Genomic DNA, 112,616 nt, shown 5'->3' on the forward strand with positions numbered 1-112,616 from the left:
GGCCTCGGGCTCGTTGCCCGCGAGCGACTGGCCCTCGGAGGTGGTGAACTGGCCGTAGAAGGACTCCACCGCCCCCTCCAGGGTGTTCACGGCGTCGTCGCCCAGCTTCTTGCTCTGCCGGATCTCGTCGTAGACGCCGCCGTGGCTGCGGCCGATGAAGTCGAGGAACTCGGCCTCGAACCGGCGGACGTCGGAGACCGGCACGCGGTCGAGCTTGCCGGTGGTGCCGAGCCACAGCGACACGACCTCGCGCTCCACCGGGTACGGGGAGTACTGGCCCTGCTTGAGCAGCTCGACCAGGCGCTGACCGCGCTCGAGGGTCGCGCGGCTCGAGGCGTCGAGGTCGGACGAGAAGGAGGCGAAGGCCTCCAGCTCGCGGTACTGCGCCAGGTCCAGCCGCAGCCGCCCGGCGACCGACTTCATGGCCTTGATCTGTGCCGAGCCGCCGACGCGCGACACCGAGATGCCGACGTTGATGGCCGGGCGGACACCGGAGTTGAACAGACCCGTCTCGAGGAAGATCTGCCCGTCGGTGATCGAGATGACGTTCGTCGGGATGTAGGCCGACACGTCGTTGCCCTTGGTCTCGATGAGCGGCAGGCCGGTCATCGAGCCGGCGCCCAGCTCCTCGTTGAGCTTCGCGCAACGCTCGAGCAGGCGGGAGTGCAAGTAGAAGACGTCGCCCGGGTAGGCCTCGCGACCCGGCGGGCGGCGCAGCAGCAGGGAGACGGCGCGGTAGGCCTCGGCCTGCTTGGACAGGTCGTCGAAGACGATCAGGACGTGCTTGCCCTCGTACATCCAGTGCTGGCCGATGGCCGAGCCGGTGTAGGGGGCGATGTACTTGAAGCCGGCGGCTTCCGAGGCGGGGGCGGCGACGATGGTCGTGTACTCCATCGCGCCGGCGTCCTCGAGCGCGGACCGGGTCGCCGCGATCGTGGAGCCCTTCTGGCCGACCGCGACGTAGATGCAGCGCACCTGCTGCGTCGGGTCGCCGGTCGCCCAGGCTTCCTTCTGGTTGATGATCGTGTCCAGCGCGATCGCCGACTTGCCGGTCTGCCGGTCGCCGATGATCAGCTGACGCTGGCCGCGGCCGATCGGGGTCATGGCGTCGATGGCCTTGATCCCGGTCTGCATCGGCTCGTGCACCGACTGCCGCTGCACCACGGTCGGCGCCTGCAGCTCGAGGGCGCGGCGGCCGGTGGTGGTGATCGGGCCGGCGCCGTCGATCGGGTTGCCCAGCGGGTCGACGACGCGACCGAGGTAGCCGTCGCCGACGGGGACCGAGAGGACCTCGCCGGTCCGGCGGACCTGCTGCCCCTCCTCGATGCCCGCGAAGTCGCCCAGGATGACGACGCCGACCTCGCGCACGTCGAGGTTCAGCGCCAGACCACGCACGCCGCTCTCGAACTCGAGCAGCTCGTTGGTCATGACCGAGGGCAGGCCCTCGACACGGGCGATGCCGTCACCGGCCTCGGTGACGATCCCCACCTCTTCGCGGGAGACGTCAGGCGAGTATTCGGTGACGTAGTTCTGGATGGCACTGCGGATCTCGTCTGCGGAGATCGTCAGCTCGGCCATGGCTCTGAGTCCTCTTCCCTGCGGGGTCGTGTCAGTGATGTGGGCGGTCAGCCGGCCAGCTGCCGTCTGGCGGCTTCCAGCCGATGGGCGATGCTGCCGTCGATGACCTCGTCGCCCACCTGGACGAGGAGGCCGCCGAGCACGGTCGGGTCCACGACCACCTGCAGGCCGATGGTCCGCCCGTACAGGCGACCCAGCACGTCGGCCAGACGCCGCTCCTGCGCGGGGGTCAGGGGAACCGCGGTGGTGACCCGCGCGACCGACTGACCCCGACGACGGCTGGCCGCCTCCGAGAGCCGTTCGATCGCGACCCCGGCCGTACCAACGTGTGCGCTGGTCAGGACGTTCCGCAGCAGCCGCTCGGTGACCGGGCTGACCCGGCCGGAGATCAGCCGGTCCAGGAGCTCCGCCTTGCCCTCCGGCGAGCCGGTCCGATCGCTGAGGATCCGCGACAGCTGACGGTCGCCGGCGACGATCCGGCCGAAGCGGAACAGGTCGTCCTCCACGCCGTCGAGCTCACCCCGGACGTCCGCCGCGTCGAGCGCGGCCTCGGTGGCCAGGATGGTCGCGGCCTCGACCAGGTCGAGCGGGCGCGACCAGCGCTGCCGGACGGTCTCCTCGAGGAGGTCGAGCGCCACCGGCGACAGCCGCGAGGCGAACAGCCGCTGGGCGAGCGCGGCCCGCTCCTCCGGCTTGCCCGCCGGGTCCGAGAGCGCCCGGCGCAGCGAGGGCTGGGACTCCAGCAGCCGGCTCACGGCGAACAGCTCGTCGGCCAGCGAGAGCAGGTCGTCCGCGGAGGTCGCCCGCTGCTGACCGGTGAGCTTGTCCTTGGCCTTCTCGAGCAGACCCGAGGGGTCCCGGCTCAGCTCCTCCAGTCGCTCCCGCGCATGGACCAGCGCCGCGCGGCTGGACGCCTCCATCAGCGGGTTCCCCCGGCGACGGTGCTGCCGCCCCGGCCGTCCGGAGAGCCGGCGGACATGCCGTCGAGCTCGTCGAGGAAGCGGTCGACGGTGCCCTGGCGGCGCGCCTCGTCGGCGAGGGAGACGCCGACCACGCGGCCGGCGAGCTCGACGGCGAGGGTGCCGATCTGCCCGCGCAGCTCGTGGACGACCTGCTGGCGGGAAGCCGCGATCTGCTCCTCGCCCCGGGCGACGATCCGCGCCGACTCCTCCTGCGCCTGGGCTCGCAGCTCCTCGAGGATCTGCTGCCCCTCGGCGCGGGCCTGGTCACGGATCTGGGCGGCCTCGGTGCGCGCCTCGGCCAGCTGCGCCTGGTACTGCTCCAGCGCCGCCTTCGCCTCGGCCTGCATCGCCTGGGCGCGCTCGATACCGCCCTCGATCGCGGCACGGCGGGCCTGGAAGACCTGCTCGAACCGCGGCGCGACGAACTTCCAGATCACGAACAACAGGATCAGGAAGGCGATCAGCCCGATGATGATCTCGCCGAGCGGCGGGAGAAGCACGCTCGGCTGTTCGGCGGCCAGGATGCTCATGCTCTGCACGTCCCTGTCTGGAATCGGTGATCCGTACCCGTACGACGGGTACGGATCAGCTGCCCGTGCCGTAGACGAGGGGCGCGACGAAGCCGATCAGGGCGAGCGCCTCGGCGAGGGCGAAGCCGAGGAACGCGTAGGTACGGGTGAGCCCGGCGGACTCGGGCTGGCGGGCGGTGGCCTGGATGTAGGCGGCCCAGACCAGACCCACACCGATGCCGGGGCCGATCGTGGCGATGCCGTAGCCGACCGAGCCGATGCTGCCGACCAGTTCTGCCGTAACGTCCATTGCGGGGTGTTCCTCCTGTGTCGGTCGCCCGGTAGCTACCGGGCGGCTGGCGGGATCGTGCGGGTGGTGCAGTGCGTGGGGCGACCGCGGCGCGGCCACCGGATCAGGTCAGTGCGCGGCCTCGACGGAACCGTTGAGGTAGGTGCCCATCAGCATCGTGAAGACGTAGGCCTGCAGGAAGATGATCAGCAGCTCGAAGAACGTCATCACGATGGCCATCAGCGCCGACAGCGGGCCGAACACCGCCGAGAAGTTCCCCACCGTGAACAGGTAGGTGGCACCGAGCGCGAACGTGACCAGCAGCATGTGGCCGGCGAAGAGGTTCGCGAAGAGCCGGATCGCCAGCGTGAACGGCCGGACAATGAAGTTCTGCAGCAGCTCCAGCGGCGTCACCAGGATGTAGGCGGCCTTGGGCACGCCCGGCAGGAACATGATGTCGCGGAAGTAGGGCCACAGGCCCTGGTTCTTGATACCGACCCCGATGTAGACGACCCAGCAGACGAGCGCGAGCACCAGCGGGAAGGCGAAGCGTGCCATCGGGGAGATCTGGATGCCCGGGATGATCGCCAGCAGGTTGTTGGCGAGGATGAAGAAGAACAGCGACGCCAGGAACGGGGCGAAGGGAAGGCCCTTGGGGCCGACGACGTCGCGGGCGATGCCGTCGCGCACCAGCGAGTAGCCGGACTCGCCGATGAACTGCAGGCGCCCGGGCACGATCTGGGCCTTCCGGGACGCCATCACCAGGAAGACCAGCATGGCCGCCGTGGCGAGCCAGAGCGCCAGGATGATCCGGTCGAAGTCGAACTGGATGCCGAGGACCGAGAAGCCGAACAGCGTCTCGGGGAAGAACTCCCCGATGCCCGGAGGGGTGAAGCCACCGCCGGGGTCGCTCTCGACGGCGAGCACATCGCCGAGCGCACGGGCGCTTGAGGTCACCGTTGTCCCTTCTGCGTTCCGGACCGGCTGCCTCGCCCGTCCGGGGTCGTCCTCGTCCGTGACCCGGTGGGTGGATCGACGGTTCCGTACTTGACGACGACCACGTAGATGGCCACCGCCACACCGAGGAGGACGCCGACCGCGAAGAACACCCGGGTGTCCAACCACTGGTCGAGCAGCCAGCCGACCCCACCCCACACGGCCATCCCGGACATGATCGTTCCGGTGACCGCCCAGCCGGCGTCAGCACCACTGGGCTGACGGGCTGGGCTCGCAGGGCGCGCTCGGCCTCCTCCGTTCCCGGAGGTGTCCTCGGACATCGGCCCGGACACTATCAGCCGCCTTCCCGGGGCCCGTCCGGGTGCGCCCGTGGAGCGGGCGCAGGGGGCGGCGTGACGTAGTACAGGGGCCGGGTCCACACCCAGCGGAGCTGGACCCCGCTCCACACGAGAGCACCCACGACGACCGCCCACGCGAGGGCCCGCCGGTCCACCCATCCATCCGCCGGGAGCGCCTGGAGGATCGCGAAGAGCAGCAGCGCCTTGACGAAGAAGGCGAGGAGGGCGGCCGGCAGGGTGAGGGTGTCACCGATCCTGCCGGCGAAGGCCACGGCGCTGCTGGACATCGCGAAGAAGGCCGTGACGATGACGGCGCCGAGCAGGACGCCCACCGCCCCGGCCCAGCCGGCCAGCAGTCCCGCGACCGGGGCGCCGACCGCAGCCGCCAGCGCTGTCACCAGCGCGCCGACGCGGAGGAAGGACAGGTCCCAGGGCGCGTCGGGCGGGGTGCGGGCAGCGGAGGGGACGGTCACCGGAGGGCCTCACGGGTGTCGGACGAAGGTACCGCGGCCCGGGTGCGGGCCGACGTGTCGAGGGCAGCACGGACGGCGCGGGCCGTGGGGTGGTCGGCCCGGCTGCGCCGTCGCTGGGCCTCCAGCTCGGCGGCCCGGGCCTCCCGCGCGGCCCGCCGGGCGCGCGGGCTCAGCACCACGACGACCCCGACGACCAGCAGCACGCCGATGGCCACGACCAGCTCCACCCGCCCGCCGGTGACCGACAGCCCGACCGCACCGAAGGACAGCAACGCCGCCCAGAAGTACATGACCAGCACCGCCCGTCGGTGCGAGTGCCCGATCGACAGCAGCCGGTGGTGCAGGTGCATCTTGTCCGGTGAGAACGGCGAGCGGCCCTTGCGGGTGCGCCGCACCACCGCGAGCAGCAGGTCGATGAAGGGGATGAAGAGGATCGCGATCGGCACGAGGATGGGCAGGGTCAGCGGCAGCAGACTGGCCGCCGAGCCGAAGGTCTGGGCGTCCACTCCCCCGGTCGCCGTCACGGCGGCCGCCGACAGCATGAGCCCGACCAGCATCGAGCCCGAATCACCCATGAAGATGCGCGCCGGGCTGAAGTTGTGCGGCAGGAACCCGAGGCAGGCGCCGGCCAGCACCGCGGTGATCAGCGCCGGGGCGCTCGCCGCCTCCTCGTACCGCATCTGCCCGAGGTTGTAGCTGTAGGCGAAGAACGCCAGTGCGGCGATCGCCGACACCCCGGCGGCCAGCCCGTCGAGCCCGTCGATGAAGTTCAGCGCGTTCACCGCGAAGACGGTCAGCAGGATGGTCAGCGGCACCCCGACGTCCGGGCCGAGGATCAGCGTGCCGATGTCGGCGAACGGCAGGAACAGGAACGCCAGCTGCACACCCAGCAGCACCATGACGCCGGCCGCGGCGATCTGCCCGGTGAGTTTCGTCAGGGCGTCCAGGCCCCACTTGTCGTCGAGCACCCCGAGCAGGCAGATCAGCCCCCCGGCGACCAGCACCGCGTGGACCTGGGTGTCGTCGAACGTCCGCTGCAGCGCGGGCAGGCGGGAGGCCACCAGGACGGCGGCGACCACCCCCAGGTACATGGCCACGCCGCCGCCCCGCGGGGTGGGGATGACGTGCACGTCACGCTCCCGCGGGGCGGCCATCATGCGCAGCCGGATCGCCACCATCCGAACCACCGGCGTGGTCAGGAAGGTGACCAGCGCGGCGGTGAGGAGGACGACGACGTACTCGCGCACGGGCTCAGACGGTCCGTGCGGGCTCGGGGTAGGCGGGGTGGGCGCCGACCAGCTCGCGGACACCGGCGGCGACCTCGGCCGTGCGGCTGCCGTCGGCGTCGCGGATGGCCGTGCCGATCAGAGAGGCGATCGCCTTCATGTCCGTCTCGGCCATGCCCTGGGTGGTCACCGCCGGGCTGCCGACCCGGATGCCCGAGGCCACCGAGGCCGGCTGCGGGTCGAACGGGATCGCGTTCTTGTTGAGCACGATGCCCGCGGCGCCGCACCGCGACTCGGCGTCGGCGCCGGTCACACCGGTCTCCTGCAGGTCGAGCAGGGCCAGGTGCGTGTCCGTACCGCCGGCGACCGGCCGGAGCCCCTCGCTGGCCAGGCCCTCGGTCAGCGCCTGGGCGTTGGCGATCACCTGGCGGGCGTAGGCCTGGTACTCGGGCTGCAGGCACTCCTTGAAGTTCACCGCCTTGGCGGCGACGGCGTGCATGAGCGGGCCGCCCTGCATCATCGGGAACGCGGCCTTGTCGATGGCCTTGGCGTGCTCGGCCTTGCACACGATCGCGCCGCCCCTCGGGCCGCGCAGCACCTTGTGGGTGGTGAAGGTGACCACGTCGGCATAGGGCACCGGGCTGGGGATCGCCTTGCCGGCGACCAGGCCGATGAAGTGCGCCGCGTCGACCATCAGGATCGCCCCGACCTCGTCGGCGATCTCCCGGAAGAGCGGGAAGTCGATCAGCCGCGGGATGGCTGAGCCGCCGCAGATGATCATCTTGGGCCGGTGCTCGCGGGCGAGGTCGCGCACCTGGTCGTAGTCGATGTGCTCGGTCTGCGGGTTCACGCCGTACTGCACCGCGTTGAACCACTTGCCGGAGAAGGAGACCTTCGCGCCGTGCGTCAGGTGGCCGCCGTGCGGCAGCGCCATGGCCAGCAGCGTGTCGCCGGGCTGCAGGAAGGCGCCGTACGCGGCGAGGTTGGCGTTCGCACCCGAGTGCGGCTGGAGGTTGGCGTGCTCGGCGCCGAACAGCTCCTTGGCTCGGGCGATGCCGATCTCCTCGGCGCGATCGACGACCTCGCACCCGCCGTAGTAGCGCCGACCGGGGTAGCCCTCGGCGTACTTGTTCGACAGGGTGCTGCCCAGCGCCGCGAGGACGGCCGGGCTGGTGAAGTTCTCACTCGCGATCAGCTGGAGGCCGCTGCGCAGCCGGTCCAGCTCGCCGGTGACCACACCGGCGATGTCGGGGTCGAAGGCGGCCAGGGCGTCGAAGTCCGGGCCCCAGTAGGGGGTGCTCATCTCAGGCGCACTCCAGGAGTCGGTGCGGGCGCCCGCGATGCCCGGGCTCGGGCGGCGCGGCGGTCGCTCAACGGTAGCGCTATGACATTGCGACGCTCCGCGTCGCATCGCGGCCAGTTGCCGTCCCCCTGCTGCGCCGAGCGAGTCCGCGCACTCCTCACCGGACCCTCCGGGCCCACCTCGTCGGCGCCCTACACCCGCGGCCAGTTGCCGTCCCCTGCTGCGCCGAGCGAGTCCACGCACTCCTCACCGGACCCTCCGGGCCCACCTCGTCGGCGCCCTACACCCGCGACCAGTTGCCGTCCCCTGCTGCGCCGAGCGAGTCCACGCACTCCTCACCGGACCCTCCGGGCCCACCTCGTCGGCGCCCTGCACCCGCGGCCAGTTGCCGTCCCCTGCTGCGCCGAGCGGGTCCGCGCACTCCTGCGTCAGTCCTCGAGCTCGGGGACGACCTCCTGCAGGCGCTCCACCGGGATGGCCCCCACGCGGAGCACGCGCGGGGTCGGCCCGGTGCAGTCGACAATGGTGCTGGCGGCCGAGCTGGTCCGCGGCCCGTCGTCCAGGATCACGCCCGCGTGGGCACCGAGCTGCATGTCCGCCTCCTGGGCGGAGGTGGCCGCGGGCCGCCCGGAGCGGTTCGCGCTGGAGACCGCCAGCGGCCCCGTGCGGCGCAGCAGGTCGCGGGTCAGCTCGTCGTCGGGCAGCCGGACCGCCACGGTGCCCTCGGCATCACCGAGATCCCAGGCCAGGGACGGCGCGTGCTCCACGACCAGGGTGAGCCCACCCGGCCAGAACGCCTGGGCGAGCCGGGTGGCGACCTCCGGGGTCTGCATCACCAGCCCGGCCAGCGTGGACGCCTCCCCGATCAGCACCGGGACCGGCATGGCGCGGCCCCGGTTCTTGGCGGCGAGCAACCGCGTCACCGCGGCCGGGGTGAAGGCGTCCGCAGCCACGCCGTACACGGTGTCGGTGGGCAGCAGGACCAGCTCGCCGCGACCGATCGCCGCGATCGCGGCGTCCAGGCCCGCGGTCCGGTCCTCCGGTCGGGAACAGTCGTAGATCTCGGCCACGGGACAGCAGTCTTCCGCAGACGTCAGCCGACGCGACGGGCGGTCGTGTACCGGGGCCGGCCCGCGAGGTCGGGGTGGTCGTCGACCTCGGTGAACCCGCCGTGCGCACGGACGACGGCCGGCAGCGTCTCCCCCTGCGCGTCGGCGTGCTCGATGCCCAGCGCGCCCCCGGGGCGCAGCAGCCGGGCGGCGGTGCGCAGGAGCCCACGGACGACGTCGAGCCCGTCCGGCCCGCCCCAGAGCGCCAGTGGCGGGTCGTGGTCGGCCACCTCCCGCGGCACGCGGGCGCCGTCGGGCACGTACGGCGGGTTGCTGACGACGAGGTCCACGGCGCCGTCGAGCTCGCGCAGCAGCCCCGGATCGGTCATGTCGGCGGCCAGCACCTCCACCGGGGTGTCCCCCGCCGCAGCGCGGGCGCGGGCGTTCTGCCGGGTCCACTCGATGGCCCCGGGATCGCGCTCCACGGCGGTCACCCGCGCCCCCGGGTGCTCGTGCGCGATCGACAGCGCGATCGCCCCCGAGCCGGACCCCAGGTCGACGACGACCGGCTCGGCGACCCCGGTCAGCTGCTCCAGCACCCAGCTCACCAGCTGCTCGGTCTCCGGGCGGGGCACGAAGACGCCCGGCCCGACCGCCAGCTCCAGGTACCGGAAGGCCGCGTGCCCGGTGAGGTGCTGCAGCGGCACCCGGTCGGCCCGCTGGGCGAGCAGCGTCTCGAACCGTTCGGCGGCCCGGCCGTCGACGGCGGCGAGGGTGAGCAGCCGCGCGCGCGGGACGCCGAGGGCGTGGGCGAGCAGGAGCTCGGCGTCGACCCGCGGTGACTCGACACCGGCGTCGGCGAGCCGGCGGGCTGCGGTGCCGAGCAGCGTCCGCGCGTTCAGGAGCCGACCGCCAGCAGCTCGGCGGTGTGCGCACCGACCAGCGCGTCGATCACCCCGTCGAGGTCGCCGTCGAGCACCTGGTCGAGGTTGTGCGACTTGTAGCCGACCCGGTGGTCGGAGATGCGGTTCTCGGGGAAGTTGTACGTGCGCACCCGCTCGCTGCGGTCGACCGTGCGCACCTGGCTGCGCCGCTGGTCGCTCGCGGTGGCCGCGGCCTCCTCGCGCGCGGCGGCGAGCAGCCGGGAGCGGAGCACGCGCAGCGCCGACTCACGGTTCTGCAGCTGGCTCTTCTCGTTCTGCGAGCTGACGACGATGCCACTGGGCAGGTGGGTGATGCGGACGGCGGAGTCGGTGGTGTTGACGCTCTGCCCGCCGGGACCGGAGGACCGGAAGACGTCGATGCGCAGGTCGTTCGGGTCGACGGTGACGTCGACCTCCTCGGCCTCGGGGAGCACCAGGACGCCGGCCGCGGAGGTGTGGATGCGCCCCTGGCTCTCGGTGGCCGGCACCCGCTGGACGCGGTGCACCCCACCCTCGAACTTCAGCCGGGACCAGATGCCCTCGTCGGTGCGCGACTTGATCGCCACGGCGACGTCCTTGTACCCGCCCAGCTCGGCGTCGACGGCGTCCAGAACCTCGGTCGCCCAGCCACGGCGCTCCGCGTAGCGCAGGTACATGCGCAGCAGGTCGCCGGCGAACAGCGCCGACTCCGCGCCACCCTCCCCCGCCTTGATCTCGAGGATGACGTCCTTGTCGTCGTCGGGGTCCTTGGGCAGCAGCTGCTCGCGCAGCCGGTCGGTCAGCTCGGTGATCCGCTGCTCGAGCGCGGTGGCCTCGACGGCGAAGGACGCGTCCTCGGTGGCGAGCTCACGGGCCGCGCTGAGGTCGTCGCGCGCCTGGTCGAGCGCGCGGGCGGTCTCCACCAGCGGGGCCAGCTGGGCGTACCGGCGCCCCAGCCGGCGGGCCCGGGCCTGGTCGGCGTGCACCGCCGGGTCGGCCAGCTCGTGCTCCAGGGAGGCGTGCTCGGCGAGCAACCCGGCCAGCCGGTCGGGTGCCGACGTCTCGGTGCTGGTCACAGGGTTCCTCTCGCCGGGGCCGGACACGACGACGGCGCCCGCCCCACCGCGAGGTGGGAACGGGCGCCGTCGGAGGTGCTACTGGGCGTCGGCCGCCGCGCCGGCGCCGCGCTTGCCGAAGCGCTTCTCGAAGCGGGCCACGCGACCACCGGTGTCGAGGATCTTCTGCTTGCCGGTGTAGAACGGGTGGCACGCCGAGCAGACCTCGACGGTCAGCTGACCGCTGGGCGCCGTGCTGCGGGTGGTGAAGGTGTTCCCGCAACCACAGGTCACGGTGGTCTCGTGGTACGTGGGGTGGATGTCGGGCTTCATGCCTGTTGCCTCTTCCGAGAAGTCTGTGCGGTTCACGAGGTGGAACGCCGGCCGGTGGGTGGTATTCCGCGCCGCCGACGGGGCTCGGTCGACCAGTATCCCTGATCGCCGCACCCTGCCGGCGGGCGGTACCGGTTACTCGCCGCCGGGGCCCAGCGTCGTCTTCTGGATCTGCATGAGGAACTCGACGTTGTTGCGCGTCTTCTTGAGCTTGTCCAGCAGCAGTTCCAGCGCCTGCTGGGGCTCCAGCGCGGCGAGCACCCGGCGCAGCTTGATGACGATGGCCAGCTCGTCGGGCGACATGAGGATCTCCTCCTTGCGCGTGCCCGACGCGTTGACGTCGACGGCCGGGAAGACCCGCTTGTCCGCCAGCCGGCGGTCGAGCTTGATCTCCGCGTTACCGGTGCCCTTGAACTCCTCGAAGATGACCGTGTCCATCGTCGAGCCGGTCTCGACCAGCGCCGAGGCGATGATCGTCAGCGAGCCGCCGTTCTCGATGTTGCGGGCCGCGCCGAGGAAGCGCTTGGGCGGGTAGAGCGCCGTGGAGTCGACACCACCGGAGAGGATGCGCCCGCTGGCGGGGGCCGCCAGGTTGTAGGCGCGACCCAGCCGGGTGATCGAGTCCAGCAGGACGACGACGTCGTGGCCCATCTCGACCAGGCGCTTGGCCCGCTCGATGGACAGCTCGGCGACCGTGGTGTGGTCGGCCGGCGGCCGGTCGAAGGTCGAGGCGATGACCTCGCCCTTCACCGAGCGCTGCATGTCGGTGACCTCTTCCGGACGCTCGTCGACGAGGACGACCATCAGGTGGCACTCGGGGTTGTTCGTCGTGATGGCGTTGGCCAGCGACTGCAGGACCATCGTCTTGCCGGCCTTGGGCGGCGACACGATGAGCGCGCGCTGCCCCTTGCCGATCGGCATGACGAGGTCGATGACCCGGGTGGTGAGCAGGTGCGGCTCGGTCTCCAGCCGCAGGCGGTCCTGCGGGTAGAGCGGGGTCAGCTTGGTGAACTCCGGCCGGTTCCTGGCCTGCTCGGGGTCCAGCCCGTTGACCGTGTCCAGCCGGACCAGCGCGTTGTACTTGTCCTTGCGCTCGCCCTCGCGCGGCTGCCGGACGGCGCCGGTGATGGCGTCGCCGCGGCGCAGTCCGTAGCGGCGGACCTGCGACAGCGAGACGTAGACGTCGTTCGGGCCGGTCAGGTACCCCGAGGTGCGGACGAACGCGTAGTTGTCCAGCACGTCCAGGATGCCCGCGACGGGCAGGAGGACGTCGTCGTCGCTGACGGTCGGCTCGCCCTGCTCGAAGCGGTCCCGGCCGTTGCCCCCGCGCTTGTTGCGGTCGCGGTAGCGACGGCCTCGCCGGCCGCGGCCGCCCTCGAAGTCGTCGTCGTCCTCGTCGGCGGGGCGGTCGTTGCGGCCGCCGTCGTTGCGGTTGTCGTTCCGGTTGTCCGGACGCCCGCTCCGGTCGTTGCGGTCGCGGTCGGGGCCCCGGTTGCCGTCACGCGTGCCACCGTCGCGGTTGCCCCGCTCGGCGCGGTCGGCCCCGTCGCGGTTTCCCCGCTCTGCGCGGTCGGCCCCGTCGCGGTTGCCCCGCTCGCTGCGGTCGCCGCCGGCGTTGTCCCGGCCGGCGTTGTCCCGGCCGGCGCCCCGCTCGGCGCGGTCGTTGCCCTCCCGGCCGCCGTCCCGCTCGCCACGGGTGCGGCTGCGGTCGCGGTTGCGCTGCGGCCGGTCACCGTCGCGCTGCTCGTCCTCGCGCGGTTCGGTGGTGGCCGGGGCGTCGGCGGGCGCGGAGGCCTCGGCCGGTGCGGCCTGGGCCGGCGCCGATGCTTCGGCCGGTGCGGCCGCCGCCGGTGCGGCCGCCGCCGGTGCGGCGTCCGCGGCGGGCACCGCGGTGCCGGGCGACCCGGCCGGGCGGCTCGCGCCACGACGCGTGCGCGTCGGCGCCGGGCTGCTCTCACCGGTCAGCGGGCCACCGTTGGCGCCGCCGCTGACGGGGGCCTCGAGCGGCGCCGCGGTGGCGGCGGCACCGCGCGCGGTGTCGGCCACGTCGGTGGTCGGGCTCTCGGTGCGCGGCGCCGGGGCGTCACCTTCGGAGCCGCCCACCTGGCGGGCGGAGATGGCGGCGACCAGGTCGCTCTTGCGCATGCGGCCGGTACCGGGGATGCCCAGCTCGGCGGCCAGGCGCTGCAGCTCGGGCAGGAGCATGCCCGACAGTCCGTTGCCGCGGCGGCGGGGGCGGCCCGCCGTCCCAGAAGCGGCAGTGTCCCCGGCGGACGTGGCGGCGTCGGGCGCGCCGTTCACGCCGAGGTCGGTGGTTTCGCTCACGTACAGGTCCTTCCCTGCGGTGACCTGCGCCGTCTCGGCGCAGGGGGTGCCCCGATCTCCGGCGGACCGGCCCGGAGGCGGGTGAGCGTCAGGAGAACGGGTTGAGAGGTGCGAGGCGGATGAGCGGCGAAGAGAATCGATCGTCTGCTTCGGCCCCGCGCGAGGCTCGCCCACGTGGGCGGCTACGCCGTGAGCCTAGTCGCAGCTCACTGGCAGGACAACACCGGATGATCTCGGCGTGTTCCTCGTTACCGAGACGATACCTCGGGCGTACCGGGCAGCACCCGGGCACCACCGAGGTCCACCTGCAGCGGCAGCACCCGCCAGCCCTCCCGGACCAGTGCCCGCACCTCGCGCACCCGCACCGCCGACGCCGGGTCGCCCGGGGGGTCGTCCGGGTGCCGCCGCGTCAGCACCAGCACGCTCGGCCCGGCGCCGGAGACGACGGCGGCGTGCCCCGCCGCGCGCAGCCGGTCGACGGCCGCCAGCGAGTCGGGCATGGCCGCACCGCGCTGGCGCTGGTGGAGCCGGTCCTCGGTGGCCTCGAGCAGGAGGCCGGGCTCACGGGTGAGCGCGTGCACCAGCAGCGCCGCCCGGCCGGCGTTGTAGGCGGCGTCGGCGTGCGGCACCGACCCGGGGAGCAGGCCGCGCGCCACGTGCGTCGACAGCGTGGCCGTGGGGACGAGCACCACCGGCAGCACCTCGGGGTCGACGTCGAGCCGGTCGGCGTTGGCCCCCTCCGGGGTCATCCACGACAGGGTCGCCCCGCCGAGGAAGCAGGCCGCGACGTTGTCGGGATGCCCCTCGATCTCGGTGATCAGCCGCAGCACGGCGGCGCCGTCGATCGCCTCCACGTCCGGGCACAGGGCCCAGGCACCCACGACACCGGCGACGACCGCCGCGGCCGAGGAGCCCATGCCCCTCCCCTGCGGGATGGCGTTCTCCGCGACCACCCGCAACCCCGGCGGGCTCCAGCCGAGCTCGGCGCAGGCCGCGCGGAACGACCGGACGACGAGGTGGTCCTCGCCGGTCGGCAGCGTGTGCGCCCCCTCCCCGCTCATCGCCACCTCGAGACCGTCGGCGGCGACGGCGAACCCGACGACGTCGTGGCAGGTCAGAGCGAGGCCGGCGCAGTCGAAGGCGGGCCCCAGGTTGGCGCTGGTCGCCGGGACGCGGATGCGCACCGACTCCTCGTGCGGCGGCGTCACAGGCCGAGCTGGGCAGCCGCCGCCGCGGCGTCGACCGGGATGGTCACCGGCGCCGGTGCGCCGGAGATGGCCCACTCCGGGTCCTTGAGCCCGTTGCCGGTGACGGTGCAGACGATCCGCTGGCCGGGCTCGAGCTCCCCGGCGGCGGCCACCTGCAGCAGGCCGGCGACCGACGCCGCCGACGCCGGCTCGACGAAGACGGCCTCGCTCCGGGCCAGCAACCGGTAGGCCGAGAGGATCGCGCGGTCGGTGACGGCGTCGATGCGCCCGCCGGACTCGTCGCGGGCGGCCAGCGCCTTGGTCCAGGAGGCGGGGTTGCCGATCCGGATCGCGGTGGCGATCGTGCTCGGGTTGTCCACGACCTGCCCGGTGACGATCGGCGCCGCACCGGCGGCCTGGAAGCCCCACATGCGCGGGGTGCGCGAGGCCGGGCCGGGGGTGTCGGAGTCGGCGCAGTACTCGCGGTAGCCCTGCCAGTAGGCGGTGATGTTGCCCGCGTTGCCCACCGGGAGGCAGTGGATGTCGGGAGCGTCGCCGAGCACGTCGACGATCTCGAACGAGGCGGTCTTCTGGCCCTCGATGCGGTACTGGTTGACGCTGTTGACCAGGCTCACCGGGTAGTCGATCGCCAGCTTGCTGGCCAGCGCGAGGCAGTCGTCGAAGTTGCCGTCGACCTGCAGCAGCTGGGCGCCGTGCACGAGCGCCTGGGCGAGCTTGCCCATCGCGATCTTGCCCTGCGGCACGAGGACGGCGCAGGTCATGCCCGCCCGGGCGGCGTAGGCCGCGGCGCTGGCGCTGGTGTTGCCGGTGGAGGCGCAGATGACCGCCTGCGCGCCCTCCTCGAGGGCCTTGGTGATGGCCATCGTCATCCCGCGGTCCTTGAACGACCCGGTCGGGTTGGCGCCCTCGACCTTGAGGTAGACCTCACAGCCGGTGCGGCGGGAGAGCTCACGCGCGGGCACCAGCGGGGTGGCGCCCTCCTGCAGGGTCACCACGGGCGTGGTCCCGGTGACCGGCAGGCGGGACCGGTAGGCCTCGATGAGGCCCGGCCAGCCCGGGGACACGATCGACGAGACCGTCATGACAACCCCTCCACGCGCAGGACGCTGGTGACTCCCCGGACCGCGGGCATCTCCCGCAGCGCGGCAATGGTGGCCGACAGCGCCGCGTCCGGGGCGCTGTGGGTCACGAGGACCAGCGTCGCGGCGTCGCCGCGGCCGGTCTGACGGACCGTGGAGATGCTCACCTCGTGCTGCGCGAACTCCTGCGCGACGGCGGCGAGCACACCCGGCTTGTCGGCCACGTCGAGGCTGACGTGGTACCGGGTCGGCGTCTCGGCCATCGGGCGGACGGCGAGGTTGGCGTAGCCGGTGACGCCCGGGCCCGGGGCGCCGGTGACCCGGTTGCGGGCCACGGCCACCAGGTCGCCGAGGACGGCGCTGGCGGTGGGCTCCCCCCCGGCACCCTGGCCGTAGAACATCAGCTGCCCGGCGGCCTCGGCCTCGACGAAGACCGCGTTGAACGCACCGCCGACCGAGGCCAGCGGGTGCGAGGTCGGGATCATCGCCGGGTGCACCCGGACGGCGACCGACTCGCCGTCGCCGTTCCCGGCCACCCGCTCGCAGATGGCCAGCAGCTTCACCGTGCAGCCGATCTCCGCAGCCCGCGCGACGTCGGTGGCGGTGACCGTGGCGATCCCCTCGCGGTAGACGTCGGCCGCCGAGACCGGCGTGTGGAAGGCCAGCGAGGCGAGGATCGCCGCCTTCGCCGCGGCGTCGAACCCGTCGACGTCGGCGGTCGGGTCGGCCTCGGCGTAGCCCAGCTCGGTGGCCTCCGCCAGCGCCTCGCCGAACCCGGCGCCGGTCTCGGCCATCCGCGACAGGATGTAGTTCGTCGTGCCGTTGACGATGCCCACGACGCGGAACACCTGGTCACCGACCAGCGACTCGCGCAGCGGCCGCAGGATCGGGATCGCCCCGGCCACCGCGGCCTCGTAGTAGAGGTCCACCCCCGCCTTGGCGGCCGCGGCGTGCAGGGCGACGCCGTCGTCGGCCAGCAGCGCCTTGTTGGCGCTCACCACCGACTTGCCGGCCTCGAACGCCGCCAGCATCAGCGAGCGCGCCGGCTCGATGCCGCCGATCACCTCGACCACGAGGTCGACGTCGTCCCGGGTGACCAGGCCGTGGGCGTCGGTGGTGAGCAGGTGCGCCGGGACGTCGGGGTGGTGCGACGGGCGCCGCACGGCGACGCCGGCCACCTCCACGGGACGGCCGACGCGGGCGCCGAGATCACCGGCCTGCTCCTGCAGCACGCGCAGCACCGCGCCACCGACGGTGCCGCAGCCGAGCAGGGCCACCTTGAGGGGTCCGGTCACGAGGTCGCTCCCGCGGGGTGCTCGGGCGCCGGCTGGTCGATGGCCGGCGAGGGGGCGGGGCGGTCGGCGAGGACCGCGTCGAGGGCGAACACGTCGGACAGTGTCTGACGTCGGACGATCTCCGTGGCGACGCCGTCCCGCACGGCGACCACCGGAGGCTTGAGCAGGTAGTTGTAGTTGCTGGCCATCGACCAGCAGTAGGCGCCGGTGGCGGCGACGGCGAGCAGGTCGCCGGGCTGCACGTCCGAGGGCAGCCACAGGTCGCGGACCAGGATGTCGCCGCTCTCGCAGTGCTTGCCCACCACCCGGCACAGCGCCGGCGGGGCGTCGGAGGTGCGGTTGGCCAGCACGCAGGTGTACGCGGCGTCGTAGAGGGCGGTGCGGATGTTGTCGCTCATCCCGCCGTCGACCGACACGTAGTTGCGCACCAGCGGCGTGCCCGGCGCACCGGACGCGCCCAGCCGCACCGGCTTGATGGTCCCGATCTCGTAGAGCGTGACCGTGCCGGGCCCGGCGATCGCCCGCCCGGGCTCGACGGCCAGCCGCGGGACCGGGAGCCCCAGCTCGGCGCACTCGGCCGCGACCACGGTGCGGAGCTTCGCCGCGACGTCGGCCGGGCTCACCGGGTCGTCCTCGGGGAGGTAGGCGATGCCGAAGCCGCCACCGAGGTTCAGCTCGCCGAGCACCTGGCCGGTGGCGTCCCGGACGGCGCCCAGCAGGCCGACGACGCGGTGCGCGGCGGCCTCGAAGCCGGCGGTGTCGAAGATCTGGCTGCCGATGTGGCTGTGCAGCCCGGCCAGGTGCAGGGCCGGCTCGGCGACCACCCGGCGGGCGGCCTCCAGCGCGTCGCCGGTGGCGAGGGAGAAGCCGAACTTCTGGTCCTCGTGCGCGGTGGCGATGAACTCGTGGGTGTGCGCCTCGATGCCGACGGTCGTGCGGATCAGCACCCCCACCGGGCCGCCGTCGGCGGCCACCCGCGCCGCCGCGAGCGGCACCAGCCGGTCGATCTCGTCGAAGGAGTCGAGGACGACGTGCCCGATCCGGGCGTCGACGGCCAGCTGCAGCTCGACCAGCGACTTGTTGTTGCCGTGCAGCGCGATCCGCCCGGCCGGGAACCCGGCGGCCAGCGCCAGCGCCAGCTCGTTGCCGCTGCAGGCGTCCAGGCGCAGGCCGTCGTCGGCGATCCAGCGGGCGACCTGACCGCACAGGAAGGCCTTGGACGCGTAGTGCACGTCGGCGCCGGCGAACGCCTCGGCGAACTCGGCGGCCCGGCCGCGGAAGTCAGCCTCGTCGAGCACGAACAGCGGCGTGCCGTGCGCGCGGGCCAGCTCGGTGACCGGGCGGCCGGCCAGGTGCAGCTCGCCGTCGATCCGCTCGGCCGACCGCGGCCACACGTGCGGGTCGAGCCCGCCGAGCTCGGCCGGCGGCGCGCCGGCGGCCGTGGGCGGGGTGATGGTCCCGTGCAGCGGCCCCGCCGGGTGCGCTCTCACATCCGCTCCGGCGCGGAGACACCGAGCACGGCCAGGCCGTTGCGCAGCACCACGGCGGTCGCGGCGCACAGCCACAGCCGCGCGGTGGTGAGCGGACCGGCCTCCTCGTCGCCGCGCGGCAGCACGCGGCAGGAGTCGTAGAACCGGTGGTAGGTGCCCGCGAGCTCCTCGAGGTACCGGGCGACCCGGTGCGGGGCGCGCAGCTCGGCCGCGGTGGTGAGCACGCGCGGGAAGTCACCGAGCGCGCGCAGCAGGTCGTTCTCCCGCTCGTGCCCGAGCAGGGCGACGTCGACGTCGCCGGCGTCGCCGAGCGCGAGACCGAGGTCGGCGGCGTTGCGGAGCACCGAGGAGATGCGGGCGTGCGCGTACTGGACGTAGAAGACCGGGTTGTCGTTGGTCTTCCGGGTCCAGAGGTCGATGTCGATGTCGATCTGCTGGTCGACCGACGCCCGCGCCAGCGCGTACCGGGCGGCGTCCGCGCCGATCGCGTCGACCAGGTCCTCGAGGTTGACCACGGTGCCGGCGCGCTTGCTCATCCGCACCGGCTCGCCGCCGTGCAGCAGGTTCACCAGCTGGCCGATCAGGATCTCGAGGTGGGTCGTGGGGTCGTCGCCCGCCGCGGCCACCAGCGCCTTGTACCGCCCGACGTACCCGGAGTGGTCCGCCCCGAGCATGATCACGACCTTGTCGAACCCGCGCTGGCGCTTGTCGAGGTAGTAGGCGCAGTCGGCGGCGAAGTAGGTCGGCTCGCCGTCGGCCTTCACCAGGACGCGGTCCTTGTCGTCGCCGAAGTCGGTGGTGCGCAGCCACACCGCGCCGTCGGCGTCGTAGACGTGGCCCTGCCCGCGCAGGAGGGCCACCGCCTTCTCCAGGGCGCCGCTCTCGTGCAGCGAGGTCTCGGAGAACCAGACGTCGAAGTGGACCCCGAAGCTCTCCATGGTGCTGCGGATCTCGGCGACCATGAGCTCCACGCCCCGGGCGCGGAACACCCGCAGCTGCTCGTCCTCGGGCCGGCCGAGGAGGCCGGGCTCGGCCGCGACGACCTCGGCCGCGATGTCGCCGATGTAGCTGCCGGCGTAGCCGTCCTCCGGCACGTCCCGGCCGTTCGCCGCCGCCTGCAGGCTCCGGGCGAACCGGTCGATCTGCGCTCCGGCGTCGTTGAGGTAGTACTCGCGGGTCACGTCGGCGCCGCTGGTCTGCAGCAGGCGGGCCATGGCGTCGCCGACGGCGGCCCACCGCGTGCCACCGATGTGCACCGGGCCGGTCGGGTTGGCCGACACGAACTCGAGGTTCAGCCGCTGCCCGGCCAGGGTGGTGGTGCGGCCGTAGGCCTCCCCCGCCGTCACGGCGTCGACGGCGATCCTCCCCAGCGCGCCCTGGGCCAGGGTGATGTTGAGGAAGCCCGGCCCGGCGATGTCGACGCCGGCGACGCCCGGGTGCGCGCGCAGCTCCCCGGCCAGCAGGTCGGCGACCTCCCGCGGCGGCCGGCCGGCCGGCTTGGCCAGGCGCAGCGCCACGTTCGTGGCGTAGTCGCCGTGCTCGGGGTTCTTCGGCCGCTCGATCACGACGTCGGCGGGCACCTCGACGGGCAGCGCGCCTCGCTCGACGACCGCGGCCACGGCGGTACGAACGACGTCCTGCAGCTGCTCCGGTGTCACCCGGCGAGCGTACTGACCGGCTCCGGGCGGCCCGCCGGGCCGCCCGGCTCCCAGCTTCCGCACAGGCTCGCGACCTAGACTCGCCCGCGGTACGAGGGGCCTGCCCGGGCCCCGACCGCGCCGGCGCGGACGCGCCCCGTAACGAGGAGAGGCCTTGGCCAAGGACCGCACGCCCGACAGCAGCCGACGCTCCGGCGGGGCCACCCGGTCCGGCGGGCGCGGCACCGGCGGGCGCAACCGGCCGCCGACGCAGGTCGTGGCCCAGCAGCGTCCCTGGGGCCTGATCGCCGCGGCCATCGCGGTCGTCCTGTTCGCCGGCGCCGTCATCACCTACGCCGTCGTCGAGGTGCAGCAGGCCGACGCGTCGAGGGTCGACTCGATCGACGAGATCGCCGGCACCGCGAGCTACGAGTACGAGGCCGGCCAGCACGTCACCACGCCCGTCGACTACGAGCAGTCCCCTCCGGTGGGCGGCCCGCACGACCCGGTCTGGGCCGACTGCACCGGCACCGTCTACGACGTCGACATCCGGCACGAGAACGCCGTCCACAGCCTGGAGCACGGCGCCGTCTGGATCACCTACGACCCGGACCAGGTCTCCGACGCCGACGTGGCCACCCTCGCCGAGCTGGTCGAGGGCGAGTCCGGCCGGATGCTCTCGCCGTACGTCGGCCAGGACTCCCCCGTCAGCGTGCAGTCCTGGGGTGACCAGCTGAAGGTCGACAGCGCCGACGACGAGCGGATCCGGCAGTTCGCCGACCTGATGACCTACGCGCCCGGCGAGTTCCCCGAGCCCGGCGCCACCTGCGAGAACCCGCAGTTCATCGCCGACCCGGCGCTCGCCGGTGACGCCGGTGCATCGGCGGACACCGAGGCGGACAGCGACGCCGGCACGACCTCGGCGCCCTGATCAGCGGTCCCGCCACGGAGGTGAGCTCGTGACCGACCCGACGCCCGCCCGGCGCAGCCCGCTGCGCGTCGTGCTGCTCGCCGTCATCGCCGTCGCCCTCGTGCTGCTCGGCGGCGGGCTGGCGGTCGCGCTCGGGATCGGCCGGGACGCCGATCCGGCGGCGGACTCGGTGGATGCCGGGTTCTCCCGGGACATGTCCCTGCACCACCTGCAGGGCGTCGAGATGGCCAACCTCGTCGACGACCGCAGCGACGACCCCGAGGTGGAGCGGTTGGCCTTCGACATCTCCGCCACCCAGACCAACCAGGCCGGCCGCATGCAGGGCTGGCTGTCCCTGTGGGGCATCCCGCCGACCGGCGGCGAGATGATGGCGTGGATGGGCGAGGACGCGCACAGCGGCCACGACATGGGCGACATGGACGCGGACATGGGCGGCCTCATGCCCGGCATGGCCACCGAGGCCGAGCTGGCGAACCTGCGGAGCCTGTCGGGTACGGCGTTCGACGTCGAGTTCCTGCAGTTGATGATCCGCCACCACCAGGGCGGGTTCGACATGGCGAGCTACGCCGCGGAGCACGCCGAGGAGCGGGCCGTGCAGGAGCTCGCGCGGTCGATCGAGCAGTCGCAGGGCGCCGAGACGGTGACGATGACGCGCATGCTCACGGGCCGCGGCGGCACCCCGCTCCCGGCGCCCTGACCCGCCGCGGAGCCGCCGTCGGCGCCGTCGTGGCGGGCTGGTAACTTCTCTGCTGCCCCACCACGAGCCCCCGTAGCTCAGGGGATAGAGCACCGCCCTCCGGAGGCGGGTGCGCAGGTTCGAATCCTGCCGGGGGCACTCCGTGACGTCGCGGGACATCCCGAACGCCCGGACCCCCTCACCGTGGGTCCGGGCGTCCGTCGTTCCGGGGTGGATGCAGGTGGTCGCCCGGCGGGCAGCACAGTCGCCGACGTTCGTCAGGCCGACGGGCTCGACGCCAGCTCCGTGGGGACGCGGTCGAGGCCCGGGGCCGCTCGGTCCGGACCGTCGACCGGCACGTGGTCCCCGTGCACGTCCACCCGGTACCGCAGCGCGGCCTCCGGCGTCGCGGCGATGGCACGGAGGGCGTCCCCGAGCACGGCGACGTCGCGGAGCGAGGTGGCGCGGTTGCCGCTGGCGCGCACGGCGCCGGGGAGCCGACGGTCCCCCGACCGCGCATCCCGGTGGAACTGGTCCACCTGGGCCTCGGTCAGGCCGAGCAGCCGGGCCATGTACGGGTGGGCGCAGAAGCAGCCGCTCCGCACGCCGATCCCGTACTCGGCGGACAGCCGGGCCGCCACCAGCCCGTGCGGGACACCGTCAAGGTCAAAGGCCGCGACCGGCAGCCTGTCCCCGGACGTGGGTCCGTACCGGCGCAGCCCCGGCACCGTGCTCAGCTCCGCGTCCAGCGCCTCGGTCACCGCCCGCTCGTGGGCCAGCAGGCCGGGCCAGTCCTCCCGGAGCTCGTCGGCCGCGGCGGCGAGCGCGACCGCGCCGAGGACGTTGGGCGATCCGGCCTCCTCGCGATCGGGCGCGTCGGCCCAGACGACGTCGTCGAACGAGACCGCCTTGACCGTGCCGCCGCCCACGAGCAGCGGCTCGCCACGTCCGAAGACGTGCCGCGGCGCGACGAGCGCCCCGGAGCCGAAGGGCGCGTACATCTTGTGCCCGGAGATCGCCAGGGCGTCCACGCCGAGCGCGGTCATGTCGATGGGCCGGTGCGGTGCCAGCTGGGCGCCGTCGACCACCACGAACACCCCCCGGTCGCGTGCGGCGGTGGCGATCGCACCGAGGTCGGGCACCCAGCCGGTGACGTTCGAGGCCCCGGTGACGGCCAGGACGCGCGGCACCGGGCGCCGGTCGAGCGCAGCCACGACCTGCTCCGGGCCGAAGGTCCCCCGGGAGTCGACGTCGACGACCCGCAGCCGCGCGTGCCGGCGCCACGGGAGGAGGTTGGCGTGGTGCTCGACGGCCGTGGTCACCACCACGTCCTCGGGCCGCAGGTCCAGCCGGAAGGCCAGCACGTTGAGCGCCTCGGTGGTGTTCCGCGTGAACACCACGACGTGCGTGCGCGGGTCGGCCCCCACCAGACGCAGCACGCTCTCCCGCGCCTCCTCGTACCGCGCACTGGTGTAGCGGGACTTCGCACCCGCCCCCCGGTGCACGCTGGAGTACCAGGGCAGGAGGTCCTGGACGGCCTGGACCACCCGGACGGAGGCGGAGCTGGTCGCGGCGGCGTCCAGGTCGACGTAGCGGGACAGCCGCCCGTCGCGCGCAGGGACCTGGACGTCCGCGCCGACGAGCGGGCCCGGCTTCGTGTCACTCGCCTCGTGCATGGTGATCCCATCGGCCGCGGGCCGGGGTTTCTCAAGCGCAAAAGGCGGCCGGACCTGCACCAACCCCTTGAGGTGATCTTGGGCGGGTGGGCTCAACGCGCCGCCACCGGCTGACGAGGAACCGGGCATGAGCCCATCACCGACGGAGGTCGCCACCGTCAGCCGGCGGCAGCGGGGATTCCGGCTGACGTCGCGCGTCTTCTGGGACCTGGCAGTCTGGATGATCGGGCTCGGCATCGCCGTCGGGCTGGTCTTCCCACCGTTCGCGACCGGCCTCGGCGTGCCCGCCGAGTACGCCGAGCGCCCGCTGTTCAAGGCGGCCTGCCTCGGCGCCGGCTTCCTCGTCGGCGCGCTCAGCTACACCCTGTGCCGCTGCCTCGTCGGCGGCCGGCTGGCCGTGCTCAGCAGCCACCTCCGGTCGGTGGCGCAGGGGATCGCCGAGGCGAGCCGTACCGGCGACTGGTCGCAGTCGACGTCCCAGCGCATCCGCGTCGACTCCGACGACCAGCTCGGGGAGACCGCGCAGGCCTTCAACAGCCTGCTCGACGCCCTGGAGGCCGGGGAGCACTTCCGCTCGCTGGTGCGGAACGCCTCCGACATCATCACCGTCGTCGACCCCTCCGGGACGATCACCTACCAGACGCCGTCGGTCGGCTGGGTGCTCGGCTACCCGCCCGGGACGCTCATCGGCACCGACATCCACACCCTCGTGCACGCCGAGGACGCGACCTCCTTCCGCGACCAGCTGCGCTCGGTCGCCCGCGGCCTCTCCCTGGCGCCCTGCCCAGCGGTCCGGATGCGGCACCGCAACGGGTCCTGGCGGTGGACGGAGACCGTGGTCAACGACCTCCGCGACGACCCGGCCGTCAACGGCGTGGTGCTCACCACCCGGGACGTCAGCGACCGCAGGGAGCTGGAGGAGCAGCTGCGCACCCAGGCGTTCTACGACCCGCTGACCGGCCTGCCCAACCGGGCCCTGTTCATGGAGCGGCTGCGCGCCGCCGAGGAACGCGAGCGCGAGGCCGGCACCCCCGCGGCGGTGCTGTTCCTGGACCTGGACAACCTCAAGGCGGTGAACGACACGCTCGGCCACGACGGCGGTGACGCACTGCTCGGGGTGGTGGCCCAGCGGGTCGGGGGCTGCCTGCGGCCCGGGGACACCCTGGCACGTCTGGCCGGCGACGAGTTCGCCGTGCTCATCGGTGGACCGCAGAGCAGCGAGATGGCCCCGCGGGTGGCCGAGCGCATCCTCGCCGTGCTCCGCGAGCCGGTGCTCGTCGTCGACCGCGCGGTCCGCGCCAGCCTCAGCATCGGGCTCGCCACCACGGCCAGCGCCGCCGCCAGCGGGATCGGTCTGCTGAGCGCAGCCGACATCGCCATGTACGTGGCCAAGACCAGCGGCAAGGGCCGGTGCGAGGTCTTCCAGCCCAGTCACCACGCCGACCACCTCGACCGCGAACGCATGCAGGCCGACCTGTACCAGGCGCTGGAACGGCACGAGCTCGTCCTGCACTACCAGCCGATCGTCGATCTCGCCTCCCGCCGCATCAACGGCTACGAGGCCCTGGTCCGCTGGCAGCACCCGGAGCGGGGGCTGGTGCCGCCGGCGCGGTTCATCACCCTGGCCGAGGACAGCGGCCTGATCGTCCCGATCGGCCGGTGGATCCTGCGGGAGGCCACCCGCCAGGCCGCCGCCTGGCAGCAGCCCGGCGGCGCGGCGCCTCGGATGAGCGTCAACGTGTCGGTGTGCCAGTTCCAGCACCCCGACCTCGTCGACGACGTCACCGAGGCCCTGCAGGCCTCCGGCCTGGCCCCGGACCGGCTGACCCTGGAGATCACCGAGTCGCTGTTCGCCCAGGACACCACGGGGACCACGCACAAGCTCGAGCAGCTCAAGGCCCTCGGCGTGCGGCTCGCCCTCGACGACTTCGGCACCGGGTACTCGTCGCTGAGCTACCTGCGCCGTTTCCCCATCGACATCCTCAAGATCGACAAGTCCTTCGTCGACGGCGTCGCCACGAGCTCCGAGGACCGGGCGGTCATCGGGGCGATCGTGGCGCTGGGGCAGACGCTGCACCTCGACCTCGTGGCCGAGGGCATCGAGACGCCGGCCGAGCTCGCGGCCCTCGAGTCGCTCGGCGTCCGGTACGGGCAGGGCTACCACCTCGGGCGGCCCGCCCCGCCGGAGCAGGCCGCGGTCGCTGCGCCGGGCGACGAGCGCCGTCGGCCGGACAGCCCGGGCGCCGGCCTGCGGCCCGCAGCCGCGCCGCGGGCAGCCGCCGCCGTCTCCCCCGGGCAGCACGACGCTGCCCGGGAGGCGACGCCACCCGTCCGGCCCCAGGGCCCGGCGCCGGGCCCCGCCGCCGTGGGACCGCTCAGCTGGTGAGCATCCCGCCCTCGACCGGGATCGTGGTGCCGGTGACGTACCCACCGGCGTCGCTGACCAGGAAGACGAGGGCGGCGGCGAGCTCCTCGGGCTCGCCCTTGCGCCCGACGAGCACCCGGGACAGCTGCGACTCGAGGTAGCCCTCGGGGTACTGGTCGGTCATCTCCGAGGTGAAGAAGCCCGGCGCCAGGGCGTTGACCCGGATGCCCTTGCGGCCGGTCCACTGCTGGGCCAGGTCCCGGGTCAGCCCGACGAGCCCGGCCTTGCTCGCCGCGTAGGCCGCCTGCGGCAGGCCCGCGGTGGTCAGCCCCAGGACGCTGGAGATGTTCACGATCGAGCTGCCCGGCTGCATCACCCGGCCGCACGCCTGGGCCATCCAGTAGCAGCCGTTGAGGTTGACGTCGATGACCTGCCGGAACTGCTCGGGGGCCTCCCGCGTCGCCGGCATCGCGGTGCCGACCCCCGCGTTGTTCACCAGGATGTCGACCTTGCCGAACTCGGCCATGGCGGCGTCGACGAGCGCCTGGCAGTCCTCGGGCCGGGACACGTCGGTGGCCACGCTGATCGCGCGCCGCCCGGTCGCCTCCACCGCCCGCTGCGTGTCGGCCAGCCGGTCGACCCGGCGGGCGCCCAGGACGACGTCGCACCCGGCCTCGGCCAGCGTCCGGGCGAACACCGCCCCGAGGCCGGACGAGGCCCCGGTGACGACGGCGACGCGGTCGTCGAGGCGGAACAGGTCGAGGATCGAGCGGTCGGGCATGAGCGAAGTTCTCCCTCGAGGACGGTGGGCGGTCCGGCCACCGTATCCGGCCTGTGCGGTACATCACCCCCCGAGCCGGGTAGGAGCCCGCCGTCCAGCCACCGGGTCCAGGGGGATCGATGACCAACCTCGCGCAGAACCTGCTCGACTCCGCCGCCGAGGGAGCCGACCGGCCCGCGCTGCGCATGGACGACGCCGTCCTCGGCTACGGCCAGTTCCGCGACGCCGCGCTGCGCGTGGCCGCCGGGCTGCAGGCCCGGGGCGTACAGCCCGGCGACCGCGTCGGGCTGGTGCTGCCCAACGTGATCGCCTTCCCGGTCGTCTTCTACGGCGCGCTGCTGGCCGGCGCCGCGGTCGTGCCGATGAACCCGCTGCTCAAGGCGCGGGAGGTGCAGTACTTCCTGGAGGACTCCGGCGCGCGCGTCGTCGTCACCCTCGAGAGCACGGCCGAGCCGGTGCGCGAGGCGGCCGGCACCGTCGGCATCGAGGCCGTGGTCGTGGGCCCGGCGTCGCCGGCGGAGCTGATGGCCGACGAGCCGCCGACCGCGCCGGTGGAGCGCTCCGACGACGACCTGGCGGTCATCCTCTACACCTCCGGGACGACGGGGCAGCCCAAGGGCGCCGAGCTCACCCACGCGAACATGGGCCGCAACGCGCTGACCACCGCCGAGACGCTCGCCGAGAACACCGCCGACGACGTGATCATGGGCTGCCTGCCGCTGTTCCACGTCTTCGGCCTGACCTGCGGCCTGAACACCGCCGTCCTGCGGGGATCACTGCTCACCCTCATCCCCCGGTTCGACGGCGGGAAGGCGCTGGAGGTCATCGAGCGCGACCGGGTGACCATCTTCGAGGGCGTCCCGACGATGTTCGCGGCGATGCTGCACCAGCCCGACGCCGACCGGCACGACGTCTCCAGCCTCCGGCTGTGCGTCTCCGGCGGGTCGGCGATGCCGGTGGAGATCATGCGCTCGTTCGAGGAGCGCTTCGGCTGCATGATCCTCGAGGGCTACGGCCTGTCGGAGACCTCGCCGGTCGCCTCGTTCAACCACCCGCACGCCGAGCGCAAGCCCGGCTCCATCGGCACCCCGATCCGCGGGGTGGAGATGCGGCTGGTCGACGACGACGGCAACGACGTCGGCCCCGGCGAGGTGGGCGAGATCGCCATCCGCGGCGAGAACGTGATGCGCGGCTACTGGCAGCGGCCCGAGGAGACGGCGAAGTCCATCCCCGACGGCTGGTTCCGCACCGGCGACCTGGCCCGCACCGACGACGACGGCTACTTCTTCATCGTCGACCGCAAGAAGGAGATGATCATCCGCGGTGGCTACAACGTGTACCCGCGGGAGATCGAGGAGGCCCTCTACGAGCACCCGGCGGTGGCCGAGGTGGCCGTCGTCGGCATCACGCACCCCGATCTCGGGGAGGAGGTCGCCGCGGCGGTCGCCCTCAAGCCCGGCATGACCGCCGGGGCCGACGAGCTGCGCGAGTTCGTCAAGGAACGGGTGGCCGGCTACAAGTACCCGCGGCACCTGTGGCTGGTCGAGAGCCTGCCCAAGGGCCCGACCGGCAAGATCCTGCGCCGCGCCGTGGAGGTGCCCGAGGAGGTGGGCCGCCGATGACCCGGCCACCGGCTCCCCGGACGCCCCCGCCGTCGCCCCCGCTGTGGCGGCAGGCCTTCGACGCCGCCGAGCGCGCGGTCGCCCCGCGCGCCGAGGACCTCGTGCGCAGCGAGTACTTCTCGCTCGCCACCGCGCTGCTCCGCCGCGCGCAGAACGTCGCGGGCGGATCGGTCCAGGGCCTCAGCGCCCGCGCCTGGCACCTGCTGAACCTGCCCGCCGGCAGCGACATCAGCCGGCTGCGCGCGCAGATCGGCTCGCTCGACCGCGAGGTGCGCCGGCTGACCATCCAGTTGGAGCAGGAGCGGCGACGCGGCGCCACGTCCCGCCCCGGCCCTTCCCGACCGACCAGCAGCACGGAGGACAGCGATGCCGACGGTGCCCAGCCCGCAGACGGTGCTCGACCGCGTCCGGCGCGACGTCGAGCGCAACACCCTGCGAGCCCGTAACGGGATCAAGCTCGTCGCCGGCGTCGACCGGCCCGGCGTCGGGCAGACCCCCAAGGACGTCGTCTGGCAGCGGGGGCGCACCCAGCTCTGGCACTACCGCAACGACCCCGGCACCCACGGCGGCGTCCGCTACGGACCGCCGCTGCTGATCGTGTTCAGCATGGTGAGCCGCAGCTACATCCTCGACCTGACCCCGGGCAACAGCTTCGTGGAGCAACTGCTGGAAGCCGGCTTCGACGTGTACATGCTCGACTGGGGCGAGCCGGACGAGCGCGACGCGGGGAACGGCCTCGAGGACTACGTCGACGACTACATCCCCGCCGGGATCGACCGCGTCCTCGAGATCTCCGGTGCCGACGAGGTCAACCTGTTCGGCTACTGCTTCGGCGGGGACCTGGCCCTGCTCTACGCCGCGCACCACCCCGACGCGCCGCTGCGCAGCCTGACCGTGCTGGCGACGCCCGTCGACTTCCGGCACATGGGCCCGCTCGCCGACATCTTCGCCGTCGGCGGGATGGACGTCGGCGCCGTCCTCGACGCGGACGGCAACGTCCCGCCCTCGGTCGTCGTCCAGGGCTTCCGGGCGCTGACCCCGACCGCGGAGGTGACCCGGTACGTCAACCTGTGGGAGCGCCTCTGGAACGACGAGTACGTCGCGTCCTACCAGGCCATGACCGGGTGGTCGGACGACCACGTGCCCTTCCCCGGCGCCGCCGCGCGGCAGACGGCGGAGATGCTGGTGCGGAACAACGGCATGGTGAACGACCGGCTCGCCGTGGGCGGGGACCGGGTGCACCTCGCCGACATCCGGGTGCCGTTCCTGACCGTGCGGGCCGACCGCGACCACATCGTGCCGCCGGACGCGACCGCGCCCCTGATCGACCTGGTCGGGTCGCCCGACAAGCACGAGCTCTGCCTCGACGCCGGGCACATGGGGCTGGTCGTCGGCCGCACCGCGGCGAGGACGACGGTGCCCACGATCATCGACTTCGTCCGCCGGCGCAGCGACCCGCTGGATGCCGACGACACGGACCAGGGGGCCTGACGTGGCAGTCGTGGAACTCGGGCCCGAGCGCTGCGACGCGCTGCTGCGGTTCTTCGGTGACCTCCCCGAGGGGGACCTGACCTTCATCAAGGAGGAGGTCACCGACCCGGAGACCGTCCGGTCGTGGGCGACCGGTGACTCCGCCGGAGGCCGCTGGGTGGCCGTCGACGGCACGGACGAGGTGACCGGCTACGTCGCCGTCCGGCCGCTCCCGGGCTGGTCGGACCACGTGGGCGAGGTCCGCCTGGTGGTCGCCCCGTCCCGCCGCGGCAGCGGGCTCGGCCGGGAGCTGGCCCGGCAGGCGCTGGTGGGCGCGGTCTCCTCCGGGCTGTCGAAGCTCGTGGTCGAGGTGGTCGCCGAGCAGGGGCCGGCGCTGGCGCTCTTCAGCGACCTCGGCTTCAGCGGCGAGGCCCTGCTGCGCGACCACATCCGCGACCGCAGCGGCGAACTGCGCGACCTGATGGTGCTGGCGCACCACGTCTCCGACACGTGGGCGGGCATGGACACCGTCGGCGTCGCCGACGAGCTGGACGCGCCGGCCGGCTGAGCGGGGTCAGCGCTCGGTGACCCGCCCGCCGTCGACCTCGAGCCGCCGGTCGGTCGCCACCGCCGCCAGCATGCGGCGGTCGTGGGTGACCAGCAGCAGCGTGCCGGTGTAGCCGGCCAGCGCCTGCTCCAGCTGCTCGATCGCCGGCAGGTCGAGGTGGTTGGTGGGCTCGTCGAGCACCAGCACGTTGATGCCGCGGGCCTGCAGCAGCGCCAGCGCCGCGCGGGTGCGCTCCCCCGGTGACAGGGTGAGCGCGGGGCGCAGCACGTGGTCGGCGGTCAGCCCGAACTTGGCCAGCAGGGTGCGCACCTCGGCCGTGGGCCAGTCGGGCACCTCCGCGCCGAAGGCGTCGAGCAGCTGCTCGGGACCGAGGAAGCGCCCGCGGGCCTGGTCGATCTCCCCGATGCGCACGGACGGGCCGAGGGTGGCCGCCCCCTCGTCCAGCGGCACCCGGCCCAGGAGGGCCGCGAGCAGGGTCGACTTGCCCGACCCGTTCGCGCCGGTGATGGCCACCCGGTCGCCCCAGTCGACCTGCAGGTCCACCGGGCCGAGGGTGAAACCGCCCCGGCGGACGACGGCGCCACGCAGCGTGGCCACGACGGCGCCGGCGCGCGGCGCCGCGGCGATCTCCATGCGCAGCTCCCACTCCTTGCGGGGCTCCTCCACGACGTCGAGCCGCTCGATCATCCGCTCGGTCTGCCTGGCCTTGGCCGCCTGCTTCTCCGAGGACGCCCGGTTGGCGGCCCTGATGTGCTTGTCGCCGTCCTTCGACTTCTTGATCGAGTCGCGGACGCCCTTGGCCATCCAGTTGCGCTGCATGCGGGCCCGCGCCTCGAGCCCGGCCCTGGTGTCGGCGAACTCCTCGTACTCCTCGCGCGCGTGCCGGCGGGCGACCTCTCGTTCGGCCAGGTACGCCTCGTAGCCGCCGTCGTGCACCCGCACCAGCTGCTGGGCGAGGTCGAGCTCGACGATCCGGTTGGTCGTGCGCGCGAGGAACTCGCGGTCGTGGCTGACGACGACCACGCCGGCCCGGGAACCGGTGACGAAGCGCTCGAGCTGGTCGAGCCCGGCCAGGTCGAGGTCGTTGGTCGGCTCGTCGAGCAGCAGGACGTCGTAGCGGGAGAGCAGCAGGGAGGCCAGGCCCACGCGCGCGGCCTGCCCGCCGGAGAGCCCGGTCATGAGCGCGTCGAGCGCGACCCCGGGCGCCACGTCGGCGACCACCTCGGCCGCCCGCTCGTCGAGGTCTGCGCCACCGAGGGCCAGCCAGCGTTCCAGGATGTCCCCGTACGCGTCATCGGCACCCGGTTCCCCGGCGGCGAGCGCCTCGGTGGCGGCCTCCATCGCCTCCTGCGCGGCGGCGACGCCGGTGCGCCGGGCGAGCGCGGCCAGCACCGTCTCGCCGTCGCGGCGCTCGTGCTCCTGCGGGAGGTACCCCAGGGTGGCCGTCGGCGGGCTGAGGACGATGCTGCCCGCCTCGGCCGCGATCTCCCCGGCGAGGGTGCGCAGCAGCGTGGACTTGCCCGCGCCGTTCACCCCGACGAGACCGACGACGTCGGCGGGTGCGACCACGAGGTCGAGGTCGGAGAACAGCACGCGGGCGCCGTGACCGGCCGCCAGTCCGCGGGCGACGAGGGTGGCGCTCACCCCGACAGCCTGCCAAGCCGCTCCGGGGAACCGGCGACCGATGCCCGCCGGCGCGCCGTGCCGGCCCTCGGGGAGGTCAGCAGTCCAACCGATCGGGGTCGTCCCCACCTGTTTCGACGGCGTCCTCGTCGAGGGGGTGTTCGTCGAAGGCGTCCTCGTCGTAGCCGTTCTCGTCGTCGGCCGACGCGCTCCGGCGCACCAGCCAGGGCTGCAGGTGGTCGTAGCCCCGCACCGACACCCGGCGCAGCGGGCGCACCCGGTAGCCGGGCACCCCGCGCAGCCGGTGGGCGAGGGCGCCGTCGACCAGGAGCGCGCCGGGCCGGGCCAGCGAGGTCAGCCGGCTGGCCAGGTTCACCACCGGCGAGTACACGTCCCCCAGCCGGGTCAGCACCGCGCCGTAGGCCGCCCCCACCCGCAGCGGCGGCCGGTCGCTGGCCGCCCACGCATGGGGCAGCTGGAGCCCGATGTCGGCGGCGTCGGTGGCCGAGCCGGCGGTGAACAGCACCCCGTCACCGACCGTCTTCACCACCCGGCCGTGGTGCCGGGCGATCACCTCGGCCGCCGTGCTCTCGAAGTCCTCCACCATCGCGCCCAGCTCCCGGCCGCCCATGCCCCGGCTGCGCGAGGTGTAGCCCACCAGGTCGGCGAAGCCCACGGCGAGCTCGCGCCGGTCGCCCGGGCCGGCGAGCAGCCGCTCGACGTTGGCCGCCAGGTGCCGGCGCCACACGTAGTCCTGCACCTCGCGCAGCCGGGGCAGCAGCGCCTGCGCCGCGGCGACGGCCCGGTCGGCGGTGACGGCCCGGCCCTCCCCGGCGTCCGCGCCGCGGAGCAGCGCGTCGGCCAGCATGTCGGTCTGCCAGTCGGCCAGCCGGGACAGCGACTGACCCATCGCGCGGGCGATCGACGCCTCGCTGTCCGGCCCGACGAAGCCGGAGTCGATCAGGGTGGACAGCACGCCCAGCGCGGCGATGTCGGCGTCGGTGAACGCGGGGTCGTCGTCGGCCGCGTCGGGGAAGCCGAGCGCCCGCCACAGCCGCTGGGTGCGCTCCGGCGGCATCCCGGCCAGCTGCCCGACCTGCAGCCGGGTGTAGCGGCGCGGACCACCGAGCAGCAGTCGCTCCAGCGCCTCCCGGGCGCCGGGGCCCGGGACGTCCCCCGGATCGCTCACGGCGCGCACTCTATGTGACCGGGGCGACCGATGTGCCTCCTGTCACGGGGGCACCCGACGCGGGAGCGGTGCGACCGGCCAGCACGACCACGCCCGCGAGCAGGACGGGGAGCAGCGCCAGGGCCGCGGAGAGACCCACCACCTCGGCCAGGCCCCCGATCGCAGGGGGGCCCAGCAGGAACCCGAGGTACCCCGGCGTGGTGACCGCGGCGAGGGCCGGCCCGACCTCCCGCTCACCGTCGGCCGCCGCGGAGAACACCACCGGCACGGTGCAGGCCAGCCCCGCGCCCAGGGCGGCGAAACCGGCGAGCACGGCACCGACCGTCGGGCCCAGGGCGACGAGCAGCCCGCCGGCCATGGCCACCAGGGCGGAGGTCCGCACCGTCCGCACCCGGCCCCAGGCGGCGACCACCCGGTCCCCCGCCAGGCGCCCGGCCACCATCGTGAGGCTGAAGGCGGTGAACGCCAGGCCGGCGGTTCCCGCGGACGCGCCGAGCTCGTCGCGGAGGTGGACCGCGCTCCAGTCCCCCACCGCCCCCTCGGCGAGGAGCACGACCAGTGCGATGAACGCCAGCGGCAGCAGCCGGCCACGCGGCCAGGCCACGAGCGGGCCCCGCGGCCCGGGCGCCCGCTCCTCACGGAGCAGGGCGGGGAACAGCGGCGCGCACACCACCAGCAGGACCAGCCCCGCCACCCCCAGGTGCAGGCCCAGCGGGAGACCGGCGGCCGCGGCGAGCGACCCGGTCAGCGCCCCCACGAGCGCACCGGCGGAGAAGGCGGCGTGGAAGGAGGACATCACCGGCCGGGCGAGGGTCCGCTCGACCGTCACGGCCTGGGCGTTCATGGCGACGTCCAGCCCGCCGAACGCCAGGCCGAACAGCAGGAGAGCCGGCGCCAGCCAGGGCAGCGACGGCGCCAACCCGAGGAGCACCGGCAGCGCGAAGAAGGCCAGGGCCGCCGACACGGTCGTCGTGCGGCTGCCGAACCGGGCGCTCAGCGCCCCGACCAGCGGCATGGCGACGAGGGCCCCGACCGCCGGCACCAGCAGAGCACCGCCGAGCGCGGCGTCCGAGAGGTCCAGGCGCTCCTTGACGTCGGGGATCCGCACCGCCCAGTTGCCGAACAGGGCCCCGTTCGCCGCGAACACCGCCGTCACCGCGGTACGCGCCCACCCCAGCCGGTTCACCCGCCCAGTCGACCACGGGGAGCCGACGATCCCGCCGGCACGGCGCGGGAGATGGCGACCGCGTGGACGGCAGCCGGCCTGCCGGCGACGACCACCCGACCGCGCGGTGTCCGGGACGGACCCACGGCGCGGGGGCTCCCGCAGCGGGAACCCGGTGCGCTTGGATGGGGCCGTCACCAGCATGTACGACGGGAGAGCGCCATTTCCAGCGGCACGGCCGCGAGGGTCGACCCGGTGCGGGTCGAGATCCGCGGCCTCACCAAGTCATTCGCGAACGTACGAGCCGTCTCCGACCTCGGGTTCACCGTCGAGCCCGGCACGGTCACCGGTTTCCTGGGCCCCAACGGCGCGGGCAAGACGACGACCCTCCGGATGGTCCTGGGGCTGATGGAGCCCGACGCCGGGACCGCCACCTTCAACGGCCGGACGTACACCTCGCTGGCCGAGCCGCTGCGCACGGTCGGGGCGGTCCTGGAGACGGCGTTCCACCCGGCCCGTTCCGGCCGCAACCACCTCCGGGTGTACTGCCGCGCCGCCGGGCTCCCGCTGCAGCGGGCCGACGAGGTGCTCGCCCAGGTCGGCCTGGCGGACGCCGGACGCCGCCGCGCCGGCGGCTACTCGCTCGGCATGCGGCAGCGGCTGGGGCTGGCCACCGCGCTGCTGGGCGACCCCGCCGTGCTCGTCCTCGACGAGCCGGCCAACGGCCTGGACCCTGAGGGCATCCAGTGGCTGCGCGGGTTCCTCCGCCACCTGGCGCACGAGCAGGGGCGGACGATCCTGGTGTCCAGCCACCTGCTGTCCGAGGTGGAGCAGACCGTCGACCGCGTCGTCATCGTGGGCGCCGGGCAGCTGGTGCGCGAGGGGTCGATGGAGCAGCTGCGCTCCGGGGCCGACGGCGCCGGGACGGTGCTGGTGCGCAGCCCGGAGGCCGCCCGGCTGGCCGAGGCGCTGCGGACCGACGGGACGCACGTCTCGCTGGACGGCGACGCCCTGACCGTCAGCGGCCGGACGACGGCCGAGATCGGGGCCCGCGCCTTCGCCGCCGGCGTCGAGCTGCACGAGCTGCGCGCGCAGACCAGCGGCCTCGAGCAGATCTACTTCCAGCTCACCGCCGGGCGCGGGCAGTTCGCCGCGCCGTCGGCCGGTCCGGTCGCCCAGGAGGCCACCCGATGATGCACCTGGTCCGCGCCGAGTGGACCAAGCTGTTCACCACCCGCGTCTGGATCGGGCTGCTGCTCGGCGCGGTCGCGCTGGCGGTGCTGTCGACGGTCTTCCTCACCGCCTTCGCCGGCAACCCCGACACCGGCGTCCCGGAGGTCGGCACGCCGCTGTTCGAGCAGCAGGCCTTCGCGGGGCCGGCGAGCGCCGTGGTGCTCATGCTCGTGCTCGGGGTCATCGGGATGACGCAGGAGTACCGGCACCGGACCGCCACACCCACCTTCCTCACCACGCCCCGCCGCGGCCGGGTGGTCGTCGCCAAGCTCATCGCCTACGCGCTGGTGGCGATCCCCTTCGCGCTCGTCGTCACCGCGGTGAACTACGCGGTGCTGGCCGTCTACGCCGGTGCCCGCGGCGCGGTCCCCGAACTCTCCGGCGACAACCTCCGCGTGGTCGCCACCTCGGCGCTGGCGCTGGTCATCTACACGGTCATCGGGGTGGGCCTCGGCGCGCTGATCCGCAACCAGATCGGCGCGATCGTCGGCGCGCTGGTCTACCTGTTCGTCGTCGAGTCGCTGATCCGTGGGTTCTTCGGCGCGGCCTACAAGTGGCTGCCCGGAGGCGCCCTCGAGGCGCTCACCGCCACCTTCCAGGGCCCCGACGTCCTGGAGCGGTGGCAGGGCGGTGTCCTGCTCCTCGGTTACGGTCTTGTTGCCGCCGTGCTCGGCACGTTCCTGGCCGTCCGACGCGACATCGTCTGAGGCGCCGGCGGACACCGCAGGATCCTCGTCCGGCCGAGAGCAGGTGCCGGGCAGCTGCGAACGGAGATCGGAGAAAGCGTGACGACTCGCATGACCGTCCAGCGGCTGGGCCGCCTGATCGTCGACGGTGACGTGGACGGGGTCCGCTCCGCCGTCGCCGAGACCCCGCGCCTGCTCGGCGGAACCCTCGAGCGGGAGGGCCAGGACGGCTGGACGCCGCTGCACCTGGCCGTCGCCTGCGACCGCGTCGACGTCGTCCGGGTCCTGGCCGACGCCGGAGCCGACCTGTCGGCGCGCACCGACCAGCACCGCACCCCGCTGCACCTGGCGCTCGAGCACGCCCCCGACCTGGTGCCCGTGCTCGTGGAGCTGGGCGCCGTCGTCGACGCGCCCAGCGCGGCCTACCTCGACGACGTCGACCGGCTGACCGCCGAGCTCGACGCCGGGGCCCCGATGACCGACCCCGCCACCGGCGTCGACCTGCTGGCCTGGGCGGCGCTCGGCGGCGCCGCCGACGCCGCGCGGCTGCTGCTGGCCCGCGGGGCCGACGCCGACGGCGGGGCGCTCCAGGCCGCCGCCGCCGGGGGCAGCCTGGAGCTGGTCCGCCTGCTGCTGGAGGCCGGCGCCACGGCCGACCGGCACGACCCCGAGACCGGGCGCACCCCGCTGCACGTGGCGGTCGCGGCCGGGCCGCGCGGCGACTGCCCCGAGATCGTCCGGCTGCTGCTCGATGCCGGGGCCGACGTCAACGCCACCACCCACGACGGCGCCAGCGCGCTGGACATCAGCCGCGTGGCGGCGGCCCGGCACCGGCGGGCCGACGAGCACGAGGCCAGCGGCAACGACGCCCTGGTCGAACTGCTCGTGGCCCACGGCGCGACCCACTGACCACCACGCGGGACGGGCGCGCGGTTCCCGATCCGTGCCGGGTCGGCGACCCGGCACGGGCGTAGACTCGACACCCGGTCCAGCGACGCCCCTCAGCCGGCAGCCCCAAGACGAAGAAGGCACTCGACCCCGTGTCAAGCGTGAACTCATCCCGCCCGTCGTCCACGTCGTCCCCGGTCGCCGGTTTCGGCACCAACGAGTGGCTGGTCGAGGAGATGTACCAGCAGTTCCTCGCCGACCCGTCCAGCGTCGATCAGGCGTGGCACGAGTTCTTCGCCGACTACCGGCCGGGCAGCCCCGTCGGCGGCGGCGACCGCGAGCAGGCGCCGTCCGCCAAGGGCGCCCCCGCACCGGCGTCCCCGCCGCAGTCCGCTCCGGCGCCGGGCGCGGCGCCGCAGCCCGCCGGCGCGGCAGCGCCGGACGTCCAGCGCCCGGCCGCCGGGTCCGAGCCGACCCGGAGCGCACCCGTGCAGAAGAGCAACCCGAAGCCCGCCACCCCCGAGCAGAAGGCCGCCCCCGCGGAGAAGGCCGCCCCCGCCGCCAAGCCGGCGCCCAAGCCGTCGGCCGGCGACGGCAAGCAGTCCCCGCTGCGCGGCGCCGCCGCCGCGGTGGTCAAGAACATGAACGCCTCGCTGACCGTGCCGACGGCGACGAGCGTGCGGGCGGTCCCGGCGAAGCTGCTGGTCGACAACCGCATCGTCATCAACAACCACCTGGCCCGCGCACGCGGGGGCAAGGTCTCCTTCACGCACCTGATCGGCTACGCGCTGATCCGGGCGCTCGACGCGTTCCCGAACATGAACAGCGCCTTCGCCGAGATCGACGGCAAGCCGGTGCTGGTGGCGCCCGAGCACGTCAACTTCGGGCTCGCCATCGACCTGCCCAAGCCCGACGGCTCGCGCTCCCTGGTGGTGGCGTCGATCAAGGCCGCCGAGGAGATGGACTTCGCCGCCTTCTGGGCCGCCTACGAGGACATCATCCGGCGCGCCCGGAACAACAAGCTGACCATGGAGGACTTCTCCGGCACCACGATCAGCCTGACCAACCCGGGCACGATCGGCACCAACCACTCGGTGCCGCGGCTGACCGCCGGCCAGGGCGCGATCATCGGCGTGGGGGCCATGGAGTACCCCGCCGAGTTCCAGGGGATGAGCCCCGAGGTGCTCACGGACATGGGCGTCTCGAAGATCATCACGCTCACCTCCACCTACGACCACCGGATCATCCAGGGCGCGGAGTCCGGCGACTTCCTGCGCAAGCTGCACTCGCTGCTGCTGGGTGAGGACGGCTTCTACGACGAGGTCTTCCGCTCGCTGCGGATCCCCTACGAGCCGGTGCGCTGGATGCCGGACGTGCGGGTCACGCGCGAGGGGCAGATCGACAAGGAAGCCCGGGTCATCGAGGTCATCGAGTCCTACCGGCGCAACGGCCACCTCATGGCCGACACCGACCCGCTCGAGTTCAAGGTCCGCACCCACCCCGACCTCGACATCCTCCAGCACGGTCTCACCCTGTGGGACCTGGACCGGACGTTCCCGGTCGGCGGCTTCGCCGGTGAGCGGCTCATGCCGCTGCGGGACATCCTCGGCGTGCTGCGCAACTCCTACTGCCGCACGGTCGGCGTGGAGTACATGCACATCACCGATCCCGAGGAGCGCGAGTGGCTCCAGCAGCGGATCGAGATCAAGCACGAGCAGCCCGACCGCGAGAAGCAGAAGCACGTGCTCGGCCGGCTGAACGCCGCCGAGGCGTTCGAGACCTTCCTGCAGACCAAGTACGTCGGGCAGAAGCGGTTCAGCCTGGAGGGCGGGGAGTCGGTCATCCCGATCCTCGACGAGGTGCTCATCGCCGGCACCGACCACGGGCTCGACGAGGTCGCGATCGGCATGGCCCACCGCGGCCGGCTCAACGTCCTGGCCAACGTGCTCGGCAAGAGCTACGCCAAGATCTTCGGTGAGTTCGAGGGCAACATCGACCCGGGCACGGTCCAGGGCTCCGGCGACGTGAAGTACCACCTCGGCGCCACGGGGAAGTTCCGCAACCCGTTCCGCAGCGACGCCGAGATCGCCGTCTCGCTGGCCAGCAACCCCTCTCACCTGGAGACGGTCAACCCCGTCCTCGAGGGCATCGTCCGCGCGAAGCAGGACATGATCGACAAGGGCGAGCAGGGCTTCACGGTCCTCCCCCTCCTCCTGCACGGCGACTCCGCGTTCGCCGGCCAGGGCGTGGTCCAGGAGACGCTGAACCTCTCGCAGCTGCGCGGCTACCGCACCGGCGGCACCGTGCACGTGGTCATCAACAACCAGGTCGGCTTCACCACCAGCCCCGGCTCGGCTCGCTCGACGCTCTACTCGACCGACGTCGCGCGGATGGTCAACGCCCCGATCTTCCACGTGAACGGGGACGATCCCGAGGCGTGCGTCCGCGTGGCCCGGCTGGCGGTCGAGTACCGGCAGCAGTTCAAGAAGGACGTCGTCATCGACCTCGTCTGCTACCGCCGTCGCGGGCACAACGAGGGCGACGACCCATCGATGACCCAGCCGCTGATGTACGACATCATCGACCGCAAGCGCTCGGTGCGGAAGCTGTACACCGAGGCGCTCGTCGGCCGCGGCGACATCACCCTCGAGGAGGCCGAGGAGGCCCTCAAGGACTACCGCGGCCAGCTGGAGCGCGCCTTCGCCGAGACCCACGACGCACAGGACTCCTCCAAGCCCGAGCCGGTCATGGACCCGCGCACGCCGCAGGAGTCCACGGTGCAGACGGCGATCACGCCGGAGGTCCTCAAGACCATCGGCGACGCGCACGTCTCCTTCCCGCCGGACTTCACCCCGCACCCGAAGCTCCAGAAGATGCTGGAGAAGCGGGCCGCGATGGCCAGCGAGGGCGGCGTCGACTGGGCGATGGGCGAGCTGCTGGCGTTCGGGTCGCTGCTGATGGAGGGCGTGCCGGTCCGGCTGGCCGGGCAGGACTCCCGCCGCGGCACCTTCGTGCAGCGCCACTCGGTGCTCATCGACCGGGAGAACGGCGCGGAGTACACCCCCCTGGCCAACCTGACCGAGGACCAGGCGAAGTTCTTCGTCTACGACTCGCTGCTCAGCGAGTACGCCGCCCTGGGTTTCGAGTACGGATACTCGGTGGCCGACCCCAAGGCCCTGGTGCTGTGGGAGGCCCAGTTCGGCGACTTCGTCGACGGGGCCCAGATGGTCATCGACGAGTTCATCAGTTCCGGCGAGGCCAAGTGGGGCCAGCGCTCCGGCGTCGTCCTGCTGCTGCCGCACGGCATGGAGGGCCAGGGCCCGGACCACTCCAGCGGCCGGATCGAGCGGTTCCTGCAGCTGTCGGCGGAGAACAACATGACCGTCGCCAACTGCACGACCCCCGGGAACTACTTCCACCTGCTCCGCCGCCAGGCGCTCTCCGACGTGCACCGGCCACTGGTCGTCTTCACGCCGAAGTCGCTGCTGCGGGCGAAGGCGGCGGTCAGCCCGGTCGCCGACTTCACCGAGGAGAACTTCCGCCCGGTGCTGCCCGACACCGGGGTGGGCGGCGAGCCCCTGGACGCCTCCGCGGTGACGCGCGTGCTGCTGTGCAGTGGCAAGGTCGCCTACGACCTGATGGCGCAGCGCGAGTCCGACGGCCGCGCCGACACCGCCATCGTGCGGGTCGAGCAGCTGTACCCGCTGCCGGCCGAGCAGATCCGCGCCGAGCTGGAGCGGTACCCGGACGCCGCCGACGTGGTGTGGGTGCAGGAGGAGCCGGCCAACATGGGCGCCTGGCAGTTCATGGCGGTCAACCTGCCCGAGGAGCTGCCGGAGGGCCGGAAGCTCCGGCGGGTCAGCCGCCGCGCCTCGGCGAGCCCGGCCGTGGGCTCGGCGAAGGTGCACGAGGTCGAGCAGCGCAAGCTGGTCGCCGAGGCCTTCGCCGACTGACCCGGTCCACCTCTCGACGCCCGGCCCCCGATCCGCTCGGGGGCCGGGCGTCGTAGTTTCTGGGCATGTACTTCACCGACCGTGGTCTCGAGGAACTGGCCGAGCGGCGGGGCGGGGAGCAGGTGACCCTGGCCTGGCTGGCCGACCAGATGCAGGCGTTCGTCGACCAGCACCCCGATTTCGAGGTGCCGGTCGAGCGGCTGGCCACCTGGCTGGCGCGCGGCGGCACGGACGACGACGAGGACGAGTGAGCGGGCGGCGGGCGTAGCCAGCCGTCCCGCACCGTTAGCACCTGCACCGGGACACGCCCGCACCCGCCACGTCCCGGGCGTGGGCCGGTCCCGGGGTCACGCTGTGATCATGCTCGGTCACTCCCATGCGCTCTCCGGCCTGGCTGCGGGCGCCGCGACGCTGCCGTGGGCCCCGGTGCAGGGGGCGGTCGCCCAGGGCGCCTGGATCGCGGCCGTCGGCGGGTTCGCCATGCTGCCGGACCTCGACCACCGCAACTCCACGGTGTCGGACATGTGGGGCCCGGTCACCGACGTGCCCGCAGGCGCGATCGGCGCGCTCGCCGGCGGGCACCGCTGGGGCACCCACGACGCCGTCCTGGCCCCCCTGGCGTTCGGGGCCCTGGCCGTGCTGGCCTCGGGCGCGTTCTGGTCCACGCTGCTGCTCATGGCGCTCGCCATCGGGCTGGCGCTGCGGGCACTGCACTTCGTCATCCCCGGGCGCGCCGAGACGACCATCCTGGGCAACCTGGTGCTGTCCTGGGGTGGCGCCTGGCTGCTGCTGGACCACATGGCCGCGCCGTCCTGGCTGCCGTGGGCGGTCGCCGCCGGGGTGCTCACGCACATCGTCGGCGACGCGATCACCACCGCCGGGGTACCGGTGCCGCTGCTGTGGCTGGTCAGGCGGAAGCGGCTGGCCCTCTCCCCCATCCGCACCGGCGCGACCGTGGAGCGGACGGCGCTGGTGCCGCTGTTCCTGGTGGCGACGGTCGTGCTCGTCTACAGCAACACCGGGCTGCACCTGGCCGTCGACCCGCTGGTCGACCGCCTGCTCAGCGCCGGCTGACCCTCACGGCCGGGGGTTGGTGCGCGTCCAGCCGCGCTCGTCGCGCCGGGCGCCCTGGGCGGCACGGCACCGGCGGCACACCTCCTGCACCTCCTCCGCGTGCCGGCCGGACTCCGGCTGGACGTCGGGCCAGCCGACGTGCGGGAAGCGGGTCAGCCGCGACCTGCTCAGCGACAGGCCGCACGCCGTCTCGTTGCGCCCGCGCTCCCAGGCGTGGACCTCACCGGCCGGGTAGCGGATCCCGTCGTCGGGGTCGACCCACTGGCCGCCGGCCGCCACCGCGGCGTTACGCACTCCCATGGCGGCTTCCGTACCCCCGAGCACGCCGCGCGCACCGGAAACCGGTCGCCGGATGCGCCGGCCCCCAGCAGACTCCAGGGGTGGAGAGACTCTCGGACAAACTGCTGAACTGGGCGAGCATCCTCGACGTCGAGACGCTGAAGCAGGCCGAGCGCACGGCCTCCCTCGACATCGTGCACCCGCACGTGGCACTGATGCCCGACGCCCACCTGGGCAAGGGGGCCACCGTCGGCTCGGTGCTGCCGACGAAGGCGGCGATCATCCCGGCGGCGGTCGGCGTCGACATCGGCTGCGGCATGATCGCCGTCCGCACGCCGTGGTCGGTGGACGAGGTGCGAGCCCGGGGCCCGCTGGCGCCGCTGCGCGGCGACATCGAGCGCACCGTCCCCCTGTCGGCCGGCCGGTACAACAAGAAGCTGACCGAGACGGCCCGGCCCCGGGTCGCCGAGCTCGAGGCCACGGCCGACGAGCTGGGCGACAACGTCCTGCGGTCGGTCACCGCGACGGCGCCGAACTGGCCGATGCAACTCGGCAGCCTGGGTTCGGGCAACCACTTCATCGAGGTGACCGCCGACGAGCAGGACCGCGTCTGGCTCTTCCTGCACTCGGGCAGCCGCGGGGTCGGCAACAAGATCGCGCAGACGCACATCGCGATCGCCCAGGACCGTGCCCGCCGCGACGGGCTCGACCTGCCCGACCGCGACCTGGCCTGGCTCGACGAGGGCACCCCGGAGTTCGACCGGTACGTCGCCGAGCTGCGGTGGGCGCAGCACTTCGCCCTGCTCAACCGCGAGGAGATGATGGACCGGGTCGCCGACTGCCTGGCCCGGCACATGCGCGCCGACGCGACGCCGGAGCTGGAACGGATCAACTGTCACCACAACTTCAGCCAGCACGAGAAGCACTTCGGCGATGAGCTGTGGGTCTCCCGGAAGGGCGCGATCCAGGCGGAGAAGGGGCAGGCCGGCCTCATCCCCGGGTCGATGGGGACGGCGAGCTACGTGGTCACCGGGCTCGGCAATCCCGAGTCGCTGGAGTCGTCCCCGCACGGGGCCGGGCGGGTGTTCTCGCGGACGAGGGCGAGGAAGACGTTCACCCGGGCCCAGCTGGACGAGTCGATGCGCGGCATCGAGTGGCGGCACAGCGATGCGTTCCTCGACGAGATCCCCGCGGCCTACAAGGACGTGGACGTCGTCATGGCCGACGCCGCTGATCTCGTGGAGGTCCGGCACACGCTGCGGCAGCTGGTCAACGTGAAGGGCGACTGACCGACTACGGTGCGGATCTTGTGACCTCCGTCTCTCCCGCCCGGCTCGGCCGCGGCACCCACCTGGGCTACGCGCTGGGCTCGATCGGGACGGCGGCGTTCGGGACGGTGCCGGGGCTGCTGCTCCTGTACTACCTGACCGACGTGCTGGGGGTGGCCGCCGGCATCGCCGGGCTGGTGGTCTTCGCGCCGAAAGCCTGGGACGTGCTGCTCAACCCGTGGATCGGCAGCCGTTCGGACCGCACGGTGAGCCGCTGGGGGCCCCGCCGGCCGTGGATGCTGGCCGGCGGGGTCACCCTGCCCCTGCTGTTCGTGCTCGTCTTCGCCGGTCCCGGTGCTCCCCCTGCCCAGGCGGCCACCTGGGTCGCGGTCACCTTCCTGCTGGCGGCGACCGCCTACGGCTTCTTCCAGGTGCCCTACGTCGCCCAGCCGGCGGAGATCACCGACGACCCGGGTGAGCGCGCGACGCTGATGTCCTGGCGGGTCGCGGCCCTGGCGCTCGGCATCCTGCTGGCGGGGGCGGGGGCGCCGGCGGTCGTGGACGCGTTCGGCGGCGGGCGGGACGGCTACCTGGCCATGTCCGTCTTCGTCGCCCTGCTGCTGGGCGGCGGCATGCTCGGCGCGGTCATCGGCACCCGCAACGCGCCCACGCTGACCCGGGTGCGCAGCGAGGGCCGGCTGCTGGCGACGCTGCGGCTGGCATGGGCCTCGCGGCCGTTCCGGGTGCTGCTCGCCGGCTTCGTCGTCCAGGCGCTCGGCATCGGCGTGATGCTCGCCGGGGTGCCGTACTACTCCCAGCAGGTGCTCGGCGACCCGGCCGCCGGGACGCTGCTGTTCGCCGCGCTCGTGGGGCCGGCGATCCTCGTCATGCCCGTCTGGCTGCGGGTCAGCCGCCGGTCCGGCAAGCGCGCCGGCCTGCTCGCCGCGTCCCTGCTGTTCGCCGGGGGCGCGGGGATGCTCGCCGTCGTGCCCGAGGGCGGCACCGGCGCGGCGGTCGCGCTCGTGGTCGTCGTCGGCATCGGCTACGCCGGCATGCAGATGTTCCCGCTGGCGATGCTGCCCGACGTCATCGCCGCCGACGAGGCGGCGTCGGGGCAGCGCCGGGCCGGCGTCTTCACCGGCGTCTGGACCGCGGCGGAGACCCTCGGCCTGGCCATCGGGCCGGGCCTGCTCGGCGGACTGCTCGCCGTGGCCGGCTACGTCTCCACCGTCGGCGGCGAGGTGGTCGCGCAGTCGGGGACCGCCGTCGCCGCCGTGCGCGCGGGGTTCACCGTCGTCCCCGCCGTCCTCGTGCTGCTCAGCATCCCCGTGCTCGCCCGGTACCGGCTCGATCCCGTCCCCACCCAGGAGGTCCCCGCGTGAATCCGCAGGACGTGCTCGCCGAACTGACCGCGCTGCAGGCCGGTGACGTGCCCACCCACGGGGGCGCGACGATGGCCTACGTCTACGACTCCGGACGGGCCGGCGTCGACGAGCTGGCCGCGGCCGCCCAGGCGGCGTTCCAGTGGACCAACGCCCTCGACCCCACCGCCTTCCCCAGCGTCGCCCGCATCGAGAACGACCTCGTCGGCGCGGCGCTGGCCCTGCTCGGCGGTGGCCCGGAGGCCGTGGGGACGCTGACCAGCGGCGGCACGGAGAGCTGCCAGCTCGCCGTCCTGGCGGCGCGCGAGCAGTGGCGGGCCCGGGGCGGGACCGGACGCCCGCGGCTGCTGCTGCCGGTCACCGCCCACGCCGCGTTCCGCAAGGCCGCCCACCTCTTCGGGATCGAGGCCGTCGACGTCCCGGTCGATCCCGGCACCTGCCGGGCCGACCCGGCGGCGGTCGTGCGCCTGCTGGACGAGCGGACCGTGCTCGTGGTCGTCAGCGCGCCGTCCTACCCCCACGGCGTGCTCGACCCGGTGGCCGAGATCGCCGGGCTGGCGGCCGCCGCCGGCGTGCCGTGCCACGTCGATGCCTGCATCGGTGGCTGGGTGCTGCCCTTCCTCGACGACGTCCCCGAGCCGTTCGACCTCTCGGTGCCCGGGGTGACGTCGCTGTCGGTGGACCTGCACAAGTACGGCTACGCGCCCAAGGGGGTCTCGGTGCTGCTCACCGCCACCCCGGAACTCCGGCACGCGCACTGGTTCAGCACCGCGGGGTGGCCGGGCTACCCGGTGGTCAACCCGACGCTGGCCGGTACCCGCCCGGCCGGGGCCATGGCCGCCGCCTGGGCCGTGCACCGGTGGCTGGGCACCGCCGGCTACCGGGAGCTGGCGTGCACCGCCCGCCGGGCCACCGTCGAGCTCACCCAGGGCGTCGCCGGCATCGCGGGCCTGCGCGTCGTCGGCCGGCCGGCCGCGACGCTCGTGGCGCTGGCCGAGGACGGCCCGGACGGCGTCGACGTGCTGAACCTGGCCGACGAGATGACCGCCCGCGGCTGGCTGCTGCAGCCGCAGCCGCCGTTCGCCCAGCCCGGCGGGAACCTGCCGGCGACCCTGCACCTGACCGTCACGGCGGCCACCGCCGGGCGGGTCGACGCGCTGCTGGGCGATCTCGCCGATGCCGCCCGTGCGGCCGCCGCGCTGCCGCGCCCGGTCGCCGACCCGGAGCTGGTGGCCGCGGCCGCCACGATCGACCCGGCGACGCTGAGCGTGGCCGAGGTGGAGGGGCTGCTGGAGCTCGCCGGGATCTCCGGCGGGGCCCTGCCCGAGCGGATGGCGCCGGTGCACGCGCTGGTGTCCGCGCTCCCCCGGCCGGTCGCCGAGCGCCTGCTGGCCGGCGTGCTCGGCCGCGTCTACCGGCCCACCGTCAGCGGGTGACGCCCTGCTCCCGGGCGCACGCCCCGACCGCCTCGGCGACGGCGGCGGCCACCCGGCGGTCCAGCGGGCTGGGGACGATGTAGTCCGGCCGCAGGTCGTCCCCGACGACGTCGGCGATCGCGGTGGCGGCGGCGAGCTTCATCTCCTCGGTGATGGAGGTGGCGCCCGCATCGATGGCGCCGCGGAAGACGCCGGGGAACGCCAGCACGTTGTTGATCTGGTTGGGCAGGTCGCTGCGCCCGGTCGCGACGACGGCGGCGTACCTCGCCGCCATCTGCGGATCGACCTCGGGGATCGGGTTGGCCAGCGAGAACACGATGCAGTTCTCGGCCATCGACGCGATCGCCGCCTCGGGCACCGAGCCGCCGGAGACGCCGAGGTAGACGTCGGCCCCCTCCAGCGCCGACGTCATCGAGCCGGCGAAGCCCGCCTCGTTGGTGTTCTCCACCAGCCACCGCTTCGTCCCGGTCAGCGCCTCCCGGCCGGGGTGCAGGATCCCCCGGGAGTCGGCGACGGCGATGTCGCCGACCCCCGCCTCCAGCAGGATCTTGGTGCAGGCGACACCGGCGGCACCGGCGCCGGAGACGACGACGCGCAGGTCGGAGATCTCCCGGCCCACCACCGTCGCCGCGTTGCGCAGCGCGGCCAGCACCACGATCGCCGTCCCGTGCTGGTCGTCGTGCATCACCGGGATGTCCAGGCGCTCGCGCAGCCGGGCCTCGATCTCGAAGCAGCGGGGCGCGCTGATGTCCTCGAGGTTGATCCCCCCGAAGGACGGCGCGATCGCGGCGACGGTCTCGACGATCGCGTCGACGTCGGTGGTGTCCAGGACGACGGGCACCGCGGAGAGGCCGGCGAACTCGCTGAACAGGCAGGCCTTGCCCTCCATCACCGGCAGCGAGGCGGTCGGCCCGATGTCCCCGAGACCCAGGACCGCCGTGCCGTCGGAGACCACGGCCACGACGCGCGGGGCCCAGGTGAACCGGCGGGCGAGCGCGGGCTCGGCCGCGATGGCGCTGGACACGCGGGCGACACCCGGGGTGTACGTGAGCGCGAGGTCGGCGATCGACTCGATCGGCCGGGTCGAGGCCACCGAGAGCTTGCCACCCTCGTGCACCGCGAACGCCGGGTCGTCGGCGAAGCGGTCGCCGCTGGACTGCTGCTCGGGCCCCGGATTTCCGCTCATGGGCTCAGCAGAGTAACCGGGGCCGACGGCGTTCCTGTCGCTACGGTGCCCCCGTGGAGATCCGCGAGCTCGCCGTCCCTGACAGCTACGTGCTCGACCTGGTGCCGCACGGGGATGCGCGGGGCCGTTTCACGGAGTGGTACCGGGCCGACGTGCTGTCCCAGACAGTGGGACACCCGCTGCCCCTCGCCCAGGCCAACCACAGCGTCTCCTCCAGGGGCGCCCTGCGCGGGGTCCACTTCGCCCTTGTGCCGCCCGGGCAGGCCAAGTACGTGTACTGCCCGGCCGGACGGGTGCTCGACGTCGTCGTGGACGTGCGGGTGGACTCGCCGACCTTCGGGGTCCACGACTCCGTCGTCCTCGACGGCGAGCAGCCGCGTGCGGTGTACCTCGCGGAGGGGCTCGGGCACGCGTTCGTCTCGCTCGCCGACTCGAGCTCGGTCACCTACCTGGTGTCCTCCGGCTACGACCCCGCCCGGGAGTTCGGCGTCTCCCCGCTCGACCCCGAGCTCGACCTGCCCTGGCCGGCCGACCTGGAGCTGGAGCTGTCGGCCAAGGACCGGGCCGCGCCGACGCTGGCCGAGGCCCGGCAGCAGGGCCTGCTGCCGACCATGGCCGAGTGCGCCGCCCGGTACGCCCGGCTACGCCGGGTCTGACGGGCGGGCGGGCAGCCGGCCGGGACGCGGCCAGACCCGTCCCACCACCCGCCCGACGACGACGGCGGTGCCGAACGCCCGGCTGTCGTCGGTGACGAACGGGTTGTCGCCCTCGACCCAGTAGCCCCCCGGGACGACGCGGCGCACCCGCTTCACCACCAGCAGCTCCGGGCGCGCCGGGAACCGGGCCAGGACGACGTCACCCGGCCGCACGGCGCCGCGTCGACCGCCGGCCGGAGGGACCCGCCGGGCCAGCAGCCGGTCCCCGGACCGGACCGTCGGCGACATCGAGGGGCCGCTCACCCGCACCAGCGCCCACGCGCCGGGCAGCGGGGCCGCCCCTGCGGTCCCGCGCTCTCCCACACTGTCCGCACCGGTCACCGCGAGTAGGGTCGCAGAGGACACAACCCACGACCTTCGGAGGCATCTCCATGCGTCTCACCCGCATGTTCTCCACCGTGGAGGCCACCGCGCACTGCGACCTCCCCTGCGGCGTGTACGACCCGGCCCAGGCCCGCATCGAGGCGGAGTCGGTCAAGGCCATCCAGGAGAAGTATCAGTCCAACGAGGACCCGGTCTTCCGCCAGCGCGCCGTGCTCATCAAGGAGCAGCGCGCCGACCTGGTGAAGCACCACCTCTGGGTGCTGTGGACCGACTACTTCAAGCCCCCGCACTTCGAGAAGTACCCGCAGCTGCACGAGCTGTTCAACAAGGCCACCAAGCAGGCCGGTGGCCCCGCCGCCAAGGGCAGCATGGACCCGGCCGAGGGCCAGAAGCTGCTCGACTACATCGCCGAGATCGACAAGATCTTCTGGGAGACGAAGGCCGCGGCCTGACCTTCCCCGCACCGCCTCGGACGGCGCCGGCCGACTCCCGTCGGCCGGCGCCGCCCGTCGTCCGCCCGCCGGACCGCGGACATCCGTGGTGAACAGCACGTTCACCCGCGGCGCCGTCCGGGCACCCAGGACGAACGCGTGGGCGCGACGGGGCGTCCCCATGCCCGAGTCAGGAGTCTCCGTGATCGACGTCGGCGCCGTGCTGCAGAAGGTGGAGGCGGCAGCCCCCATCGAGGCCGTCGAGGTCGTCGCGGCCGAGCTGGGCGACATGGTCGACGCGACCGCGGTGACGCTGCTCCTCGCCGACTTCAGCGGGCGGGCCGTCGTCCGCCTGACCTCCGCGGGCCGCGTGGACGGCGCGCGCAGCCACGGCACGGACCAGGCCGAGACGCTCCCGCTGCCCGGCTCGCGGTACGAACAGGTCCTGCGCACCCAGCAGGCCGACGTGGAGCCGACCGACGGCGGCGCCCGGATGGTCGTCCCGGTGACCGACCGCGGGGACGCCATCGGGCTGCTCGAACTCGACCTCCCGCGCTACCCGTCGAGCGACGAGGTCGCCGACATCGGCAGCGCCGCCCACGCGCTGGCCTACGTGCTCATCGCCGCGCGCCGGCACACCGACGTCTTCGAGTGGGGGCAGCGCTCCACGCCCTTCGCGCTCGCCGCGGAGATCCAGCGCCGGCTGCTGCCGGCCTCCTACACCTGCGAGGCGGGCCAGTTCACCCTCGCCGGGTGGCTGGAGCCGGCCAGCTCGGTGGGTGGCGACACCTTCGACTACACGCTGGACCGCCACTGCCTGCAGCTGTCCATCACCGACGCGGTCGGGCACCAGGTCGAGGCCGCGCTCCTCGCGACGCTGCTGGTCGGGGCGCTCCGGAACGGGCGCCGCAAGGGCCTGGACCTGGCGGGTCAGGCCCGGTACGCCAACGACTCGCTCGCCGAGAGCTTCGAGCCGGGCCAGTTCGTCACCGGGCAGCTCCTGCGGGTGGAGCTGGACACGGGCGTCGCGGCGATCGTCAACGCCGGGCACACGCTCCCGCTGCGCCTCCGGGACGGGGAGGTGACGGAGGTCGAGCTGGCCGTGGAGCCCCCGTTCGGCGTGGTCCCGGGCAGGGAGTTCGCCGTGCAGCCGTTCCCGCTCGAGCCCGGCGACCGGATCGTGTTCCTGACCGACGGCATGCTCGAGCGCAACGCCGCCTCCCTCGACGTCGCGGCCGCCCTGGCCGGCAGCGCGGCCCTGCACCCCCGGGAGGTCGTCCACGAGCTGGGCGCGGCGGTGCTGAAGGCCACGGGGGGCGACCTGCGGGACGACGCCACGATGGTGTGCCTGGACTGGTACGGGGGCCCTCCCCGCGGGCGCATCACCGAGTTCGGCGCCGACCCCGGCCGCGCCTCCGCGCCGGCCTGACCCCGGACCTGCGGGCCGCCCCGCTGGCGGCCCGGTACCGTTCGGACACGATGCGCATCGACCGGGCCGGGTGGCCTTTCATCACCGGACCCCTCCTCCCCGCCGCTGTCCTCGGCGCGGCCGGACGCCGACGGGCCGTCTGGCCGTTCCTGGCCGTCTCGGCGTACATGGCCCTGTTCTTCCGCGACCCTGACCGTCGCTGCGACACCGCGCCGTCGGCGCCCGACGACGTCCTGTCGCCCGCCGACGGCGTGGTGATGGTCGCCGGCGAGCCGCAGGAGGGGGTCGCCCCCGACGGCGACTGGCAGCAGGTCAGCGTCTTCCTCTCCGTGGTCGACGTGCACGTCAACCGCTCGCCCTACCACGGGGAGGTCGTGCAGAGCTCCTACAGCAAGGGCAGCTTCCTCGCGGCCTACCGCAAGGAGTCGGCGCACCGGAACGAGCGCACCGAGCTGTGGCTGCGCGACGGCGAGCGCACGGTCGTCTTCCGCCAGATCGTCGGCGTGCTGGCGCGGCGGATCGTCACCCGGACCGGACCCGGGCAGCACCTGGCCACGGGCGAGCGGATGGGCCTGATGAAGTTCGGCTCGCGCATGGACGTGTTCGTGCCGCGCGAGTGCACGATCACCGTGACCAAGGGGCAGCGCGTGCGGGGCGGCGAGACCGTCATCGCCCGCTGGCCCTCGGCCCGCTGAGGGAGGGCACCGTGCCCAGCTCCGCATCCGGCGAACGCCCGCCCCAGACCCGCCGCACGGCCACCGTGGAGTTCGTCCGGGGCTCGGTCCGGGGCTCGCGCCGCCGGGCGCTGGCGACGCTGCCGAGCCTGTTCACGCTCGCCAACATGCTCTGCGGTTTCGCCGCGATCCTGGTGTCCATCCGGGGCCAGTACACCCTGGCCGCGGTGCTGATCGGCCTGTCGGTGCTGTTCGACATCACCGACGGCGCCGTCGCCCGCCTGGTCGGCGCGGTGACGCCCTTCGGCCTGCAGTTCGACTCGCTGGCCGACCTCGTCTCCTTCGGCCTGGCCCCGGCGCTGCTGGCCTTCACCCTGTTCTCCGAGGGACGGGACGCGTGGGACCCGCTGGGCTGGATCGTCTGCTTCCTGTGGGTGGCGTGCGCGGCGATCCGGCTGGCCCGCTTCAACACCACGATCGACCCGACCGCCGACAAGCGGTACTTCACCGGCATGCCCAGCCCCGGCGCCGCAGGCGTCGTGCTGGCCTCGGTGTTCGCCTTGGGCGACGACATGCAGGGCCGCGACCGGCTCTGGGTGCTGCTGATCGTGGCGGTCCCGGCGGTGCTGATGGTCACCAACGTCCGCTTCCGCTCCTTCCGCTCGCTGGTCAGCCCCAAGAGCGGCCGTCCCTACGGGCTCGTCGCCACCGCGGTGGCCCTGGTCATCGGGTTCGCGGTCGCGCCGGTGGTCACCGGTATCGCGCTGGCCTACGGCTACCTGTTCGCGCCGGTCCTCGTCCCGGTGCTCGCCCCGCTGGGCCGGCTGGTGCCGGCGCGGGTGAAGGAGGTCCTGTCATGACGGTGCGGCCGATCCGTCGGGACGACGTCCCCGCCGTCGTGAGCCTGGTGCGGGAGCTGGCCGAGTACGAGAAGGCGCTGCACGAGGTGCGGCTGACCGAGGAGCAGCTCACCGCCTGCCTCTTCGGGGAGTCCCCGGCGCTGTTCGGCCACGTCGCCGAGTCCGCGGACGGCGAGGTCGTCGGCATGGCGCTGTGGTTCCGCAACTTCTCCACGCGGCGTGGCACCCACGGCGTCTACCTCGAGGACCTCTACGTCCGACCCCAGCACCGCGGCACGGGCCTGGGCCGGGAGCTGCTGCGGACGCTGGCAGCCGTCTGCGTGGAGCGCGGCTACTCCCGGCTGGAGTGGTCGGTGCTCGACTGGAACGCCCCGTCGATCGACTTCTACAAGGCCGCCGGCGCCGTCCCGATGGACGAGTGGACCGTCTTCCGGCTCACCGACGAGGCGCTGTCCGCGTTCGCCGCCGACCGGCGCTGACCACACCGCGCGCCGGCCCCTGGACCGGACCCGGCCCACGGGCCACCCTGTCCTGACCGGTTCCTCCCCGAGGAGCGAGTCATGGACCGAGGCTTCGTGACACACCGCGACGACGCCCCCGCGTACTGGACGCTGGGCGAGCTGATGACCGTGCTGGCCACCGCGGAGCAGACGGGCGGCGCCTTCAGCGTCCTCGAGGAACGGCTGCCCCGGGGCGCCGAGCCACCGCCGCACGTGCACCACCGGGAGGACGAGTCGTTCCTCGTCCTGGACGGTGAGCTCACCGTCCGGGTCGGCGACGACGTCTTCCACGCCCGCCCGGCTCCTTCCTGTTCTGCCCCCGCGACGTCCCGCACCTCCTGACCGTGGAGTCCGACGAGGTGCGGATGCTCACCCTGTGCACGCCCGGCGGGGTGGAACGGCTGTTCGTGGAGCTGGGGGGACCGGCTCCCGCCCGGTCGCTGCCGCCGGACGACGGCGCGCCCGACCTCGAGCGGGTCGTGACCCTGGCCGCGCACCACGGTGCGGCGGTGCTGACCGACTGGCCGTGACCGGAGGCGCTAGCGTTCGACCCGTGACCACCGAGCGCGGACCGATCGAGTGCTGGCTGACCGACATGGACGGCGTCCTCGTCCACGAGGGGCAGGCCCTGCCCGGCGCCAGGGAGTTCCTCGACCGCCTGCTGGAGCGGCGCCGCCGGTTCCTCGTGCTCACCAACAACTCGATCTTCACCCCGCGCGACCTCGCGGCCCGCCTGAGCCGATCCGGCCTGCCCGTGCCGGAGGGGTCCATCTGGACCTCCGCCCTGGCGACGGCGGACTTCCTCACCACCCAGCTCCCCGGCGGCTCGGCGTACGTGATCGGGGAGGCCGGGCTGACGACGGCGCTCTACGAGGCCGGTTACACGCTCACCGACACCGACCCCGACTACGTCGTCCTCGGCGAGACCCGCACCTACTCGTTCGAGGCGATCACGCGGGCGATCCGGCTCGTCGCCGACGGCGCCCGGTTCATCGCCACCAACCCCGACGTCACCGGCCCGTCCCCCGAGGGCCCGCTCCCGGCCACCGGATCGGTGGCCGCGATGATCACCGCGGCCACCGGCGCCAAGCCCTACTTCGTCGGCAAGCCCAACCCGATGATGTTCCGCAGCGCGATGAACCGGATCGAGGCGCACTCGGAGTCCACGATCATGGTGGGTGACCGCATGGACACCGACGTCGTCGCCGGCATCGAGGCCGGCCTGGAGACGGTGCTGGTGCTGTCCGGGTCCACCTCGGCGGCCGACGTGCCCCGCTTCCCGTTCCGGCCCAGCCGGGTGTGCGACTCCATCGCCGACGTGATCGAGCTGGTCTGACCACGGCGCAGGAAGCCATGCCTGCGGTTCCGCCGCCCGCTCCGCAGGCATGGGTTCCTGTGCCCGGGCGGGTGGCGTCGCTCAGCGGTCCAGGTAGGCCAGCCGCGACTCGGGGGTGGCCAGCAGGTACAGCACCGCGCCGACCAGCGCGAGGATCGGCAGGCCGATCAGCGGCTGCTGGGCCGAGAAGGCGAAGGTGAAGCCGGTCAGCCCCAGGAACAGCTGCAGGGCGATCACCGGGCCACGGGCCCACCCCGCCACCCGCCACAGGCCGCGCGCTCCGGCGCCGAGGACGCCGGCGGCGAGCGCGACCAGCACCACCTCGGCCAGGGCCCGGGGCACGCTCTCCGGGGCGCCCGTCAGCGTGAGGAACAGCAGCACGAGCGCACCCAGCCCGAGCAGCGCCGCCTCGAGCCCCACCGCCAGCGCGGCCCGGCGCAGCGACGGCGGCGCCTCGGTGTGCGGCGTCGCGGGGCGCGGAGCCGGCTGCGCCGCCGCGGGGCCGAACAGCCGGTCGGCGAGGCGACGCGGCGGCGGCGACGACGCGCTGCGGTCCTCGGTCACGACGGCGAGACTACGCGCGCGCCCGGCGTCCGAGAGCCGCTGACCCGGGCTTCCTCCGGCGACCGCCCCGGGCCGCTGGTTAGCCTGGCGTCATGCGCGCGCTCGTGGTCGTCAACCCGGCGGCCACCACCACGACCGCCAAGATGCGGAACGTGCTGGTCGGCGCCCTCGCCAGCGAGCTGAAGGTCGACGTCGCCGAGACCGCTCACCGGGGGCACGCCCGGGAGCTGAGCGCGCAGGCGGCCGCAGAGGGCATCGACATCGTGGTCTCCCTCGGCGGCGACGGCACCGTGAACGAAGTGGTCAACGGGCTGCTGACCGACGGGCCGCGACCGGGGTTGCCCGCGCTGGCCGTCGTCCCCGGCGGCTCCACCAACGTCTTCTCCCGGGCGCTGGGCCGGTCCCGCGACCCGGTCGAGGCGACCGCGGAGCTGCTCGCGTCGCTGCGCGCGGGGCGCACCCGCCTGGTGTCCCTCGGCACGGCGAGCGCCACCGGCACCAGCACCGCCGCGGTGACCGGCGTCGCGCCGGCGGTGGCCGAGGCGGTGGCGCGCGCCGACGCCGCGGCCGACGCCCCCGGGTGGAGCGAGCCGCGCTGGTTCGTCTTCGCCGCCGGCTTCGGGTTCGACGCGGAGGTGATCGCCCGCGTGGAGGCCCGCCGGGCGCAGGGCCGCCGCTCCACCGGCGCGCTGTACGTCCGCGAAGGCACGAACGCCTTCCTGTTCGGCCGCGAGCGGCGCCGTCCGGCCATGACGCTGCAGCTGCCGGGCGAGCCGCCCCTCGAGGAGTTGTTCCTCTGCCTGGTCTCCAACGTCAGCCCCTGGACCTACCTGGGCGCCCGTCCGGTCAATCCGACCCCCGAGGCGTCGTTCGAGACCGGCCTCGACGTCTTCGCGCTGGGCCGCACGGGCACCGTCCGGATGCTGCGCGCCCTGCGGCAGACCATGCGTCCGGAACCGGACCTGCGCGGACGTGGCCTGCACCGGTTCCACGACCTCCAGGAGTTCACGCTCACCGCCTCCCGCCCGCAGGGGTGGCAGCTCGACGGCGACCACCTCGGCACGGCCACCGGGATGCGCGTCCGCAACGTCCCGGACGCGCTCCGGGTCATCGCCTGACGACGTTTCTCGAGCATTCGGGAGGGGCAATCCCTCCGCCGAGTGGCCGGCCTATCACGACCGTGGTGAGGTTGCTCACGCGGGGGTCTGCGCTGACCCCGTTTCCCTTGACACGCGTCCGGCACGTGAAAACATCGCTGCTGGAACGCAACCTGCCGGTAACAAGTGCAGGCAGTCGCTGCCGCCATGGCGCTGGGTAACCGGTGTCGGCCCGGCGAAGGCGGACCGAGCAAGGGCGACTGACGTACCTACCGTTGACGACATCGAGGAGTACAACGCCATGGACTGGCGCCACCGCGCGCTCTGCCGCGACGAGGACCCGGAGCTGTTCTTCCCGATCGGGACGACCGGCCCCGCCCTGGTCCAGATCCAGCAGGCGAAGGCCGTGTGCCAGCGCTGCCCGGTGGTGCAGTCGTGCCTGGACTGGGCGCTGCGCTCGGGCCAGGACTCCGGTGTCTGGGGTGGCCTCTCCGAGGACGAGCGGCGCGCGCTGAAGCGCCGGCAGGCTCGTACCCGGGTGCACACCGCCTGATCAGGAGCACGACCGGCCGCGGGGACGCCCCCGCGGTCACCGCACCAGCGCGATCGCACCGACCGCCACGAGGCCGGTCCGGGACACCTCCCGGGCCGGCCTCGGCGCGTCCGGACCGGTCGGTCAGCGACGGGGCATCCCGCTACCGGGAAGGGTCAGCACGACCTCCGTGCCCGGCCGGCCCTCCGGCGTCCCCATGGTCAGGCTGCCGCCGAGCTCGCTGGTCACCAGGGTGCGCACGATCTGCAGCCCCAGGCCGTCGCTCGCCGCGGGATCGAAGCCCGCGGGGAGCCCCCGCCCGTCGTCGCGGACCCGGACGACCAGCTCACCGCCGTCGCGCTGGGTGATCAGCTCGATCACCCCCGGCTCCCCGTCCGGGAAGGCATGCTCCGCGGCGTTGTGCAGCAGCTCGGTGATCGCCAGCACCAACGGCGTCGCCGCGGCCGCCGGCAGCTCCCCGAACGAGCCGACGCGGCGGGTGCGGGCGGCCGGCCCCACCGACGTGAGGTCGCCGAGCATCGGCAGCACCTGGTCGAGGATGTCGTCGACGTCCACGACGTCCTCCCGGCTGCCGGCCAGCGTCTCGTGCACCACCGCGATCGACGCCACCCGCCGCACCGACTCCTCGAGCGCGGCCCGGGCGGTGGGCTCGGTCATCCGCCGGGCCTGCAACCGCAGCAGCGCGGCCACCGTCTGCAGGTTGTTCTTGACCCGGTGGTGGATCTCCCGGATGGTCGCGTCCTTGGTCAGCAGCGCACGATCGCGCCGCCGGACGTCGGTCACGTCCCGGACGAGCACGAGCGCCCCGGGTGGGGCGCCCGGGGCCTGCAGCGGCAGCGCCCGCAGCAGGAGCGTGGCGCTGGGCCCCTCGACGTCCACGGGGTCGAGGTACCGCCCCGCCACCGCCGCGGCGATCCCGGCGGCCGCCGCCTCCCCCGCCACGCGGTCGACGACCGCCCGGCACGTGACGTCGGCGAGGGTGGCGCCGGCCAGGTCACCGGCCACCCCCATGCGCCGGTAGGCCGAGAGCGCGTTCGGGCTGGCGTAGGTGACCCGCCCACTCCCGTCCAGCCGCACCAGTCCGTCCCCCACGCGGGGGCTCATCTCCGCGTCCTGCAGCTTCGCCGGAGGGAACGTGCCCGCCGACACCATGAGGCTCAGGTCTGCGGCGATGTCGAGGTAGGTCAGCTCCAGCGTCGAGGGCGAGCGGGTGACCGCCAGGCTGGTGTCCTTGGCCAGGACCGCGATCGCCACGCCCTCGTGCCGGACCGGGATGACCTCCCGCCGGCGGGGGGTCGCCCCGGACCTGTCCGGCTCCCCCGCCGTGACCGGCTGCCCGTCGCGGAGGGCGGCGGCGAACGGCTCGGCCGCCGCGGAGTGCACCTCCTCGCCCACCATGTCCTCCGGACGGCTGGTGGGGGCGGTGAGCGGGCGGACCTGCGCCACGCACCACCACGTCCCCGAGGGCAGCGGGACCCACAGCGTGAGGTCGGCGAAGGCGAGGTCGGCCAGCAGTTGCCAGTCGGCGACCAGCCGGCGGGCGTGGTCGACCTGGGCCGGGCTGGACGCCGTGCCCCGGGTGAGGCGCGCGGAGAGGCTGCTCATCGTGTGCCGAGCCTAGAGAGGGGCCTCTAGGCTGCGTGCGTGCTGCCCGCCCCGGCCCTCCGCATCGGGACCGCCACCCCGGAGGACCACGATCGCATCGCCGAGCTCACCGTCGCGGTGTACGTCGGTGGCGGCCTCTCCTCACCCGGGTACACCGCCGAGCTGGCCGACGTGGCGGGCCGCGCCCGGCTGGCCGAGCTGCTGGTGGCCCGGGACGGCAGTGGCCGGGTGATCGGCAGCGTGGCGTACGTGCCCGCGGGCGGCTTCGGCGAGGTCCTGACCTCCGACGACGAGGCCGGCTTCCGCATGCTGGTGGTCGACCCGCTCGTGCAGGGCCGGGGCGTCGGCGCAGCCCTGGTGGAGGCCTGCCTGACGCGCGCCCGCACGGCCGGCAAACGGCGGGTCGTGATCTCCACCGGCACCCGGATGGCGACCGCCCAGCGGATGTACCGGCGGCTGGGCTTCACCCGGCTGCCCGAGCGGGACTGGAGCCCGTTCCCCGGCATCGACCTGCTGGTGTACTCGCGGGAGCTCTGAACGGACCCTCCCGGACGCCCGGGAGACGTCAGCCGTCGGAGACGGTGGCGATGAGGTCGCCCTCCTGCAGGACCTCGCCCTCCACGACGTGGAGCTCCGCGACCGTGCCCGCGCGCTCGGTGAGCACCGGGATCTCCATCTTCATCGACTCGAGGATCACCAGCGTGTCACCGGCGGCCACGGGCGCCCCCGGGCTGACCAGCACCTTCCAGACGCTGGAGACCATCTCCGCATGGATCTCCTCGACCGCCACCGGAACCTCCCACGCCCACCGTCCTGACCTGCCCATCCAAGCACGCGGGCGCGGGATCAGGCCCCCGGTGCGGTCCGCACCGCGGCGAGTCGGCCGAGCACCGCGCACACGTCGGCACCGTCGTGGGGCACGCCGGGCCCGGACAGCCCGGACAGCGCCGCGCTCGCCGCCCGGGCGGCGGTCGCCGTGTCGTCGGCACCGGCGCTCACCGTGGCCAGCAGGGCGTCGTACCACCCGTCGAGCCGGTCGCCGGGGTCGTACCCGCTGACCGCGACGAGGTCGACGCCCGCCGTCGGCGCGGGCAGGCGCCCCGAGCCCGGCAACGGGCCGGAGACCCGCCCCGCCGTCCCGGGCGGCAACGTCGCGCGCAGCTGGACGGCGACGGCTGCGCAGGGCTCAGCACGCCCCTGCGGACCCGGCCCGGCGACCCGTGGGCCGACCGCGCTGCGCAGCGCGAGCTCCACCGCACCGACGCCGTGCGCGCGCTCCAGGACCGCCATGTCCAGCGAGAACCCGGCGGCCACCTCGGCCAGCTCGCCGTCCGGCGCGATGCCGACGGTGACCAGCCCCCGCCAGCCCACGTCCGCCAGCCGGTGAGCGGCGACGGGCAGCTCCCCCGGCTCGTCCGGCGTCCAGGAGACCCGCGCGATCCCCGCGGCGCGGTCCCGGGCCACGGCGGTGGCGAACCGGAGACCGTCAGCGGTCACCCAGGCCAGGAACCCGCGTTCGCTGGCCGGCTCCACACCGTCCCCACCCAGCCGCTCCAGCACGTCCGGATCGGGCCCCGCCCAGCGCAGACCGGCGGCGTGGACCGCTCCGGCCAGCCGGGCGTTCCCGGCCAGCGCGGGCGGGACGGGGAGGACGGTGTCGGCCCCCGTGCGCCGGGCGGCCTCGACGATCCGGTCGACGGCGAGGTAGGACTCGGCGGCCGGCGCCGGCCCCAGCAGGACGGCGTCGTCGGCCAGCCGCACGTGCCGTGCCGCGCGCTCGGTCTCGCTGTGCACCGCGACCGCCTTGACCCCCAGCCGCTGGCAGGCGGTCACCGCGGCGCATCCCGCGGGGCCCCGTCCCGCGACCAGGACGGTCTCGATCCCCAGCTGCGGCACTGCTGTTCCTCCTGCGTAGCCCTGCCCGGCGCACGGCCGGCTTTCCCCGTGAGAGGCTTGTCGGGTCAGCTTGGCGGGTCCCTCGGCCACGCGCACCCTACGTGCGCGGTGCCGCGGCCCCGCGAGAACCAGGGCCGCACCGGCCACCGGCAGCGTGAGAGGAGGGCAGCGATGTCCAAGCGCGGACGCAAGCGTCGCTCTCGCAAGGGGAACAAGGCCAACCACGGCAAGCGCCCGAACGCTTGAGCACGTGCCCCTTCGCCCTGCGAAGGGGCCGGATGCGAGAGGCCCAGAACCCGTCGGGTTCTGGGCCTCTGGCGTTCAGCGGTCCTACGCGGTGGGGCGCTCCCCCGACCGCTCGATCGTCAGCCGCTCGACGCTGACCGAGGTGCCGTCCTCCTCGAAGGAGACGCTGGTCAGCTGCATCTTGATGCGTTCCCGCAGCCCCGACGGCGGCTTGTCCCCGCCGCAGCGCCGCCGTACCAGGGCCTTGAACTCCTGCTCGATGCCGAACTCGCGCAGACAGGAGGAGCAGTCCTCGAGGTGCTCGGCGATGACGGCGCGTCGCTCGTCCCCGGTCTCGTGGTCGAGGAACTCGAAGACGTGCGACAGGACGTCGTCGCAGGAGTCGATCCGGATCGGCTCGCCGGCCCGTGCAGCGTCGTCGCCCATCAGTGGCTCGCCTCCTCACCGGCTCCGGCGCGGACGAATCCGCGCTCACGGGCGTAGTCGGCCAGCAGCTTCTGCAGCCCCCGGCGACCGCGGTGCAGGCGGGACATCACCGTGCCGATGGGCGTGCCCATGATCTCGGCGATCTCCTTGTAGGCGAACCCCTCGACATCGGCCAGGTAGACGGCCAGCCGGAAGTCCTCGGGCAGCTGCTGCAGGGCGTCCTTGATGTCGGAGTCCGGCAGGTGGTCCAGTGCCTCGATCTCGGCCGACCGCAGGCCCGTGGAGCTGTGCTCCTCGGCCGCGTAGAGCTGCCAGTCCTGCACCTGCTCGGTGGGGTACTGCTGCGGCTGGCGCTGCTTCTTGCGGTAGCTGTTGATGTAGGTGTTGGTCAGGATCCGGTACAGCCAGGCCTTGAGGTTGGTGCCCTCGGCGAACTGGTGGAACGCGGAGTAGGCCTTCACGAAGGTCTCCTGCACCAGGTCCTCGGCGTCGGCCGGGTTGCGGGTCATCCGCAGGGCCGCCGGGTAGAGCTGGTCCAGGTAGGGCAGGGCGTCGCGCTCGAACCGGGCGTCCCGCTCGGCGCGGGTCTCGGCGAGCTCCGTGCGGCTACCGCCCTCGCGCGCCTCCGGCACCTCCACCGGGGCGGGCTCGGGCAGCTGTCCGGTGTTGTCGACCGCGGAATCCTCAGGCACCGACCGTCCTCTCCGGGGCCCCCGGGTGCGGGGCACCACGTCGGTCGATCCTAGCCGCGCGACGTCCGGGCGGCCCGGGGGACGCCGGTGCACGGCCCGCGTTCGGGTGGTCGAGACGCTGCTGCTCACGGCCGGTGCAACGGCACCGGCTCCGGCGGCCATTCCCGGCAGGCGGGGAATGGCTACGCTGCGGCGCCGTGGCGGCAACCCCGGCGGTGCGGGTGCTGGAGCGGGCGAAGGTGGCCCACACCCTGCACCCCTACGACTCCGAGCACCCCGCCGAGCAGGGGCACGGCGAGGCCGCCGTCGTCGCTCTCGGCGCCGATCCCCGCCAGGTGTTCAAGACGCTGGTCACCCGCGTCGACGGCACGCTCACCGTCGCGGTCGTCCCGGTCAGCGGGACGCTGGACCTCAAGGCGCTGGCCGCGGCCGCCGGTGGGCGGAAGGCGGCGATGGCCGAACCCGCGGACGCGGAGCGCTCCACCGGCTACGTCCTGGGCGGCATCAGCCCGCTGGGGCAGCGCAAGGCACTCCCCACCGTGGTCGACGCCTCGGCCCTGGAGTTCGCCACCGTCCTGGTCAGCGCCGGGAAGCGCGGGCTGCAGCTGGAGCTGCCGCCGGCCGAGCTGGTCCGGCTGACCCGCGCCCGCACCGCACCGATCGGGCGGTGAGCGCGGGGGCTCAGCCGTAAGGGTTGATCAGCTGGTCGACCGGTGCGAAGTCGTCGGTGAGCACGGGGGCGTCGCCGACGAACCGGTCCAGGTCGTCCTCGTCCGCGACCTGCCAGGCCAGGTCGAACTCGGCCAGCGCGGCGGCGATCTCCTCGGCCGGCAGCGGCCGCTGCGAGGCGACGGCGACGAGGTTCCCGCCGTCCTGGCCCGCGAGGACGGGCGCACGGGCGAGCAGCAGCACGTGGTCGAACACCTCCCGCATGGTGGCCAGCTCCGCGCGGACGAAGTCCAGCGGCGGGTGGTCGATCAGGTTCACTGCGTAGACGCCGTCGTCGGCCAGCGCGCGGTCGATCAGCTCCAGCGCCTCCCGGGTGGTGAGCTGCCAGGGCACCGACAGCCCGCCGAAGGCGTCGCCGACGACGAGGTCGCGCGTCCCCGCCGGTTCCTCGGCCAGCCCCACCCGGCCGTCGGCGACCCGCACCCGCAGCTGCGCCGACGTGTCCAGCCCGAGCTGCTCGCGGTCCATGGCGACGACCCCCGGATCGACCTCCACCACCAGGCTCTCCGTCCCGGGCCGCACCTCGGCGAGGTAGCGGGGCAGCGTGAGCCCGCCCCCGCCGATGTGCAGCGCGGAGACCGGTTCGCCCGACGGGAACACGGCTCCGGTGACCGCGGCGATCGCCCGCACGTACTGGAACTCGAGGTAGGTCGGGTCGGCGAGGTCCACGTAGGAGTGCCGGAGGGTGTCGAGCATCAGGACCCGGCCGGACTCGCGGACGGGGTCGGCCACCACCCGGGCGCAGTGGTAGGCGGTCTCCTCCGCGCACGGGGTGGGGGCCACCGCGGCCAGCCCGCCCCCGACGACCGCGAGCACCAGCAGGCCGGTGGGCACAGGACGGGCGCCGGCGCCGCGCCGCAGCAGGAGGGCCACGGCCAGGCCGGTGGCCACGGTGACCGCACCGGTGGCCACGAGGATGACGCTGCTCGGCAGGATCGCCACGAGGACGAAGCCGGTGGCGAACGTGGCCGCGATCCCGCCGAGGGTGCCGATGCCCGACAGCCGCCCGACCACCGCACCGGTCTCGTGCAGGCTCGCCAGCTGCAGCTTGACCACCATCGGCGGTACGGCCGACAGCAGCGCCGCGGGGACCACCACCGCGACCGCGGCCAGCAGCAGCACACCGCCGGCGTCGGCCCCGGAGAGCACCGCACCGGTGAACCGGACGAGCGGCAGGACGGCGATGATCAGCGCGCCCCCGGCGACGAGCAGCGGGGCCAGCAGCCGGCGGGGGTCGGTGCGGTCGGCGGTCACACCGCCGATCCACGCACCGAGGGCGATCGCCGCCAGCGCGAAGCCGATGACCGCGGTGCTGGTCTGCACGGTGACGCCGACGTAGGGCGCGATCAGCCGCAGGCCCACGATCTCCAGCACGAGGACCGCCCCCGAGCTGAGGAAGGTCAGCGCCGCCGCCACCCACGTCGGGAGCGCGCCGCCGGGGGGCGGGGGCTCCGGCGGCAGGTCGTCGGCGGGCAGGTCACGGGTGGGCGGGGACTGCCCGGGTCCGGCGGCCACCTCAGAACAGCGCCGGCTGGTCGGCGGGCGGGGTGACCGTCTCGGCCCGGGCCACGAGCTCCGGCCCGTTGTTGCGCACGTTGTTCACCGCGGCGCTCACCGGCCGCAGCTCGAGGGCGGCGACGACCTCCGGCGGTGTGGGGGCGGCGAGCTCGGCGACGTCCTCCCGCGCCGGGTCGAGCCACGCGGCCCAGCGGTCCGGCGGCAGCACCAGGGGCATCCGTTCGTGGATCTCGGTGAGTGCCCCGGTGGCGGGGGCGGTGACGACGGTGCAGGTGTACAGCCGGTCCTCGCCCTTCCCCCACACCTCCCAGAGCCCGGCGAAGGCGAGCACCGACCCGTCCTCCGGGGTGATGAAGTAGGGCTGCTTGGCCGGGCAGTCCAGCCGCTTCGCCCACTCGTACCAGCCGTCGGCCGGTACCAGGCAGCGGCGGGACCGCGCCGCGGTCCGGAAGGCGGGCTTCTCGGTGAGCGACTCGAGCCGGGCGTTCAGCATCCGGTTGCCGACGGACGGGTCCTTGGCCCACGACGGGACCAGCCCCCAGCGGACCGCGCGCAGCTCGCGGTGCCCCCCACCGGTGGGCCGGCCCTCGGCGTCGCGCTCCCTGGCGTGCCGGACGACGTAGACGTCCTTGGTCGGGGCGACGTTGTGGTCGGCGGGCAACGCCGGCTGCCCGTCGGCCGGCACCGCCTCGAACTCGACCGCGAGGTCGTCAGGGCTGCGGCTGGCCGCGTAGCGACCGCACATGGGATCTCCTCCGGGACGGACCGGGATGACCGTTCGACTCTAGGTGCGCCCACCGACACCGGGTTGCGCGCGGGCGTGCGCCCGAAAGCATCGGGTAGCCCCCTAGGCGGATCAGCCGACGAGAGACGAGGATCACCGCGTGACCGCTACGCAGAACCCAGCCACCGAGCACCCGAAGACGGCCAGCGACAGCGCCGAGCGGCGCTACGCGACGGTCAACCCCTTCACCGGGGAGACGGAGAAGGAGTTCCCCTTCACCGAGACCTCGGCGATCGACGGGATCGTCCAGCGCGCCCACTCCGCCTACCAGGAGTGGCGGAACCGCCCGGTCGAGGAGCGCGCCGCCGTCGTCCGGCGCGCCGCCGAGCTGATGGACGAGCGCCGGGACGACCTCGCGACGCTGATCACCACGGAGATGGGCAAGCGCAAGGAGGAGGCCACCGGCGAGCTCTTCCTCTGCTCGATGATCCTCAAGTACTACGCCGACAACGGCCCCGGCTTCCTCGAGCCGACGTCCATCCAGCCGCTCATGGGCAAGGGCGAGGCGGTCGTGGAGACCCAGCCCGTCGGCGTCCTGCTGGCCATCGAGCCGTGGAACTACCCCTTCTACCAGGTCGTCCGCGTGGCCGGCCCGAACCTGGTGCTGGGGAACACGGTCATCCTCAAGCACGCCGAGAGCGTGCCGCAGTGCGCCGTGGCCATCGAGCAGCTGTTCGCCGACGCCGGCGCTCCCGAGGGCGTCTTCACCAACACCTTCCTGCGGATCGACGACATCGAGCAGGTCGTCGCCGACCACCGCATCCAGGGCGTGACCCTCACCGGCAGCGAGCGGGCGGGCAGCGCCGTCGGGGCGCTGGCCGGCAAGCACCTGAAGAAGTCGGTGCTCGAGCTCGGCGGCAGCGACCCGTTCATCGTCCTCGACGCCGAGGACCTTGCCGCCACGGTCAAGGCCGCCACCATGGGCCGGATGCAGAACACCGGTCAGGCCTGCACCGCGTCCAAGCGGCTGATCGTCACCGAGGAGCTCTACGAGCCGTTCGTCGAGGGCCTCAAGCAGGCGTTCTCGACCTTCGCCCCGGGCGACCCGGCCGACCCGTCGACGTCGCTCGCCCCCCTGTCGAGCGAGCGGGCCGCGCAGGACCTGCACGCGCAGATCCAGGACGCCGTCGACAAGGGCGCCACCGTGGTCGCCGGTGGCAAGCGCCCCGAGCACCCCGGCGCGTTCGTGGAGGCCACCATCCTCACCGACGTCACCCCGGAGATGCGGGCCTACCACGAGGAGCTGTTCGGTCCCGCGGCCGTCGTCTACAAGGTGAAGGACGCCGACGAGGCGGTCGCGCTGGCCAACTCCAGCGTCTACGGCCTGGGCGCCACCGTCATGAGCGGCGACCTCGACCGCGCGCGGGCGGTGGCCGACCGGCTCGAGGCGGGCATGGTGTGGATCAACCAGCCCACCGGCTCCTCCCCCGAGCTGCCCTTCGGCGGCGTCAAGCGGTCCGGCTACGGCCGCGAGCTGTCCGAGCTGGCCATGTTCGAGTTCGCCAACCGGCGGCTGGTCCGCACGGTGCCGGTGAAGAAGGCCGACCGCCCGCTCGGCGGCTGATCGGGTGCGCGGGCGGTGCGGCGCGGCGACCGGGCAGACTGGTGACGTGACAGACGTCTGGTCCGCGCCGCACCACCCGGCTCCCGTCGACGCCGTCGTGACCCTGCCGGGGTCCAAGTCGCTCACCGCGCGCGCCCTGGTCCTGGCGGCGCTGGCGGACGGGCCGAGCCGGCTGGTCCGGCCGCTCCGCGCGCGGGACACCGACCTCATGGCGGCTGCGCTGCGCGCCCTCGGGGTCGGCATCGACGACGACGGCGAGGACCAGGTGGTCACCCCGGGTCCGCTGCGCGGCGGCATGGAGGTCGATGCCGGGCTGGCCGGCACGATCCTGCGCTTCCTCCCCCCGGTCGCCGCCCTGGCCGACGGCCCGGTGCGCGTCGACGGGGACCCGCGGCTGGGGGAACGTCCCAACGCGGGGCTGATCGACGGCCTGCGCGGCCTCGGCGTCGACATCGACGACGGCGGGCGTGGCCGGGCGCCGTTCACCGTCCGCGGCACCGGCCGGGTGCCCGGGGGCACCGCGGTGGTCGACGCAAGCGAGTCCAGCCAGGTGCTCTCCGGCCTCCTGCTCGCCGCCGCCCGTTACGAGCGCGGCGCGGACCTCGAGCTGGTGGGCAGGCTGCCCTCCCTGCCGCACGTCGAGATGACCGTGACGACGCTGCGCGAGCACGGCGTCGACGTCGCGCGCACCGACCGCGGGTGGCGGGTCGCCCCCGGGCCGATCGCCGCCCTCGAACGGGTCGTCGAGCCCGACCTCTCCAATGCCGCGCCGTTCCTGGCAGCCGCCCTGGTCACCGGCGGCCGGGTGACGGTGCGCGACTGGCCGGAGGTCACCACCCAGCCCGGTGCGCAGCTGGACCGGCTGCTGTCCGCGATGGGCGCCGAGGTGACCCGCACCGCCGACGGGCTCCGGGTGACCGGCACCGGCACGATCCGGCCCCTGGTCGCCGACCTCGGCGAGGTGGGCGAGCTGACCCCGGTGCTGGCGGCGCTGTGCGCGCTGGCCGACGGACCCTCGGAGCTCACCGGCATCGGGCACCTGCGCGGGCACGAGACCGACCGGTTGCAGGCCCTCGACGAGGTGCTCGGCGCCGTCGGGGCGGACGTCCGCCAGCTGCCCGACGGGCTGGTGATCACGCCCGGACGACCGCGGCCCGCGCTGCTGAGCTCCTACGCCGACCACCGCATGGTCATGGCGGCCGCCGTCCTCGGGCTGGCCGTCGACGGGGTCCGGGTGGCCGACCCCGGCGCGGTCACCAAGACGCTGCCGGACTTCCGGGAGCGGTGGGCGGGCCTGCTGGGCGAGCCGATCGGGGCCGTCCCCTGAGCGGGAACCAGCGCGGGGCCCGGCGGATGGACGAGGACGACGTCCGGGTCCGGCCCAGCCGCCGCGGTTCCCGCCCCCGCACCCGCACCCGGCCCGCGCACGCCGACGCCGTCCCCGGGCTGGTCATCGCCGTGGACCGCGGGCGCATGACGGTGCGGGTCGACGGGCCCGACGGCGCCGTCGACGTGACCACCATGCGCGCCCGCGAGCTCGGCAAGCACGGCGTCGTCGTCGGTGACCGCGTGCGGGTGGTCGGCGACACCAGCGGCCGCACCGACAGCCTGGCCCGCATCGTCGCGATCGAGGAGCGGACGACCTCGCTGCGGCGCACCGCCGACGACACCGACCCCACCGAGCGGGTGGTGGTGGCCAACGCCGACCTGCTCGTGATCGTCACCTCGGTGACCGACCCCGAGCCGGCGCTGGGCTTCCTCGACCGCTGCCTGGTCGCCGCGTACGCCGGCGGGCTCGAGCCGCTGCTGTGCCTGACCAAGACCGACCTGGCGTCGCCGCGGCCGCTGCTGGACCGCTACGCCGGGCTGAGCCTGGACGCCGTCCCGATGTCGCTCGAGCTGCCGCTGGACGACCTCACCAGCCGGCTGCGGGACCGGATGAGCGTGTTCGTCGGGCAGTCCGGCGTCGGCAAGTCCACGCTGGTCAACCGGCTGGTGCCCGACGCGTTCCGGGCGACCGGCGACGTGAGCAAGATCGGCAAGGGGCGGCACACGTCGTCGTCCGCCGTGCTCTTCGACCTGCCCGGCGGCGGCACCGTCATCGACACCCCGGGGATCCGGTCCTTCGGCCTGGCCCACGTCACCGCCGACGACGTCCTGGCCGCCTTCGAGGACATCGCCGAGGCCGCCACCGACTGCCCGCCCGGCTGCGGGCACACCGCCGAGGACCCCGGGTGCGCGCTCGATGCCTGGGCGGCCGCGGGACCGCCGGCCCGGGAGCAGCAGCTGGCCGCCCTGCGGGTCCTGCTGGGCGCCGTCGGCCAGGTCGGCCCCGGCTACTGACGGCCGAACCAGCTCCGCCGCGGCTCGGTGAACAGGTCGTCGGGCATCGGCTCGTCGACCGCCTCGATCCGCAGGTCGTGGCCCCGTCCCGCGATGTCGCCGCCGATGGCCTCGGTGAGCACGCAGACGCCGGTCCGCACGTCCAGCCGCACCCGGAAGGCGTCGGAGTACTCCGCCAGGATGTGCTGCGGGTGATCGCGGTACTCGTCCAGGTCCACCTCGCGCGAGCGGAGCAGCGGGCAGCAGCCACAGCGCGGCTCGTAGGCCTCCGTCGGCCGGACGAGGGCCTCCCACGCCGGCCGCCCGGCGTGCTCGACCTCCGCCACGGAGTCCACCTCCAGCGCTGTCACCAGCACCTCGACGTCCTCGGTCTCCGGATCGCGGCCGTCGGCGAGCTCCGCCGGGTCGAGCATCGCCACCCAGTGGTAGTCCTGGTGCATCGGGTCGTCCAGATCGTGGTCCCACGACCGGCGCCACTCGGCCACCAGGCCGTCCGGCCCCAGCCGGGGCTGCGGTACCGCATCCCTCGGCGGCTCCCGGACCACCTGCAGCAGCGCTCCGTCGGTCCTCTCGACGCGGAGCAGGTCCGGACGACGCAGCCACGCCCGGACGGCACCGGGCTTCCACGGGTCGCCCGGCCAGCTGACCGAGAAGCGCAGCGTCTTCCAGCGCCACGGCGAGGAGCGCGCGAGGGCGGCGAAGGCGTCGGGTGACGGGCTGGGCACCCGGCCAGTCTGCGTCGTCGGCGGGCTGCTGACGAGCGACTTGTCGACACCACCGCCTGTCGACTCGTCGTGGTGTCGACCGCCTGGGACACCACGACGAGTCGGCAACGGGCGGGCGGTCCGCTCAGACCTCCACGTAGCCGCCGCTGCGCCAGTAGACGCCCGCCCGGCGGGTGAGCAGCCCCTCGTCGACCAGGTAGCGCCGCAGCGCCGCGACGTCGGGGTGCCAGACGGCGAGCAGCGCGTTCACCTCCCGCTCGGGGTAGCGGACCCCGGGTTCGAAGACCCGCACCACGTGGTCGAGCACGACCAGCCGCTTGGTGCGCTGGGCGGGGATCGACACCAGCCGGCCGTCGCGGACGAAGGTGGTGAGCACGCCGTTCTCGACCGGGTCGTCCGAGAGGGGCTCCGGGGCCGGTGCGGCCTCGGCGGCGGCGCGGGCGGCCGCGCCGAACCGCTCGGTGTGCAGCGCGAGGGAGTGCCCGTCCCGGTCCACCAGCCCCGCGCGGGCCAGCCGGCGGGCGGCCAGCGCGACCTCCTTCAGCGACAGACCGGACGCCGCGGCGACGTCCTCGATCGTCGTGGCACCGAGCGCCAGGGCCGCGACCACCTTGAGGCGCACCGGCTCGGCGAGCAGCCCTGCGATGGTCGCCGCGTCCACGTCCCCGACGGTATCCGTGCATCGCCGGCGGGGTGCCGGGTAGGGAGCCGGGCATGGTGAGCCCCATCGACATCCAGAAGGCCCTGTCCGGCATCGACTACCCCGCGGGCAAGGACGACATCGTCAAGCACGCCGAGCAGCACGGGGGCGACAAGGAGGTCCTGGACGCCCTCCGGAACATCGAGGACCGCGAGTACGAGGGCCCCAGCGGCGTCAGTTCCGCGGTCTTCGACTGACTCCCCGCTAGGTTCGGTGCCCATGACGTCGGGTCGGGGCTACTCAGAGGACATGCGGCTGGCACACGTGCTGGCCGATCAGGCCGACTCGATCAGCATGGAGCGGTTCAAGGCGCAGGACCTGACGGTCGACACCAAGCCCGACCTGACCCCGGTGACCGACGCCGACCGCGCGGTCGAGGAGATGCTGCGCATCACGCTGAGCCGGGCCCGGACCCGGGACGCCGTGCTGGGCGAGGAGTTCGGCACGACCGGCCACGGTTCACGCCGCTGGGTGCTCGACCCGATCGACGGGACCAAGAACTTCGTCCGCGGCGTCCCGGTCTGGGCCACGCTGATCGCCCTCTTCGACGGCGACGAGCCGGTCGTCGGGCTGGTGTCGGCGCCGGCGCTGAACCGGCGGTGGTGGGCAGCCAAGGACGTCGGCGCCTGGACCGGCCGCCGGCTGGAGTCGGCCTCCCGGTGCCGCGTGTCGGAGGTCGGCGACCTGGGTGACGCCAGCCTGAGCTACTCCAGCCTCTCCGGCTGGGAGGAGCGCGGCGGGCTGGACGGCTTCCTCGACCTCACCCGGTCGGTCTGGCGCACCCGCGCCTACGGCGACTTCTGGAGCTACGTGCTCCTCGCCGAGGGGGCCGTGGACATCGCCTGCGAGCCGGAGGTCTCGATCTGGGACCTCGCGGCCCTGGACGTGATCGTCCGCGAGGCCGGCGGCCGGTTCACCGACGTGACCGGCGCCCCGGGGCCGGCCGGCGGGAGCGCCCTGGCCACGAACGGCAAGCTGCACGACGCCGCCCTGCAGCGGCTCCGGCCTCGACCCACCTCCGTCTGACCGCGGGGCCGGATCAGGGGCGGGGCTCGACCAGCGGCCCCCAGGCGTGCCGGACCGCGACGTCGGCCCCGCTCCCCCGCGCGGCCAGCAGGGCCGCGCCGACCGCCGAGGCGGACCGCAGCGCCAGGAACCGGACCGGACGCCCCAGCTCGTCGGCGAGCAGCTGCTGGACGACGCCGGCGCGACCCCCACCGCCGGTGAGCACCACCGGCGCGCCGTCGCCGGGGACCTCGAGCAGCGCCGTCGCCGCACCGACGGCCCGCACGACCCCCTCCACCGCCGCCCGGGCCAGGTGCGCGCGGGTCGTGCCCGGGTGCAGCCCGTCCCACCCGCCGCGGTCCTCCGGACCGGCGACCCCACCCCGTTCCCCGGTGAGGAACGGCCGGAAGACCGCTCCGCCGGCGTCGGGCACCGACGCGGCCGCCCCGAAGAGCCCGTCCCAGGACAGGCCGAGGACGCCGCACACCCACGCCCAGGCCGAGCCGCCGTTGCGCAGCGCCGCCATCGCGTACCAGCCGCCGTCGACGTCCGCGTAGCCGTGCACCGGGGGGTCGTCGGCGGGGCGCGGCGACCAGCCGGGGCGCAGGACCTGCGCCCCGGTGCCGAGGTTCACCTGCAGGCCGGTCGCCGTCCCCGCGGCCAGCAGCGCCAGCGGGGTGTCCGCACCGCCGACCACCACGGGCACGTCCCCGAACGGCAGCCGCGCGACGCCGGCCACCTGGTCCGCCGGGCGCACCTCCGGCAGCAGGCGGGGCGGCACGCCGGCCGCCGCGGCCGCCGCCGGAGACCAGCCGTCGGCGACGACGTCCCACAGCAGCGTCGCCGAGGCGTCGCTGCGGTCGGTCACCAGCGGGCCGCCGGGCACCAGCTCGGCGCGGAACGCGTCCTTCGGCAGCAGCACCGCCGCCGCCCGCTCGACGGCCGCCGGTTCGTGGGCGGTCAGCCAGGCCAGCAGCGGGCCGGTCATCCCCGGCACCAGCGGGTTGGCCAGCGCGGCGCGGTCGGCGGGGGCGAGGCCGCGCCAGCGCGCCAGCTCCGCCGTCGCCCGCGCATCCGGCCACAGCAGCGCCGGGTGCAGCGCGCGCCCGCCGCCGTCGACCAGGACGGCGCCGTGCATCTGCCCCGACAGCCCCAGGGCCCGCACCGGGGCGCCGGCCAGCGCGGGGGCCAGCTCGCTGCACGCGGCGTCGAAGGCCTCGCGCCACCTGCGCACGTCGATCTGCGCCCGGCCGGGCGCCGGCCGGTCGTGCTCGTAGCCGGCCTCGGCCCCGGCGACCACGCGGCCCGCCCCGTCCAGCGCGACGAGCTTGAGCCCGCTGGTGCCCAGGTCCGCGCCGAGGAACACCTCCCCCACGTCCGGGCTCAGCGCTCCGGGCTGTCGCCGTAGGTGTAGGAGCTGTCGGCGTACCGGCCGCCGACCGCGGCGCCCGGCGGGGCGATGACGTCGAGACGCGCGAGGTCGTCGGTGGAGAGCTCGACCGCGGCGGCGCCGACGTTCTCCTCCAGGTAGCTGCGCCGCTTCGTGCCGGGGATGGGGACGACGTCGTCGCCCTGGGCCATGACCCAGGCCAGCGCCAGCTGCCCGGGGGTCACCTCCTTCTCCGCCGCGATCCGGCGGACGGCGTCGACCAGCCGCAGGTTGGTCTCGAACGCCGCACCGGTGAACCGGGGGTGCGTGCGGCGCCAGTCGTCCTCGGCGAAGTCGTCGGGGCTGGTGATCGCGCCGGTGAGGAACCCGCGGCCCAGCGGGCTGAACGGCACGATGCCGATCCCGTGCTCGCGGGCGACGCCGACGACCTCTCCCTCGAGGTCGCGGGTCCACAGCGACCACTCGCTCTGCAGGGCGGCGATCGGGTGCACCGCGGCGGCGCGCCGGATCGACGCCGCGCTGGCCTCCGAGAGTCCGAGGTGGCGCACCTTGCCCTCCCGGACGAGGTCGGCCATCGCGCCGACGGTGTCCTCGATCGGCACCCGCGGGTCGACCCGGTGCTGGTAGTACAGGTCGATGGTGTCGACGCCGAGCCGGCGCAGGCTCGCCTCGGCGCAGGCCCGCACGTTCGCCGGCCGCCCGTCGATGTCCATGCCGCCGCGGTCGTTGTGCGACAGGGAGAACTTCGTCGCCAGCTGCACCTCGTCGCGGCGTCCGGCGATCGCCTCGCCGACGAGCTCCTCGTTGTGGCCGCTGCCGTAGACGTCGGAGGTGTCGAGGAAGGTGACGCCGAGGTCGAGGGCCCGGTGCACGGTGGCGATCGACTCGGCACGGTCGGCCGTCCCGTACATCTGGCTCATCCCCATGCAGCCCAGGCCGAGGGACGAGACGACCAGGCCGTCGCGGCCGAGCGTGCGGGTACCGACGGGAGGCAGCGGCGAGGCAGACATGCCCCGCATCCTCGTCCGCCCACCCGCCGGCCCGCTACCAGCCGCCTGGCAGCTCCGCTCAGGCGGCGTCCCGGGCCCAGGCCCCGGACGGCGACGGCGACAGCCGGCCGCGCACCGGGCCCGCAGAGCCGGCTCCCACGCGTGCGCGCCCCGGCCGGCGACGGCCGACGCGGTCGGCGAGCGAGCTGACGGCGGGCAGCGCGAGGAGCACCAGCGCCCCGGCGATCCAGCCGGCCAGGACGTCGCTGATCCAGTGGGTGCCGAGGTAGACGGTGGTCGCGCCGACGCCGAGCGCGACGAGTGCGACCAGGACCGGGGCGGCCCGGCGGTACCGGGCGCCCAGGTAGGCGACCATCCCCCACATGGCGACCGCGTTGGCGGCGTGGCCGGAGGGGAAGACCATGCCGTCGGTGAAGACCTCGGCGGCCCCGGGCAGCACGGCGCCCTCCCCCAGCTGCAGCGGCCCGAGCCGCCCGAAGGCCGTCTTCGCCGCCCCCACGGTGGCGTTCAGCAGCAGCGTCGTGGCCGCCACCACCAGCAGCGGCCTCGGATCCCGGTCCCGTGCGAACCGCACGGCCAGCCAGCCGCCGATGACCAGGAGGCACACCAGCCGCTGCCCGAGCAGGACCCAGGAGGACAGCAGCGGCTCCAGCTGCGGCCAGCGGGCGGCCGGCTCCCAGCGGAGGGCCGCGAGGTCCAGCGCCACCAGCGGTGACCCGGTGAGGACGGCAACGGCGAGCGCGACGTAGCCCGCCACGAGCACCACGGCGAGCACGGCCCGTCGGCGGTGCCCGCGTCGCCGCGCGGGCGCCCTCGCCGGACCGCCTCCCGAGTCCGGCGTGCCCACGCTCCGAGGCTAGGTCGAGGACGCCGGCCGCGCTTCGGGCGAGGACCCATGGGGACGCAGCTCGCACCGCCGGTGCAGCGACGCGCGGACGGGCGTCGGTCACCGTGCCCGGACCGTCACCGATCGTCGCCGCGTGCCGCGGAGTTTCCGGGTGCGGGCCACGGGTAGGCGGCCGTGTGCAGCCGTCTCGGCACGCCCATCGTCGCGTCGCACCCACCCGTCGGCGCGCTCCCTCCGCCGACGGACCGACAGCCAGGAGGACCTCATGAGCTCCCGCTCCGCCAGCCCCGGCCTGCGCCGCACCGCGCGCGTCCTGGGCCTGGCCAGCACCGGCCTCGGCGTCGCCATGCTCCGGAACCCGGTGGGCGTCGCCCGCGCGTCCGGCGTCGACGACTCGCCCACCGCGCTGTCGGTGATCCCGGTGGTCGGCGCGCGCGAACTGCTGCACGCCCTCCCGCTGCTCGCCGGCCGCCCGGGCTGGGCCTGGACCCGGATCGCCGGGGACGCGATGGACCTCACCGCCATGGGCGTCGCGCTCGCGCACCGGTCCGGCGACCGCCGGCGGCGGCTGCGCGCCGCGACCGTCGCGGTCGGGGGGCTGGCCGCGCTCGACCTGCTCACCGCCGCCCGGTCGCGCCGCCGGGGACCGGCCCGGGACCTCCTGCCCGGATCGGCGCCGTGGAAGGGCGCGATCGACGTCTCCGCCGCGACCACGGTGAACAAGACGCCGGAGCAGGTCTACCGCTACTGGCGCGACTTCTCGCGCCTGCCGGACTTCATGGCGCACGTGCGGGAGGTGCGCACGCTCGACGACGGGCAGCGCTCGCACTGGGTCGCCGAGGCGCCGGGGCGGCGCACCGTCGAGTGGGACGCCGAGCTCGTCGAGGACCGCCCCGGTGAGCTGATCCGCTGGCGCTCGCTGCCCGGCGCCGGCATCGAGAACGCCGGCTCGGTCGAGTTCCGCCCCGCCCCCGGCCGGCAGGGCACCGAGGTGCGCGTCCGGCTGGCCTACGCGCAGCCCGGCGGCCGGCTGGGCAAGGTCGTCGCCGGGCTGTTCGGCGAGTCGCCGGAGCAGCAGGTGCGCGACGACCTCACCCGCTCCAAGCAGGTTCTCGAGACCGGGCAGGTGGTCCGCTCCGAGGGCAGCCCCGAGGGCCCCCTGGCGGCCCGGCTCACCCACCAGCGGCCCGCGACAGCTCGTTCCTGACCCGATCCGCCTCCGGAAGGACTCCCACCGTGCGCGCCACCCAGTGGATGGGCAAGAACCACGTCGAGGTCAACGAGGTCCCCGACCCGCGGATCCTCAACGACCGCGACGCCATCGTGAAGGTCACCTCGACCGCCATCTGCGGCTCCGACCTGCACCTGTTCGACGGGTTCATCCCGACGATGAAGAAGGGCGACATCCTCGGCCACGAGTTCATGGGCGAGGTGGTCGAGCTCGGCAGGGGCGTCGGCAACCTGAAGGTCGGCGACCGGGTCGTCGTGCCGTTCCCGATCGCGTGCGGCGCGTGCACCGCCTGCGAGCGCGGCCTCTACTCGGTCTGCGAGAACTCCAACCCGAACGCCCGGATGGCCGAGAAGCTGTGGGGCCACTCGCCCTGCGGCATCTACGGCTACTCGCACCTGGTCGGTGGCTACCCCGGTGGGCAGGCCGAGTACGCCCGCGTGCCGTTCGCCGATGTCGGCCCGCTGAGGGTCGAGGACGACCTGACCGACGAGCAGGTGCTGTTCCTCACCGACATCTTCCCGACCGGGTACATGGGTGCGGAGATGTGCGACATCAAGGGCGGCGACGTCATCGCCGTCTGGGGAGCCGGCCCGGTCGGTCTGTTCGCCGTCGCGAGCGCCAGGATGCTGGGCGCGGAGCGGATCGTCGCCATCGACCGGTTCGACTACCGGCTGGACAAGGCGCGCGAGGCCGGCGCCACCGACGTCCTCAACTACGAGGAGGTCGACGTCCTGGACGCGCTGAAGGAGATCACCGCCGGCCGCGGCCCCGACGGGTGCATCGACGCCGCGGGTCTGGAGGCCACCCACCCCACCACCGCCGTCGACGCCTACGACCGGGCCAAGACCGCGGTCATGGCCGAGACCGAGCGGCCGCACGCGCTGCGGGAGGCGATCATGGCCTGCCGCAACGGGGGCACGGTCTCGATCATCGGCGTCTACGGCGGGCTCATGGACAAGTTCCCGGTCGGCTCGCTGATGAACCGGTCGCTGACCGTCCGGACCGGCCAGGCGCACGTGCACCGCTACCTGCGCCCGCTGTACGAGAAGATCCGCGACGGCGAGATCGACCCGACGTTCCTCATCTCGCACACCCTGCCGCTCGACCAGGCACCGCAGGGGTACCGGATGTTCCGGGACAAGGAGGACGACTGCACGAAGGTCGTCCTGAAGCCCTGACCTGCCGCCGAGCCCCGGCCGAGGGAGGACCCCCCGTGCAGTACGCCGAGTCCGTCGTGGACCTGGTCGGCGACACCCCGCTGGTGAAGCTGTCGTCGGTGACCCGCGACCTGGGTCCCGACGCGCCGCTCGTGCTGGCCAAGGTCGAGTACCTCAACCCGGGCGGCTCGGTGAAGGACCGGATCGCCGTCCGCATGGTCGACGCGGCGGAGGCCGACGGCCTGCTGGAGCCCGGCGGCACGATCGTGGAGCCGACCAGCGGCAACACCGGCATCGGCCTGGCCCTGGTCGCCCAGCAGCGCGGCTACCGCTGCATCTTCGTCTGCCCCGACAAGGTCGGCCAGGAGAAGATCAACGTGCTCAAGGCCTACGGGGCCGAGGTGGTGGTCTGCCCGACCGCCGTCGACCCCGCCGACCCGCGGTCGTACTACTCGGTGTCCGACCGGCTCAGCCGGGAGACGCCGGGCGCCTGGAAGCCCGACCAGTACTCGAATCCCAACAACCCGCGCTCGCACTACGAGACGACCGGGCCCGAGATCTGGGCGCAGACCGAGGGCCGGATCACCCACTTCGTCACCGGTGCCGGCACGGGCGGGACGATCAGCGGCGTCGGCCGCTACCTCAAGGAGGCCTCCGGCGGCCGGGTCCAGGTCATCGGCGCCGACCCCGAGGGCTCGGTGTACTCCGGCGGCACCGGCCGCCCCTACCTCGTCGAGGGCGTCGGCGAGGACTTCTGGCCCGCCACCTACGACCGGGACGTCGCCGACGAGATCGTCGCCGTCTCCGACGGCGACTCCTTCGCCATGACCCGCCGGCTGGCCCGCGAGGAGGGGCTGCTGGTCGGGGGCTCCTGCGGCATGGCGGTGGTGGCCGCGCTGCGCGTGGCCGAGCGGCTGACGAAGGACGACGTCCTCGTGGTGCTGCTGCCCGACGGCGGCCGCGGCTACCTGAACAAGATCTTCAACGACGCGTGGATGGCCGACTACGGCTTCCTCGAGGCCACCGGCGGCGAGACCGTCGGCGAGCTGCTGCACACCAAGTCCGGTGCGACGCCGACCCTGGTGCACACCCACCCGAACGAGACCGTCCGCGACGCCATCGACATCCTGCGCGAGTACGGGGTCAGCCAGCTGCCCGTCGTCCGGGCCGAGCCGCCGGTGACCGCCGGCGAGGTCGTCGGCTCCATCGACGAGAAGACGCTGCTCGACGCGCTCTTCGCCGGCCGGGCCTCGCTCGCCGACCGGGTGGAGAAGCACATGAGCCCGCCGCTGCCGATCGTCGGCTCGGGCGAGGCGGTCAGCGCCGCGGTCGCGCAGCTCGGGTCGGCCGACGCGCTGCTGGTGCACGTCGACGGCAAGCCGGCCGGCGTCGTCACCCGGCAGGACGTGCTGGGGCACCTCGCGGGGGTGACCCGGTGAGCGGCTTCGACACCCGGGCCATCCACGCCGGGCAGGAGCCCGACCCGGCCACCGGCGCGGTGATCCCCCCGCTGCACCTGACCACCACCTACAAGCAGGACGGCGTCGGCGGGCTGCGCGGCGGCTACGAGTACAGCCGCAGCGGCAACCCGACCCGCGACGCGCTGCACGAGGCGCTGGCCGCGCTGGAGGAGGGCACGACGGCGCTGGCGTTCGCCTCCGGGCTCGCCGCGGAGGACACCCTCCTGCGCACCGCCTGCCGGTCCGGCGACCACGTCGTCCTCGGCGGTGACGCCTACGGCGGCACGTTCCGGCTGATCTCCCGCGTGCTGTCGGAGTGGGGCCTGGAGCACACCCCGGTCGACCTCGACGACGCCGACGCCCTGCGCGCCGCGATCCGCCCCACGACGCGGGTCGTCTGGTGCGAGACGCCCAGCAACCCCCTGCTGAACATCACCGACATCGAGCGCACGGCGGCGGTCGCGCACGAGGCCGGCGCGCTGCTCGTCGTCGACAACACCTTCGCCTCGCCCTACCTGCAGCGGCCGCTCACCCTGGGCGCGGACGTCGTCGTGCACTCGACCACGAAGTACCTGGGTGGGCACTCCGACGTGGTGGGGGGCGCACTCGTCACGCGGGATGCCGCCCTCGGCGAGCAGCTGGCGTACAACCACAACGCGATGGGCGCGGTCGCGAGCCCGTTCGACTCCTGGCTGGTGCTGCGCAGCCTCAAGACGCTCGGCGTCCGGATGGACCGGCACTGCGCCAACGCGGCGCGGATCGCGGAGTTCCTGGTCGGCCGGTCCGAGGTCGCCTCGGTGCTCTACCCGGGGTTGCCCGACCACCCGGGGCACGACATCGCGGCACGGCAGATGTCCGGCTTCGGCGGGATGCTCTCGTTCCGGCTGCGCGGCGGCGAGGAGGCGGCGCTCGAGGTCTGCGAGCGGACGCAGCTGTTCACGCTGGCCGAGTCGCTCGGCGGCGTCGAGTCGCTGATCGAGCACCCGGGCCGGATGACCCACGCCAGCGCCGCCGGCTCGCCGCTGGAGGTGCCGGCGGACCTGGTGCGGCTCTCGGTCGGCATCGAGGACGCCGACGACCTGCTGGCCGACCTCGAGCAGGCGCTGGGCTGAGCCTCAGGCCGCCGTCGGGGTCGGCCCGACGATGAACAGCGGGCGGAAGTGCTCGACCACCGGGAACGGTTCGTAGAAGGAGTGCAGCAGGCGCCGCCACTCCTGGTACCCCGGTGACCCGCGGAATCCCTCGGTGTGGTCCTCCACGCTGTTCCACTCGACGAGCAGGAGGAAGACGTTCTCCCGCTCCACGCACCGGGACAGCAGCAGCCGCCGGAAGCCCGGCGACGCGGAGATGATCGGGGCAGCGGACCGGAACGCCGCCTCGAACTCGGCCTCGCGGCCAGGTGTCACGGACAGCTCTGCATGCTCGAGGATCACGGCGTGCACCGTACGGCCCGCCGGACATCGCGCCGGTGGACTGCCGCGGCGGCGCTCAGCGCGGGGCGGTGAGGATGCGGGGGCCGTCGGCGGTGACGGCGACGGTGTGCTCGACGTGCGCGGCGCGGCTGCCGTCGGCGCTGCGCAGCGTCCAGCCGTCGGCGTCCACCGTGTAGTCGTCGGAGCCGCCGGCGAGGAACCACGGCTCGATCGCGATCACCAGGCCGGCGCGCAGCGGGACCCCGCGCCCGGCCCGGCCCTCGTTGGGCACGGACGGCGCCTCGTGCATGGTGCGGCCCACCCCGTGACCGCCCTGGTCGGTGTTGATGCCGCACCCGCCGGCCCGGCCGACCGCGCCGATCGCCGCGGAGATGTCGCCTACCCGGTTGCCGACGACCGCCGCCGCGATGCCCGCCGCCAGCGCGCGCTCGGCGGTCGCCACCAGCTCGAGGTCCTCCGGCCGCGGCGTACCCACCGGGAAGGTGATCGCCGCGTCCCCGACCCACCCGTCCAGGACGGCGCCGGCGTCCACGCTGAGCAGGTCACCGTCCTCCAGTTCGTAGGGCGTCGGGATGCCGTGCAGCGCGACGTCGTTCACCGACAGGCACAGCACACCGGGAAACGGCGGGGTGGTGTGCAGCGGCGCGTAGCCGAGGAAGGGCGAGGTGGCGCCGGCGTCGGCCAGCACGTCGCGGGCCACGGCGTCGAGCTGGGTCAGCCGCACGCCCGGTGCCGCGAGCGCCCGCACCGCGGCGTGCATGTCGGCGACCACGGCGCCGGCGGCTCGCATGGCATCCAGTTCACCAGGGGTCCGCAGTTCGATCACCGGTCCACCTCGACGGGTCCGGCGGCGGGCGACGCGTGTTCGAGGATCACCCGCGCACGGTACGGGGAGCAGGTGACTCCTCCGCGCGTGACCGTCGTCGTCGCCACCCGCGACCGCCGCGACCCGCTGCTCCGCAGCCTCGACCACCTCGCGGGCCCGGGCCTGCCGCCGGTGGTCGTGGTCGACAACGGCTCCTCCGACGGCACACCCGCCGCCGTCCGCGAACGGCACCCGGCGGTGACCGTGGTGGAGCTGCCCGCCAACGCCGGGGCGGTGGCGCGGACGTCGGGGGTCCGGCGTGCCGGCACGCCGTACGTGGCCTTCGCCGACGACGACTCCTGGTGGGAACCGGGCGCCCTGGACCGGGCCGCCGACCTGCTGGACGCCCATCCGCAGGTCGCGCTGGTCGCCGGCCGGGTGCGGATGGCCGCCGACGGGTCGGTCGACGCGGTCACGCGCAAGCACCGGGCCGCCGTCCTCGGGGTCACGCCGGGGAACCCGGGGCCCGACGTGCTGAGCTTCCCCGCCTTCGCCACGGTGGTGCGGCGCGACGCGTACCTGTCGGCCGGCGGGTTCGCGCCGCTGTTGTTCTTCGGCGGCGAGGAGCACCTGCTGGCGCTCGACCTCGCGGCGGCGGGCTGGCAGCAGGTCTACGCCGACGACGTCGTCGCCTGGCACGACCCGGCCGGTCCCCCCGCCGTGTCCCCGCGGCGCTGGGCGCTGCAGACCCGCAACGACCTGTTGGTCGACTGGCTGCGCCGGCCGCTCCCCGTCGCGCTCGCCGCCACCGCGCGGCTGGCCCGCCGGGCCCGCACCGACCCGGCGGCCAGGGCCGCCCTCCGCGGCTGGGCCCGCCGGCTGCCGGCCGCGCTGCGGCAGCGGCGGCCGGTCCCGCGCGACGTCGAGCGCCGGTTCGCGGCGGCGCAGCGGCCGCTCAGCGCCCCAGCTGCCCGGTGAGCCACTCCCGCGCCCGCTCGTTGCCGGCCACCCCACGCCGCTGCGCCTCCGCCACCGCGGCGGTCAGCTCCCCGGACAGGCAGCGGGCGAGAGCGCCGTCGAGGGCCTCGGCCGTCACCTCGTCCGCGGCCAGCAGCAGCGGCCAGCCCAGCGCCTCGGCCTGGCCGGTGACCTTCGCGCCCCCGGAGACGGCGTCGCAGGCGATGACCGGACGCCCGTGCTTCAGCCCCAGGACCATGCCGTGCAGGCGCATGCTCAGCACCACGTCGGCGCGCCGGAGCAGCGCCTCGACCTGAGCCGGCCGCCGCGGGTGCGGCTTGTCGTACAGGTCGGTGTCGATCGGGAACCACGGCAGCGCGCGGGCCGCCAGCCACTCCTCGACGACGCCGCGGACCCGGTCGGCGCGGCTGCGGTCGCCGTACTCGCCCTGCACCGGCGCGAAGGCGACCGCCAGCACGGGGACCTCGGGCGCGGGCCCCTCGATGGCCAGGTCCGGTCGGGCGACCCCCCGGGCGTCGCGCTCCAGGATCGCGTCGAACAGCGTCGGGGCGACGTCGTCGACGACGGAGACGTTCACCGCCCAGCGCCGGGCGCCGGCGAACGCGGCGGTCAGCTCGGGCAGGGGCGCCAGGTCCCCGACCGGCCCGGTGGTGAACAGCAGGTGCGTGTAGTCGGCCGGATCGACGTCGCGCCAGTGCACGCCACGGCCGAGGTACGGCGCCCAGGCGACGTCGTGGTCGATGCCCAGGTCGGTGAGCCAGCGCACGACGGCGTCGGCTCCCAGCTCGTCGCCGACGGTGGCGATCACCTCGTCGAAGCTGAACCACCCGGCCACGAGAACGCGCATGATCTCCACCCTCGCAGCCGGGCATGCAGCGGGCACGCGGGGGGAACGAGATCACCGTCTCACCGGTTGTCGCCGGCAGCCGCACCGAGCGAGGAGGAGCCCGTGAGCACCGCCGAGAGCACCCGTGACCTGGCCGCCCTGGAGGCCGCACGCACCCGCATCCGCGAGGCGCACCTGCGCCCGGCCGGAGCGCGCCCCCGGTCGACCGCCCGGGGGCTGCACCACACCGCGCTGATCAGCAGCGACGTCGAGCGGACCGTGCGCTTCTACCAGGACGTGCTCGGCTTCCCGCTCACCGAGCTGATCGAGAACCGCGACTACCCCGGCTCCTCACACTTCTTCTTCGACATCGGCAACGGCAACCTGCTGGCCTTCTTCGACTTCCCGGGGCTGGACGTCGGCCCGTACGCCGAGGTGCTCGGTGGCCTGCACCACCTGGCCATCAGCGTCGATCCGCAGGGCTGGGAGCAGCTCGTGCAGCGGCTCACCGAGGCCGGGGTCCCGCACGAGGTGCACAGCGGGGTCTCGGTCTACTTCCGCGACCCGGACGGCGCCCGCATCGAGCTGATCGCCGACCCGCTCGGCGAGATGTACGGCTCGAAGGTCCTCTGACGCGGACCGGTGGGGCGGCGGGACCGCCCCACCGGTCCCGGGCTCAGCGCTCCGGGTCGGCGACGAGGTCGGCGTAGTCGGGGTGGCGCTCGATCCAGCCGGCGACGAACGAGCAGCGGGGCACCACGGACCCGCCGCGGGAGCGGACCTCGTCGAGCGCCGCCCGGACCAGCGTGCTGCCCAGCCCCGACTGCCCGGCATCGGGGTCGACCTCGGTGTGGGTGAACACCACGGTCTCGCCACGGCGCTCGTAGGCGGCCAGGCCCAGGACGCGCTCGCCGTCGCGGATCTCGAAGCGGTCGGACTCGGGGACGTCGGTGACGGTGGGCTCCATGTCAGCGGTCAACCGGCCGCGGGGGCGGGCTGTTCCGGGTGCAGCTCCAGCGCCCGGGTCGGGCACTGCTGCACCGCCTCCTCGACGTCGCGCAGCTCCTCGGGCGCCGGGTTCGGGCGCAGCACCGTCACCGTCCCCTCGTCGCCCACCTCGAACACGTCCGGGGCCAGCGCCTCGCAGGCCCCCGCCCCGACGCACTTCTCCAGGTCGGCCACGAGCCGGCTCATCGGGCGCCGTCCAGCCGGGCGGGCAGCCGCTTGAGGCCGTTGACGAACGAGGACCGCAGCCGGTCCGGCGGGCCGGTGACCACCAGGTCGGGCAGCTGCTCGAACACCTTGGCGAACGTGACCGCGAGCTCCCGGCGGGCGAGGTGCGCGCCGAGGCAGAAGTGCGGCCCCTTGGACCCGAACCCGACGTGCGGGTTGGGGTCGCGGGCCACGTCGAACCGGTGGGGCTCGGCGAAGACCTCGGGGTCGCGGTTGGCGGCGCCGTAGAAGAGCAGGAACTTGTCGCCGGCCCGGAACCGGTGGCCGTTCACCTCGCCGTCCTGGGTGGCGGTGCGGCGCATCCACGTGACCGGGCTGGTCCAGCGGACGATCTCCTCGACGGCCGTGCGGGTGAGACCGGGGTCGGCCACCCACCGGGCCCGCTGCTCGGGGTGCTCCTGCAGCGCCAGCAGCCCCTGCGAGATGGCGTTGCGGGTGGTCTCGTTGCCGGCCACCAGCAGCAGGATGAAGAACGACGCGATCTCCTGGTGGCTGAGCCGCTCGCCGTCGACGTCGGTGGTCACCAGCGCCGTCGTCAGGTCGTCGGTGGGCTCCTGCACCCGCTCGGCGGCCAGCCGCTCCATCAGCCCGGCCAGCTCGATCCCGGCCATGAGCACGCCGGTGAGCGGGTCCTCGTCGTTCTCGACGAGCTCGGGGTCGCCGCCGGAGAGGATCACGTTGGACTTCGCCAGGACCATCGCCCGGTCCTCCTCGGGCACGCCCATCATGTCGCAGATGACCCGCAGCGGGATGGGCGCGGCGAGGTCGGCGACGACGTCGAACGTGCCGTCCCCCTCGGCGGCCTTCCGCCGGACGGCCGCGAGGACGTCGTCGGCGATCCCGGCCACCGAGTCCACGACCCGCTCGAGCATCCGCGGGGTGAACGTCTTCGCCACGATCCGGCGGATCTTCGCGTGCCGGGGGTCGTCCATGCTGATCAGCGAGCCGTAGAACTCGTTGAGGTCGGCCGGGATGTCCTGGATCGACACCGCGCCCTCGCCCGAGCAGAAGACCGCCGGCCGGGAGCTGATCGCCTCCAGGTCCGCGTAGCGCGTGACGGCGTGGTAGCCCGGGCCGCTGGGCAGGTTCGGGATCTCGGGCTCGGCGAAGAACGCGAACGGCCGCTCGCTCCGCAGCCGGTCGAAGACGGCGTGCCGTTCGGCCGGCGGCCGGGCCCAGAAATCGCGGTCGGACAGCTCGACCCCGAGGTCCTCGGCCTCGGCTCGACGAGGTGGCGGAGCAGTTCCCGCTGCGGCTGCGGCGTCGACGGACACGGAGCTCCTCCCCTGGGATCGGTCGGTGACCGAACGCTAGAGACAGTTGCCGTGACGCACAACACACACCTGTGCCGACCTGGGCGGACGCCGTGGCGGGCCGGACAGCGCGAGGGCCCGGTCACCGTGGTGACCGGGCCCTCGACCGTGGTAGCGGGGACAGGATTCGAACCTGCGACCTCTGGGTTATGAGCCCAGCGAGCTACCGAGCTGCTCCACCCCGCGTCGGTAGAACCCACCCTACACGCCCCGGACGACCCCGCGCGCGGGGCCCCGTCGGCGACGAGACTGTGGGCAGTCGTGCCCGACCCCTGGAGGTCCCGTGTCCGAACCGCCCGCCGGCCTGCACAACCTCGATCTGCTGGCGATCTACTGCAACGACCACCTGGCCGCATCGGTCGGAGGCATCGAACTCGTCCGGCGGATGCTGGACGTGCACCGGAACACGCCGTACGCACCGGCGCTCGAGCAGTTGCTGACCGAGTTGCACGGGGAGAACGAGGCGCTGCGGTCGACGATGGCGGCTCTGGGCCTCCCGGTGCAGCGGTACAAGCAGGTGGCGCTGTGGCTCGGCGAGAAGGCGTCGCGGCTCAAGCTGAACGGCCGGCTCGTCAGCCGTTCCCCGCTGAGCGACCTCGTGGAGTTCGAGTTCCTGGCATCCGCCGTCCGGGCCAAGCGCAGCGGCTTCGAGAGCCTCCGGGAAGTGGCCGACGCCGACGAGCGCCTGGACAAGGAGCAGCTGAACGGGCTGGTCGAGCAGGCCAACCGACAGCACGAGTGGCTCACCGCGACCCGCCGCGAGGTCGCCGCGCGGGTCTTCGGCGGGAACGACCACGCCGCGGACCAGGCCGCCGACTGACCTCGCCGGACACGTCACTTCGTCGCCCGGAACGGGTTTGCCGCCCGCGCCGACCGTGCACACCGATGGGAGTCGATGCGCGCCCACGGTCGCGCGCCCCGTTCGTGCGGCCGGGCTGATCCCTGCCGCGGACAACCAACCGGGAGGGCCTGCCGTGCGCGGAACGGAAGCAACCGGAACCGGGAGAGTCGTCGTCGTGACCGGGGCCAGTGGCGGGATCGGACGGGCCACCGCGGTCGCCTTCGCCCGCCGGGGGGACCGGGTCGCCCTGCTGGCCCGGGGCGAGACGGGGCTCGCCGCGGCCGCCGCGGAGGTCCGGGCCGCCGGGGGCACCCCGCTGGTGATCCCGGTGGACGTCGCCGACGCCGCGGCCGTCGATGCGGCGGCCGGCCGGGTGGAGGACGAGCTCGGCCCGATCGACGTCTGGTGCAACGTCGCCTTCAGCACGGTCTTCGCGCCCTTCGAGCAGATCACCGCCGAGGAATGGGAGCGCGTCACCCAGGTCACCTACCTGGGCTTCGTGCACGGCACCATGTCCGCGCTGCGGCGGATGAAGCCGCGCGACCGCGGCGTGATCGTGCAGACCGGCTCCGCCCTCGCCTACCGCGGCATCCCCCTGCAGAGCGTCTACTGCGGCGCCAAGCACGCCATCAAGGGCTTCACCGAGTCGCTGCTGACCGAGCTCCGGCACGACGGCAGCAACGTGCACGTCACGATGGTCAACCTGCCCGGGGTCAACACCCCGCAGTTCGACTGGGTCCTCAACAAGCTTCCGGAACGGCCTCAGCCGGTGCCCCCGATCTACCCGGTGGACATGATGGCCGACGCGCTCGTGCACGCCACCGAGCACCCGCGCCGCCGTGCGTGGTGGGTGGGCAACCCGACCGTCTGGACCATCCTCGGCAACAAGGTCTGGCCCCAGTTCCTGGACTGGTACCTCGCTCGGAACGGGTACGAGGGCCAGCAGCGGGGCGAGAAGGCCTCGTCCACCGACCCGGTCAACCTCTGGGAGCCGGCCGACGGGCCCGAAGGCCGTGACTTCGGCGCCCGCGGCAGCTTCCGCCACCGCACCCGCGACCGGGATCCGCAGATCTGGGCCTCCCGTCACCACGGGACCCTCGCCGCAGCCGGCGCCGGGCTCCTGGCGACGGCGGTGGCCGCCTGGCGCCGCGATCGCTGACCGATGGCACGGCGGATCGAGGACTACGGGCTGATCGGTGACCTGCAGACCGCCGCCCTCGTGGGTCGCGACGGGTCGGTGGACTGGTTGTGCCTGCCCCGCTTCGACTCCCCCGCCTGCTTCGCCGCACTGCTCGACGACGACCGCGCGGGTCGCTGGCTGCTGGCACCCAGCGGGAGGGCCACCTGCACCGGACGTCGCTACCGCGGGGACTCGCTGGTGCTCGAGACGGAGTGGGAGACGCCCGAGGGCTCGGTCGTCGTCATCGACTTCATGCCCGTGCGCGGCGAGTCCGCCGACGTCGTCCGGATCGTGGCGGGACGCTCCGGCCGGGTGCGGATGCAGACGACCCTGCGGCCGCGCTTCGACTACGGCCAGCTCCGACCGTGGACCTACACCGAGGGCGACGATCTGGTCGCCGTCGCGGGACCGGACGCCCTGTGGCTGCGCACCCCGGTTCCCGTCGAGCAGCACGACGGGACGGCCCGGGCGGAGTTCCGGGTCGGCGCCGGGGAGCGCATCCCGTTCGTCCTCAGCCACGGGCCGTCCCACCGACCGCGTCCCCGGCCGCTGGATCCCGAGGCGGCTCTGGCCAACACCGAGACGTTCTGGGCCGACTGGATCGGCCGGTGCGACTACACCGGACGGTGGGACGACGCGGTCCGCCGCTCGCTGATCACCCTCAAGGCGCTGACCTACGCACCCACCGGGGGGATCGTCGCCGCGGCGACGACCTCCCTCCCCGAGAAGCTGGGCGGGGTGCGCAACTGGGACTACCGCTACACCTGGCTCCGGGACGCCACGTTCACCTTGCAGGCCCTGCTCGGCACCGGCTACGTGCACGAGGCGCGGGCGTGGCGGGACTGGTTGCTGCGCGCGGTGGCCGGGGATCCCGCGGATCTCCGGATCATGTACGGCCTCGACGGCACCCGGCGGCTGCCGGAGCACGAGCTGCCCTGGCTCTCCGGTTACGAGGGCTCCGCGCCGGTACGGATCGGGAACGCCGCGGCCGACCAGTTCCAGCTCGACGTCTGGGGCGAGGTGCTCGACGGCCTGCACCTGGCCCGTGAGGCCGGCATGCCGCACAGCGCGGACGCGTGGTCCCTCCAGCGGGGGCTCCTGGACTACCTGGAGGGCGCGTGGGAGGAGCCCGACAACGGCCTGTGGGAGGTCCGCACCACGCGGCGGCACTTCGTGCACAGCAAGGTCATGGCCTGGGCCGGGGTCGACAGCGCGGTCCGGGCGGTCGAGCAGCAGGGCCTCGACGGTCCGGTGGACCGCTGGCGGGCCCTGCGGAGCGAGATCCACGCCGACGTGTGCGCGAAGGGCTACGACGCCGAGCGCGGGACGTTCACCCAGTACTACGGCTCACGCGGCCTGGACGCGGCCCTGCTGCTCATCCCGCGGTTCGGGTTCCTCGGCTGGGACGACCCCCGGGTGATCGGCACCGTGGAGGCCGTCCGCCGGCAACTCGACGAGGACGGCCTCCTGCTCCGGTACCGGCCGGAGGCCGAGGACACCGACGACGGGCTGCCCGGCGCGGAGGGCGCCTTCCTCGCGTGCAGCTTCTGGCTGGTCGACGCGTTGAACGGCACCGGACGCCGCACCGAGGCGACGCGGTCGTTCGAGCGGCTGCTCGGCCTGCGCAACGACCTGGGGCTGCTGAGCGAGGAGTACGACCCCCGGGCCGGCCGCCAGCTCGGCAACGTGCCGCAGGCGTTCAGCCACGTCGGCCTGGTCAACGCCGCCCGGCACCTCAGCGGCACGCACCCGGCCGAGCAGCCCGGATCGGACGCGGCCGGCCGGCCGTGAGCCGGCCGGTACCGCGGGAGCCGCGCCGTCCGGACCTCACGACGGCGCCCCCCTTACGGCCGAGGTGTGATGGGAGAGAGGTCGGCCTGACCGTCCGGGTCCACGGCTTCATCGCTGTGCAGGACGGTGGTCCCGGTCTCGACGCCCGCCTCCTCGAGCCGCCACATGAGGTGCCCGACCTGCAGCTGGAGCCGCCGCCACTCGTCGTGCGGGTGGGTGACGCCATCCTCGGCGGCCCCGCTGTTCCCCGCGGCCGAAGCGGAGGCCAGCGAGATCGTGCACCAGGCTGCCCGCGCTCGATCAGCCTGGTGCACGGCCTCGATCAGGTCCGCCGGGGCGTAGCGGTGTCCCGCCCCCGTCGGTCCACCCACGAGATCAGGGCGGCGACCAGCAGCAGGCATGACGGCAGCAGGAAGGCGCCACCGATGCCCAGGCCCGTGACGAGCGACCACGCCACCGACACCAGCCCGAGGACCGCCACCACCGCGGAAGCCAACGGCGTCCTGCCGGCACGTTCGGCCACCAGAGCCAGCGCCGTGCACGCCAGTGGCACGCCGAACATCGAGAAGGCGAACGAGCCGCTGTCCTCCCAGACGAATCGCCCGTACCACGCCGTGAGGCCGACGACGCTGATGAGCGATACGACGATCAAGCCGAAGGCCCTCCGGCTGAACGTTGTCACGGTCATGTCCTCCGCAGACTGCGGTCGAACTGCTCGATGTGTTCCTCATGGATGACCACGGGCCACTCCTCCTCAAGGGACGAAGGAACCTTGCCACCGCGCCGCCGGGCACGCCTCGGTGGACGGCGAGCGGTCGGTGCGTGGATGCACCGGCTCGCCAGCGGCTGCGACCTCGTGGCAGCGGGCACGACGAATGCAGGCGGCTACGCTTCCGCGGGTGTCCGAGCCGTGGGTCCGTCGCACCCTGCGGGCGCTGGACCTGGGGTTCTGGGTCGTGCTCGCCGGCATCTGGCTCGTCGTACTGGTGCTCGCGGTCATCGACGGAGACGACGGCTGGCGGATCTTCATCGCTGTCCTGTGGCTGGCGACCTCCAGCGTGTGGCTGGTCCGCACCCTTCGCTCTCGGGAGAAGCGTCAGCAAGAGGAAGCCGAGCGCGCCTCGTCGTAGAGGCCCGGCTGGGTGAACATCACCCACCCATGGCAACGCTTGCTGCCGGACTCAGGACGGCGTGTGCGCTTCCTCGGCGCTCGCGTTCGCCGCGTCCCGTCCGGCAGCCCGTGCCCGCTGCGGCTCGACGGTGTACTTCGGATCCTTCGCGCTGGCCATGCCGGCGTCGAAGACGCCGAAGCGGGTGAACACGGAGCCGGCCGCCAGGAGGGCACCCCCGATCACCGCCGGCACGCGTCGCCGACCGGCGGTGAGGGCCAGCGCCGTCCCGGTCACCGTGCAGGCGCGGGCGGCCCGCAGCTGCCGGCCCGCGCGGCCGGTGCGGTAGGGCTCGCTCACCAGCCCGTGGCCGTGCTCGATGCGGTGCATGGCGCCGAGCTCGATCAGCGCACCGGTGACGGCGACCTTGCGGGCCGGCCCGGCCTCCTCCGCAGGGCTGCAGGCGACGGCGATGCCGCCCCCCGCGGCCATCGCCGAGCCGGCGAAGGCGAACGGCAGCTCCCGGTGCGCCTCGTGCCAGGACGGCACCGCGGTGTTGGACAGGAGCGCCGCGGTGTAGGTGGTCATCGGTCCGCCGAGCACGCCCGCCCCCACCCCGGTGAGCATCCGCAGGCGCCGGAAGCGACCCAGCAGGTGGGCCCCGGCCGTGGCGGTGGCCAGCGCGCTGAACGGCGCCAGGATCCAGGAACCCACCGACAGCGGCGACGTGGGCTTGAACACCCGCAGCATGTTCAGGAACCGCGCCGGCCGGCCCAGGTCGTGGATGAGGAAGGCCACCGACGTCAGCGCACCGCCCCCCGCGGTGAGGTGCGCGACGCGGGACAGGGCCGGCCGGCCGGTCAGCTCGGCCAGCGCCCCGAGCAGCGCCGACGACCCCGCCGCACCGCCGAGGAACAGGTACAGCGGCACGTCCGGGGTCTTCCACACCGGCGGCTTGATCACCGGCCGCCCGTAGTACGAGGCGAACTCCGCCTCCCCCACCACCGACTCACCCGGTCGCGGGGCGCGGCCGCCCGACCGGCGGTGCCGTTCCCGGTCCTGCGCCGGTGCGCCGTCCGCGCGGCGCCAGCCGGCCCCGGGAACCGCCTCCCCCGCCGTCACCGGCGTCGCCCCACGAACGCCGACGCCACCACGCCGACCACCATCGCCGCGCCCGCGGCGACGTGCCGCCACATGGACGGCAGGTCGCGGGTGGTCACCACCGGATCCGGCGGGAGCCCGTAGACCTCCGGTTCGTCCAGGAGCAGGAAGAAGGCGCCCGCTCCCCCGACCCCGTCGGTCTCGTCGTGCCCGTACAGCCGGACCCCCTCGACGCCCTTGTCCTGAAGCGCCGCCAGCCGGGCGTCGGCACGGGCCCGGAGCTGGTCGAGGTCGCCGAACTGGATCGACTCGGTCGGGCAGGCGCTCGCGCACGCGGGCTGGAGCCCGTCGGTGAGCCGGTCGTAGCAGAGGGTGCACTTGAACACCCGTCCGTCGTCCTGCCGCTGGTCGATGACGCCGTAGGGGCAGGCGGGCACGCAGTAGCCGCAGCCGTTGCAGATGTCCTCCTGCACCACCACGCTGCCGAACTCGGTGCGGAACAGCGAGCCGGTCGGGCAGACGTCCAGGCAGGCGGCGTGGGTGCAGTGCTTGCAGACGTCGGAGCTCATCAGCCACCGGATCTCCCGGTCCGCCGACGGCGTCTGCTGCGGTGCGCTCTGCTCGGCCGTGGTCGCCGACGCCGGCACCCGGGGGTGGACGACGGGCGGGTCCTCCAGCGGCCGCGGCCCGCCGACCGCGCCCGGCGCCCCCACGGTCGGCATCGGGAGGTCGACCGCGCGGCTCTGCTCGACGAAGGCCACGTGCCGCCAGCTGTTGGCCCCGAGCATGCCGGTGTTGTCGTACGACGCCCCGGTCAGCCCGAGCTGCGCCCGGTTGCCCTCGGCGTCGTCCATCGGGAGCGTGTTCCACTCCTTGCACGCCACCTCGCACGCCTTGCACCCGATGCACACCGACGTGTCGGTGAAGAAGCCGACCCGGGGCGGGTGGTCGTCGCCGTAGCCGCGTTCCCCGGCGACGTCGGGGACCGGGCCGAACAACCGGTTGTGCGGGTCGTCCCCGGAGAAGGCGGTGCTCGCCGAACTGATCGTCGTCATGACCGCTCCTCGATCGGGGCTCGTCCGTTGGGGCCGAGCCGCCCACTGGCGACGCCGGCCCGGCGGCGGTGGTCCTCGACGAACTCGACCAGCGCAGGCCCCCGGGGCCGGCGGCCGGGCCGGATGTCGCAGGTGGCGACCTTGGACTCCTGGATGTGCACGTTCGGGTCCATCACCACGCCGAGCAGCTCGTTCGCCGAGTCGCCGGTGGTGATGCCGTTCTGGCCCCAGTGGTACGGGATGCCGATCTGGTGCACCTCGCGACCGGCGACCCGCAGCGGGCGCATCCGCTCGGTGACGAGCACCCGTGCCTCGATGGCGTTGCGCGCGCTGACCAGCGTGGCCCAGCCCATGTGCTCCAGCCCGCGCTCGGCGGCCAGCTGGGGGCTGACCTCGCAGAAGAACTCGGGCTGGAGCTCGGCGAGGTACTCCAGGGTGCGGCTCATCCCGCCGGCGGTGTGGTGCTCGGTGAGCCGGTAGGTGGTGACGACGAACGGGAATACCTCGTTCATCGCCGGGTTGGCCCGGTTCCACGCGCCCCTGATCTCCTTGCGCGCGGGGTTGGCCTGCCGCTCGTACAGCGGGTTGGGCACCGGTGACTCGGCCGGCTCGTAGTGGGTCGGCATCGGCCCGTCGGCCAGCCCCGCCGGCACGAACAGCCACGCCTTCCCGTCGCCCTGCATGATGAACGGGTCGGTCCCGGAGAGGGCGTCCTCGGCGGTCGCCCCCTCGGCGGGCACGTGGTCCGGCCGCTTGGTGGCCTGGAAGTCCGGGACGTCCGGGCCGGTCCACTTCCCGGCGTCCTCGTCCCAGTACACGTACTTCTTGCGCTCGCTCCACGGCCGGCCCTCGGGGTCGGCCGAGGCGCGGTTGTACAGCACCCGGCGGTTCATCGGCCACGCCCAGCCCCACTCCGGAGCCACCAGGTCCTGCTCGGTGTGCGGCTTCTTCCGGTTGGCCTGGTTCACCTCGTCGGCGAAGACGCCGGAGTAGATCCAGCAGCCGCAGCTGGTAGAGCCGTCGTCGGCGAGCTCGGTGTACCCGGAGACCGCCGTCCCGTCCGGCCCGGTCCCGCTGATCTCGCGGAGCACCGCATGCGCACTCGGTTCGTCGTGCGGCCCGTGGGTCGGGTAGTCCCAGGTGAGGTCGAGGATCGGCCGGTCCCGCGGGTCGGTGGACCCGGCCAGCTTCTCGCGGACGATCCGGCCGAGGTGGAAGTAGAACCACAGGTCGCTGCGGCAGTCCCCCTCCGGCTCCACGGCCTGGGAGTGCCACTGCAGCAGCCGCTGGGTGTTGGTGAACGAGCCGTCCTTCTCCACGTGCGCCGCGGCGGGCAGGAAGAACACCTCGGTGGGGATCTCCTCGGTCACCAGCTCGCCGGTCTCGATCTCCGGCCCGTTCTCCCAGAACGTCGCCGACTCGATCATCTGCAGGTCGCGGACGACGAGCCACTCGAGGTTGGCCAGGCCGAGCCGGGACATCTTCCCGTTGGCGTTGCCGACCACGGGGTTCTCCCCCACGAGGAAGTATCCGGGCACGTTGCCCTGGATCTGCTCGGCGATCGTCGTGTAGTTGCTGTGGTCGCCGGTCAGCCGGGGCAGGTGGTCGAAGCAGAAGTCGTTCTCCGGCTGCGCGGCATCGCCCCACCAGGCCTTGAGCAGGCTGACCGCGTACTTCCGCATGTTGCCCCAGTAGCCGACGGAGCCCGACGCCTCGGCGACGAAGTCGTCGAGGTCGCGGTCCTCGCGGGCGTGCGGCATCGGGATGTACCCGGGCAGCAGGTTGTACAGCGTCGGGATGTCGGTCGACCCCTGGATGCTGGCGTGCCCGCGCAGCGCCAGGATGCCGCCACCCGGGCGTCCCATGTTCCCCAGCAGCGCCTGCAGCACGCTGGCCGCACGGATGTACTGGACACCGACGGTGTGCTGGGTCCAGCCCACCGAGTAGACGAAGGCGCTGGTGCGCTCGCGGCCGGAGTTCCTGGTCAGCGCATCGGCGACCTTCAGGAACACCGCCGGCTCGATGCCGCAGACCTCGTGGACCAGCTCCGGGGTGTAGCGCGCGTAGTGCCGCTTGAGCACCTGGTAGACGCACCGCGGGTGCTGGAGGGTCTCGTCCCGCAACGGCTTCCCGCCCACCGGCAGCCCGCCGCTGCCGGACTCCTCCGCGCTGCCCTCCTCGTGCTCCTCCGGATCGGGTGCTGCTCCGGGCTGCCGGCCGTCGGGCGAGCCGGACGCGCCTGGCTTGGGCGCCTGGCGCTGACCGGCCGCGGCGGTCACCTGGGTGCCCTCGTACTGCCAGGACGTCTCGTCGTACTGCCCCTTCTCCGGGTCGTAGCCGGAGAACAGGCCGTCGAGGTCCTCGGTGTCCTGGAAGTCCTCCCGCAGGATCGCCGCCGCGTTGGTGTAGGCGGCCACGTACTCGCGGAAGTCCAACTCGTTCTGCAGGACGTGGTTGATCAGCCCCCCGAGGAACGCGATGTCGCTGCCCGCCCGCAGCGGGACGTGGAGATCGGCCAGCGCGCTCGTGCGGGTGAACCGCGGGTCGACGTGGATGACCGTCGCACCGCGCGCCTTGGCCTCCATCACCCACTGGAAGCCCACCGGGTGGGCTTCGGCCATGTTCGAGCCCTGGATGACGATGCAGTCGGAGTTGGCGAGATCCTGCTGCGGCATCGTCGCGCCGCCGCGACCGAACGACGTCCCCAGACCGGGGACGGTGGAGGAGTGCTATATGCGGGCCTGGTTCTCGACCTGCACCGCGCCCAGCGCGGTGTAGAGCTTCTTCATGAGGTAGTTCTCCTCGTTGTCGAGGGTCGCCCCTCCGAGGCTCGCTATCCCCATCGTGCGGTTGACCCGCTTGCCGTCGACCTCGTCCTGCCAGGTCGCGCGGCGGGTCCGGATCACCCGGTCGGCGATCATGTCCATCGCGGTGTCGAGGTCGAGGTCCTCCCACTCCGTCCCGTGCGGACGGCGGTAGCGGACCTTGGTCTGGCGGGTCGTACTGGTGACCAGGTTCTTGCTGGCCGCCCCCTTGGGGCACAGCCGGCCGCGGCTGATCGGCGAGTCGGGGTCACCCTCGATCTGGGTGACCTTCTCGTCCTCCACGAACACCCGCTGGCTGCAGCCCACCGCGCAGTAGGGGCACACGCTCTGAACCACCCGGTCGGCGGTGGCCGTGCGGGGGGCCAGGGAGTTCGTCCGCTTGCTCCGCACCGCCTCACCGCGGCCGAGCGGATCGTTCCCGGTGAGCTGCCGGACCACCGGCCACGCGTCGAGCCAGGTCTTCATGCGCCCCTCCCACGGAGCCCGCGCCGCCGGGAGGGCGGACGGGTTGCCGGGCGTGCAGGCACGGTCTCGGTCGCACGCCTCGGTCCGTTCAGCTGCCGGCTCCGACCCTAGCCAGCAGCCGGGCGGCCTGCACCTCCGCGCAGATCGACCGGCGGTCGTCCGGGTTCGGCGCCGGGTTCCCGGGTAGCCGGGACGGGACGGAACCGGTCCACCGGCCCGAGCCCGAGGAGCACCCCATGACCGACCCGATCTCCAACGCCTCCACGAGCGACCTGATCAGGTCGCTCAGCGACGATCTCTCGAACCTCGTCCGGGCCGAGATGCGGCACGCCCAGGCCGAACTCGCCGAGAAGGCACGGCAGGCCGGCCGGGCCGGCGCGCTCCTGGGCGCCGCCGGTGTCCTCGGCGCGATGTCCGTCGGCAGCGCGACGGCCCTCCTCCTGCGCCTCCTGGACCGCAGGCTCAGCCCCGCGACGTCCGCCGCACTGGCGACCGGGCTGTTCACCGGCGGCGCCGGCGCGCTCGTCGCCGGGGCGCTGGCGGAACTGCGACGTACGGGGACGCTCGTCCCGGACGAGACGCTGGCGAGCCTGCGCGAGGACGTCCGCGCCGTCACGGACACCGACCGGCCCCCGTCGGCGGGGTGAGCCGGCCGGCGGCTCAGCGCGGTGCGACGTCCACCGCCGGCCGGGGCGACGACCGCTCGGGCATGGGCGGAACCGGCGGCGGGGGCTCGTCGTCCACGGGGGCGGACCGGACCAGGCGCAGGACCAGCACGACGGCGGCCAGGAGGTAGACCGGCGTGCCGGCCGCCCACAGGACGGCGCCGGCCACCTGCTGGTCGGCCACCGGGTCGAAGCCGTGGTCGGCCGCCGTCTCGACGTACACGCCGTACCAGGGGCTGGACGAGAGCATCATGACGCCGCCGAGCACCGCTTCCCCGAACGCCGGGATCAGCACGGCAACCAGCCCGGCCACCAGCTGGCCGAGGCGTCTGCGCGGGATCCGCAGGACGCACCACCAGAAGACCACGCCCCCGCCGAGGAAGGTGAGGTGCTCGGTGACGTGCACCGCCTCGGAGCGCACCGCCGCCTCGTAGGCGCCCGGCAGGTGCCAGGCGAGGACCACGGCCAGGTAGCCGACGGCCACGCCGAGCACGACGGCGGGGCTCCGGGCTCCCCTCACCACCGCCGACCACGGCGGGACGACGATCTCGCGGGCACGGGGCGGCAGTGTGGCGAGCACGCGCGGCACCGGGTCGGCGAGCACGAGCAGCGGGGCCGCCACGATGGTCAGCAGCAGGTGCTGGACCATGTGCGCGGTCAGGGAGTCCTCCGCCAGCCGCTCGAGCGGGGAGGCCAGGGCGGCACCGAGCGCGGTCAGGCCGAGCAGCCAGGCCGCCCCCGGTCCGGCGGCGGCCCACGGCGACCGCCGGCGGGGCGCCGACCAGGCCAGCAGGCACCCGTAGCCCAGGGCGGCCAGCCCGAGGAGCGCGATCGTCGGGTACGACCAGTCCCCGCCCCCGCCGAGCGGGTGGGCGAGGGTGTCCTGCGGCAGCGCGGAGCCGCTCACCGCCCCACCTCCCCCGCGTCCACGTCGAGGGCCGTGTGCATGCCCGCGGCGTGGTGCCCGGTCAGCGTGCACCACAGCTCCACGCGCTCGTCCGCAGCCACCGCGAAGCTCAGCTCGTGCGCCTCCCCGGGAGCGAGCACCGGTGTGACGGCCCGCTCCTCCCCGTCGACGCGGACGGCCAGATCGTGCGGAGCCGCTCCGGCGTTGGTCACGACCAGCCGCACGTCCCCCGGGGCCAGCGGGCGTCCCTCGGTCACGACCTCCCACTCGGTCAGCCCGACCCGCTGATCGGCGGCCGGGAGCCCCGGTGCCGTCGCCGGATCCTCGGCCGCGCACCCGCCGAGGACCACCGCGAGGCCGAGCGGCAGGAGGACCGCGCGGGTGCGGCGCCCGGTCACGGCTCCTCCAGCAGGGCGCGGACCGCGTCCGCGGCCGGGTGGTCGGGCGCCAGGTCGAGGAACCGCCGCAGCGTGGCGCCGGCCTCGCCGTCCCCGAGGGCGCGCTCGGCGGTGCCCAGCATCAGCAGCGCCTCCGGGTGCTCGGGGTGGGCGGCCAGCACGGTCTCCACCAGGGGGACGGCCTCGCCCGGCCGGTCGTCCCGGAGCAGGGCGAACGCCAGCGCGAGCACCACCGCCCGGTCCTCCGGTCGTTCCTCGAGCACCGCACGGTAGGCGGTCACCGCGTCGGCGAAGCGGCCGGCGTCGTCCAGCGCGCGTGCCTGGCGGAGCAGCTCGTCGGCGGGATCGGCGGGCGCCGCGGCGCCCGGGTCCGCCGGCGCGGCAGCCGTTCCCGGATCGGCGGCGGCCGGCTCCAGCGCGCGGGGCACGGCGATCAGGGCGACCACGCCGACCGCGGCGGCGGCGACCACCGGCACGACGACCGCCGGGCGCGGCAGCCGGAGCCGCCGGTCCCGTTCCGGCGCCTCCTCCGCGGCCGGGCCGTCGTCCTCCCGCGGGGTGCTCGCCGCGTCCGGGCCGGCGGACGTGAGCCGCAGGATCTCGGCCAGCAGCTCGTCCTCGGTGGCGCGCGAGCGCGCGGTCCTCCGCGGCTCGGCGCGGACGTCCGCCAGCAGCTGCAGGGCCGCCTCCAGGCGCTCGTCGTCACCCGATCCGGTCGACCGGTCCGCCCGGCCGGCGGCCGCGGTCACGGCGGCCTCGGCAGCCGTGCGATCGGCGTCGGTCAGCGCGGGCCCGGCGGCGGGCCGCCGGCGGGAGACCAGGACGCCGACGGCGATCGCGCCACCCACCAGCGCCACCCCCGGCAGGACGACGAGCACCCAGCCCACGCCTTCCCGGGGCGGGTCGAGCAGGATCCACTCGCCGTACCTCGCCACGAACCAGTCGCGGATCTCCTCGGGGCTCTCCCCTGCCGCCACCTGGTCGGCGATGACCGCCCGCATCCCCCGGGCGGCGGGGGCGGCCGAGTCCGCCGCCGACTCGCCGGCACAGGTGGGGCACCGCAGCCCGGCCGCGACCTCGCGCGCGGTCGCCGCCGGGTCGGTCCGCCCGCTCGGCTCGTGGCGCCACCACAGCGCCGCGACGAGCGCGAGGACCGCCAGCACGACGGCCGGGACCCGCGCGCGGCCGCTCACCGTGCCTCCAGGCGCGGCAGCACTTCCTCGGCCAGCCACGCGGCGGAGACCGCGCCCACCCGCCGGGCGACGACCGTGCCGTCCCGATCGACCACGAAGGTCTCGGGCACGCCCGTCGTCCCCCACTGCACGGCCAGCCGGCCGTCGGTGTCGGAGATGCTGGGGAACGGCGTGCCGCCGACCCCGGCGAGGAACTCGCGGGCGGCCGCGTCCTCGTCGTTCACGTCGATGCCGATGATCCGCAGCCCCTGCGGCCCCCACTGCCGCGCCGTCTCCACCAGCAGCGGCATCTCCTCCCGGCAGGGGGCGCACCAGGAGGCCCAGACGTTGACCAGCACGACCGAGCCGCGCAGGTCCGCGAGGTCGACGTGGCCCCCGTCGAGGGTGGGGCCGGACAGGGCCGGGGCCGGGCCGTCCAGGATCCCGCTCGACGCCGCCTGCCGGGGGCGGTCCAGCGCCAGGGCCAGCGGCACGGTCAGCGCCAGACCGACGAGCAGCGCCGGGACCAGGAGCAGCCACCGCCGCCGGCTGCTCACGGCTCCCCCGGCGCGAGAGCCGGTACCGGCTCCTCCGCCACGTCCGGCTCCCGCCGGGCCCGGCGGGCGGGCCAGCCCGCCACTGCGGCGCCGAGCGCCATGACGCCGCCGGCGATCCACAGCCAGGACACCATCGGGTTCACCGCGATCCGGATCAGCGCCCATCCGCCGTCCGGGTCGACCTCGGTGACGGTCAGGTAGACGTCGCCCGCGAGCGTGGAGCGGACGGCCGGTGAGGCGACCGTGATCGAGTGCGCCGGGAAGGTCCGCAGCTCCGGGGCGGCCGTGCCGCGCTCCCGCCCGGCCTCCTCGAGCGTCAGCTGCGCGACCACCCGCATCTCCTGCGCCGTCCGCTCGCGCTCGACCGATTCCAGCTGCGCCGTCCAGCCCGCCGCGGCCACCCGTTCCCCGACCGCGACGCGCTGCTCCGTCGCCGTCGCGAAGGAGGAGGACGCCGCGACGGCGACCGCGGCCAGCGCCACCCCGACGTGCACGACCAGCCCGCCGTAGAGCCGACGCCGGCGCCGGCCGGCCTCCAGCAGAGCGCCCGGCCACGACCGGCCGGTGGCCCGGCGGACGACCCGGGCGCCCTGGCCGACCAGCTGCAGCGAGGTGGCGAGGACGAGGGCGGCCAGGCCGAACGCGGTCAGCGCCGCGGCCCCGTGCACGCCGAGGGCCACGAGCAGCGCCACCAGCGCGACCGCGACGGCGGCCGGCGTCGCGACCCGGCGGGCGAGCGCCGGCACCGAGTCGCTGCCCCAGGACACCAGCGGGCCCAGGGCCATGAGCAGCAGCACGACGAGCGCGACCGGCGCCGCCATCTGGTTGAAGTACGGCGGGCCCACCGACACCTGGCTGCCGTCGGCGAGCTGGGCGAACACGGGGAACAGCGTGCCCAGCAGGACGGTGAAGGCCAGCCCGACCAGCAGCACGTTGTTGCCGAGGAACACCGTCTCCCTCGACAGCCGGGCGTGCAGGGTCCCGTCGGGCCCGAGCCGGTCGGCGCGCCACACCAGCAGCGCCGCGACGGTCGTGAGGACGACGGCGACGAATCCCAGGAGGAGCGCCCCCAGCGACGACCGGCTGAAGGCGTGGACGCTGTCGACGATGCCGCTGCGGGTGAGGAAGGTCCCGACCAGCACGAGCACGAAGGAGGCGACCGCCAGGCAGACGTTCCACACCCGCAGGGTCGCCCGCCGCTCCTGCACCATGGCCGAGTGCAGCAGGGCCGTGGCCGTCAGCCACGGCAGCAGGGAGGCGTTCTCCACCGGGTCCCAGGCCCAGTACCCGCCCCACCCCAGGACGGCGTAGGACCACCAGGCGCCGAGCACGATGCCCACGGTCAGGAACGTCCAGGCCACGAGCGTCCAGCGACGGACGGCCAGCAGCCACCCGCGCCCGGTGTCCCCGGTGACCAGTGCGGCGACGGCGTAGGCGAACGGCACCGCGAGACCGACGTAGCCCAGGTACAGCAGCGGGGGGTGCGCCCCCATGAGCGGGTTGTCCTGCAGCAGCGGGTTGGGGCCGGGGCCGTCGGCGGGGGCCGGGGAGACCAGCTCGAACGCGTTGCCACCGAAAAGCGCCAGCGCGAAGAAGAAGGCGGCGACGACCGACAGCGTCACGAGCACCCACGGGTGGTGCCGGGCGGCCCGGGGGTCCGGGCGGCGGGCGACGGCGGCGGCGTAGCCGCTGAGCACGACCAGCCACAGGAGCAGCGACCCCTCGAGGGCCGACCACAGGCTCGTCACCGTGTAGTACAGCGGCACGGCACGGCCGCCGTTCTCCGCCACGTAGCGCACGCTGAAGTCGTGGGTCAGCAGCGCCCACTCCAGCACTACGGCGGCGGCCACGGCCGCGCCGAGCACGGCGTAGGTGAGCCGCCGCGCCGAACCTGCCGTCGCGCGGCCGGTCGCGACGCCCACCCAGGCGGCGAGGGACGTGAGCGCGAGGACGAGCCCGGAGGCGAGCGCGGCGGTCCCGAGCAGCGCCGTCACCCCGCCTCCCCGATCGGCTGGTACTCGTTGGAGTGCTTGACCAGCACGAGGTCGCCGACGAAGACGCCGTCGGAGCCCAGCCGGCCCTCGACGACGGCGCCCTGGCCCTCGGCGAAGACCGCCGGCAACGCCCCGAGGTAGACGACGGGCACGCTCGCGACGCCGTCGGTCACGGTGAACCGGGCCTCCGGGCCGACGCGCTCCAGCGATCCGGCCTGCACCAGACCGCCCAGGCGCAGCCGCTCGTCCTCCGCCGGCACCTCGGCGAGGACCTCCGCCGGCGTGCGGTAGTAGACGAGCGTGTCGGCCAGCCCGCTCACCCCGAGCAGGGCGAGGGCTGCCGCGACCGCCCCGACCACCACCAGGAGCCGCAGCGACAGGGCGCGCCGCCGTGCCGTCGGCGGATTCACCGGCCGCCCCGCCCGGGCCGGGTGGCCCACAGGTACCCCGCCCACACCAGCACGGTGAGCAGGTAGCCGAGGACCACCGCCAGCTGCCCGCTCACCGGCCGGCCCGCGGGACGACGGTGACGACCGGCGGCGCCTCCCGGCCGGGGGGGACGGCCGCCGGGTCGGCAGCCTCCGCCCCCAGCCGGGCGACCCGGCGGCGGACGACCAGGACGGCGAGCAGCGTGAACGCCACGACGCCCGTCGCCAGGGCCCAGGCCATGGTCGGGTGGATCGGCGGGCTGCCCTCGGGGCCGAGCACGGTGGGCGGCTGGTGCAGGGTGCGCCACCAGACGACGGAGAAGTGCACGACGGGCACGTTGAGGAACGCCACGATGCCGACCGCCGCCGACCGGCGGGCGGCGACGTGCGGATCGTCGGCCGTCCGCCGGACGCCGAGGTAGGCCACGTAGACCAGCAGGAGGACGGCCGTGGTGACCAGCCGGGCGTCCCAGGTCCACCAGACGCCCCAGACCGGCCGGCCCCACAGCATGCCGAGCGCGATCGCCAGCGCCGTGAGCCCGACGCCCAGCTCGGCGGCCGCCTGCGCGTACCGGTCCCAGCGCAGTTCCCGGCGCACCAGGTACAGCACGCTGGAGACCAGGACCGTGGCGAACGCCAGATAGGCGACCCAGGCGGCGGGCACGTGCACGTACATCAACCGCTGCGCGACGCCCTGCACCCCGTCCTGGGGGGCGACGACCAGCGCCAGGACCAGGGCGGCCGCGACGGCCACCGCCGCGGCGGCGGACAGGAGACCGTCGCCGCGCACCGGCGTCCTACGCACGCGCACTCCTCCTGTCGACCGGTCCCCGACCGGGAGGGCTCGGGGACAGCGGGATCAGCGGGGACACGACCAGCCTCTCACTCCTCGAGAAGGAAGGGGAAGACGGCCCAGGCGGCGGCTCCGACGACCAGGTCGTAGGCGACCAGCAGGACCAGCCACGGCAGGGGGTCCGCGGCCAGGTCGGCCTGCGTCCCGGCCAGCAGCGCGGGCAGCCCGGCGGGCAGGACCAGGGCGGCCAGGAGCCCCGCACCACGCGCCGAGGCGGCCAGCAGCGCGCCGAAGACCGTCGTGCTCGCCGCGACTCCCACCAGGCCGAGCACCGCCGCCGCAGCTCCCGCGACGGTCACGGGACCGTCGAGCAGCAGGACGGCGAGCGCCCGCGCGGTGACCCAGGTGACCGCCAGCGCGATCCACAGGACGGCCGCCTTGGCCACGAACAGCACTCCCGGCGGGACGAGGCCGCGCAGCAGGTCCCAGGAGTCCTCGTCCCGCTCGGCCGCCGCGACCAGCCGGGCCAGCGGCACCGCGGCGGTGAGCACCAGCAACCAGACCAGCCCGGGAGCCGCGGCCCGCAGCGCCGCCGGATCGGGGCCGAACACCAGGCCACCGAGGACGACGCCGGCCGCCACGAACGGCAGGACCGACGCGAGCGCGTCGACGCCGCCCAGCGCGACCCGGGCGTCCCGCCGGACGAGCACCCCCATCGTGCGCAGGGCGCCGGCCGACGCACCGCGGCGGCGGTCGCTCACCCCAGCACCGTCGCGGCGCCCGCGACCAGCTCCAGGCAGGCGTCGACCGGGCCGAGGCTCCCGGCGACGTCCGAGCCGGCGACGAGCACCGCGGAGCCGCTGCCGGCCAGGGCCTCGACCGTCCGGCGCACGGCGTCCCGGCCGGCCGCGTCGAGGTGCTCCAGCGGCTCGTCCAGGCACACGACCGCCGGAGCCACGATCCGGGCGACGGCGAGGGTCACCCGCGCGCGCTGGCCCGCCGAGAGCCGCCCCGCCTCGCGGTCCCACAGCTCCTCGGGCAGGCCGCAGGCGGTCAGGGCGGCCGCGGCGCCGGCGGCCGGACGTTCCCGGCCGGCCAGGGCCCCGGCGAACGCCACGGCGTCCAGCGCGCGCTGCCGGCGGCGGGCGGCCGCGCCGGGTCGCAGGTACAGCGCCTGCCCGGTCACCGACCGGGAGCCCGACGTCGGCTCCATCAGGCCGGCCGCGATCCGGAGCAGCGTGGTCTTGCCGGCGCCGTTGCCGCCGCCGACGACGCAGACCGTCCCGGCCGCCAGCCGCAGGGTGAGCGGCGCGAGCGCGGTCCGGCGCCCGTAGCGGCGGGCCACCTCGTGCAGGGTCAGCACGGGCACGTCCACCGCGCCGGAGCCGCCGGTCCTGGACTGGGTCATCGTGCCCAGGATCGTGCCATCGCGCTGCGCGCCCGGGCCCGCACCGTCCGGTTGTGCGGCCGGGCCGAGCCATTAGGGTCGGACGGGACCGCAGAGGGACCGCCCGGCAGGGCGCGCCCGTCACCCGCCACGGAGGTTCGCGATCGTGCCTGCCGACCTCACTCCGGTGGCAGCGCCGGAGCCGGGTTCGGTGCTCGATCCGGTGGGGCCCGAGGCGGCGCAGATCGCCGGCCTCACCTGGTTCATGATCGTCCTGGGCGGCCTGCTGTGGCTCGCCACCGTGGTCTTCCTGGTGCTGGCGCTGCGGCACCGCGCGCACCGCGAACCGCGGGCCTCCGACCGGGGCGCGAAGGCCTTCATCGCGGTGTGGGGGGTGGTCGTCCCGATCGTCGTGCTGCCCGTCGTGTTCGCCTACAGCCTCGTGGTCGGGGTCGACATCTCCCGCCCGGCACCGCCGGAGGCGCTCACCGTCGAGGTGATCGGGCACCAGTTCTGGTGGGAGGTGCGCTACCCCGAGGCCGACATCGTGACGGCGAACGAGGTGCACGTCCCGGTGGGCCGCCCGGTCCGGCTGGAGCTGACGTCGGCGGACGTCATCCACAGCTTCTGGGTCCCGCCGGTCGCCGGGAAGACCGACCTGCTGCCCGACCAGGTCAACCTCATGGACTTCCAGGTCGACGAGCCCGGGACCTACCTGGGCGAGTGCGCCGAGTTCTGCGGCATCCAGCACGCCCGCATGCAGTTCGTCCTCGTCGCCCAGCCGGAGGAGGAGTTCGAGGAGCACATGCTCGCGCTGCAGGCCGGGAGCGCGGAACCGGACAGCGACCTGGAGGAGGCCGGCCGCGCGGTGTACCTGGCGGAGGGGTGCGGTTCCTGCCACCGGATCGAGGACGTCAGCGAGGGCGCCGGCTTCGCGCCCGACCTCACGCACCTGGCCACCCGCGAGACGATCGCGGCCGGGATGCTGGAGAACACCCGCGGCAACCTGGCCGGCTGGATCCTGGACCCGCAGGGCCTCAAGCCGGGTGTGCGCATGCCGCCGAACAACCTCGAGGGTGACGACCTCCAGGCCATGCTGGCCTATCTGGAGAGCCTCGAGTGACCGCGCTCCGGGAGACCCCGCCCACCCAGGACCGGCTGGCCGACGCGTGGGCCACCCCGCCGGGCGTCGCCGGCTCGCTCACCGCGTTGAACCACAAGCAGATCGGGCAGCGCTTCCTGATCACGGCGTTCGTGTTCTTCGCGCTCGGCGGCATCCAGTCGATCTTCATGCGCTGGCAGCTGGGCAGCGCGGAGAGCACCTTCCTCGACGCCGAGACCTACAACGCCCTGTTCACCATGCACGGCACGACGATGATGTTCCTCTTCGCCGTGCCGGTGGGCGAGGCGTTCGCGATGTACTTCCTGCCGCTGATGCTGGGCACCCGGGACCTCCCGTTCCCCCGGCTCACCGCGTTCGGTTACTACATCTACGTCCTCGGCGGGATCTTCCTCTACAGCAGCTTCCTGTTCGACGCCGTCCCCGACGGCGGCTGGTTCGCCTACACGCCGCTGACCGGGCCGGAGTACTCCCCCGGTCCGCCGATCGACTTCTGGCTGCTGGGCGTCACGTTCGTGGAGATCGCCACCATCGGCGGGGCGATCGAGCTGGTCGTGCTCATCCTCCGGTACCGGGCGCCGGGCATGAAGATCAGCCAGATGCCGCTGCTGGCGTGGAACGTGCTCGTCACCGGCCTGGCGGTCATCTTCGCCTTCCCCCCGCTGGTGGTCGCCAGCGTCCTGCTCGAGCTGGACCGCAAGGTCGGCACCCACTTCTACGACCCCGCGGCGGGGGGCGACTCGCTGCTCTGGCAGCACCTGTTCTGGTTCTTCGGGCATCCCGAGGTCTACATCGTCCTGCTGCCCGGGCTGGGGATCGTCGCCACGATCGTGCCCGTCTTCGCCCGCAGCAGGATCGTGGGCTACAGCCTGATCGCCGTCTCCACCGTGGCCATCGGCATCCTGTCCTTCGGCGTGTGGGTGCACCACATGTTCGTGACCGGGATCCCGCAGCTCGGGCTGGCCTTCTTCTCCCTCGCCAGCCTGTTCATCCCCATCCCGAGCGCCATCCAGATCTCCGCCTTCATCGCCACGCTGTGGCAGGGACGGGCGGTCTGGAAGACCCCGCTGATGTACGTCGTCGGCTTCATCGTGATCTTCGTGCTCGGCGGGGTGACGGGGGTGATGGTCGCCTCCGTGCCGTTCGACCAGCAGGCCCACGACAGCTACTTCGTGGTCGCCCACTTCCACTACGTGCTGATCGGCGGGATGCTCTTCCCGGTGCTGGCCGCCCTCTACTTCTGGGTGCCCAAGATGACCGGCCGGCTGCTCGACGAACGCGCCGGCACGATCTCGTTCTGGCTCACCTTCATCGGGTTCAACGTCACCTTCTTCCCCCTGCACATCACCGGACTGCAGGGCATGCCGCGGCGGGTCTACACCTACGCCGAGAACACCGGGTGGGAGGTGACCCAGGCGATCGCGACCTGGGGCACCATCGTGCTGACCGTCGGCCTGCTGGTCACGCTCGGCAACCTGCTCTGGGCCGTCCGGAACGGCGAGCGGGCCGGGCCCGACCCGTGGGGCGCCGAGACGCTGGAGTGGCACCTGAGCTCGCCACCAGCCGCCTACAACTTCCGCGCCATCCCGGAGGTCGCCAGCCGGTCCCCCCTGTGGGACACCCGACCGTTCCGGCCGAAGTACGACCCGGCCACCTGGCAGGAGCCGCTCGTGGAGCCTCCGGCGGAGGTCCGGCAGGTGGTGCTCACCAGCGTCATGGACGCCGAACCGGAGGAGCTGGTGACCCTCCCGAAGCAGTCCTGGTGGCCGCTGGTGATGGCCCTCTCCCTGACCGTGGCGCTGATCGGCACCATGGTGTCGGTCTACCCACTCGCCCTCATCGGGGTCCTGGTCGCGCTCGTCATCGGCGTGGTGTGGATCTGGGACAGGCAGGATGAGCCATGAGGTCCAGCGGCGCGGCCGGGGACACCGCACCCCGGCCGGCTCCCTACATCGCCCGGGGCACCGGCTGGTGGGGGATGCTCATGACCCTCTTCGTGCTCATCTCCATGCTCGCGGCCCTGCTGTTCGCGTACTTCTACCTGCTGGCCGGGTTCGACAGCTGGCCGCCGCCGTCCTCCGAGGAGCCGGCCCTGGGGCTGACCTCGATCGCCTCGGGGCTGCTCGTGCTCAGCGTCGTGCCCGTGGCCGCCGCGCACCTGGCGGCCCGCGCCGGCACGGCCGGCGGGCGGTTGCCGGCCGCGCTGGCCGCCACGCTGCTGCTCGGCGGCGCCTTCCTCCTCCTCCAGTTCGCCGACTACGGGGCCAACGACATCGACCCGGCACGTGACGTCTACGGCTCGCTGTGGCTCGCCCTGGCCGGTTTCCACCACATCAACGCGGCGCTCGCCCTGGTCGGCATCGGCGTCGTGGTGCTCCGGGTCCGGACCGGACGGCTCACCCCGCGCGAGCAGGAGATGACCGTCACCGCCGCCCACTACTGGTACTTCGTCGTCGGCTCCTGGCTGGTCATCGCAGCCACGCTCTACCTCACCCCGAGGCTCTGGTGACCGCGGCCAGCCCGGAGACCAAGCGCCCCGGCATCCACCCGCTGGTCTTCTGGTTCGGGGTGGGCGGGGGCACCGCCGCGTGGATCCTGCACCTGCTCGTCGGCTACTGGACCATCGAGCTCGCCTGCCCGACCGACAGCCCCGCCCTGCCGGTGTTCCTCATGGTGATCACCGTCCTCCTGACCGTGGTCGCCGCCGCCGCGACCTACGCCTCGTGGTGGGCGCTGCGGCGGCTGCCGGAGTACGCGGAGTCCGCCGCGGTGCCGCCGCCCCCACCACCGTCGCTGCCGTGGCGGCGCCGGCGCGATCCCGAGGGCGCGCCCCCGGCCGGTGCGTGGGACCCCGTGCCGAGCCCGGCCCGCAACCGCCTCCTCGCCCTCACCGGCCTCGCCATGAACCTGCTGTCGATCGGCATGATCGCGCTCGCGGCCTTCCCCGTGCTGGCGTACGGACCGTGTTGGTGAGCGGCCACCGGGTGCCCGGCGCGCGGCTGGGGGCGATCGTGGCGGCCATCGCCGCGCTGAGCGCGTGCACGGTCAGCCCGACCGGCGACCCGGACGGGTCGGTGGAGGCCGGCCGCGTGCTGCTGCGCGAGTACGGCTGCGTGGCCTGCCACCAGGTGCCCGGTGTCCCGGGCCCGCAGGGGCAGGTGGGCCCCCCGCTGGGCTCGATCGCGGAACGGCGGACCGTCGCCGGCACCCTGCCGAACACACCGGAGAACCTCCGGTCCTGGATCCAGGACCCGCAGGAGATCAACCCCGGCAGCCTCATGCCCGACGTCGGCGTCACCGACGAGGACGTCGACGCCATCGTCGCCTACCTGTACTCGCTGGAGTCCCCGTGAGCGCCCGCCGCCCGACACCGTCGCCGGCCACCCCGACCGCCGCCCGCGCACGCTCCCGGCTGTCGCGGTGGGTGCTGGTGTCGGCCCTGGTCCTGGCTTGCGCGGGGCTCACCCTGGTGACCGCCCCGGTCGAGGCCGCGCCCGCGCCCGAGCAGCCGGCGGAGAGCGTCACGGCCGGTGCGGCGGCCTACCAGCGCTTCTGCGGGGTGTGCCACAACAACGACGGCAGCGGCATCCCGGGGACCGGCGTCGAAGCCGGACCCGATCTGCGCGGGCTGCCCGTCGCCTACGTCGACCTGGTCATCCGGACCGCCCGGATGCCGATCGTGCACCGGCCGGTCGGCGCCGTGGAGGAGGAGCTCACCGACGCCCAGCGGGTCGCGGTGGTCGACTGGATGACCGACGCGTTCGAGCTGGAGGGCGGGATCCCGGAGGTGGCGGCCGGCGACCCAGGGCGCGGGCAGCCCCTCTGGCTCACCAACTGCGCGCCCTGCCACAGCGCCGCGGGCAACGGGGGCATCTCGGCCGACGGGACGATCGCCCCGGAGGTCACCGACGTCGACGCCACCGGGATCGTGGAGGCGCTGCGGGTCGGCCCGTTCGAGATGCCGCGCTTCGGCGACGAGGTGCTCAGCGAGCAGGACGCCGCCGACATCGCCGCCTACGTGCAGGAGTTGTCGGACGCCGAGACCACGCCGCTGGGCCTGTCCGACATCGGCCGGGTCTACGGCGGCGCCTTCACCGGGCTCCTGGCCCTGGCCATGGTCGGCGCGCTGCTGGTCGTCGCCCGCAACGGCCGGCGACCGGCCGTGGGCCCCGAGGAGGCGCAGGCGGGGGAGACGGAGGAGACGGAGGACACGCGGCAGTGACGGGAACCGATGCTCCGCCCACCACCACCCGGGACCGGCTGCGCCGGCCGGTGCCGATCGGCGTGGCTCTCGTCACCGCCGTCCTGCTCGCGGCCTTCGTCGTGGGGCTCGTCCTGGGCTGGCCGACCGGGGCGCTGGGCCTGGCGCTGACCGGCGCCCTGCTGGGCGCGGCGTTCCTCGCCGGCCGGTTTCCCGGACCCGCCGCGCAGGAACTGACCTGGCCGGACGAACGCCGTCCCGGGACGGCCCCGGTGGTGGCCGCGGCGGGGGCGGCCGTCCGGACCCCGGTGCGCCGGCGGTGGGTCCTCGGCGGCCTCGGCGGGCTGGGCATCGGCGCCCTGACCGGCGTCGGACTGCTCGCCTGGCTCGGCCGCGACCGCGGACCGGAGACGCCCTGGCGGCGCGGTGTCCACCTGGTGACCGCGGAGGGGCAGCGGATCCGTGCCGCGGACGTGCCGGTGGGCGGCTTCGGCACCGTGTGGCCCGAGGACGCGGTGCGCGCCGACCTGTCGGCCGTCGTGCTGATCCGCCTGGCGACCCAGGAGGCGGAGCCGCCCACGGTGCTCGACTGGGTGGTCGGCGAGCGCATCGTGGCCTACTCCAAGATCTGCACGCACGCCGGCTGCCCCGTCGGCCTCTACCAGGAGGACACCGACTCGCTGTTCTGCCCGTGCCACCAGGCCACCTTCGACGCGGCACGGGGAGCGGTGCCCACGTTCGGTCCGGCGTCGCGCCCGCTCCCCCAGCTGCCGCTGGGCGTGGACCGGGACGGCTTCCTCGTGGCGACGGGCGGGTTCCCGACGCCGGTCGGACCGGTGCGCGGATGAGCGTGCAGCAGAGCCCCACCCGGCCGCGGTGGCTGCGCGAGACCTTCGTCCCGACGCACTGGTCGTTCCTGCTCGGACCGGTCGCGGTGGTCTGCTTCGTGGTGCTGCTCCTGACCGGCCTGGTGCTCACCTTCTTCTACCAGCCGTCCACGGAGCTCGTGGAGTACGACGGGTCCGCGGCCCTCTACGCCGGCCGCGAGCTCCCCGCCGCCTTCTCGTCGGTGGTCACGATCAGCCACGACGTGCCCGGGGGGCTGCTGCTGCGCCGGGTCCACCGGGCGGCCAGCTACCTGTTCGTGGCCGCGCTGCTGCTGCACGTGCTGCGCGTGCTGCTGGCCGGCGCGTTCCGGGGGCGCCGGTTCACGAACTACCTGCTCGGGCTCGTGCTGCTGGCCCTGGCCCTGGCCCTCGGCTGGACCGGTCAGAACCTCGTCTACGACATCGTCACCGGCAGCAGCGTCCGGATCGGCTACACGATCGCGGCGAGCATCCCCTACGTGGGCGCGGAGCTCGCCGACCTGTTGTTCGCCGGGCCCGACGTCGACGACGTCGTCGCCCGGTTGTTCTGGCTGCACGTCCTGCTCCTGCCGGTGGCCTTCGTCCTCGGCCTGGCCGCCCACCTGTGGCTGGTGGTCCGGCACCGGCACACCGTGGTCCCCCGGCGCAGGGGGGACGACGGCCGGCTGCTGGTGGCCGTGCCGAGCGGTGCGGGGCTGCGGTCGCGCGCGGGGCTGCTGGCGGGGCTCGTCTGCGCGCTCGTGGTGCTCGCCGGCACCCTGGTGCCCTTCGGCGACGTCACGCACATCGGCCCGTTCCTGCCCGGCGTCGCGGGCAACGACATGTACCCCGACTGGTACCTGTTCCCCATGGAGGGGGCGATCCTGCTGCTCCCCGCCGTCGACTTCACCGTCCTCGGCGCGACGATCACCAACCCGCTGCTCGGCGGGGTCCTGCTGCCCGTGGTCCTCGGGGCGGCGGCCCTCCTCTACCCGCTGCTCGAGCGCCTGTTCCGGCGGCGCTCGGCGGCGGACCTGGACCTCAGCGAGCACCCGTTCCGCGCTCCGGCCCGGGTCGCCTTCGTGACGCTGCTGGTGACCCTCACGGTGGTGATCTCGCTCGGCGCGGCCAGCGACGTGATCGCCGAGATCGCCGGGATGCCCGTCGCCGACGTCATCCGCATCCTCCGGGTCGCCTTCCTGGCGGCTCCGCCGGTGCTCGCCGCCGGCATGTACTGGTACGCCCGGCGGCGGTCCCGGCAGCTCCCGGCCTGATCCGGTCAGCCGACCCGGAGCGCCTCGACGTCGGCCTCGCGCAGCGTGAGACCGAGCCCCGGAGCGGTCGGATCGGGGCGGACCCGCCCCCGGTGCGGCTCGGGCGCACCGTCGAAGAGCCGGGTCTCGAAGCGCTCGTGGTCGTGGAACCACTCGAGGTGGCGCAGGTTCGGCGTGGCGAGGCCCAGGTGGGCGTGCAGGGCGGGCACGCAGTGCGCGGAGACCTCCAGCCCGTGACCGGCGGCGACCGCGGCCGCGCGCAGCCACTCCGTCACCCCGCCGCAGCGGCTGGCGTCGATCTGCAGGCAGTCCACGGCCCCGGTGCCGCAGAGCGCGGCGAAGTCCTCGATCCGGGCGCCGTACTCCCCCGCGGTCACGTCGCAGTCCAGGCTCCGGCGCACGAGCCGCAGTCCGGCGAGGTCGTCGGAGGAGACCGGCTCCTCGAACCACACGATGCCGAGGTCGTCGAGCTGCCGGCCCACCCGGACCGCCTGCTTCGCGGTGTACCCGCCGTTGGCGTCGACCAGCAGCGCCACCTCGTCCCCGACGACCTCCCGGGCCAGCCGGGTGCGCGCCAGGTCGCGGGCCACGGCGCCGCCCCAGGACTCCCCGATCTTGATCTTCACCTGGTCGAAGCCGCGGTCCAGCCACCCCGCCAGCTGCTCCCGGGTGGCGGCGTCGTCGTAGCTGGTGAACCCGCCGCTGGCGTAGACGGCCGAGTCCTGCCGCACCGCCCCGAGCAGGACCGCCAGCGGCACGTCGAGCAGCCGCGCCTTCAGGTCCCACAGCGCGACGTCGACCGCGGAGATCGCCATGGCGACGACGCCGCGCACCCCGGCGTTGCGGGCGGCCCGCGCCATGGCGTGCGTGGCGTCCTGCGGGTGCAGCGCCGACCGGCCCTCCACCACGCCGGTGAGCAGCCCCCGGACGGCGGCCGCGGTCATCGGGTCGGCGTAGGTCCAGCCGGTCCCGGTCCGGTCCCCCGCGCGGGCCCGCACCACGATCGCCGTCGTCGCGTCCCACTGCAGCGTGCCGTCGGCCTCGGGGCGGTCGGTCGGCAACCGGTAGACGGCGACGTCGAGGCCCTCCACCGGGACGTCCGGCAGCGCCGTCACACCAGCAACCCGATCAGCAGCCAGACGAGCGCCACGACGGCCACCACCCAGAGGACGTCGGCCAGCACCCCCCAGCCCCGCGCCTCTTCGGCCGCCACCGGGTCGAGCGCCGGGTCGGCCGCCGGATCGACGACCGGATCGACCGCCGGGTCCACGGCCGGGTCGGCCGCCGGGTCGGCCGCCGGGTCCGCCGCCACGGTCCGGCGGCTCCCGTAGTACGAGGGGTAGGGCGGGCCCCAGTCGCGGTAGCCCCAGCCGTAGCCGAGGGGCAGCAGCAGGAGCAGGAAGACGAAGAGCAGCCACCACCAGAACCAGAGCACCGCGATCTCCTCTCTCGGAAGGTGTGTCGCCGTCGGCCGGTCAGCCGGCGGAGCGGCCGGCGAGTGCGCGTCGCACGGCGGTGACCGCGCCGGTCACCACGGCGCCGGTGGCGCAGGCGGCCGTCGCCAGCGCCACCGCCTGCGCCGTCCGGCCAGGTGGGCGCGGAGCCGGTGCCAGCACCCGCTCCGGGTTGTCCCCGAGCTGCGCACCGGTCACCAGACCGGCGAGCGCCTCGGCCAGGTGGACGCCCCGACGGCCGGTGCCGGCCTGCTCGACCTGGGTGCGGCAGCTGAAACCGTCGGCCAGCACCACCGTCTGCGCGTCGCCTTCGCGCACCGCCGGCAGCAGAGCCTGCTCGGCGCAGGCCATCGACACGTCGTAGTGACCGCGTTCGAAGCCGAAGTTCCCGGCCAGCCCGCAGCAGCCCGAGTTCAGCACGTCGGCGTCGAACCCGGCCTTCCGCATCAGCTCGCGATCCTGGTCGAAGCCCATGATCGAGTGGTGGTGGCAGTGGGTCTGGACCATGGCCGCGCGGTCCGCCGGGGGCGGCGCCCAGTCCGGTGCGCGCTCGCCCAGCAGCTCGGCGAGGGTCCGCGTCCGGTCCGCGAGCAGCCGGACGTCCGCGTCGTCCGGGAGCAGCTCCGGCGCGTCGGACCGGAAGACCGCCGTGCAGCTGGGCTCCAGCCCCACCACCGGCATCCCCTCGCGCAGCGCCGGCGCCAGGGCACCCGCCGTCCGGCGGAGGACGCGGGAGGCCGTCGCGAGCTGGCCCGTGGAGATCCAGGTCAGCCCGCAGCACAGCTCCTGGTCCGGGATCCGCACGGTGAAGCCGGCGTCCTCCAGCACCGTCACCGCCGCCTCGCCGATGTGCGGCTGGAAGAACTCGGTGAAGGTGTCGGGCCAGAGCAGCACCTCGCCGCGCTCCCCCGTCCCGCGGGGTCCCCGCTCCCGGTACCAGGAGGTGAAGCGCTGCGGGGCGAACAGCGGCAGGTCGCGCTCCGGGGTCACCCCGCCGACCGCCTTGGCCACCGTGCGGAGCCCCGGCGCCTGGGTCAGCACGTTGACCACCCGCGGCGCCAGCGCGCCGACGCGGGCGACCAGCGGCAGCCAGCCCAGGGTGTAGTGGGTCCGCGGGCGCACCCGGCCCGCGTAGTGGTGCGACAGGAACTCCGCCTTGTACGTCGCCATGTCGACGTCGACCGGGCAGTCGCTC

Annotated in this window: 115 protein-coding genes, 2 tRNA genes and 1 pseudogene (2 of these 118 running past the window's edge); 55 read left to right on the plus strand and 63 right to left on the minus strand. The window is 74.2% G+C overall.

Annotated elements, in window-relative coordinates:
- The 19 genes from atpA to argS form a co-directional block, all read right to left on the minus strand.
- On the minus strand, window positions 1-1,578 hold the 5' portion of the coding sequence (atpA, locus tag ABDB74_RS16210; RefSeq protein WP_346619792.1) for a F0F1 ATP synthase subunit alpha. The gene continues 60 nt to the left of window position 1, outside the view; the window shows 1,578 of its 1,638 coding nt (coding positions 1-1,578); it begins with the start codon at window positions 1,576-1,578; its stop codon lies beyond the left edge, outside the window.
- A gap of 47 nt (window positions 1,579-1,625) precedes the next feature.
- Complete coding sequence (locus ABDB74_RS16215; RefSeq protein ID WP_346619793.1) at window positions 1,626-2,498, minus strand: F0F1 ATP synthase subunit delta; 873 nt, start codon at window positions 2,496-2,498, stop codon at window positions 1,626-1,628.
- The gene (locus ABDB74_RS16220; protein WP_346619794.1) at window positions 2,498-3,070 is read right to left on the minus strand and encodes a F0F1 ATP synthase subunit B; all 573 of its coding nucleotides are present in this window, start codon (window positions 3,068-3,070) and stop codon (window positions 2,498-2,500) included. Before ABDB74_RS16220 ends, ABDB74_RS16215 begins: the two co-directional genes overlap by 1 nt.
- A gap of 55 nt (window positions 3,071-3,125) precedes the next feature.
- Window positions 3,126-3,359, minus strand: coding sequence for an ATP synthase F0 subunit C (gene atpE / locus ABDB74_RS16225; RefSeq protein WP_346619795.1), 234 nt, complete (start codon window positions 3,357-3,359; stop codon window positions 3,126-3,128).
- A 108-nt stretch (window positions 3,360-3,467) separates the two neighbouring features.
- The gene (atpB, locus tag ABDB74_RS16230; RefSeq protein ID WP_346619796.1) at window positions 3,468-4,295 is read right to left on the minus strand and encodes a F0F1 ATP synthase subunit A; all 828 of its coding nucleotides are present in this window, start codon (window positions 4,293-4,295) and stop codon (window positions 3,468-3,470) included.
- The gene (locus ABDB74_RS16235; RefSeq protein WP_346619797.1) at window positions 4,292-4,510 is read right to left on the minus strand and encodes an AtpZ/AtpI family protein; all 219 of its coding nucleotides are present in this window, start codon (window positions 4,508-4,510) and stop codon (window positions 4,292-4,294) included. Before ABDB74_RS16235 ends, atpB begins: the two co-directional genes overlap by 4 nt.
- A 119-nt stretch (window positions 4,511-4,629) precedes the next feature.
- Entirely contained in the window at window positions 4,630-5,106 is a 477-nt protein-coding gene (locus tag ABDB74_RS16240) for a hypothetical protein (RefSeq protein ID WP_346619798.1), read from the minus strand.
- Complete coding sequence (locus tag ABDB74_RS16245) at window positions 5,103-6,353, minus strand: MraY family glycosyltransferase (RefSeq protein ID WP_346619799.1); 1,251 nt, start codon at window positions 6,351-6,353, stop codon at window positions 5,103-5,105. Before ABDB74_RS16245 ends, ABDB74_RS16240 begins: the two co-directional genes overlap by 4 nt.
- 4 nt (window positions 6,354-6,357) lie before the next feature.
- On the minus strand, window positions 6,358-7,635 hold the full coding sequence (gene glyA, locus ABDB74_RS16250; RefSeq protein WP_346619800.1) for a serine hydroxymethyltransferase: 1,278 nt from the start codon (window positions 7,633-7,635) through the stop codon (window positions 6,358-6,360).
- Window positions 7,636-8,063: 428 nt separating this feature from the next.
- Window positions 8,064-8,705 carry an L-threonylcarbamoyladenylate synthase gene (locus ABDB74_RS16255; RefSeq protein ID WP_346619801.1) on the minus strand — a complete coding sequence of 214 codons (642 nt, stop codon included), beginning with the start codon at window positions 8,703-8,705 and terminating at the stop codon, window positions 8,064-8,066.
- A 23-nt stretch (window positions 8,706-8,728) separates the two neighbouring features.
- On the minus strand, window positions 8,729-9,586 hold the full coding sequence (prmC, locus tag ABDB74_RS16260) for a peptide chain release factor N(5)-glutamine methyltransferase (RefSeq protein WP_346623903.1): 858 nt from the start codon (window positions 9,584-9,586) through the stop codon (window positions 8,729-8,731).
- Window positions 9,583-10,662 (minus strand): peptide chain release factor 1, encoded by a 1,080-nt coding sequence (gene prfA, locus ABDB74_RS16265; protein ID WP_346619802.1) that lies wholly within the window; start codon window positions 10,660-10,662, stop codon window positions 9,583-9,585. The genes prmC and prfA overlap by 4 nt, the downstream gene beginning before the upstream one ends.
- Before the next feature lie 78 nt (window positions 10,663-10,740).
- The gene (gene rpmE / locus ABDB74_RS16270; protein ID WP_346619803.1) at window positions 10,741-10,974 is read right to left on the minus strand and encodes a 50S ribosomal protein L31; all 234 of its coding nucleotides are present in this window, start codon (window positions 10,972-10,974) and stop codon (window positions 10,741-10,743) included.
- 135 nt (window positions 10,975-11,109) lie between these two features.
- Entirely contained in the window at window positions 11,110-13,179 is a 2,070-nt protein-coding gene (gene rho, locus ABDB74_RS16275) for a transcription termination factor Rho (RefSeq protein ID WP_346623905.1), read from the minus strand.
- A gap of 368 nt (window positions 13,180-13,547) precedes the next feature.
- Complete coding sequence (gene thrB, locus ABDB74_RS16280) at window positions 13,548-14,483, minus strand: homoserine kinase (protein ID WP_346619804.1); 936 nt, start codon at window positions 14,481-14,483, stop codon at window positions 13,548-13,550.
- Window positions 14,484-14,503: 20 nt separating this feature from the next.
- A complete protein-coding gene (thrC, locus tag ABDB74_RS16285) occupies window positions 14,504-15,589 on the minus strand; it encodes a threonine synthase (protein ID WP_346619805.1) in 1,086 nt (361 codons plus the stop codon).
- Window positions 15,586-16,881: a homoserine dehydrogenase gene (locus ABDB74_RS16290; protein ID WP_346619806.1), complete on the minus strand. Its 1,296-nt coding sequence runs from the start codon at window positions 16,879-16,881 to the stop codon at window positions 15,586-15,588. The genes thrC and ABDB74_RS16290 overlap by 4 nt, the downstream gene beginning before the upstream one ends.
- Window positions 16,878-18,371 carry a diaminopimelate decarboxylase gene (gene lysA / locus ABDB74_RS16295; RefSeq protein WP_346619807.1) on the minus strand — a complete coding sequence of 498 codons (1,494 nt, stop codon included), beginning with the start codon at window positions 18,369-18,371 and terminating at the stop codon, window positions 16,878-16,880. Before lysA ends, ABDB74_RS16290 begins: the two co-directional genes overlap by 4 nt.
- Window positions 18,368-20,029: an arginine--tRNA ligase gene (argS, locus tag ABDB74_RS16300; RefSeq protein WP_346619808.1), complete on the minus strand. Its 1,662-nt coding sequence runs from the start codon at window positions 20,027-20,029 to the stop codon at window positions 18,368-18,370. The genes lysA and argS overlap by 4 nt, the downstream gene beginning before the upstream one ends.
- 154 nt (window positions 20,030-20,183) lie before the next feature.
- On the opposite strand from argS, the gene ABDB74_RS16305 reads away from it, so the two are divergent.
- From ABDB74_RS16305 to ABDB74_RS16315, 3 genes are all read left to right on the plus strand, one after another.
- Window positions 20,184-20,939: a DUF3105 domain-containing protein gene (locus ABDB74_RS16305; RefSeq protein WP_346619809.1), complete on the plus strand. Its 756-nt coding sequence runs from the start codon at window positions 20,184-20,186 to the stop codon at window positions 20,937-20,939.
- A gap of 28 nt (window positions 20,940-20,967) precedes the next feature.
- Window positions 20,968-21,636 carry a DUF305 domain-containing protein gene (locus ABDB74_RS16310; protein ID WP_346619810.1) on the plus strand — a complete coding sequence of 223 codons (669 nt, stop codon included), beginning with the start codon at window positions 20,968-20,970 and terminating at the stop codon, window positions 21,634-21,636.
- A gap of 66 nt (window positions 21,637-21,702) precedes the next feature.
- Window positions 21,703-21,774, plus strand: a tRNA-Arg gene (locus tag ABDB74_RS16315).
- A 119-nt stretch (window positions 21,775-21,893) separates the two neighbouring features.
- Here the strand turns inward: ABDB74_RS16315 and ABDB74_RS16320 are convergent.
- Window positions 21,894-23,291 (minus strand): aminotransferase class V-fold PLP-dependent enzyme, encoded by a 1,398-nt coding sequence (locus ABDB74_RS16320; protein WP_346619811.1) that lies wholly within the window; start codon window positions 23,289-23,291, stop codon window positions 21,894-21,896.
- 127 nt (window positions 23,292-23,418) lie between these two features.
- Between ABDB74_RS16320 and ABDB74_RS16325 the strand changes: the two genes are divergently transcribed.
- Window positions 23,419-25,677 carry an EAL domain-containing protein gene (locus ABDB74_RS16325; RefSeq protein ID WP_346619812.1) on the plus strand — a complete coding sequence of 753 codons (2,259 nt, stop codon included), beginning with the start codon at window positions 23,419-23,421 and terminating at the stop codon, window positions 25,675-25,677.
- On the opposite strand, the gene ABDB74_RS16330 is transcribed toward ABDB74_RS16325, so the two are convergent.
- Window positions 25,667-26,437, minus strand: a complete 771-nt coding sequence (locus ABDB74_RS16330; protein WP_346619813.1) for an SDR family oxidoreductase — start codon at window positions 26,435-26,437, stop codon at window positions 25,667-25,669. The two genes, ABDB74_RS16325 and ABDB74_RS16330, sit on opposite strands and share 11 nt — an antisense overlap.
- 119 nt (window positions 26,438-26,556) lie before the next feature.
- Between ABDB74_RS16330 and ABDB74_RS16335 the strand changes: the two genes are divergently transcribed.
- Genes ABDB74_RS16335 through ABDB74_RS16350 form a run of 4 tightly spaced genes read left to right on the plus strand, consistent with a single transcriptional unit; the run spans window position 26,557 to window position 30,097 of the window.
- Window positions 26,557-28,059 carry a long-chain fatty acid--CoA ligase gene (locus ABDB74_RS16335; RefSeq protein ID WP_346619814.1) on the plus strand — a complete coding sequence of 501 codons (1,503 nt, stop codon included), beginning with the start codon at window positions 26,557-26,559 and terminating at the stop codon, window positions 28,057-28,059.
- The gene (locus ABDB74_RS16340) at window positions 28,056-28,505 is read left to right on the plus strand and encodes a hypothetical protein (protein WP_346619815.1); all 450 of its coding nucleotides are present in this window, start codon (window positions 28,056-28,058) and stop codon (window positions 28,503-28,505) included. Before ABDB74_RS16335 ends, ABDB74_RS16340 begins: the two co-directional genes overlap by 4 nt.
- Window positions 28,426-29,550, plus strand: coding sequence for an alpha/beta fold hydrolase (locus tag ABDB74_RS16345; protein ID WP_346619816.1), 1,125 nt, complete (start codon window positions 28,426-28,428; stop codon window positions 29,548-29,550). Before ABDB74_RS16340 ends, ABDB74_RS16345 begins: the two co-directional genes overlap by 80 nt.
- Before the next feature lies 1 nt (window position 29,551).
- Window positions 29,552-30,097, plus strand: coding sequence for a GNAT family N-acetyltransferase (locus tag ABDB74_RS16350; RefSeq protein ID WP_346619817.1), 546 nt, complete (start codon window positions 29,552-29,554; stop codon window positions 30,095-30,097).
- 6 nt (window positions 30,098-30,103) lie between these two features.
- Here the strand turns inward: ABDB74_RS16350 and ABDB74_RS16355 are convergent, their stop codons facing one another.
- From ABDB74_RS16355 to ABDB74_RS16365, 3 genes are all read right to left on the minus strand, one after another.
- Complete coding sequence (locus tag ABDB74_RS16355; protein ID WP_346619818.1) at window positions 30,104-31,741, minus strand: ABC-F family ATP-binding cassette domain-containing protein; 1,638 nt, start codon at window positions 31,739-31,741, stop codon at window positions 30,104-30,106.
- A 76-nt stretch (window positions 31,742-31,817) separates the two neighbouring features.
- A complete protein-coding gene (locus ABDB74_RS16360) occupies window positions 31,818-32,909 on the minus strand; it encodes an adenylate/guanylate cyclase domain-containing protein (protein ID WP_346619819.1) in 1,092 nt (363 codons plus the stop codon).
- 10 nt (window positions 32,910-32,919) lie between these two features.
- Window positions 32,920-34,095 (minus strand): MFS transporter, encoded by a 1,176-nt coding sequence (locus tag ABDB74_RS16365; RefSeq protein ID WP_346619820.1) that lies wholly within the window; start codon window positions 34,093-34,095, stop codon window positions 32,920-32,922.
- A gap of 234 nt (window positions 34,096-34,329) precedes the next feature.
- On the opposite strand from ABDB74_RS16365, the gene ABDB74_RS16370 reads away from it, so the two are divergent.
- The 6 genes from ABDB74_RS16370 (at window position 34,330) to ABDB74_RS16395 (ending at window position 41,908) form a co-directional block, all read left to right on the plus strand.
- On the plus strand, window positions 34,330-35,268 hold the full coding sequence (locus ABDB74_RS16370; protein WP_346619821.1) for an ABC transporter ATP-binding protein: 939 nt from the start codon (window positions 34,330-34,332) through the stop codon (window positions 35,266-35,268).
- On the plus strand, window positions 35,265-36,014 hold the full coding sequence (locus tag ABDB74_RS16375; RefSeq protein ID WP_346619822.1) for an ABC transporter permease: 750 nt from the start codon (window positions 35,265-35,267) through the stop codon (window positions 36,012-36,014). Before ABDB74_RS16370 ends, ABDB74_RS16375 begins: the two co-directional genes overlap by 4 nt.
- A gap of 78 nt (window positions 36,015-36,092) precedes the next feature.
- Window positions 36,093-36,902: an ankyrin repeat domain-containing protein gene (locus tag ABDB74_RS16380; protein ID WP_346619823.1), complete on the plus strand. Its 810-nt coding sequence runs from the start codon at window positions 36,093-36,095 to the stop codon at window positions 36,900-36,902.
- A 140-nt stretch (window positions 36,903-37,042) separates the two neighbouring features.
- On the plus strand, window positions 37,043-40,834 hold the full coding sequence (locus ABDB74_RS16385) for a multifunctional oxoglutarate decarboxylase/oxoglutarate dehydrogenase thiamine pyrophosphate-binding subunit/dihydrolipoyllysine-residue succinyltransferase subunit (protein WP_346619824.1): 3,792 nt from the start codon (window positions 37,043-37,045) through the stop codon (window positions 40,832-40,834).
- Window positions 40,835-40,899: 65 nt separating this feature from the next.
- The gene (locus tag ABDB74_RS16390; protein WP_346619825.1) at window positions 40,900-41,085 is read left to right on the plus strand and encodes a DUF6104 family protein; all 186 of its coding nucleotides are present in this window, start codon (window positions 40,900-40,902) and stop codon (window positions 41,083-41,085) included.
- Window positions 41,086-41,194: 109 nt separating this feature from the next.
- Window positions 41,195-41,908 carry a metal-dependent hydrolase gene (locus tag ABDB74_RS16395; RefSeq protein ID WP_346619826.1) on the plus strand — a complete coding sequence of 238 codons (714 nt, stop codon included), beginning with the start codon at window positions 41,195-41,197 and terminating at the stop codon, window positions 41,906-41,908.
- Between the two features lie 3 nt (window positions 41,909-41,911).
- On the opposite strand, the gene ABDB74_RS16400 is transcribed toward ABDB74_RS16395, so the two are convergent.
- Window positions 41,912-42,208: a hypothetical protein gene (locus ABDB74_RS16400; protein ID WP_346619827.1), complete on the minus strand. Its 297-nt coding sequence runs from the start codon at window positions 42,206-42,208 to the stop codon at window positions 41,912-41,914.
- An 80-nt stretch (window positions 42,209-42,288) separates the two neighbouring features.
- Here ABDB74_RS16400 and ABDB74_RS16405 point away from each other — a divergent pair, with 80 nt between their 5' ends.
- The 3 genes from ABDB74_RS16405 to ABDB74_RS16415 are packed head-to-tail and all read left to right on the plus strand — an operon-like array spanning window position 42,289 to window position 46,273.
- A complete protein-coding gene (locus tag ABDB74_RS16405) occupies window positions 42,289-43,476 on the plus strand; it encodes an RtcB family protein (protein WP_346619828.1) in 1,188 nt (395 codons plus the stop codon).
- A gap of 20 nt (window positions 43,477-43,496) precedes the next feature.
- Complete coding sequence (locus ABDB74_RS16410; RefSeq protein WP_346619829.1) at window positions 43,497-44,837, plus strand: MFS transporter; 1,341 nt, start codon at window positions 43,497-43,499, stop codon at window positions 44,835-44,837.
- Complete coding sequence (locus ABDB74_RS16415) at window positions 44,834-46,273, plus strand: aminotransferase class V-fold PLP-dependent enzyme (protein WP_346619830.1); 1,440 nt, start codon at window positions 44,834-44,836, stop codon at window positions 46,271-46,273. The genes ABDB74_RS16410 and ABDB74_RS16415 overlap by 4 nt, the downstream gene beginning before the upstream one ends.
- On the opposite strand, the gene ABDB74_RS16420 is transcribed toward ABDB74_RS16415, so the two are convergent.
- A complete protein-coding gene (locus ABDB74_RS16420; protein WP_346619831.1) occupies window positions 46,263-47,459 on the minus strand; it encodes an NADP-dependent malic enzyme in 1,197 nt (398 codons plus the stop codon). The genes ABDB74_RS16415 and ABDB74_RS16420 overlap by 11 nt on opposite strands.
- Before the next feature lie 53 nt (window positions 47,460-47,512).
- Between ABDB74_RS16420 and ABDB74_RS16425 the strand changes: the two genes are divergently transcribed.
- Window positions 47,513-48,115, plus strand: a complete 603-nt coding sequence (locus tag ABDB74_RS16425) for a dTDP-4-dehydrorhamnose 3,5-epimerase (RefSeq protein ID WP_346619832.1) — start codon at window positions 47,513-47,515, stop codon at window positions 48,113-48,115.
- On the opposite strand, the gene ABDB74_RS16430 is transcribed toward ABDB74_RS16425, so the two are convergent.
- Window positions 48,101-48,496, minus strand: a complete 396-nt coding sequence (locus ABDB74_RS16430) for a S26 family signal peptidase (protein WP_346619833.1) — start codon at window positions 48,494-48,496, stop codon at window positions 48,101-48,103. The genes ABDB74_RS16425 and ABDB74_RS16430 overlap by 15 nt on opposite strands.
- A gap of 50 nt (window positions 48,497-48,546) precedes the next feature.
- Here ABDB74_RS16430 and sodN point away from each other — a divergent pair, with 50 nt between their 5' ends.
- From sodN to ABDB74_RS16470, 8 genes are all read left to right on the plus strand, one after another.
- Window positions 48,547-48,951 carry a superoxide dismutase, Ni gene (gene sodN / locus ABDB74_RS16435; RefSeq protein WP_346619834.1) on the plus strand — a complete coding sequence of 135 codons (405 nt, stop codon included), beginning with the start codon at window positions 48,547-48,549 and terminating at the stop codon, window positions 48,949-48,951.
- Between the two features lie 181 nt (window positions 48,952-49,132).
- Window positions 49,133-50,359 carry a PP2C family protein-serine/threonine phosphatase gene (locus ABDB74_RS16440; protein ID WP_346619835.1) on the plus strand — a complete coding sequence of 409 codons (1,227 nt, stop codon included), beginning with the start codon at window positions 49,133-49,135 and terminating at the stop codon, window positions 50,357-50,359.
- A gap of 50 nt (window positions 50,360-50,409) precedes the next feature.
- On the plus strand, window positions 50,410-51,054 hold the full coding sequence (locus tag ABDB74_RS16445) for a phosphatidylserine decarboxylase (protein WP_346619836.1): 645 nt from the start codon (window positions 50,410-50,412) through the stop codon (window positions 51,052-51,054).
- An 11-nt stretch (window positions 51,055-51,065) separates the two neighbouring features.
- Window positions 51,066-51,893, plus strand: a complete 828-nt coding sequence (pssA, locus tag ABDB74_RS16450) for a CDP-diacylglycerol--serine O-phosphatidyltransferase (protein ID WP_346619837.1) — start codon at window positions 51,066-51,068, stop codon at window positions 51,891-51,893.
- Complete coding sequence (locus tag ABDB74_RS16455; protein WP_346619838.1) at window positions 51,890-52,372, plus strand: GNAT family N-acetyltransferase; 483 nt, start codon at window positions 51,890-51,892, stop codon at window positions 52,370-52,372. Before pssA ends, ABDB74_RS16455 begins: the two co-directional genes overlap by 4 nt.
- Window positions 52,373-52,453: 81 nt before the next feature.
- A complete protein-coding gene (locus tag ABDB74_RS16460; RefSeq protein WP_346619839.1) occupies window positions 52,454-52,735 on the plus strand; it encodes a cupin domain-containing protein in 282 nt (93 codons plus the stop codon).
- A gap of 2 nt (window positions 52,736-52,737) precedes the next feature.
- Window positions 52,738-52,923 (plus strand): hypothetical protein, encoded by a 186-nt coding sequence (locus tag ABDB74_RS16465; protein WP_346619840.1) that lies wholly within the window; start codon window positions 52,738-52,740, stop codon window positions 52,921-52,923.
- A 65-nt stretch (window positions 52,924-52,988) separates the two neighbouring features.
- Window positions 52,989-53,729: an HAD-IIA family hydrolase gene (locus ABDB74_RS16470; protein WP_407062177.1), complete on the plus strand. Its 741-nt coding sequence runs from the start codon at window positions 52,989-52,991 to the stop codon at window positions 53,727-53,729.
- A gap of 81 nt (window positions 53,730-53,810) precedes the next feature.
- Here the strand turns inward: ABDB74_RS16470 and ABDB74_RS16475 are convergent, their stop codons facing one another.
- Window positions 53,811-54,293 (minus strand): hypothetical protein, encoded by a 483-nt coding sequence (locus ABDB74_RS16475; RefSeq protein ID WP_346619842.1) that lies wholly within the window; start codon window positions 54,291-54,293, stop codon window positions 53,811-53,813.
- A gap of 92 nt (window positions 54,294-54,385) precedes the next feature.
- Between ABDB74_RS16475 and ABDB74_RS16480 the strand changes: the two genes are divergently transcribed.
- Entirely contained in the window at window positions 54,386-55,411 is a 1,026-nt protein-coding gene (locus ABDB74_RS16480) for a diacylglycerol kinase family protein (RefSeq protein WP_346619843.1), read from the plus strand.
- 280 nt (window positions 55,412-55,691) lie between these two features.
- Window positions 55,692-55,943, plus strand: a complete 252-nt coding sequence (locus ABDB74_RS16485) for a WhiB family transcriptional regulator (protein ID WP_346619844.1) — start codon at window positions 55,692-55,694, stop codon at window positions 55,941-55,943.
- A 123-nt stretch (window positions 55,944-56,066) separates the two neighbouring features.
- Here ABDB74_RS16485 and ABDB74_RS16490 read toward each other — a convergent pair whose 3' ends face one another.
- The gene (locus ABDB74_RS16490) at window positions 56,067-57,548 is read right to left on the minus strand and encodes a sensor histidine kinase (RefSeq protein ID WP_346619845.1); all 1,482 of its coding nucleotides are present in this window, start codon (window positions 57,546-57,548) and stop codon (window positions 56,067-56,069) included.
- A gap of 39 nt (window positions 57,549-57,587) precedes the next feature.
- On the opposite strand from ABDB74_RS16490, the gene ABDB74_RS16495 reads away from it, so the two are divergent.
- Complete coding sequence (locus tag ABDB74_RS16495; protein WP_346619846.1) at window positions 57,588-58,085, plus strand: GNAT family N-acetyltransferase; 498 nt, start codon at window positions 57,588-57,590, stop codon at window positions 58,083-58,085.
- Window positions 58,086-58,113: 28 nt separating this feature from the next.
- Here the strand turns inward: ABDB74_RS16495 and ABDB74_RS16500 are convergent, their stop codons facing one another.
- The gene (locus tag ABDB74_RS16500) at window positions 58,114-58,338 is read right to left on the minus strand and encodes a biotin/lipoyl-binding carrier protein (protein ID WP_346619847.1); all 225 of its coding nucleotides are present in this window, start codon (window positions 58,336-58,338) and stop codon (window positions 58,114-58,116) included.
- A gap of 56 nt (window positions 58,339-58,394) precedes the next feature.
- Window positions 58,395-59,444: a biotin carboxylase N-terminal domain-containing protein gene (locus ABDB74_RS16505; protein ID WP_346619848.1), complete on the minus strand. Its 1,050-nt coding sequence runs from the start codon at window positions 59,442-59,444 to the stop codon at window positions 58,395-58,397.
- A gap of 171 nt (window positions 59,445-59,615) precedes the next feature.
- On the opposite strand from ABDB74_RS16505, the gene ABDB74_RS20745 reads away from it, so the two are divergent.
- Window positions 59,616-59,690 (plus strand): 50S ribosomal protein bL37, encoded by a 75-nt coding sequence (locus tag ABDB74_RS20745; RefSeq protein ID WP_014377707.1) that lies wholly within the window; start codon window positions 59,616-59,618, stop codon window positions 59,688-59,690.
- A gap of 84 nt (window positions 59,691-59,774) precedes the next feature.
- On the opposite strand, the gene rsrA is transcribed toward ABDB74_RS20745, so the two are convergent.
- Entirely contained in the window at window positions 59,775-60,116 is a 342-nt protein-coding gene (gene rsrA, locus ABDB74_RS16510; protein ID WP_346619849.1) for a mycothiol system anti-sigma-R factor, read from the minus strand.
- Complete coding sequence (locus ABDB74_RS16515) at window positions 60,116-60,808, minus strand: sigma-70 family RNA polymerase sigma factor (protein ID WP_346619850.1); 693 nt, start codon at window positions 60,806-60,808, stop codon at window positions 60,116-60,118. Before ABDB74_RS16515 ends, rsrA begins: the two co-directional genes overlap by 1 nt.
- Before the next feature lie 197 nt (window positions 60,809-61,005).
- Here ABDB74_RS16515 and ybaK point away from each other — a divergent pair, with 197 nt between their 5' ends.
- Complete coding sequence (gene ybaK / locus ABDB74_RS16520; RefSeq protein WP_346619851.1) at window positions 61,006-61,479, plus strand: Cys-tRNA(Pro) deacylase; 474 nt, start codon at window positions 61,006-61,008, stop codon at window positions 61,477-61,479.
- A gap of 10 nt (window positions 61,480-61,489) precedes the next feature.
- Here ybaK and ABDB74_RS16525 read toward each other — a convergent pair whose 3' ends face one another.
- Together ABDB74_RS16525 and ABDB74_RS16530 are read right to left on the minus strand one after the other, a co-directional pair.
- On the minus strand, window positions 61,490-63,052 hold the full coding sequence (locus tag ABDB74_RS16525) for a fused MFS/spermidine synthase (protein ID WP_346619852.1): 1,563 nt from the start codon (window positions 63,050-63,052) through the stop codon (window positions 61,490-61,492).
- Window position 63,053: 1 nt separating this feature from the next.
- The gene (locus ABDB74_RS16530; RefSeq protein ID WP_346619853.1) at window positions 63,054-63,800 is read right to left on the minus strand and encodes an SOS response-associated peptidase; all 747 of its coding nucleotides are present in this window, start codon (window positions 63,798-63,800) and stop codon (window positions 63,054-63,056) included.
- 139 nt (window positions 63,801-63,939) lie between these two features.
- Between ABDB74_RS16530 and ABDB74_RS16535 the strand changes: the two genes are divergently transcribed.
- The 3 genes from ABDB74_RS16535 to rsgA are packed head-to-tail and all read left to right on the plus strand — an operon-like array spanning window position 63,940 to window position 67,746.
- The gene (locus ABDB74_RS16535; protein WP_346619854.1) at window positions 63,940-65,403 is read left to right on the plus strand and encodes an NAD-dependent succinate-semialdehyde dehydrogenase; all 1,464 of its coding nucleotides are present in this window, start codon (window positions 63,940-63,942) and stop codon (window positions 65,401-65,403) included.
- Between the two features lie 46 nt (window positions 65,404-65,449).
- A complete protein-coding gene (gene aroA, locus ABDB74_RS16540) occupies window positions 65,450-66,730 on the plus strand; it encodes a 3-phosphoshikimate 1-carboxyvinyltransferase (protein WP_346619855.1) in 1,281 nt (426 codons plus the stop codon).
- 26 nt (window positions 66,731-66,756) lie between these two features.
- Complete coding sequence (gene rsgA, locus ABDB74_RS16545) at window positions 66,757-67,746, plus strand: ribosome small subunit-dependent GTPase A (RefSeq protein WP_346619856.1); 990 nt, start codon at window positions 66,757-66,759, stop codon at window positions 67,744-67,746.
- Here rsgA and ABDB74_RS16550 read toward each other — a convergent pair.
- Together ABDB74_RS16550 and ABDB74_RS16555 are read right to left on the minus strand one after the other, a co-directional pair.
- Window positions 67,740-68,471 carry a hypothetical protein gene (locus ABDB74_RS16550; RefSeq protein WP_346619857.1) on the minus strand — a complete coding sequence of 244 codons (732 nt, stop codon included), beginning with the start codon at window positions 68,469-68,471 and terminating at the stop codon, window positions 67,740-67,742. The genes rsgA and ABDB74_RS16550 overlap by 7 nt on opposite strands.
- Before the next feature lie 124 nt (window positions 68,472-68,595).
- Window positions 68,596-69,132 carry a DUF2087 domain-containing protein gene (locus ABDB74_RS16555; protein WP_346619858.1) on the minus strand — a complete coding sequence of 179 codons (537 nt, stop codon included), beginning with the start codon at window positions 69,130-69,132 and terminating at the stop codon, window positions 68,596-68,598.
- A 53-nt stretch (window positions 69,133-69,185) separates the two neighbouring features.
- On the opposite strand from ABDB74_RS16555, the gene ABDB74_RS16560 reads away from it, so the two are divergent.
- Together ABDB74_RS16560 and hisN are read left to right on the plus strand one after the other, a co-directional pair.
- Window positions 69,186-69,368 (plus strand): DUF2795 domain-containing protein, encoded by a 183-nt coding sequence (locus tag ABDB74_RS16560; protein WP_346619859.1) that lies wholly within the window; start codon window positions 69,186-69,188, stop codon window positions 69,366-69,368.
- Window positions 69,369-69,420: 52 nt separating this feature from the next.
- A complete protein-coding gene (hisN, locus tag ABDB74_RS16565; RefSeq protein WP_346619860.1) occupies window positions 69,421-70,197 on the plus strand; it encodes a histidinol-phosphatase in 777 nt (258 codons plus the stop codon).
- A gap of 13 nt (window positions 70,198-70,210) precedes the next feature.
- Here the strand turns inward: hisN and ABDB74_RS16570 are convergent, their stop codons facing one another.
- Genes ABDB74_RS16570 through ABDB74_RS16580 form a run of 3 tightly spaced genes read right to left on the minus strand, consistent with a single transcriptional unit; the run spans window position 70,211 to window position 73,423 of the window.
- Window positions 70,211-71,551, minus strand: coding sequence for an FGGY family carbohydrate kinase (locus ABDB74_RS16570; protein WP_346619861.1), 1,341 nt, complete (start codon window positions 71,549-71,551; stop codon window positions 70,211-70,213).
- An 8-nt stretch (window positions 71,552-71,559) separates the two neighbouring features.
- The gene (locus ABDB74_RS16575) at window positions 71,560-72,576 is read right to left on the minus strand and encodes an aldo/keto reductase (RefSeq protein WP_346619862.1); all 1,017 of its coding nucleotides are present in this window, start codon (window positions 72,574-72,576) and stop codon (window positions 71,560-71,562) included.
- 58 nt (window positions 72,577-72,634) lie between these two features.
- A complete protein-coding gene (locus ABDB74_RS16580; RefSeq protein ID WP_346619863.1) occupies window positions 72,635-73,423 on the minus strand; it encodes a phosphatase PAP2 family protein in 789 nt (262 codons plus the stop codon).
- Between the two features lie 265 nt (window positions 73,424-73,688).
- On the opposite strand from ABDB74_RS16580, the gene ABDB74_RS16585 reads away from it, so the two are divergent.
- From ABDB74_RS16585 to ABDB74_RS16600, 4 genes are read left to right on the plus strand one after another with little or no spacing between them, the layout of a single operon-like run.
- The gene (locus ABDB74_RS16585) at window positions 73,689-74,630 is read left to right on the plus strand and encodes an SRPBCC family protein (protein ID WP_346619864.1); all 942 of its coding nucleotides are present in this window, start codon (window positions 73,689-73,691) and stop codon (window positions 74,628-74,630) included.
- Between the two features lie 29 nt (window positions 74,631-74,659).
- On the plus strand, window positions 74,660-75,832 hold the full coding sequence (locus ABDB74_RS16590; RefSeq protein WP_346619865.1) for a zinc-dependent alcohol dehydrogenase: 1,173 nt from the start codon (window positions 74,660-74,662) through the stop codon (window positions 75,830-75,832).
- A gap of 35 nt (window positions 75,833-75,867) precedes the next feature.
- Window positions 75,868-77,250, plus strand: coding sequence for a cystathionine beta-synthase (locus ABDB74_RS16595; RefSeq protein ID WP_346619866.1), 1,383 nt, complete (start codon window positions 75,868-75,870; stop codon window positions 77,248-77,250).
- Window positions 77,247-78,383: a cystathionine gamma-synthase gene (locus tag ABDB74_RS16600; RefSeq protein WP_346619867.1), complete on the plus strand. Its 1,137-nt coding sequence runs from the start codon at window positions 77,247-77,249 to the stop codon at window positions 78,381-78,383. Before ABDB74_RS16595 ends, ABDB74_RS16600 begins: the two co-directional genes overlap by 4 nt.
- A gap of 3 nt (window positions 78,384-78,386) precedes the next feature.
- Here the strand turns inward: ABDB74_RS16600 and ABDB74_RS16605 are convergent, their stop codons facing one another.
- Complete coding sequence (locus tag ABDB74_RS16605; RefSeq protein WP_346619868.1) at window positions 78,387-78,704, minus strand: antibiotic biosynthesis monooxygenase; 318 nt, start codon at window positions 78,702-78,704, stop codon at window positions 78,387-78,389.
- Window positions 78,705-78,759: 55 nt separating this feature from the next.
- Window positions 78,760-79,530 carry a type I methionyl aminopeptidase gene (gene map / locus ABDB74_RS16610; protein ID WP_346619869.1) on the minus strand — a complete coding sequence of 257 codons (771 nt, stop codon included), beginning with the start codon at window positions 79,528-79,530 and terminating at the stop codon, window positions 78,760-78,762.
- A gap of 87 nt (window positions 79,531-79,617) precedes the next feature.
- Between map and ABDB74_RS16615 the strand changes: the two genes are divergently transcribed.
- Window positions 79,618-80,487 (plus strand): glycosyltransferase, encoded by an 870-nt coding sequence (locus ABDB74_RS16615; protein WP_346619870.1) that lies wholly within the window; start codon window positions 79,618-79,620, stop codon window positions 80,485-80,487.
- Here ABDB74_RS16615 and ABDB74_RS16620 read toward each other — a convergent pair.
- On the minus strand, window positions 80,465-81,334 hold the full coding sequence (locus tag ABDB74_RS16620; RefSeq protein ID WP_346619871.1) for a polysaccharide pyruvyl transferase family protein: 870 nt from the start codon (window positions 81,332-81,334) through the stop codon (window positions 80,465-80,467). The two genes, ABDB74_RS16615 and ABDB74_RS16620, sit on opposite strands and share 23 nt — an antisense overlap.
- Before the next feature lie 102 nt (window positions 81,335-81,436).
- Here ABDB74_RS16620 and ABDB74_RS16625 point away from each other — a divergent pair, with 102 nt between their 5' ends.
- Window positions 81,437-81,946 carry a VOC family protein gene (locus tag ABDB74_RS16625; RefSeq protein ID WP_346619872.1) on the plus strand — a complete coding sequence of 170 codons (510 nt, stop codon included), beginning with the start codon at window positions 81,437-81,439 and terminating at the stop codon, window positions 81,944-81,946.
- Between the two features lie 43 nt (window positions 81,947-81,989).
- Here ABDB74_RS16625 and ABDB74_RS16630 read toward each other — a convergent pair whose 3' ends face one another.
- From ABDB74_RS16630 to ABDB74_RS16645, 4 genes are all read right to left on the minus strand, one after another.
- Window positions 81,990-82,280 (minus strand): GNAT family N-acetyltransferase, encoded by a 291-nt coding sequence (locus ABDB74_RS16630; RefSeq protein ID WP_346619873.1) that lies wholly within the window; start codon window positions 82,278-82,280, stop codon window positions 81,990-81,992.
- Window positions 82,281-82,288: 8 nt separating this feature from the next.
- Window positions 82,289-82,507, minus strand: a complete 219-nt coding sequence (locus ABDB74_RS16635) for a ferredoxin (RefSeq protein WP_346619874.1) — start codon at window positions 82,505-82,507, stop codon at window positions 82,289-82,291.
- Entirely contained in the window at window positions 82,504-83,820 is a 1,317-nt protein-coding gene (locus tag ABDB74_RS16640; protein WP_346619875.1) for a cytochrome P450, read from the minus strand. The genes ABDB74_RS16635 and ABDB74_RS16640 overlap by 4 nt, the downstream gene beginning before the upstream one ends.
- Before the next feature lie 148 nt (window positions 83,821-83,968).
- Window positions 83,969-84,045, minus strand: a tRNA-Met gene (locus tag ABDB74_RS16645).
- Window positions 84,046-84,142: 97 nt separating this feature from the next.
- Between ABDB74_RS16645 and ABDB74_RS16650 the strand changes: the two genes are divergently transcribed.
- The 3 genes from ABDB74_RS16650 to ABDB74_RS16660 all read left to right on the plus strand — a co-directional run bounded on the left by ABDB74_RS16650 (window position 84,143) and on the right by ABDB74_RS16660 (window position 87,671).
- A complete protein-coding gene (locus ABDB74_RS16650) occupies window positions 84,143-84,679 on the plus strand; it encodes a hypothetical protein (protein WP_346619876.1) in 537 nt (178 codons plus the stop codon).
- A gap of 154 nt (window positions 84,680-84,833) precedes the next feature.
- Window positions 84,834-85,859 carry an SDR family oxidoreductase gene (locus ABDB74_RS16655; RefSeq protein ID WP_346619877.1) on the plus strand — a complete coding sequence of 342 codons (1,026 nt, stop codon included), beginning with the start codon at window positions 84,834-84,836 and terminating at the stop codon, window positions 85,857-85,859.
- Window positions 85,860-85,862: 3 nt separating this feature from the next.
- Window positions 85,863-87,671 (plus strand): glycoside hydrolase family 15 protein, encoded by a 1,809-nt coding sequence (locus ABDB74_RS16660; RefSeq protein ID WP_346619878.1) that lies wholly within the window; start codon window positions 85,863-85,865, stop codon window positions 87,669-87,671.
- 322 nt (window positions 87,672-87,993) lie between these two features.
- On the opposite strand, the gene ABDB74_RS16665 is transcribed toward ABDB74_RS16660, so the two are convergent.
- Window positions 87,994-88,353, minus strand: coding sequence for a hypothetical protein (locus ABDB74_RS16665; RefSeq protein ID WP_346619879.1), 360 nt, complete (start codon window positions 88,351-88,353; stop codon window positions 87,994-87,996).
- Between the two features lie 217 nt (window positions 88,354-88,570).
- Between ABDB74_RS16665 and ABDB74_RS16670 the strand changes: the two genes are divergently transcribed.
- On the plus strand, window positions 88,571-88,801 hold the full coding sequence (locus tag ABDB74_RS16670) for a hypothetical protein (RefSeq protein ID WP_346619880.1): 231 nt from the start codon (window positions 88,571-88,573) through the stop codon (window positions 88,799-88,801).
- Window positions 88,802-88,852: 51 nt separating this feature from the next.
- On the opposite strand, the gene nrfD is transcribed toward ABDB74_RS16670, so the two are convergent.
- From nrfD to fdh, 3 genes and pseudogenes are all read right to left on the minus strand, one after another.
- Window positions 88,853-89,902, minus strand: a complete 1,050-nt coding sequence (nrfD, locus tag ABDB74_RS16675) for an NrfD/PsrC family molybdoenzyme membrane anchor subunit (RefSeq protein ID WP_346619881.1) — start codon at window positions 89,900-89,902, stop codon at window positions 88,853-88,855.
- Window positions 89,899-90,936, minus strand: a complete 1,038-nt coding sequence (locus tag ABDB74_RS16680; protein WP_346619882.1) for a 4Fe-4S dicluster domain-containing protein — start codon at window positions 90,934-90,936, stop codon at window positions 89,899-89,901. Before ABDB74_RS16680 ends, nrfD begins: the two co-directional genes overlap by 4 nt.
- Window positions 90,933-94,226, minus strand: a pseudogene (gene fdh, locus ABDB74_RS16685) (formate dehydrogenase). Before fdh ends, ABDB74_RS16680 begins: the two are co-directional and overlap by 4 nt.
- A 236-nt stretch (window positions 94,227-94,462) precedes the next feature.
- On the opposite strand from fdh, the gene ABDB74_RS16690 reads away from it, so the two are divergent.
- Window positions 94,463-94,873 carry a phage holin family protein gene (locus ABDB74_RS16690; protein ID WP_346619883.1) on the plus strand — a complete coding sequence of 137 codons (411 nt, stop codon included), beginning with the start codon at window positions 94,463-94,465 and terminating at the stop codon, window positions 94,871-94,873.
- A gap of 13 nt (window positions 94,874-94,886) precedes the next feature.
- Here the strand turns inward: ABDB74_RS16690 and ABDB74_RS16695 are convergent, their stop codons facing one another.
- From ABDB74_RS16695 to ABDB74_RS16735, 9 genes are all read right to left on the minus strand, one after another.
- Window positions 94,887-95,798, minus strand: coding sequence for a cytochrome c oxidase assembly protein (locus ABDB74_RS16695; RefSeq protein ID WP_346619884.1), 912 nt, complete (start codon window positions 95,796-95,798; stop codon window positions 94,887-94,889).
- The gene (locus ABDB74_RS16700; RefSeq protein WP_346619885.1) at window positions 95,795-96,196 is read right to left on the minus strand and encodes a hypothetical protein; all 402 of its coding nucleotides are present in this window, start codon (window positions 96,194-96,196) and stop codon (window positions 95,795-95,797) included. Before ABDB74_RS16700 ends, ABDB74_RS16695 begins: the two co-directional genes overlap by 4 nt.
- A complete protein-coding gene (locus tag ABDB74_RS16705) occupies window positions 96,193-97,389 on the minus strand; it encodes a cytochrome c-type biogenesis protein CcmH (RefSeq protein ID WP_346619886.1) in 1,197 nt (398 codons plus the stop codon). Before ABDB74_RS16705 ends, ABDB74_RS16700 begins: the two co-directional genes overlap by 4 nt.
- Window positions 97,386-97,925 carry a redoxin domain-containing protein gene (locus ABDB74_RS16710; protein ID WP_346619887.1) on the minus strand — a complete coding sequence of 180 codons (540 nt, stop codon included), beginning with the start codon at window positions 97,923-97,925 and terminating at the stop codon, window positions 97,386-97,388. The genes ABDB74_RS16705 and ABDB74_RS16710 overlap by 4 nt, the downstream gene beginning before the upstream one ends.
- On the minus strand, window positions 97,922-99,919 hold the full coding sequence (locus ABDB74_RS16715; protein WP_346619888.1) for a cytochrome c-type biogenesis CcmF C-terminal domain-containing protein: 1,998 nt from the start codon (window positions 99,917-99,919) through the stop codon (window positions 97,922-97,924). The genes ABDB74_RS16710 and ABDB74_RS16715 overlap by 4 nt, the downstream gene beginning before the upstream one ends.
- On the minus strand, window positions 99,916-100,329 hold the full coding sequence (locus ABDB74_RS16720) for a cytochrome c maturation protein CcmE (protein ID WP_346619889.1): 414 nt from the start codon (window positions 100,327-100,329) through the stop codon (window positions 99,916-99,918). The genes ABDB74_RS16715 and ABDB74_RS16720 overlap by 4 nt, the downstream gene beginning before the upstream one ends.
- A gap of 91 nt (window positions 100,330-100,420) precedes the next feature.
- A complete protein-coding gene (ccsA, locus tag ABDB74_RS16725; RefSeq protein WP_346619890.1) occupies window positions 100,421-101,152 on the minus strand; it encodes a cytochrome c biogenesis protein CcsA in 732 nt (243 codons plus the stop codon).
- A 77-nt stretch (window positions 101,153-101,229) separates the two neighbouring features.
- Complete coding sequence (locus ABDB74_RS16730; protein ID WP_346619891.1) at window positions 101,230-101,901, minus strand: heme exporter protein CcmB; 672 nt, start codon at window positions 101,899-101,901, stop codon at window positions 101,230-101,232.
- Window positions 101,898-102,548 carry an ATP-binding cassette domain-containing protein gene (locus tag ABDB74_RS16735; RefSeq protein WP_346619892.1) on the minus strand — a complete coding sequence of 217 codons (651 nt, stop codon included), beginning with the start codon at window positions 102,546-102,548 and terminating at the stop codon, window positions 101,898-101,900. Before ABDB74_RS16735 ends, ABDB74_RS16730 begins: the two co-directional genes overlap by 4 nt.
- Window positions 102,549-102,693: 145 nt before the next feature.
- Here ABDB74_RS16735 and coxB point away from each other — a divergent pair, with 145 nt between their 5' ends.
- The 8 genes from coxB to ABDB74_RS16775 are packed head-to-tail and all read left to right on the plus strand — an operon-like array spanning window position 102,694 to window position 109,967.
- A complete protein-coding gene (coxB, locus tag ABDB74_RS16740; protein WP_346619893.1) occupies window positions 102,694-103,650 on the plus strand; it encodes a cytochrome c oxidase subunit II in 957 nt (318 codons plus the stop codon).
- A complete protein-coding gene (ctaD, locus tag ABDB74_RS16745) occupies window positions 103,647-105,551 on the plus strand; it encodes a cytochrome c oxidase subunit I (protein WP_346619894.1) in 1,905 nt (634 codons plus the stop codon). Before coxB ends, ctaD begins: the two co-directional genes overlap by 4 nt.
- A complete protein-coding gene (locus ABDB74_RS16750) occupies window positions 105,548-106,156 on the plus strand; it encodes a cytochrome c oxidase subunit 3 (RefSeq protein WP_346619895.1) in 609 nt (202 codons plus the stop codon). Before ctaD ends, ABDB74_RS16750 begins: the two co-directional genes overlap by 4 nt.
- Window positions 106,153-106,620, plus strand: a complete 468-nt coding sequence (locus tag ABDB74_RS16755; RefSeq protein ID WP_346619896.1) for a hypothetical protein — start codon at window positions 106,153-106,155, stop codon at window positions 106,618-106,620. Before ABDB74_RS16750 ends, ABDB74_RS16755 begins: the two co-directional genes overlap by 4 nt.
- The gene (locus ABDB74_RS16760; protein ID WP_346619897.1) at window positions 106,617-107,000 is read left to right on the plus strand and encodes a c-type cytochrome; all 384 of its coding nucleotides are present in this window, start codon (window positions 106,617-106,619) and stop codon (window positions 106,998-107,000) included. The genes ABDB74_RS16755 and ABDB74_RS16760 overlap by 4 nt, the downstream gene beginning before the upstream one ends.
- Window positions 106,997-107,869 (plus strand): c-type cytochrome, encoded by an 873-nt coding sequence (locus ABDB74_RS16765; protein ID WP_346619898.1) that lies wholly within the window; start codon window positions 106,997-106,999, stop codon window positions 107,867-107,869. The genes ABDB74_RS16760 and ABDB74_RS16765 overlap by 4 nt, the downstream gene beginning before the upstream one ends.
- A complete protein-coding gene (locus ABDB74_RS16770) occupies window positions 107,866-108,696 on the plus strand; it encodes a Rieske (2Fe-2S) protein (RefSeq protein ID WP_346619899.1) in 831 nt (276 codons plus the stop codon). The genes ABDB74_RS16765 and ABDB74_RS16770 overlap by 4 nt, the downstream gene beginning before the upstream one ends.
- Window positions 108,693-109,967: a cytochrome b N-terminal domain-containing protein gene (locus tag ABDB74_RS16775; RefSeq protein WP_346619900.1), complete on the plus strand. Its 1,275-nt coding sequence runs from the start codon at window positions 108,693-108,695 to the stop codon at window positions 109,965-109,967. Before ABDB74_RS16770 ends, ABDB74_RS16775 begins: the two co-directional genes overlap by 4 nt.
- Before the next feature lie 5 nt (window positions 109,968-109,972).
- On the opposite strand, the gene ABDB74_RS16780 is transcribed toward ABDB74_RS16775, so the two are convergent.
- The 3 genes in view from ABDB74_RS16780 to ABDB74_RS16790 are tightly spaced (at most 40 nt apart) and all read right to left on the minus strand, a layout consistent with a single transcriptional unit that may run on beyond the window.
- The gene (locus ABDB74_RS16780) at window positions 109,973-111,082 is read right to left on the minus strand and encodes an enolase C-terminal domain-like protein (protein WP_346619901.1); all 1,110 of its coding nucleotides are present in this window, start codon (window positions 111,080-111,082) and stop codon (window positions 109,973-109,975) included.
- A complete protein-coding gene (locus ABDB74_RS16785) occupies window positions 111,079-111,402 on the minus strand; it encodes a hypothetical protein (protein WP_346619902.1) in 324 nt (107 codons plus the stop codon). Before ABDB74_RS16785 ends, ABDB74_RS16780 begins: the two co-directional genes overlap by 4 nt.
- A gap of 40 nt (window positions 111,403-111,442) precedes the next feature.
- On the minus strand, window positions 111,443-112,616 hold the 3' portion of the coding sequence (locus ABDB74_RS16790; RefSeq protein WP_346619903.1) for an FAD-linked oxidase C-terminal domain-containing protein. Its footprint extends 1,934 nt past the window's final position; 1,174 of the gene's 3,108 nt are visible here — the last part of the coding sequence; its start codon lies off the right edge, out of view — the gene reads right to left on this strand; its stop codon occupies window positions 111,443-111,445.

Origin of the sequence: Blastococcus sp. HT6-4, from assembly GCF_039679125.1 — a bacterium.
Taxonomy (GTDB): Bacteria; Actinomycetota; Actinomycetes; order Mycobacteriales; family Geodermatophilaceae; genus Blastococcus; species Blastococcus montanus.

Bases quoted from the DNA above. Each gene is read 5' to 3' on its own strand.
- ABDB74_RS16215 (WP_346619793.1), bottom strand. From the start codon at position 2,498: ATGGAGGCGTCCAGCCGCGCGGCGCTGGTCCATGCGCGGGAGCGACTG.
- ABDB74_RS16220 (WP_346619794.1), bottom strand. From the start codon at position 3,070: ATGAGCATCCTGGCCGCCGAACAGCCGAGCGTGCTTCTCCCGCCGCTC.
- atpE (WP_346619795.1), bottom strand. From the start codon at position 3,359: ATGGACGTTACGGCAGAACTGGTCGGCAGCATCGGCTCGGTCGGCTAC.
- ABDB74_RS16235 (WP_346619797.1), bottom strand. From the start codon at position 4,510: ATGTCCGGGATGGCCGTGTGGGGTGGGGTCGGCTGGCTGCTCGACCAG.
- glyA (WP_346619800.1), bottom strand. From the start codon at position 7,635: ATGAGCACCCCCTACTGGGGCCCGGACTTCGACGCCCTGGCCGCCTTC.
- rpmE (WP_346619803.1), bottom strand. From the start codon at position 10,974: ATGAAGCCCGACATCCACCCCACGTACCACGAGACCACCGTGACCTGT.
- rho (WP_346623905.1), bottom strand. From the start codon at position 13,179: ATGCTCCTGCCCGAGCTGCAGCGCCTGGCCGCCGAGCTGGGCATCCCC.
- thrC (WP_346619805.1), bottom strand. From the start codon at position 15,589: ATGACGGTCTCGTCGATCGTGTCCCCGGGCTGGCCGGGCCTCATCGAG.
- ABDB74_RS16320 (WP_346619811.1), bottom strand. From the start codon at position 23,291: ATGCACGAGGCGAGTGACACGAAGCCGGGCCCGCTCGTCGGCGCGGAC.
- ABDB74_RS16325 (WP_346619812.1), top strand. From the start codon at position 23,419: ATGAGCCCATCACCGACGGAGGTCGCCACCGTCAGCCGGCGGCAGCGG.
- ABDB74_RS16330 (WP_346619813.1), bottom strand. From the start codon at position 26,437: ATGCCCGACCGCTCGATCCTCGACCTGTTCCGCCTCGACGACCGCGTC.
- ABDB74_RS16335 (WP_346619814.1), top strand. From the start codon at position 26,557: ATGACCAACCTCGCGCAGAACCTGCTCGACTCCGCCGCCGAGGGAGCC.
- ABDB74_RS16340 (WP_346619815.1), top strand. From the start codon at position 28,056: ATGACCCGGCCACCGGCTCCCCGGACGCCCCCGCCGTCGCCCCCGCTG.
- ABDB74_RS16345 (WP_346619816.1), top strand. From the start codon at position 28,426: ATGCCGACGGTGCCCAGCCCGCAGACGGTGCTCGACCGCGTCCGGCGC.
- ABDB74_RS16375 (WP_346619822.1), top strand. From the start codon at position 35,265: ATGATGCACCTGGTCCGCGCCGAGTGGACCAAGCTGTTCACCACCCGC.
- ABDB74_RS16390 (WP_346619825.1), top strand. From the start codon at position 40,900: ATGTACTTCACCGACCGTGGTCTCGAGGAACTGGCCGAGCGGCGGGGC.
- ABDB74_RS16395 (WP_346619826.1), top strand. From the start codon at position 41,195: ATGCTCGGTCACTCCCATGCGCTCTCCGGCCTGGCTGCGGGCGCCGCG.
- ABDB74_RS16400 (WP_346619827.1), bottom strand. From the start codon at position 42,208: ATGGGAGTGCGTAACGCCGCGGTGGCGGCCGGCGGCCAGTGGGTCGAC.
- ABDB74_RS16420 (WP_346619831.1), bottom strand. From the start codon at position 47,459: ATGAGCGGAAATCCGGGGCCCGAGCAGCAGTCCAGCGGCGACCGCTTC.
- sodN (WP_346619834.1), top strand. From the start codon at position 48,547: ATGCGTCTCACCCGCATGTTCTCCACCGTGGAGGCCACCGCGCACTGC.
- ABDB74_RS16445 (WP_346619836.1), top strand. From the start codon at position 50,410: ATGCGCATCGACCGGGCCGGGTGGCCTTTCATCACCGGACCCCTCCTC.
- ABDB74_RS16455 (WP_346619838.1), top strand. From the start codon at position 51,890: ATGACGGTGCGGCCGATCCGTCGGGACGACGTCCCCGCCGTCGTGAGC.
- ABDB74_RS16460 (WP_346619839.1), top strand. From the start codon at position 52,454: ATGGACCGAGGCTTCGTGACACACCGCGACGACGCCCCCGCGTACTGG.
- ABDB74_RS16470 (WP_407062177.1), top strand. From the start codon at position 52,989: ATGGACGGCGTCCTCGTCCACGAGGGGCAGGCCCTGCCCGGCGCCAGG.
- ABDB74_RS16480 (WP_346619843.1), top strand. From the start codon at position 54,386: ATGCGCGCGCTCGTGGTCGTCAACCCGGCGGCCACCACCACGACCGCC.
- ABDB74_RS16485 (WP_346619844.1), top strand. From the start codon at position 55,692: ATGGACTGGCGCCACCGCGCGCTCTGCCGCGACGAGGACCCGGAGCTG.
- ABDB74_RS16490 (WP_346619845.1), bottom strand. From the start codon at position 57,548: ATGAGCAGCCTCTCCGCGCGCCTCACCCGGGGCACGGCGTCCAGCCCG.
- rsrA (WP_346619849.1), bottom strand. From the start codon at position 60,116: ATGGGCGACGACGCTGCACGGGCCGGCGAGCCGATCCGGATCGACTCC.
- ABDB74_RS16530 (WP_346619853.1), bottom strand. From the start codon at position 63,800: ATGTGCGGTCGCTACGCGGCCAGCCGCAGCCCTGACGACCTCGCGGTC.
- rsgA (WP_346619856.1), top strand. From the start codon at position 66,757: ATGGACGAGGACGACGTCCGGGTCCGGCCCAGCCGCCGCGGTTCCCGC.
- ABDB74_RS16560 (WP_346619859.1), top strand. From the start codon at position 69,186: ATGGTGAGCCCCATCGACATCCAGAAGGCCCTGTCCGGCATCGACTAC.
- hisN (WP_346619860.1), top strand. From the start codon at position 69,421: ATGCGGCTGGCACACGTGCTGGCCGATCAGGCCGACTCGATCAGCATG.
- ABDB74_RS16575 (WP_346619862.1), bottom strand. From the start codon at position 72,576: ATGTCTGCCTCGCCGCTGCCTCCCGTCGGTACCCGCACGCTCGGCCGC.
- ABDB74_RS16585 (WP_346619864.1), top strand. From the start codon at position 73,689: ATGAGCTCCCGCTCCGCCAGCCCCGGCCTGCGCCGCACCGCGCGCGTC.
- ABDB74_RS16620 (WP_346619871.1), bottom strand. From the start codon at position 81,334: ATGCGCGTTCTCGTGGCCGGGTGGTTCAGCTTCGACGAGGTGATCGCC.
- ABDB74_RS16630 (WP_346619873.1), bottom strand. From the start codon at position 82,280: ATGGAGCCCACCGTCACCGACGTCCCCGAGTCCGACCGCTTCGAGATC.
- ABDB74_RS16635 (WP_346619874.1), bottom strand. From the start codon at position 82,507: ATGAGCCGGCTCGTGGCCGACCTGGAGAAGTGCGTCGGGGCGGGGGCC.
- ABDB74_RS16660 (WP_346619878.1), top strand. From the start codon at position 85,863: ATGGCACGGCGGATCGAGGACTACGGGCTGATCGGTGACCTGCAGACC.
- ABDB74_RS16680 (WP_346619882.1), bottom strand. From the start codon at position 90,936: ATGACGACGATCAGTTCGGCGAGCACCGCCTTCTCCGGGGACGACCCG.
- ABDB74_RS16690 (WP_346619883.1), top strand. From the start codon at position 94,463: ATGACCGACCCGATCTCCAACGCCTCCACGAGCGACCTGATCAGGTCG.
- ABDB74_RS16735 (WP_346619892.1), bottom strand. From the start codon at position 102,548: ATGACCCAGTCCAGGACCGGCGGCTCCGGCGCGGTGGACGTGCCCGTG.
- ABDB74_RS16750 (WP_346619895.1), top strand. From the start codon at position 105,548: ATGAGGTCCAGCGGCGCGGCCGGGGACACCGCACCCCGGCCGGCTCCC.
- ABDB74_RS16775 (WP_346619900.1), top strand. From the start codon at position 108,693: ATGAGCGTGCAGCAGAGCCCCACCCGGCCGCGGTGGCTGCGCGAGACC.